The organism is Pseudomonas massiliensis (assembly GCF_000826105.1).
GTDB classification, from domain to species: Bacteria; Pseudomonadota; Gammaproteobacteria; order Pseudomonadales; family Pseudomonadaceae; genus Aquipseudomonas; species Aquipseudomonas massiliensis.
The window spans coordinates 1-110,107 of record NZ_CCYK01000007.1 but is presented as its reverse complement, the minus strand read 5'-3'; the positions used below and the strand labels follow the sequence as shown (position 1 = coordinate 110,107).

The window sequence follows — 110,107 nt, the reverse complement described above, 5'->3', positions numbered from 1 at the left end:
TGAAGAAGCCGAAGAGATGGAAGGCCTGGAACGAGAGTTGCTTGCCGAACTGGGCTTTCCTGATCCGTACGCGGAAAATGTCACTGCATTGCCTACCCCATAAGCTGCTGCATCCAAGGAACACGAGTAACAACGCCATGAGCGAAGATCGATCGAGCAACGGGCAAAAGTCCTGGCTGGAAAAAATCACCCAGGCTTTTGTCCATGAGCCGAAAAACCGCCAGGAGCTGCTCGAGCTGCTGCGCGAGGCGCACAGCAACAAGCTGCTGGACAGCGAAGCGCTGAGCATCGTTGAAGGCGCCATCCAGGTCGCCGACCTGCAAGTCAGGGACATCATGGTCCCTCGCTCCCAGATGATCACCATCAAGGCCACCCAAAGCCCGCGGGACTTCCTGCCTTCGGTGATAGACGCGGCCCACTCCCGCTACCCGGTGATGGGAGAAAACCATGACGAGGTCCTGGGCGTGCTTCTGGCCAAGGATCTGCTGCCGCTGATTCTTCAGGGCCACACCGATGGGTTCAATATCAAGGACCTGCTGCGCCCGGCCACCTTCGTTCCGGAGTCCAAGCGCCTGAATGTGCTGCTGCGCGAGTTCCGCGCCAACCACAACCACATGGCCATCGTGATCGATGAGTACGGCGGCGTGGCGGGCCTGGTGACCATCGAGGACGTACTGGAACAGATCGTCGGCGATATCGAGGACGAGCACGACGTCGAGGAAGACAGCTACATCAAGCCGCTTCCCAGCGGAGACTTCCTCGTCAAGGCGCTGACGCCCATCGAGAACTTCAACGAGTTCTTCGACAGCGAATTTTCCGATGACGAGTTCGATACCATTGGCGGGCTGGTGATGAGTGCATTCGGGCATCTGCCCAAGCGCAACGAAACCACCGAAATAGGCGCGTATCGCTTCCGCATCCTCAACGCTGACAGCCGACGCATTCACTTGCTGCGCCTGACTCCGATCAACCGCTAAGGAACATGATGCGCTGGATCACCCGCCCCGGCTGGCCCGGTCACCTGCTGGCCATGGCGGCTGGCGCCCTTACCACCCTGGCCCTGGCACCCTTCGACTATTGGCCGCTGGCGCTGGTGTCGCTGGCCTTGTTCTACCTTGGCCTGCGCCAGGTGGCGCCACGGCAAGCCCTGCTGCGCGGCTGGTGCTACGGTTTCGGCACCTTCGCCGCGGGCACCAGCTGGATCTACGTCAGTATCCACACCTATGGCGGCGCCTCGGCATTGCTGGCCGGGCTCTTGATGCTCGGCTTCATCGCCGGCGTGGCACTGTTCTTCGCCCTGCCGGCCTGGTGCTGGGCCCGTTGGCTGCGCCGCGACGAGACTCCCCTGGCCGATACCCTGGCGTTCGCCGCGCTCTGGGTGGGCCAGGAAGCCTTCCGAGGCTGGTTCCTGACCGGTTTTCCCTGGCTGTACATGGGTTACAGCCAGACCGACGGGCCACTGTCCGGGCTTGCCCCGGTGGGCGGCCTCTGGCTTGTCTCTTTCAGCCTGGCGCTGAGTGCGGCGGCGCTTTGCAACCTGGCGCGTCTGCGCCATGATCGGAACGCTCTTGTCCTTGCGGTCGCATTGCTGGCCATGCCTTGGGTCAGCGCCGGGCTGCTCAAGGGCAAAGCCTGGACAGCCCCGGCCGGCGCGCCCCTGACGGTCGCAACCTTGCAGGGCAATATCGCCCAGAGCCTGAAGTGGGACCCGGCACAGCTCGATGCCCAGCTTGCTCTCTACCGCGACCTGACCCTTGGCGCCCGCCGCACGGACCTGGTGATCTGGCCTGAAACCGCTGTGCCCGTCTTGCTGGATAACGCCCGCGGCTACCTGAACCGACTCGGCGATTTCGCCAACAGCCGACAATCGGCGCTTATCACGGGCGTACCCATCCGCCAGGAAATCGAGGGACAGCGGCGCTACTTCAATGGCATTACCACTGTCGGGGCCGGCAAAGGCACGTACCTCAAGCAGAAGCTGGTGCCCTTTGGCGAATACGTCCCCTTGCAGGACATCCTGCGCGGGCTTATCGCCTTCTTCGACCTGCCCATGTCGGACTTCGCGCGAGGGCCGGCAGACCAGCCCCTGCTGCAAGCGAAGGGATATGAAATCGCTCCCTTCATCTGCTACGAAGTGGTCTATCCGGAATTCGCCGCGGGCATGGCTGCCCGTAGTGACCTGCTGCTGACCATCAGCAACGATACCTGGTTCGGCACCTCCATCGGTCCTCTGCAACATTTGCAAATGGCGCGCATGCGAGCCTTGGAGGCCGGCCGCTGGATGATTCGTGCCACCAACAGTGGCGTGACCGCGCTCATCGACCCCCAGGGACGAATCACCGAACGTCTGCCGTCCTTCGAGGTAGGCGTGATGTATGGGGAAGTGGTACCCATGAGCGGGCTTACCCCCTACCTGCATTGGCGCTCCTGGCCACTGATCAGCCTGTGCGCGCTGGTGTTCGGCTGGGCGCTATGGCAACGTCGTCAAGGTCGGCGGCGTGACGGCGCCCGGGCGACTCAATAGAACAGGCGGTAGCCCAGTTGCCCAACGGCTTCGTTGAGCAACTGGGTGTTCTGCCAGAAGGCCTTGGCGTCAGGTAGCCAGCCGCCCAGTGGCCGCCCTGTATCGCGACCAAGGAAGCCCACCGGCGCACAGACCACCTCCAGCCCTGCCCGCTCGAAACTCCAGCGTGCCCTTGGCATATGCCAGGCCTGGGTGACCACCACCACGCGACTGATACCCTGGGCTTTCAACAATTGGGCGGTAAACAACGCGTTTTCCCAGGTGGTCCGGCTGCGCGACTCGCGCCAGCGGACCGGTACCTGGAAATCATGCTCCAGGGCCGCGGCCATGATGTCCGCCTCGCTCGGAGGTTCGCCATAATGCAGGCCCCCGGAGGTCAACAGTGGCAACCCGCTCGCCCGGTGCAGCGCGGCGGCGAAGCGCATCCGCTCCAAAGCCAGGCCGGTAGGCTGGTCCTGGCCGTCCCAGGCAGGGTCGCCGCGCTCACGGCCTGCGCCCAGGACCACGATCGCATCGGCCCGCTGAGGCAATTGCCCCCAACTGCTGGTCGCCAACGCTGGTTCACGCTCCAGCAGGCGGGCGCCCTGCTCGGTCACCACCGGCAGGCTCATCACGATCAAACCGAAGGTAGCGACGATTGCGCAACCCATGGCCGCGCGAGGTGCCCGGCGGCGCAGCAGCCAGCCGAGCAGGAGCAACAGCAGGAACACGGTGGGCGGAAAGCACAGCTGTTTAAGGATGTAGCGGGCAAGCATCTGGCACCTCCTCTCCTGAGAGGAGCCGATGCTAGCAGTATTAGCCGCGGCGCCGTCTGTCCTTGAGCCAGACAACCTTGCCATGCTCGATGGCATCCCTGGCCGGAGCGGCCTGCGCACTGGCGGCGCTCGCATGCAGGTAGGCACTGAGCCAGTCGAATTCAGCGCGGCTCAGCCCCTTGAGTTCAAGTTCGGCCGGCACTTCATTGCGCAGGTGTACGGAGGTGCGCGCAGCATCCAGGGCCAGGCCCAGGCGGTCGATCAAGCGTTCATAGAGCTCCGGTTCAATGGCTGTGAGATGTGTTTCCACCATCCGCTCACCTCTGTGCTGACGAAACTGCGATCCTCAACCAGACAGCTTAGCGTTGCCGCCCATGCAGGCCGCCTGCCGCGACCAACGGAGTGGGCGGTCAATCAGGGTTTCACAGCCCACGCGGGGGTCATGTATGCTACGACGTTCATCAAGACCGGTAGGCTCCAGGGTTTCCCGCAAAGCCTCGGGTCTGGAATCACTGGCCATTGCGCCCGTCGGCCCGGGTCACCCACTTCCCCAGCAAAAAGTAGCCATGCACGAACACTACCAGCCTCGCGAAATCGAAGCCGCCGCCCAAGCGTTCTGGGATGCGCGCAAGTCCTTTGAAGTCAGTGAAGAGCCCGGCAAGCCGACCTACTACTGCCTTTCCATGTTTCCCTACCCCAGTGGCAAGCTGCACATGGGGCACGTGCGCAACTACACCATCGGCGACGTGATCGCCCGCTACCAGCGCATGCTCGGCAAGAACGTGCTGCAGCCCATGGGCTGGGACGCCTTCGGCATGCCGGCGGAAAACGCGGCGATGAAGAACAACGTCGCCCCCGCCAAGTGGACCTACGAAAACATCGCCTACATGAAGTCCCAGCTCAAGAGCCTGGGCCTGGCGATCGACTGGTCCCGAGAGGTCACCACCTGCAAGCCGGACTACTACCGCTGGGAACAATGGCTGTTCACCCGCCTGTTCGAGAAGGGCGTGATCTACCGCAAGAACGGCACGGTCAACTGGGACCCGGTGGACCAGACCGTGCTGGCCAACGAGCAGGTGATCGACGGCCGCGGCTGGCGCTCGGGGGCCGTGATCGAGAAGCGGGAAATCCCGATGTACTACTTCAAGATCACCGCCTACGCCGAAGAGCTGCTGCAGAGCCTGGACGACCTCACCGGTTGGCCAGAGCAGGTCAAGACCATGCAGCGCAACTGGATCGGTAAATCCAAGGGCATGGAAGTGCGCTTCCCCTATGACCAGGCCTCCATTGGCGAGCAAGGCGTGCTCAAGGTCTTCACTACCCGCCCGGATACCCTCATGGGCGCGACCTACGTCGCGGTGGCGGCCGAGCACCCATTGGCGGCCCTGGCCGCGCAGGTTGATCCGGAACTGCAGGCGTTCATCGCCGAATGCAAGGCCGGCAGCGTGGCTGAAGCCGACGTCGCCACCCAGGAAAAGCAAGGGCGCGCCACCGCGCTGTTCGTCGAGCATCCTCTGACCGGTGAAAAGCTTCCGGTCTGGGTCGCCAACTATGTGCTGATGCACTACGGCGATGGCGCTGTCATGGCGGTGCCTGCCCACGACGAGCGGGACTTCGAGTTCGCCAGCAAGTACGGCCTGCCGATCAAGCCAGTAGTGCGTACCAGCGCGGGCGACAGCACCCCGGCGCCCTGGCAGCCGGCCTACGGCGAGCATGGCCGGCTGATCAACTCCGGTGAGTTCGACGGCCTGGATTTCGAAGGCGCGTTCGACGCCATCGAAGTGGCCCTGCTGAAGAAGAACCTGGGCCAGTCCCGGGTGCAATACCGCCTGCGCGACTGGGGGATCAGCCGTCAGCGTTACTGGGGCTGCCCTATCCCGATCATCCACTGCGACGCCTGCGGTGATGTGCCGGTACCGGAAGACCAGTTGCCGGTCGTGCTGCCCGAAGACGTAGTGCCCGATGGCGCTGGCTCGCCCCTGGCGCGCATGCCCGAATTCTACGAATGCACCTGCCCCCGCTGCGGTCAGGCTGCCCGTCGCGAAACCGACACCATGGACACTTTCGTCGAGTCGTCCTGGTACTTCGCCCGCTACGCTTCCCCTCACTTCGAAGGGGGCATGGTCGATCCTGCCGCCGCCAACCACTGGTTGCCGGTGGACCAGTACATCGGCGGCATCGAGCACGCCATCCTGCACCTGCTCTACGCGCGCTTCTTCCACAAGCTGATGCGGGACGAAGGGCTGGTCACTTCCGACGAGCCCTTCCAGAACCTGCTCACCCAAGGCATGGTGATCGCCGAAACCTACTACCGGACCGAAGCCAACGGCGGCAAGACCTGGTTCAACCCGGCCGACGTGGAACTGGAGCGCGATGCCAAGGCCAAGGTCATCAGCGCGCGGTTGCGCAGCGACGGCCTGCCGGTGGAGATCGGCGGAACCGAGAAGATGTCCAAGTCCAAGAACAACGGCGTGGACCCTCAGTCCATGATCGACCAGTTCGGTGCCGACACCTGTCGCCTGTTCATGATGTTCGCCTCCCCGCCCGACATGAGCGCCGAGTGGTCCGACGCCGGTGTCGAGGGCGCCAACCGCTTCCTGCGTCGGGTCTGGCGCCTGGCACAGGCTCACGTCCAGCAAGGCCTGCCAGCGGCGCTGGATGCCAGTAGCCTCGATGACGGTCAGAAAGTCGTGCGCCGGGCCATCCACCTGGCCATCCGGCAGGCCAGCCAGGACGTGGGCCAGCACCACAAGTTCAACACGGCCATCGCCCAGGTGATGACCCTGATGAACGTGCTGGAAAAAGCGCCCCAGGCCGACGCGCAGGACCGCGCCCTGCTGCAGGAAGGCCTGGAAGCCGTCACCCTGCTGCTCGCGCCTATCACCCCGCACCTTTGTCATGAACTGTGGCAGCGGCTGGGTCATGAACAGGCAGTGATCGACGCCGCCTGGCCAACCCACGACGAAGCCGCGCTGGTGCAGGACACCCTGACCCTGGTGATCCAGGTCAATGGCAAGCTGCGCGGGCAGATCGACATGCCGGCCGATGCGACGCGCGAAGCCATCGAAGCTGCCGCGCGAGCCAACGAGAACGTGCTGCGATTCACGGAAGGGCAAACGATCCGCAAGGTCATCGTGGTACCCGGCAAGCTGGTCAACATCGTCGCCAACTGATACCGGCCCCGGGAGCCTTCGCTCCCGGGCATCGTCGGCTTTAAGGTTTGAAGGAGCAACACAGCATGATCAAACGTAACCTGCTCGTCCTGGGCCTCGCCGCCTTGCTGAGCGCCTGCGGATTCCACCTGCGGGGCACCGGCACCAACGAGATGGCGATCAAGGAACTGGACCTGAAGGCCCGTGACGCTTATGGGCAAACGGTCAATGACTTGCGCGCCAGCCTGGAACGTAGCGGTGTGAAGGTAGTGTCAGGGGCGCCCTACGCCCTGAACCTGACCAGCGAGACACTGGATAACCGTAATGCCACCTACAGTGGCTCGGCGCGCTCGTCCGAGATCCAGCTGAACCTGCGCGTGGATTACACCATCACGGGCGACCAGCAGCGTGTGCTGCTGGATGACCATATGGACGTGCAGAAGGTGTATGTGCACGACAACAACAACCTTACCGGCTCGGACCAGGAAGCCAGCCGAGTGCAGACCGAGATGCGTCGCGAACTCGTCCAGCGCATGATGCTGCGTCTGGCGCAGCTGACGCCGGCGGAACTGGAAAAGCGCCAGGCCCAGGCTGACGCCAAGGCTCAGGCCGAAGCAGCCGCCGAAGCCGAAGCCCAGCGCATTCGCGACCAAACCCCGCAGCAGTCGCCACTGGAAGTCCCCGCCCAGTGAGGAGCCGGGCCAGCCGCCGGGGTGCTGCTACGTGAAACTGCCTCCGGCCCAGTTGGGCAAGCATCTGCAGGGCCCCCTGGCACCGATCTACCTGGTCAGCGGTGATGAACCGCTGCTCTGCCAGGAAGCCGCGGACGCCATTCGCGCCGCGGCCCGCCGCCAGGGCTTCGACGAGCGCCAGGTATTCAACGCCGACAACAACTTCGATTGGGGTACGTTGCTCCAGGCCGGCGCGAGCCTGTCTTTATTCGCCGAAAAGCGTTTGCTCGAATTGCGTCTGCCGGGCGGCAAGCCTGGAGACAAAGGCGCTGCCGCCTTGTTGGAATATTGCAACCGGCCGGCCGAGGACACGCTGCTACTGGTCAGCCTGCCCAAGCTCGACGGCAGCACCCAGAAGAGCAAGTGGGCATCGGCCCTGATCAACGCGCCTCATGCCCAGTTCATCCAGGTATGGCCAGTAGATCCTGCCCAGTTGCCCCAATGGATCGCCCAGCGCCTGGCCCAGGCAGGCCTGAATGCTCAGCCTGACGCGGTAGAGTTCATCGCCGCGCGAGTCGAAGGCAACCTGCTGGCCGCGGCCCAGGAAGTCGAAAAGCTCAAGCTGCTCGCCGAAGGCGGCCAGGTAACCCTTGAAACTGTCCAGGGTGCCGTGGCCGACAGCGCGCGTTTCGACGTTTTCGGGCTGGTCGACGCGATTCTTCTTGGCGAAGCCAGCCATGGCTTGAGAATACTCGAGGGCTTGCGTGGCGAGGGCGTTGAACCGCCGGTGATCCTCTGGGCGCTGGCCAGGGAACTGCGTACCCTGGCCAGCGCGGCCCAGGCGTTCAGTCAGGGCATGCCGCTGGACAGGGTTTTCAGCCAGATGAAGCCGCCGGTCTGGGACAAGCGTCGTCCGTTGGTTAGCAAGGCGATGCAACGTTGCTCCGCCGCACGCTGGAATCAACTGTTACAAGATGCTCAACACCTCGATGCACAGATCAAGGGCCAGGCGCCTGGCTCGGTATGGGCAGGGCTTTCCCGCCTGGTCCTGCTAATGGCAGGACAGCGATTCGCGCTTCCCGCGCAATAGCCCCTTGGCGGCCCCCAGCCTTGGCGTGGTAAGGTTTTCCACTACTTTCCAGTGTCTGGGCAATTGCATGTTTTTTCGCCGTATCAGCCGTCGCCGTTCCTGCCGAATCATCGCCGCTTCCAGCCTGCTTCTGCTTGCAGCCTGTTCGGAAACCCCGACTGCTGCCGATGCGGTGCCGGGCACACCTGCGGCGGCCACGGTCATGAACACGCCAGCCGAACCGGCGCAAAGCTTCGAACAGTGGCAGGCCGGTTTCCGTACCCATGCATTGGCCGCTGGCGTGCGTAGCGATATCTTCGACCAGGCGTTCAGCGGCGTTACCCCAGACCCCGCTGTCATAGACGCGGACCGTAGCCAGCCTGAATTCACCCGCCCGATCTGGGAATACCTGGATGGCGCGATTTCTCCTGTACGAGTGAACAAGGGCCAGGCACTCATGGCTCAGTACCAGAGCGTGCTGCAGCAGATCGAGCAACGCTACGGTGTCGATCGGCAGACCCTCGTCGCGGTATGGGGCATGGAAAGCAGCTTTGGCCGCTACCAGGGCGACAAGTCCGTCATCCGCTCCCTGGCGACCCTGGGCTATGAGGGCCGTCGCCCCGACTTCGCCCGGGAGCAGCTGGTGGCTGCCCTGCAGATCCTGCAGAACGGAGACATCGAGCCCGCGCGCATGCTAGGGTCCTGGGCGGGCGCCATGGGGCAGACACAGTTCATACCCACCACCTACAACGCCCATGCCGTAGACTTCGACGGTGATGGCCGCCGCGATATCTGGAACAGCGCTAGCGATGCCCTGGCCTCCACAGCCCAATACCTGCAAGCTTCAGGCTGGCAGCCAGGGCAACCCTGGGGCGTGGAAGTGCAGTTGCCTGCCAGCTTCGACTATGCACAGGCCGACGGCAGCCTGCGCAAAGCCGCCACCGAATGGCTGGCCCAAGGCGTAAGGCTGCCGGCGGGTGTAACCTTGCCCGCTGGCGCGGCCCAATTGCAGGCCAACCTTCTTTTGCCGGCCGGTTATCGCGGGCCGGCCTTCCTGGTGTTCGACAACTTCCGAGCCATCCTCAAATACAACAACTCCACCGCCTACGCGCTTGGGGTAAGCCTGTTGGCCCAGCGCTTCTCAGGAGGCGGATACATCCTGGGCGCATGGCCCAAGGATGATCTTCCCCTGAGCCGCTCCGAGCGGATCGAGCTGCAAACACTGCTCAGCGCGGCCCATTACGACGCAGGCGCCGCCGATGGCATCATCGGCGCCAATACCCGCAAGGCAATCCGCGCGGCCCAGCAGGCCCGTGGCTGGCCAGCGGATGGCTACCCCACGCACAAGTTGTTGGAAAGCCTGCGGCAGGCTCAGCCTGCCTTGTAGGCTTCAGGCAGCTTGCTGTTCGAGCCAGGAAGAACCCGGCGGGCTGGACAGCGCAAAGGCGCCCGCTTCGCTGGCTTCTACGAGGTAATGTCTTGCGCGAGGGTCAGGGTTTGGCGGTCCGCGTCCAGCACTACCAGCGCGCCTAGGGGCAGGGTCAGATTGGGGTCGCAATGGCCGCTGCGCCAACCAGCGAGCACGGGGATACCCAGAGGGCTGAAAGTCTCCTGGACGAGTGCGAAGAGAGGCTCGAGCTCCACTTTGGCAACATCCCCCAACAGCACCGCGCGCAGGCCATCGAACTTCCCTGCGAGCCGTAGCTGGTTGAGGGTACGGTCGATGCGGAACAAGGGCTCGTTCACGTCTTCGATGAAAAGCACTGCATGCCGGGTATCGATGGCCCAGGGCGTACCTAGGGACGCGCCTATCATGGTGAGGTTGCCGCCAACCAACCTCCCTTCGGCCATACCGCCGCGAAGGGTAGCCAAGGGCCAGTCGAGCGGGTGGGCGATAACCGAGCCTGTGCCAAGCTCCCCCCGCAGCATGCGTAGGAATAGGGTTTGCGTAGGCGCCAGCCTGGGCGTCAGCAGGTCAGGCCGCAGCATGGGCCCATGAAAACCCACCAGCCCTGTTTCCAGCCAAAGAGCCTGATGCAAGGCGGTCAGGTCGCTGTAGCCTACGAAGGGTTTGGGATGACGGCGGATCAGGCCGTAGTCGATCTTGTCCAGCAACCTAGGGCTGCCATAACCTCCCCGGACACAAAGGATCGCTGCCACTTCGGGGTCGAGGAATGCACCGTGCAGGTCCGCCAGGCGCACTGCATCGTCGCCCGCGAGATAGCCCTGTTTCTGGGTAGCGCCGGCAAAGATCTTCAGCCGATAACCGTGGGCCCCGGCCCAGGCATGGGCTGCCGCCTGGTCGAATTCAGCGGGCCCCGCTGGCGCGACCAGCCCAAGGCAAGCCCCGGGGCGAACCGCCCGCACCGGGCGCGCGGGGGCAAGGCTCAAAGCTTGATCTTCGCCTCGTGAGCCTGCTGATCGGCATGGTACGAGGAACGTACCAGGGGACCAGATGCCACGTTCTTGAAGCCCAGCCGGTAGCCTTCCTCGGCAAACCAGGCGAAGGTGTCCGGATGCACGAAGCGCTGTACCGGCAAGTGGCTGCGCGAAGGTTGCAGGTACTGGCCAAGGGTGAGCATGTCGATGTCGTGCTCACGCATCTTGTGCATGACCTCGATCACCTCCTCGTCCGTTTCACCCAGGCCCAGCATCAGCCCGGACTTGGTCGGCACGGTGGGTACGCGCTGCTTGAACTTCTGCAGCAGGTCCAGGGACCACTCGTAGTCCGAGCCAGGGCGTGCGGCACGGTACAGACGCGGCACGGTTTCCAGGTTGTGGTTGAACACATCCGGCGGCTCGGCGGCGGTGATGTCGAGCGCGATGTCCATACGACCACGGTAGTCGGGCACCAGGGTTTCCAGCTGGATGCCCGGGGACAGCTTGCGGATCTCGCGCAGGCAGTCCGCGAAGTGCTGGGCACCGCCGTCACGCAGGTCGTCCCGGTCCACGGATGTGATCACGACGTACTTCAGCCGCAGATCGGCAATGGCCACCGCCAGGTTATGAGGCTCATCCACGTCCAGGGGTTTGGGACGGCCGTGGCCTACGTCGCAGAACGGGCAGCGGCGCGTGCAAATGTCGCCCATGATCATGAAGGTCGCGGTGCCACCAGAGAAGCACTCACCCAGGTTGGGGCAGGAGGCCTCTTCGCAAACGCTGTGCAGCTTGTGCTTGCGCAGCAGCTGCTTGATGCGATCCACTTCGGGCGAAACCGGGATGCGCACGCGAATCCAGTCAGGCTTCTTGGGAAGTTCTTCAGTGGGAATGATCTTCACCGGAATGCGGGCCACCTTCTCGGCACCCCGCAGCTTGACGCCCGCTTCGACCTTTTTCGGGGCCGGCGGCTTGATGATGGCCGCTTCAGGGCTTGAGACGGTGTCTTGCGCTGTAGTCATATCAGTCGATTCCGCCCGTAAGGGTCGTCTGCTCAGCATACTCGAGGTGTTCGACGAGCTGCGCGCGCAACCGGGCACAAACCTCATCAAATTCCACCCCCGGCAAATGATTGGCCAATTGCGTCATGGCAAGGCCGGCATAGCCGCAGGGGTTGATTCTTTGGAATGGCTGCAAGTCCATGTCCACATTCAGGGCCAGGCCGTGAAAGGTTCGGCCATGGCGAATCCGCAAGCCCAGCGAGGCAATCTTGGCGCCTTCCACGTACACCCCGGGCGCGTCCGGCCGGGCCGCTGCGGTTACCCCATAGCTGGCCAGAAGTGCGACCAGGGCGTTCTCGATCCGGGTCACCAGTTCACGCACACCGAAACCCCGGGCTCGCAAGTCCAGCAGCAGGTAGGCCACCAATTGCCCGGGGCCATGGTAAGTCACCTGACCGCCACGGTCGACCTGCACCACCGGGATGTCCCCCGGGATCAACAGGTGCTCGGCCTTGCCAGCTTGCCCTTGGGTAAATACCGAAGGATGCTGGACCAGCCAGGCTTCATCGCCATGGCCATGCTCGCTGGCTTGATCGGTAAAGCGACGCATGGCCTGCCAGACAGGCTCGTAGGGCCGCAAGCCGAGCTCGCGAAAGCCCAGGCAGCCTGGCATCACAGCACCATATGGACGAACCCGGTGGCACGCAACGCACTGTTGATGTCGCGCAGCTGCTCCTGACCGGTGGCAATGATATGCAACTGTACGGTGGTGTACTTGCCGTTGCTGCTCTGCCGCTCGGCCAGGCTCTTGATATCGACCTTGGCGTACTTGGCAAGGATTTCGATGACGGCGTCCTTGAAGCCCACAACGGTGTCGCCGATCACCTTGATGGGGTAGTCGGGGCAAGGAAACTCAATGATATGAGACTTTACATCAGTGTCTGTCATGGCAGTAACGGCCTCATCAAGCCGTGGAAAAAAGCTACACCTCCCGCAGCCGAAGGCTGGGGAGGCGTAACCGACGGGTCGTCAGTTGAACAAGCCGTAGAAGAATAGGCGAATGCTATCCCACAACCGACGGAAAATGCCACCCTCCTCGACCGCCTCCAGGGCGATAAGGTCCTTGGTTTCCACGACCTTGTCACCGTTCTTGACCTCCACCTTGCCGATCACCTGGCCTTTCTCGATGGGCGCGGTGAGCTGCGGGTTCATGGTGGTGCTGGCCTGCAGGTTCTTCAACTGGCCGCGAGGCAGGGTCAGGGTCAGGTCCTGGGCCAGGCCCGCTTTCACTTCATTGCTGGTGCCCTTCCACACCGGCGCCTTGTTCAATTCGGTGCCGGCCTTGTAGAAGGTTTGTGTTTCGAAGAAACGGAAGCCGTAGGTCAACAGCTTCTGGGTCTCGGCGGCGCGCGCCTGTTCGCTGTTGGTACCGAATACCACGGCGATCATACGGGTGCCATCACGCACGGCGGAGGCGACCATGCAGTAGCCGGCTTCCTGCGTATGGCCGGTTTTCAGGCCGTCGACGGTCTTGTCGCGCCACAGCAGCAGATTGCGGTTCGGCTGCTTGATGTTGTTCCAGAAGAACTCCTTCTGCGAGTAGATCGCATAGTGAGCCGGGTCTTCGTGGATGATCGCGCGGGCCAGGATGGCCATGTCATGGGCAGACGAGTAGTGGTCCGGGTTGGGCAGACCGGTCGGGTTCATGAAGTGACTGTTCTCCATGCCCAGTTTCTTCGCCGTCGTGTTCATCATGTCGGCGAAGGCGTCTTCGCTGCCGGCGATATGCTCGGCCAGGGCCACAGTGGCATCGTTGCCTGACTGAATGATGATGCCATGCAGCAGGTCGCTGACCGACACCTGGGAGCCGACCTTGATGAACATCCGCGAGCCGCCCGTGCGCCAGGCATTTTCACTGACCGTGACCAGGTCGTTCTCGCCGATCTGGCCCCGGCGGATTTCCAGGGTGGCGATATAGGCCGACATCAGCTTGGTGAGGCTGGCCGGTGGCAGGCGTTCGTCACCATTGCTGTTGATCAGCACGTTGCCGCTGGAAGCCTCCATCAGCACATAGGCAGTGGCGGCCAGCTGGGGCGCGGCCGGCACCATCTGGTCGGCGGACCAGGCAGCAGGCGAAAGAAGCAATGGAACTAGCAGGCACAGGCGTTTGGCAAAGTTGGTGATGTTCATCCGTCTCTCGAGATTACTGATGGCACAGGCCCTGTGGGCAAATCTTCGTGAAAGCCGTGTCAGGGCTTACGTGGGTTACCGTCCTTGGTGCTCCGCTCGGGCGAACACGAGGCGGGGCGGGGCCGCAGGTCAGTCAGCGGTGACCACGCTCGGCGAGCCGAGCCTGGCCAGGCGAATGCTGTTCTGCACCTGCTGGGCTTCATCCTGGGTTCCGATCGGCCCCAGGCGCACGCGATAGAGCGTTTGCTGGTTGCGAATCGTCGGGCTGGTAAAGGCCGGGGCCTTCACCATGGTACTGAGTTTCGACCGCAGCAGTTCGGCAGCGTCCGGGTTGGCGAAGGCTCCCACCTGGAGATAGAGGCCAGTTGCCTGCGCAGAAGCGTTTTTTTTTGGGTCGATGCTGACCGGGGCGGTGGCGACCGCATGCTGCTGAGGCGGCGGCGTGTATTGCTCCACGGTTCCGGTCGACGGGCTGAGTATCGGGCGCGCCTGGGCCACCTGAACAGGCGGCTGCTGCAACACCATGGGCGCGGGCCGACCGCGCTGGGCCCACCATTGCTGCGGATCGATCCCTTCTACCCGAACCCGCGCGGTGCCCGTTTCGGCATAGCCGAGCTTCTTGGCTGCCGCGTAGGACAGGTCGATGATGCGATCCGAATAGAAGGGGCCACGGTCGTTGACCCGCAGGATCACGCTACGGTTGTTGTCCAGGTTGGTGACCTTCACGTAGCTGGGCAGTGGCAGCGTCTTGTGTGCCGCGCTCATGCCGTAGAGGTCGTACACCTCGCCATTGGCGGTATTCTGCCCGTGGAACTTGGTGCCATACCAGGACGCGGTGCCGACGGCCTTGTAATTGGTGCCGTCGGGGATGGGAAAGTAGGTTTTGCCCAGCACCGTGTAGGGGTTGGCCTTGTAGGGCCCGGTATGCAAGGTGGGAATGGCGTCCGGAATACGCGAAACGTCCACGTCCCACCAGGGCGCACCGTCCTTGTGGGCATGGTTGATGTCCAGCACGGGGCGAGGGCTCGCGCTGTAGCTGGGCTCGGGCGACCGGCTGCTGGAGCAGCTGGCCACCAGCAACGCCGCCGCTCCATAGAACGCCAGTTTCACTGGTATACGAAACGGCATCGCCCGCATCACTTGTAGCCCCGTGCTTGAACCAACATTTGCGACAACTGGTGAACCGCCATGGCGTACATCGCGCTGCGGTTATATCGCGTGATCACGTAGAAATTCTTCAGGCCCATCCAGTATTCCGGCCCGGCTTCCCCGTCCAGCCTGAAGGCAACGACGGGTGCATCATCGCGCAGCGCATCATGACTCGACCAGCCCAGCGCTCGCAACTCCCCGACGGTTTTCGACGGGTCCAGGCCCGGGCTCAAGCCTTCGTCGGCCCGGCTGCCGCGCACTTCGGCCCGGCTGACCACGGGTTGGCCACTGGCCCAGCCATGACGAGAGAAGTAGCTGGCGACACTGCCGATGGCGTCGGTAGGGTCGCTCCAGATGTTGATATGGCCGTCGCCGTCGAAGTCTACCGCGTAAGCACGGAAGCTGCTGGGCATGAATTGCGGAAGGCCCATGGCCCCCGCATAGGAGCCTTTCAGGGAGAGCGGGTCCACTTGCTCGTCGCGGGCCAGGAGCAGGAATTCCCGTAGTTCCTTGCGGAAGAAATCAGCCCGGGGCGGGTAGTCGAACCCCAGCGTGGACAAGGCGTCGATGACGCGATAATTCCCGGTATTGCGCCCGAAGAAGGTTTCCACGCCGATGATGGCCACGATCACTTCGGCGGGCACCCCGTATTCCTGCTGGGCGCGGGCCAGGGCGGCCTCATGCTGGCGCCAGAAATCCACGCCCCGGGCGATACGGGCGTCGGTGATGAAGATGGGGCGATATTCTTTCCAGGGTTTCACCCGCTCGGCCGGCCGAGAGATGGCATCGAGGATCGCCTGCTTGCGCTCGACTTCCTTGAAAACGCCCATCAGCTGCTCGCCAGCGAAGCCATAATCGCGGGTCATTTCACCCACGAATTCCGCCACCTGGGGTGAGCCTTCATAATCAGCGGCGCAGGCCGCCCCCGGAGTGCCAAGGATGCCCGCCAGGCCGACCCAAGGAATGTATCGAGCGACCCAGCCACGCATTGCTTGCATTGAATTCATCACCTTAATCAAACCTGAGCGATCCACTTGCGATGGGTATGGACCGACATCAAAACCCCAAACGCTGACAGTAGCGTCACAAGCGAAGTTCCGCCGTAACTAATGAAGGGCAAGGGTACGCCAACCACGGGCAAAAGCCCGCTTACCATGCCGATGTTCACGAATACATAAACGAAGAATGTCATGGTCAGGCTACCAGCCAGCAGCTTGCCATAGAGGGTTTGCGCTTGGGCGGTGATCACCAGGCCGCGACCGATCAGCAGCAGGTAGATCAGCAGCAATGCGCATATGCCCACCAGGCCGAACTCTTCGCCAAGGACGGCGATGATAAAGTCAGTGTGGCTTTCGGGCAAAAAATCCAGGTGGGACTGTGTACCCAAGAGCCAGCCTTTCCCGAAGACACCTCCGGAACCGATGGCCGCCTTGGACTGGATGATGTTCCAGCCGGTGCCCAGCGGGTCGCTTTCCGGGTCAAGGAACGTGAGGATCCGCTGTTTCTGGTAGTCATGCATGATGAAGAACCACATCGCGACCGCCACCGGCACCGCGGCGGCGATCACGCTGAGGATCCAGCGCCAGCGCAGGCCTGCCATGAAGAGCACGAAGGCGCCCGATGCCAGGATCAGCAATGACGTGCCCAGGTCTGGCTGACGGACGATCAGCACGAAGGGCACCCCGATAAGGGCCAGGCTGATGGCCACATGTTTGAGATGGGGCGGCAGCGTGCGCTTGGACAGGTACCAGGCGATGGTGGCCGGCATGATGATCTTCATGAATTCCGAAGGCTGGAAGCGTATGACTCCAGGGATGTTGATCCAGCGGGTAGCCCCCATGGCGTTGTGGCCCATGACATCGACCACCACCAGCAAGACCACGCCGATGACATAGGCCAGGGGCACCCAGCGCGCCATGAAGCGGGGCTCCAGCTGGGCGATGACGAACATCGAGACCAGGCCGATGCCGAACGACGTGGCTTGCTTGATGAGCAGGTCCCAGCTTTTGCCACTGGCCGAATAGAGGACGAACAGGCTGCCGGTGGCCAGCGTAAGAAGCAGCACCAGCAGGGGGCCGTCCACATGGATGCGCTGCAGGAAGGTGGCGCGCCGCCGCATCACGTCTTCACTGGACAGGATGCGGTCGAAATTATTCTTCACGCGCCGTAACCTCCGGAGCCGTTGCGCCTGCATATTCAGGCTTGAGCTGGCCATCCGGGCCCAACAACCAGGCGTCCATCACCTGGCGCACTACAGGCGCGGCCACCCCGGACCCGGATTCACCGTTTTCTACCATCACCGCGACTACGATCCGGGGATTTTCCGCTGGGGCGAAGCCAACGAACAAGGCGTGGTCCCGGTGACGTTCTTGCAATTTATTGCGGTCATAGCGCTCCCCCTGCCGGATCGCCACCACCTGCGCCGTACCGCTCTTGCCAGCGATGCGATACACCGAACCCAGTGCCGCCTTGCGGGCAGTACCACGAGCGTTTTGCATCACCTGCTCCATACCGTGGGTGACTCGAGCCCAATCGGTCGGGTCTCGCAGAACGATATCAGGCATGGGAGATGGGTCCACCGGTGGCTGCCCTTCGATGGTTCGAGCCAGGTGCGGGCGGTGCCAGTGACCTTTGTTGGCGATCAGCGCGGTAGCTTGGGCAAGCTGCAGGGGCGTGGCTTGCATGTAGCCCTGGCCGATGCCCAGGATCAGGGTTTCCCCCGGGAACCAGGCTTGCCGTCGGGTGACGCGCTTCCACTCACGCGAGGGCATCAGCCCGGGAGACTCTTCGAACATGTCCAGAGAGACCTTCTGGCCGATACCGAAGCGCGATAGGTAATCGCCCAGACGGTCAATGCCCAGCTTGTGGGCCAGGTCATAGAAATAGGTGTCGTTGGACCGCATGATGGCAGTGTCCAGGTCGACGAAGCCGTCGCCACTGCGGTTCCAGTTACGATACTTGTGATCGTAGTTGGGCAGCATGTAGTAGCCCGGATCGAACACCCGGGTGGAGGGGGTGACGACCCCGCTGTCGAGCCCGGCGATGGCTACCGCAGGCTTGATGGTGGACCCCGGCGGGTACAGCCCGCGCAACACGCGGTTGAACAGCGGCCTGTCGATGGAATCGCGCAGCTCGGCATAGGTTTTGAAAGGAATGCCGGTGACGAACAGGTTGGGATCGAAGCTAGGTTGGCTGACCATGGCGAGCACTTCGCCATTCCTTGGGTCCAGCGCGACTATGGCGCCACGCCGACCGCCCAGCGCGGCCTCGGCGGCCTCCTGCAACTGGATGTCCAGGCTAAGGACGATGTCCTTGCCTGGAACCGGGTCGGTGCGCTTGAGCACCCGGAGTACCCGCCCGCGAGCATTGGTTTCGACCTCCTCGTAGCCGACCTGGCCATGCAGCTCGGCTTCATAGAAACGCTCCACCCCGGTCTTGCCGATCTGGTGGGTGCCACTGTAGTTGACCGGGTCGAGTGTCTTGAGCTCCTTTTCGTTGATACGCCCCATGTAACCCACCGAGTGGGCGAAATGCGGCCCCTGGGGATAATGGCGGGTCAGCTGCGCCACTACTTCCACTCCGGGCAAGCGGAACTGGTTCACGGCGATACGGGCGATCTGTTCTTCACTCAGTTCCTGCATCACCGGCACCGGCTCGAAGGGCCGACGCCCCTGGCGCATACGCTTTTCGAACAGGGCACGGTCTTCGGGGGCAAGCTCCAGGACCTCCACGATACGGTCGAGAATGGCCTCCCAATCCCCTGCCCGCTCGCGCGTCACACTCAGGTTGAAGCTTGGCCGGTTGTTGGCGATGATCACGCCATTGCGGTCATAGATCAGCCCGCGGCTCGGCGGAATCGGCTGCACATGAACCCGGTTGTTTTCCGACAGCGTTGAGTGGTACTCGTACTGCACTACCTGCAGGTAATACAACCTGGCCACAAGCACGGCGATGAGCACGATCACCGCCACCGCGCCCACGACCACGCGCTTGCGCACCAGGCGGGCGTCTTTTTCGTGGTCCTTGAGGCGGATCGGCTGGGACATCGTGACGACTGTGTTGATCTATTTGTGGTAGGGATGGCCGGACAACACCGTCCATGCCCGATAGAGCTGCTCGCCGATGAGGATGCGCACCAACGGATGAGGCAGGGTAAGCGCCGAGAGCGACCAGCGCTGATCGGCCCGGGCACACACTTCAGGCGCGAGCCCCTCGGGGCCTCCCACCATGAAATTCACATTGCGGGCATCCAGCCGCCAGCGGTCGAGTTCGCAGGCCAGTTGCTCGGTGCTCCAGGGCTTGCCACGCACTTCCAGGGTAACCACCCGCTCACCCGGCTGGACCTTGGCAAGCATTGCCTCCCCTTCCTGGCGGATCAGCCGCGCCACGTCGGCATTCTTGCCGCGTGTGTTAAGCGGTATCTCCACCAGTTCCAGGGGCAGCTCCGCAGGAAGCCGACGGGCGTATTCCGTCCAGCCATCGTCCACCCAGCGGGGCATGCGCGACCCTACCGCGATCAGACGCAAACGCACGGTGGCGCTTACTCCTGGTCGAGGCTGGGGTGGCCTGGCGCGTGCTGAGCGCGGCTCTGCTCGGCGCCTTGCCACAGGCGCTCGAGGTCATAGAACTGGCGCGCGGCGGAGGTCATCACATGCACCACCACATCACCCAGGTCCAGCAATACCCAGTCGCTGTCGCCCTTGCCTTCTTCGCTCAGGGGCTGGATACCCTGTGCCTTGACCTTCTCGCGTACGTGCTCGACCATGGAATTGACGTGACGGTTGGAGGTGCCGGTGGCGATCAGCATGTAGTCGGTAATGCTGGTCTTTTCCTTCACATCGATGCTGAGGATGTCCTGAGCCTTGATGTCTTCAAGGGCCGCGGTGGCCAGTTGAACCAGTTCTTCGCTCTTCATTGCAGAGTTTTTCATATCACACTCGTTGATTCGTAAGTCGGGGCGCGGGATTACCGGCGCTGCCCGGTCAATTGGGCGCATGGTACAGACCATGCGCCTCGATGTAGGCCAATACCGCGTCTGGCACCAGATAACGAACCGACTTGCCGTTGGCCAGCAGCTGGCGGATCTGGGTGGCGGACACCGCCAGGGGTGTCTGCCAGACGTAAGCAATCTGCCCGGCCGGCCCTTGCAGGGCGGCCGGAGCGCTGACCGCGCGGGCGGCCAGCAGGTTACGCAGGGCATCGGGCGGCTCGCTGTCGGCATCCGGACGCTGCAGGACGACGATGTGGCAATGCCACAACAATTCGGACCACCGGTGCCAGCTTGGTAGCCCACAGAAGGCATCCCAGCCGAGCAAAAGGAACAGTTGATCGTCAGTGGCCAACTCGGCGCGTATCGCCTCCAGGGTCTCGATGCTATACGAGGGCTGCGACCGCAGCAGTTCCCGCCCGTCAACATGCAGCGGAAAGACGCCCTGGACCGCCTGTTCGACCATGGCCAGACGCTGCTCGGGCGTGGCCTGAGGCTGCTCCCGATGCGGTGGTCGGGCATTCGGAACCAGCCGCAACTCGTCCAGGGCAAGCACATCGGCCACTTCCAGCGCGCCGCGCAGATGGCCGATGTGCACCGGGTCGAAGGTACCTCCGAGCACGCCGATGCGCCTGGGTAAGGGCGAGCGCGCCTGCTGGCCCAGGCTCAATGGGCGCTCGACTCGCCACGCAGCTGGCCGTCACCGATCACCACGTATTTCTCGCAGGTCAGGCCTTCCAGCCCCACAGGCCCGCGGGCATGCAGCTTGTCGGTGGAAATGCCGATTTCCGCGCCCAGCCCGTATTCGAAGCCGTCGGCGAAGCAGGTGGGCGCGTTCAGCATCACCGAAGCCGAGTCGACCTCGGCCAGGAAGCGGCGGGCCTCCCCCTGGTGCTCGCTGACGATGGCATCGGTATGGTGCGAGCCGTAGTGGTTGATGTGCTCGATGGCCTGGTCAAGACCGCTGACTACACGGATCGACAACACCGGGGCCAAATATTCGGTACGCCAGTCGTCTTCGCTTGCCGGGGCGGCCTCGATGATTGCCCGCGTACGCTCGCAGCCACGCAGCTCCACGCCTTTTTCCCGCAGCTGGCCAGCCATGGCCGGCAGGAACTCAGCGGCCACGGCCGCGTCCACCAGCAGTGTTTCCATGGCGCCGCAGATGCCGTAGCGGTAGGTCTTGGCGTTGAAGGCGATGCGCCGGGCCTTGGCCAGGTCGGCATGGGCGGACACGTAGACGTGGCATATGCCGTCCAGGTGCTTGATGACCGGCACCCGGGCATCCTGGGCGATACGCTCGATCAGCCCACGCCCGCCCCTGGGCACGATGATGTCCACATACTCGGGCATGCTGATCAGCGCGCCGACCGCGGCGCGATCCGTCGTTTCCACCACCTGGACCACGGCGGCCGGCAGGCCGGCCGCTTCCAGCCCCTGGGCGATGCAGCCCGCGATGGCCCGGTTGGACTGGATGGCCTCGGAACCGCCACGCAAGATGGTGGCGTTACCGGACTTCAGGCACAGGGAGGCGGCGTCGATGGTCACGTTGGGCCGTGACTCGTAGATAATGCCGACCACGCCAAGCGGCACGCGCATCCTGCCCACCTGGATGCCGGAAGGGCGGTAGCTCATGTCGCGGATGGCGCCGACCGGGTCTGGCAGGGCGGCGACCTGGCGCAGGCCGGCGATCATGCCATCGATACGCGCGGGCGTCAGCGCCAGGCGGTCGAGCAAGGCCGATTCCAGGCCATTGGCGCGGGCCTGGGCAAGATCCTGCTCGTTGGCGGCGACCAGGGCTTCACGGGCATCATCCAGCGCCTGGGCGGTGGCCAGCAGGGCCTGGTTCTTCTGGCCGGTGCTGGCCCGCGCGATGACCCGGGCGGCGTCGCGGGCGGCGCGTCCGAGGCGGTGCATGTAGTCGAGGACAGGCTCAGTCATGATTCCACGGCTTGGAAAAGAGGAAAGCCGCTGATTATAGCCGTGACAGGAAGGGACTAACAGCAGCGACGGGCAGATGGTTACAAACTGAAGACACCGCCGCGCTGAAACCTTCCCTGGAGCCTTGCTATCATCTGCTTCATATCGTCCACGGTCGTTCACATGCCTGATTCCCACGCCCTCCCTGACACCTTCTTCGATCGCGATGCGCTCCTCCTGGCCAAGGACCTGCTCGGCAAGGTGATACGTCATCGCCAGGGTCCTCACTGGCTGGCCGCGCGCATCATCGAGACCGAAGTCTATCGCCTGGAGGACAAAGGCAGTCACGCGTCCCTCGGCTACACGGAAAAGCGCAAGGCCCTGTTCCTCGATGGCGGCCATATCTACATGTACTACGCCCGTGGCGGAGATTCGCTCAACTTCAGCGCCCACGGCCCGGGCAATGCCGTGCTGATCAAGTCGGCCTACCCCTGGGTGGACGAACTCAGCGATGAAAACGCCCTGGCGCGGATGACCCTCAACAATCCGGACGCCAGTGGCCAGCCTCGCCCACCCGAGCGCCTTTGCGCGGGCCAGACCCTGCTTTGCCGGGCCCTGGGCCTGAAGGTGCCGGAATGGGACGGCCGCCGCTTCGACCCGGCCAGGTTCTATGTGGAAGATGCAGGCGTGCAGGTATCCCAGATTATCCAGACCACCCGCCTTGGCATACCGGCGGGGCGCGACGAGCACCTTCCGTACCGCTTCGTCGACGCGGAATACGCCCGCTTCTGCACCCGAAACCCTTTGCGTCGAGGCCAGATCCAAGGACGCGACTATGAGTTGTTGAGCCAAGGAAACCGAGCATGAATGCGTGGCTGGGCGAAATGAACCAATGGCTGAGCGCCAACCCCGAGTGGCTGGGCGCCACGATCTTCCTGGTGGCCTGCGTGGAATGCCTGGCGATCGCCGGGCTGATCGTCCCCGGCACGGTGGCCCTGTTCGCCGTGGCCGCCCTCGCAGGCGGCGGCGCCTTGAGCCTGGGCGATACCCTCCTGCTCGGTTATGCCGGTGGGCTGGTGGGGGATGCGCTTTCCTACGCCATCGGCCGGGGCATGGACCAGAACATTCGCCGCCTGCCCGGGCTGCGCAGCCATCCGCAATGGCTGACCAGCGCCGAGGGGTTCATCCAGCGTTACGGCGTGGCCAGTCTGTTGGTGGGCCGCTTCATTGGCCCCCTGCGGCCCATGCTGCCCATGGTCGCCGGCATGCTGAAAATGCCGCTGCCACGCTTCACTCTGGTCAGCCTTCTCGCCGCCGCGGGCTGGTCGGTAGCCTACCTGCTGCCCGGCTGGATGACCGGCGCCGCGGTGCGCTTGCCCTTGCCTGCTGGCTTCTGGCCCCAGGCCGCGGCGGTAGCCATTGGCCTGGCGGCCTTGATCGGCCTGGCGATCAATAGCAGCCTGCGGCGCCAACCAAGCGCCACTGTAGTGACCAGCGCCGCCAGTTTCGGCTTGATGCTGGCGGTATTCCTCGGCTGGCCCTATCTCACCCACTTCGATGAAGGGCTGGTCGCGCTGGTGCAGGAGCATCGCAGCCCGGGCCTGGATCGCATCGTGGTCGCGGTCACCCGGCTCGGGGACTTCCGCACCCAGGCCTGGGTGGGCGTCCTGCTCACCCTGTTGTTGCTGGCGGCCCGGCACTGGCGCCACGCCCTCTTCGCGGGCGGCGTACTCCTGTGCACCGCCCTCGGCAACGGCACCCTGAAGTGGCTGTTCTCGCGCGCACGTCCGGAAGTCCTGAGCACGCCCCTGAGCACCTATAGCATGCCCAGCGGCCATAGTTCGGCCTCCTTCGCCTTCTTCCTCGTGCTGGCGGTACTGGCCAGCCGCGGCCAGCCGCCGCGGATGCGCCTGACCTGGATGCTGGTGGCCTGCATACCCGCGCTCTCCATCGCCTTGTCGCGGGTCTACCTGGGCGCCCACTGGCCCACGGACGTCCTGGCCGGCGCGCTGCTGGCCGTGTTCGTCTGCGCTGCCGGCCTGGCCATTACCTTGCGCGTGCATCGGCTGGAGCCCCTGGGGCTGCGCACCTGGTGCCTGGTGCTGGTGCCATGCCTGCTCTCGTTCGCATGGTTCACCTGGCACGACCTGGCCGCAGCCCTCAGCCAGTATGCCTATCAATAAGCCCCGGCCCGGGACGAATCAACCTTGCAACTCCCCTTGCATGCGGTCGACCAGGGCCTGGACCATTTCCAGCCGGGTGCTGGGGTCCGTCGTTTCGAGCAGGCTCAGCTTGTCGTGGTCTTCGAACGGCAGTAAATAGGCCAGGCGGTTCGCCAGGGCTTGCCGGCCCGTGGCCTCGCTACCCATTTCCAGTGTCGCCACCAGAGGGTGCTGCGCCAGGGCCGCAAGCAGGGCCAACAGGTCCTGGTCGTCTTCGCCCAATGGTACGTCAGGCGCATCCTCCAGCCATCGCACCTCGGCCACGATCAACTGATCACGCTGCACCTCGACGCTTTCCACCTGGAAACGACGGCCGCCTTCCACTCGTATACCCAGCAAGCCATTGTCCTGCTGTTGGAAATCCTGAACTCGCGCTTCACATCCCAGGGAGGCATAGGCCGTGGGCACATCGCCCACTTCGCTGCCTTCCAGTATGCAGACCACACCGAAACCCTCGCCCTGCTTCATGCAGCGCCCGATCATGTCCAGGTATCGCGCTTCGAACAACTGCAAATCCAGGGTACAGCCCGGGAAGAGCACAGTATTGAGCGGGAATAACGGCAACTTCATCAAGCGTTCCTCATACGAAAAGACTGACCGCCAATGGCAGGAATACTGCGGTGCTGACCCCCATCAGGCTCATGCCCAGGGCGGCGAAGCCCCCACAGGCCTCACCTTCCTGCAAGGCAACCGAGGTACCCACCGCATGGGAGGTCAGGCCCAGGGCCATGCCGCGTGCCTCAGGCGCGCTTACCTTGAGCAGCCTCAGGATTCCCGGGCCAAAGATGCCGCCCAGTACTCCGGTAGTGAGCACGAACACCGCCGCCAGCGCTGGAACCCCGCCAAGCTGACCTGCCACCAGCATGGCGATCGGCGAGGTGGCCGACTTCGGTGCCATGGTCACCAGGGTCTGGGTATCCATGCCGAAGCACCAGCCCAGCCAGACTCCGGAAGCGGTTGCCACCACGCCGCCCAGCAGCAGCGTAGCAAGGGTCGGCCACAGCAGCTGGCGGATGCGACGCAGGTTCAGGTACAGCGGAACCGCCAGCGCAACGGTGGCCGGGCCCAAGAGCGTGGCGAAGATTTCCGTGCCCTGGCGATATTCGGCGTAGGACAAGCCACAGGCCACCAGGGCACCCACCACCAGCAGCATGGACAAGAGCACAGGCTGCAGGAAGACCAGCCGGGTGCGCTCGTACAATGCCATGGCAAGCTGATAGGCCGCCAGGGTCAGCCCTATGCCGAACAAAGGATGATGAATGACCGCCCCCGCCGCGGCGTGCCAGCCCAGGTTCATGGTTGCCGCCCTGGCTCGGACGGCTTCGCCCTGGAACCAATGAGCCGCTGCATCAGCCAGCCTGTCAGCCCCAGCGAGCCCATTACCGACAGGCCCAGCGCGCCCACGAGCGCCCAGAAATGCTCGGCGAGCAGCGAGGCATAGACCATTACGCCCACGGCAGGCGGCACCAGCAGCAACGGCAGGTAACGCAGCAGACTGGACGCGGCCAGCTCCACATGATCAGGGACTTCGCCCTGATACATCAGCCAGCCCAGCAAACACAACAGCCCTAGAATGGGCCCCGGTAGCAGCGGCAAGAACAGCTCATGCAAGGCCGTGCCCAGCAGTTGGAATACGATCAGCCAGGTCAGCCCTCTCAATAGCATTGCGTTCCTCTCTACCCCGCTGATGGACGGCGAGCATTATAGCGACCCAGGGGGACATTCATGGAATGGATGGGGGGCAGCGTGCCTTGACCTGCGCCCACTGGCATGGTCAGGTGCCGATGATCGCCATTCTGTCAGGAGACGTCATGCGTTACATACCGGCTGACCACCTTGTGGATTATCTTGACCAGGACCTGGGCTGCTCCGAGTGGCTAATGATCGATCAAGCCCGCGTCGACCAGTTTGCCAACGCCACCGAGGATCATCAGTTCATCCATGTGGACGCCGAACGCGCCGCCGCTACTCCCTTTGGCGGTACCATCGCTCATGGGTTCCTGACCCTGGCGCTGATTCCGCGCCTGATCGAAGGCTTGATGTTGGCGCCGGAAGGAACGCACATGACAGTCAATTACGGACTGGAGGGGGTGCGCTTCATCCAACCAGTGCGGGTAGGCGCCCGGGTGCGCCTGCACCTGACGCTACTCCAGGCCACGCAGAAGCGTCCGGGGCAATGGCTGCTGCGGGCCAGGGCTACCCTGGAAATCGAAGGCCAGGCACAGCCCGGCTTCGTCGCCGAACCGCTGCTGCTCTGTTTCCTGTGAGCCAGGACGCACCCTGACGTCTGAGGCTGTATCCGACAGCGATATCTACGGCATACTCGGCGCCTCGATTGCCCGGACCCTGCCATGCGCCCACTCGCTCCATTGGCCCTGTGCCTGCTGCTCGCCGCCTGCGGCGAAGGTAAACCCCTGCTGCCCGCTGATGCCCGTCTTCCTGATGGCGGCAAGTACCATGGGCAAGTGGTCGATGGCTTGCTGCAGGGCGAGGGCCGCGTGGACTACCCCAACGGCAGCTGGTACGTCGGCGCCTTCAAGGATGGTCAATGGCACGGCACCGGCGAATGGCACGGCCCGAATGGAGAAGTCTACAAGGGAGAGTTCAAGCAAGGCCTGTTCGACGGACAGGGCACGCTCACCGCTGGCAACCTGACCTATACCGGCGGTTTCAAGCGGGGCAAGCGTGAAGGCGAAGGTTTTCTGAAGGAGCCGGGCCATAGCTACCGGGGCGGCTTCGTCAATGATCAATACGCCGGCGCCGGCCACCTGGAACTCGAAGACGGCAGTACTTACCAGGGCGACTTCGAGCACGGCCAACCCAACGGCGAGGGCGTGCGTACCGACGCCGAGGGCAACCAGTACAGCGGGCACTTCGTCGACGGCCAGCTGGAAGGGCATGGCACCTTCAGCAATGGCGACGGCGACCATTACACCGGTGAGTTCCATCTTGGCCGCCTGGAAGGGCACGGGCGCTACGAGACCCAGGCAGGCGATGTGTGGATCGGTGCTTTCAAGGGGGGCGCGCCCAACGGCCATGGCGACCTGTTCGCCAACGACGGCAGCCATTACCAAGGGGGCTTCGTCGACTGGCATTTCCACGGTGAGGGGCAACTGGCCTCGGCCGATGGCAGCCTTTATACCGGTGGTTTCGTTGAGGACGCCTACCAGGGCAAAGGTGTCCTGGTTCTTTCCGACGGGAGCCGTCAGGCCGGCTTCTGGGTGCAGGGGCGCCTGGTGCGTGACGAGCAAGGCCACCTGTTGCCCGACCCCCTGGAGCGCGGCCTGCTGGCCCAGGGCCCCTTGCTGGAACGCGCGCTGGCGCGCTTGCCGAACTCTACCCCGGCCGTGGAACTCTATAGCCTGACGGTAGGAGGCGACGGCGAGCAGAGTGTGTTCATGCGTGAAGCGGACTATGTTCATGACCTGCTGGCAAGCCGCTTCGGCGCCAAGGGCGGGCTGACTCTGGTCAATCATCGGGACCATTTCAACGACCGCGTCATGGCGACTCGGGAAACCCTGGCACGCTCCGTACAGGCTATCGCCCAGCGCAGCGGCCCCGAAGACCTGGTGTTCATCTACCTTACCAGCCATGGCACTGCCGAACATGAGTTGGTGCTGGAACAGCCCAGACTGGAGCTGGGCGACCTTTCCGCTGGCGACTTCGCCAGTCTGCTGGCCCCCTTGAAGGATCGCGACAAGATCATCGTGGTTTCGGCGTGCTATTCCGGTGGTTTCATTGAGCCTCTGAAAAACGAAAAGACGCTGGTCATCACCGCCTCGCGCGCGGATCGGGTGTCCTTTGGCTGCTCCGAGGAAGCCGACTTCACCTATTTCGGCGATGCCCTGTTCGGCCAGGCACTGACTACCACGGACGACCTGCAAAGTGCTTTCCAGCAAGCCTCGGCGATTGTCGCGCAACGAGAACAGGCGGAGAATTTCGAAGCTTCGGAGCCTCAGATGTGGGCGCCCAAGGGCGTGCTTACCCACTGGCACCGGCTACGCCAGCAACAGGCGACCGCCGCCTTGCATGGCGACGAGCATGGCATGGACCCTGAATCGGCGGCCCGGCATTAATGGCCGAAGGAGGCAGCATGTATCTCACTCCGCAGAATATTCTTCTTGCCGGCGCCACCGGCCTCACGGGCGAGCATTTGCTCGATCGCCTGCTCAACGAGCCTACGGTGACCCGCGTGCTGGCGCCTACCCGACGGGCGCTGGTGGAGCACCCGCGCCTGGAAAATCCCGTCGGCGAGCTCAATGCCTTGTTGCCTGGACTCCAGGGACCTGTCGACATCGCCTTTTGCTGCCTGGGCACGACTATCAAGCAGGCCGGCTCCCAGGAAGCGTTTCGCGCCATCGACCACGACCTGGTGCTGGCCTATGCGGCCCGCGCCCGCGCCTTGGGCGCACGGCATTTCCTGGCCATCAGTGCGGTGGACGCGGACCCCTCCTCTTCCATGTTCTATAGTCGGGTCAAGGGCGAGCTGGAACTGGGCTTGCGTGAGCAAGGTTGGCCCCAACTGACCCTGGCTCGACCATCGATTCTGATCGGCAACCGAAGCGAGCCGCGCCTGGCCGAACAGATCGCGGGCCCCCTGTCCCGCCTGATTCCTGGCAAATACCATGGTATCGAAGCCTGCCATCTGGCCCGGGCGCTATGGCGCCTGGCCCTGGAAGACGGCCAGGGCGTTCGGGTGGTCGAATCCGATGAACTACGCAAGCTGGGCCGCTGAGGCTTCCAGAGGACGTCGGGAGCCTAAGCCCGCCAAGCGCAGGTCACCCGGTGGGAGGTAGCGCAGCGGCCGAACGGTCCTTGATCAGAGATTGTATACATTCGCCAGCTCCCCTGGCTCCCACTGCCAATCGCCGCCTGAACAGGAAGGGCTTGCCTGCCCTGATGCGCCAGCTTCGCGGGTGCCTACAGGCCGCCTTGGGCCTGGTAGCCCACGCCCAGTGTGGCCAATAGCGAGAACGGCAACAGCAGGGTGTCCAGCAAGGCACTGCCGGGAAGGTCCACGGCGGGCCAGGCGGGGGGCTTGGTACCGAAACGGTCTATCGCGCAGCAGCCACCACCCAGGGCATAAAGGTCCAGCCGGGTGCCAGCGTAGACCAGAGGCGCTCCGGGCTTGGCGGCATCCAGGGTTTTCACCGTGCCGCAACCTGTGCACAACGCCAGGCATAGCGCAGCGGCCAGGGCCCTATTCATCGTTGCCAACGTGATACTCGCCCCAACGCGGCAGCATGTCCTGGGGAATGTCCAGAAGGTTCAGAATGCGCGCCACCACGAAGTCCACCAGGTCGTCGATGGTCTGCGGTTGATGGTAGAAGCCCGGAGAGGCTGGAACGATGACCGCGCCTATTCGCGACAGCTTGAGCATGTTCTCCAGGTGCAAGGTGGAATATGGCGCTTCTCGGGGTACCAGGATCAATTGGCGGCGCTCCTTGAGCGTCACGTCCGCCGCCCGCTCGATCAGATTGTTGCAAGCGCCGGTAGCGATGGCCGACAGCGTGCCGGTGGAACAGGGCACCACCACCATCGCGCTGGGCGCGCCCGAGCCAGAGGCTACCGGAGCCATCCAGTCTTCCTTGCCGTAGACTCGCACCTGGCCCGCGCTCGCCCCTGTGTACTCAGTGAGGAAGGCTTGCATGGCCTGCGGCTTGGCCGGGAGGCTGACGTCCGTTTCGGTAGCCATCACCAGTTGCGCTGCCTTGGAGATAAGGAAGTGCACCTCGCGGTCTTCCCTTACCAGGCAGTCCAGCAGCCGCAAGCCATATTGCGCCCCCGAAGCCCCGGTCATTGCCAGGGTGATGCGTTCCGGGCCGCTCATTGCAGGGCCTCGGCCAATTTGTTGTGCAGGCCGCCGAAGCCGCCGTTGCTCATGATCACCACATGGGTGCCAGGCACGGCCTGGGCCTTGACCTGGGTGATGATCGCTTCCAGGCTGTCGGCCACCTGGGTAGGCACCTGGCTGCCGGCCACGGTCGCGGCCAAATCCCACCCTAGGTTCGGCGGCGCATACCAGATCACCTGGTCAGCCTGGATCACGCTGGAGGGCAAGCCGTCGCGATGGGCGCCGAGCTTCATGGAATTGGACCTGGGCTCGACCACGGCGATGATGGGCGCTGCGCCCACTCGCTTGCGCAGGCCGTCCAGCGTGGTGGCGATGGCCGTGGGATGGTGGGCGAAGTCGTCATAGAGCGTCACACCCTTGACCTGGGCCACCACTTCCATGCGCCGTTTGACATTGCGGAACTCACTCAGGCCAGCGATGCCCATGGCCGGCACTACGCCCACATGGCGCGCGGCGGCCAGGCAGGCCAGGGCATTGGCGACGTTATGGCGCCCTGTAAGCGACCACTGCACCACGCCTTCGACCTGCCCCTGGAACGATACCTCGAAGCGTGAGCCGTCTTCAGCCAGCAAGCGGGCCTGCCATTGCCCGCCTTCGCCGGTGGTTTGCACAGGCGTCCAGCAGCCCATGGCGATCACCCGTCCCAGAGCCGCTTCGTCCGTGGGGTGAATGATCAAGCCCTGGCCGGGAATGGTCCGCACCATGTGGTGGAACTGACGCTCGATGGCGGGCAGGTCGGGGAAAATGTCTGCGTGGTCGAATTCCAGGTTGTTCAGGATGGCCGTGCGCGGCCGGTAGTGAACGAATTTCGAACGCTTGTCGAAGAAGGCGCTGTCGTATTCATCGGCCTCGACCACGAAGAACGGGGTGTCGCCAAGGCGCGCGGAGACGCCGAAATTCTGCGGGATGCCGCCGATCAAAAAACCTGGCGCCATGCCGGCGTGCTCGAGCACCCAGGCCAGCATGCTGCTGGTGGTCGTCTTGCCATGGGTGCCCGCCACGGCCAGTACCCAGCGACCTTGCAGCACATGGTCGGCCAGCCATTGGGGGCCGGACACGTAAGGCAGCCCTTGGTCGAGCACATATTCCACGGCCGGGTTGCCCCGGGACAAGGCGTTGCCGATCACGACCAGATCGGGCGCTGGCGACAGCTGGGCCGGATCGTAACCCTGGGTGAGCTCGATGCCCTGGGCCTGCAACTGGGTGCTCATGGGTGGGTAGACATTGGCGTCCGAGCCGGTGACGCGGTGGCCGAGGGCTTTGGCCAGTACCGCCAGCGAGCCCATGAAAGTACCGCAGATGCCGAGAATGTGGATGTGCATGGTGGACCTCGAAAAACGTCGAGGCAGGGTAGCCCAGGCCAGCGAGAATTTCACCCGCCGCTGGCGCTCGCTTGCTGGGCCAGCCATGGACGCAAGGGACGCGGCTGCCGCCCCGCAGCGCTTTGGCCAGCAGTCGTTCAGGCTTTGTTCTACGCTTGAACTGCCCTATGCCCACAAACAATAAGAGCCCAGGAGAAACCCCATGCGATACGCTCATCCAGGTACCGAAGGCGCCATTGTCACCTACAAGGAACGCTACGGTAACTACATCGGCGGCCGCTTCGTCGAGCCAGTGAAGGGCCAGTATTTCACCAATACCTCGCCCGTGAATGGGCAGCCTATTGCCGAATTTCCAAGGTCCACGGCCGAAGACATCGACAAGGCTCTGGATGCGGCCCATGCCGCCGCCGATGAGTGGGGCCGGACTTCGGTCCAGGCGCGCTCGTTGATCCTGCTCAAGATCGCCGACCGCATCGAACAGAATCTCGAACTGCTCGCCCTTACCGAAACCTGGGACAATGGCAAGGCCATTCGCGAAACGCTCAACGCGGACATCCCCCTTGCAGCGGATCACTTCCGCTATTTCGCCGGTGCCCTGCGCGCCCAGGAAGGCAGCGCCGCGGAGATCGATGGCAATACCGTTGCCTATCACATCCATGAGCCATTGGGCGTGGTCGGGCAGATCATTCCCTGGAACTTCCCTATCCTGATGGCGGCCTGGAAGCTGGCACCGGCCTTGGCTGCGGGCAACTGCGTGGTGCTCAAGCCTGCCGAGCAGACACCCTTGGGCATTTGCGTACTCCTGGAAGTGATCGGCGACCTGCTGCCCCCTGGCGTGCTTAACGTCGTGCAGGGCTATGGCAAGGAAGCCGGCGAGGCCCTGGCCACCAGCAAACGCATCGCCAAGATCGCCTTCACCGGCTCCACGCCGGTGGGCTCGCATATCATGAAGTGCGCCGCCGAGAACATCATCCCCAGCACCGTGGAGCTGGGCGGCAAATCACCGAACATCTTCTTCGAGGACGTCATGCAGGCCGAGCCGGCGTTCATTGAAAAGGCGGCGGAAGGCGTGGTGCTGGCCTTCTTCAATCAGGGCGAAGTCTGCACTTGTCCGTCCCGGGTGCTGGTGCAGGAGTCCATCTACGGCGCCTTCATGGCTGAAGTCATGAAGAAGGTAGAGCAGATCAAGCGCGGAGATCCGTTGGATACCGACACCATGATCGGCGCCCAGGCGTCCCAACAACAGTTCGACAAGATCCTGTCCTACCTGCAGATCGCCAAGGACGAAGGCGCGGAGTTGCTGACGGGTGGCCAGGTGGAGAAGCTGGAGGGCGACCTTGCCAGCGGCTATTACATTCAGCCGACCCTGCTCAAGGGCAACAACCGCATGCGGGTGTTTCAGGAAGAGATCTTCGGGCCGGTGGTGAGCGTGACTACCTTCAAGGACGAGGCCGAAGCCTTGGCTATCGCCAACGACACCGAGTTCGGCCTGGGGGCCGGGGTATGGACCCGGGACATCAACCGCGCCTACCGCATGGGCCGGGGCATCAAGGCCGGCCGTGTATGGACCAACTGCTACCACCTCTACCCGGCGCATGCGGCGTTCGGCGGCTACAAGAAATCCGGCGTTGGCCGGGAAACCCACAAGATGATGCTCGACCACTATCAGCAGACGAAGAACCTGCTGGTGAGCTATGACATCAACCCGCTAGGGTTCTTCTGAGGACAGAGGCCCTGGGCTGGCGCTCTCAGCCGCGCGGGGCCTTTGACGCACCGAGCCGGCCCGCCACTTTCGCCGTATACTGACGCCCTTTTTCGTCGTAAACCGGCCTTACAGGTGGCGCATATGGATTTCAACCCGCTGGATCTCATCCTGCATCTGGATGTGTATCTGAACCAGTTGGTCACTCAGTATGGAAGCTGGATCTATCTGATCCTGTTCGCGGTGATTTTCTGTGAAACCGGCCTGGTAGTAATGCCCTTCCTGCCCGGCGACTCCCTGCTGTTCATCGCCGGGGCCGTGGCTGCCGGTGGCGCCATGGACCCCCTGATGCTTGCGGGGCTGTTGATCGCGGCAGCCATCCTGGGCGACAGCACCAACTATGTCGTGGGGCGCACCCTGGGTGAACGCCTGTTCGCCAATCCCCATTCCAGGATCTTCCGCCGGGACTACCTGCTGCGTACCCAGGCTTTCTATGATCATCACGGTGGCAAAACCGTTACCCTGGCCCGCTTCCTGCCGATCATTCGTACCTTCGCGCCCTTCGTGGCGGGCGTGGCGCGCATGCCCTACCCTCGCTTCATTGGTTTCAGCGCAGCCGGCAGCGTGGCCTGGGTCGGCAGCCTGACCACCCTGGGGTTCTTCTTTGGCAACGTGCCGTTCATCAAGCACAATCTGACGCTGCTGGTGCTGGTGATCGTTGCGCTGTCTTTCCTGCCCATGGTCATTGGCTTGATCCGGGGCCGTCGTAGCCGTAGCCCGGCCGAAACGGCCGGTCGCTGATGTGGAGCTGGCGTGCGTGGAAACGTCAGCGTACCCTGCGGCGCCATCAGGTCAGCGACCAACAATGGGCGCAGGCGCTCCAGGCCCTGCCCCTGCTCGACGGCCTGGGCGCTGAGCAAGAACAGCGGCTGCGCGAGCGCAGCCTGTTGTTCCTCGCGGAGAAAACCCTGACGCCCCTCCCAGGGCTCGAGCTGTCCGACCATGACTGCCTGCTACTGGCCGCCCAGGCCCAACTGCCGCTCCTGGGCCTGGAGGAACTGGGCTGGTACCAGGGCTTCCATGAACTGGTGCTCTACCCGGACGACTTCGTCAGCCCTCAGAAGTATCGGGACCCTAGCGGCGTGGAGCACAGCTGGGACGCCGAGCACAGCGGCGAAGCCTGGGAGCAGGGTCCGGTGATCCTGGCCTGGCCCGGTGTGGAGGCCAGCGGCGGCTGGGATGGCTACAACCTGGTCATCCATGAGCTGGCCCATAAGCTGGACATGCTCAACGGGACCGCCAACGGCTTGCCGCCTCTGCATCGCGGCATGTCAGTGGAGCGCTGGGCCGAGGCCATGCAGCAGGCTTTCGATGACCTTAACCGGCAACTGGACGCTGACGAACAGACCGACACCCTCATCGACCCTTACGCGGCGGAAAACCCGGCCGAGTTCTTCGCCGTGACCAGCGAATATTTCTTCAGCGCACCGGATGTGCTGCTCCAGGCTTACCCACAGGTTTACCGGCAGCTGCAGGCCTTCTATCGCCAGGATCCGCTGGAGCGCCTGCGGCTGTCCGAGAGCACTGGCAATGCGCGGCAACACCCTGAGCCAGGGTTGCAACCCTGAACGCCAATGACTGTCCTAGCGTGGCGCCATATACGGGTTATGCCTATAATCCCGCCACCTTCTACCCGGGCCTTGGCGCTGACACCGCGCCAGGCCTTGGCCCTACGATCTCATTGTTAACGGGAGCACCCCATGAGCTACAGCAAGATCCCAGCCGGCAAGGACCTGCCGAACGACATCCACGTCGTTATCGAGATCCCGGCCAACCACGCGCCGATCAAATATGAAGTGGACAAGGACAGCGACGCGCTCTTCGTTGACCGCTTCGTGGCCACTCCCATGTTCTACCCAGCCAACTATGGCTACATCCCCAACACCCTGGCCGATGACGGCGATCCGCTGGACGTGCTGGTGGTCACCCCCTACCCGGTGGTACCCGGCTCGGTCATCCGCGCGCGCCCGGTAGGCGTGCTGATGATGGACGACGAAGGCGGTGGCGATGCCAAGGTACTGGCCGTGCCTCACGACAAGCTGACCCAGCTGTACAAGGACATCAAGGAATACACCGACCTGCCGCCACTGTTGCTGCAGCAGATCCAGCACTTCTTCGAGAACTACAAGGCCCTGGAGCCGGGCAAGTGGGTCAAGCTCAAGGAGTGGGGCAACGCTGACGCGGCCCGCGCCGAGATCACCAAGGCCGTGGCCGCGTACAAGGACTAAGCCTGACCGCTTGGTACGAAGCCCCGGCCAGCCCGGGGCTTTTGCATATTGAAACGAGTAAAGCAGCAGCGGTGGCCAATCAGCCCTACCCAAGCCGGGCAGATGGCTTTATCCTGTGCGCCACCTTGGCAACGGCTGCGGCCCGCGCCCGGCGAGTCGGCTACCCGCCAGCCCGCCCGTTACCGCCTTGCGCGGTAGCCTCCTACCTTTTGCAGGTGGGTACGGCTTGTCAAAAACACGCCAGACCCGCCCACGAGAAGCCGGCCACAAGCCGGCTTTTTAATGCCCGGCGCAAACGCCCAATCGCTCAGCTCAACTGGCCCGGCAAGACGCGCGCCGCCTGCGGTTTCGCCAACGCCAACACCCTGAGGCGCGCCTTCGTCCGGCATGTCGGGGTCACACCGGCAGAGTATCGGCGGCGCCATGGCGGATCGATGTGACAGCGCCGCCGCCTGGCATGCCGTGACTGAGGCCGGCCAGATAGCCTCCCTTCTTCGGTCGCCACCGGAACCAAGCCCATGCCTATTCCTCGAAGGTTAACCCCCTGCCTTCGACGGATCAGTTCATGCGTGAGAAAACCTCTTTCATCTTCGACCTGGATGGCACCCTGACCGACAGCGTTTACCAGAACGTGGCCGCCTGGAAGGAAGCCCTGGATGCTGAAGACATCCCCCTGGCGATGTGGCGTATTCATCGCAAGATCGGCATGAGTGGCGGCCTGATGTTGAAAAACCTGTCGCGGGAAACCGGGCTGGAACTGAGCGACGCCCAGGCCAAGCGACTCAGCGAGCGCCATGCCAAGGCCTATGAGCGGCTGCAGGACCAGATCATTGCCCTGCCGGGAGCCAATGAACTGCTCGCTACCCTCACCCGTGAAAAGCTCAAATGGTGCATCGCCACCAGTGGCGAAACGGCCACCGCCCAGATCAATCTCAATGCCTTGGGACTCGATGCCAGCGAGATCACTCTGGTTACCCGTGACGACGTCAAGCAGGGCAAGCCGGACCCGGCCCTCTTCATTGCGGGCGCGGACAAGATGGGGGTACCCATCGAGGAATGCCTGGTCATAGGCGACGCCATCTGGGACATGCTCGCGGCAAGGCGCGCCAAGGCCTTGGGAATAGGTTTGCTGTCTGGCGGTTACGACCGTGGCGAACTGGAGCGGGCTGGCGCCTTGCGGGTCTACGCCGACCCCCTCGACTTGCTTGCTCATCTGGACGAAGTGGCGTCGTTCGAGTAACCCTTTATTTCAGGTCAGCTGTGGCGTTTCGAAATAGGCCTGGGCCTGACCCCTGGCCATAGCAAAAGGCCGGCGATCTGCCGGCCCGGTATAGGTGGGTAAACTTCAGTGCCACAGCCCAGCCAGGTACTCATGACCGGCGGGCGTCAACGTTAGCTTGAACACGATAGCCCGGTCTGGGCTGTACACGCGTTCACTGCGAAGAAAGCCTGCGAGCACCAAGGCTTGCAAGGTTTGGGTCAACTGCCCACGGTGAGCGCATTGACCAGAGGCTACGTCGGCAAGAAGGCAGCGATGGGTTTTCTTATAGTCAAGCATGGCAAACATCCTTCTACTGTTTTCTTATTGTTAGGTAGACAGTAGACCATGCGTGATCGCTCTACCATGGGGGTCAGAGCATTGGTCCGGATCTGCCGGGACGGACCGATCCGGTAAGCATGAGCGCACCCCTTGATTTCCGGGGCCTGCAGGAAATGTGACGGCCTTCACAAGGGCTGAATGCGGCTGAATCGCATCAACCTGAAAGAAAAAAGCCGACGGACGGTCGGCTGAAGCGAGCTACCAGTGATGAACATAACCCGTGAACATGTACGGAGAATGACAGTTGCCTGATTGGAAACGAGAGTAGCGCTCTCGCTTCCAGAAGGCTTGCGCTCAACGGTTCAGGAAGGCCAGCAGGTCTTCGTTGAGCTGTTCCTGATGAGTTACCGCGAAGCCATGGGGCGCGCCTGGGTAAACCTTCAATTCGGCACCTTCGATGGCCTGGGCCGCGAGCTTGCCAGTGGTTTCGAACGGTACGATCTGGTCCGCGTCGCCATGGATGACCAGGGTTGGCACATCGACCTTGGCAACGTCGCCGCGGAAGTCGGTGCCGGCGAACGCGGTAACGCAGTCAATGGTGCCCTTGAGCGAAGCCAGCAGCGCAATGTTGAGCGTTTGGGTCAAGACGCCCGCGGAAACGGTCTGGCCTTGGTTGGTGCCATAGAAGGGCGCGGCGAAGTCGCTGATGAACTGTGCCCGGTCTTTGAGCAGGCCAGCCTTGATGTCCTCGAACACCTTGCCTGGAACCCCTTCGGGAAAGCTTGCCGACTGGCCGAACGCTGGCGTTACCGCGCCCAGCAGTACCAGACCGGCCACCTTGGCTGTGCCGTGACGGCCGATATAGCGGCTAACGTCGCCACCGCCCATGGAGAAGCCGACCAGAGTCACGTCTTCCAGACCCAAGTGTTCGATCAACTGATGGATATCTTCAGCGAAAGTATCGTAGTCGTAACCGCTCCAGGGTTGGCTGGAGCGACCGAAGCCACGACGGTCGAAGGCAATGGCGCGATAGCCGCGGGATGCAAGGTAATGAAGCTGCGAGTCCCACATGTCGGCATCCAGCGGCCAGCCGTGACTGAAGAGCACAGGCTTGCCCTGCCCCCAATCCTTGAAATAGATCTCAGTGCCGTCGGTAGTCGTGAAAGTGCTCATGGGCATGCCTCCAGTCATTGGGTGGTTGCTACAGGGGTGTCAAAGCGGAATGGATCTCCACAGCGCCCGTCAGCAGGCGGTGGATCGGGCAAGCGTTGGCAACCTGCAGCAAACGGTCACGCTGGGTCTGGTCCAGTTCGCCTTCCAGGGCGATCTGACGCTCGATGCGGGTCAGGCCGGCGGCCGCGTCTTCCAGGCTGATACCCAGGTTGACCTCGATGCGTTGCAAGTAAAGCTGCTTGCGCTGGGCATACAAGCCCAGGGTGATCGCCGTGCAGGCGCCCAGGGCGGACAGCAGCAGCTCGTGGGGGCCTGGCCCGATGCTGGCGGTGCCTTCCTGGGCAAGGTCTGCCAGCCATTGGTGAAGGCCATCGGACAGCTTTACCTGGTAGGGCACGGCAGCGAACTCAGCGGTGACTTGCGCGCTCATGAAGGGCTCCAACGCTAGCGGGTTTTACTGCGCCGACTATCGGCGCCTGGCCAGCCCCCTTATTGCACTACTGTGCTTATTTGCCTCTGTGAGGCCTGATGATCATGCTGGGGCGCGATATGCCCTGAAGTAGCGGCTTGTTGAGGTAACAGCACGTATTGGCCAAAAGGCGCGCGGGTTCATTGGCCATGCAGACCCGCCCGTGCACAATGCCCAAGGGTCGCCAACGACATCGGGCGATACCGCTGCCTCCTTAGCCGCCAAGAGTCCAGTTCATGCAAGTGGTGTGCGTCGTCGACGACGATTCTTCCGTCCGAAAAAGCCTCGCCAACTTGCTGAAGTCGGCCGGTTACGCGCCTCAATGCTTCGCCAGCGGCGAAGACTTCCTGGCGTCGTCGGCCATGCAGATCGCTGCTTGCGTGGTGCTGGACCTGTGCATGCCAGGGCTGTCCGGCCATGAAGTGCAGCAGTGCCTGCGCCTCATGGCGCCGGAGTTGCCAGTGGTGTGTATCTCGGCCAATGGCGAAGCCGCCCGATGGCGTTGCCTGACCGAGGGCGCGGCCTGCTTTCTGTCCAAGCCCTTCACCGGCGAAGCTCTGTTAAGGGCCATCGAGCCTCTCGTTCATCGGCCTCGCTGAGGGGCTGAACATTCAGTCTTTTTCAGGTTTTCTAAAGTACTTGCCGTTCGGCAACGGTGACACTGGCTCCGTCAACCAGCAAGGAGCCACGGCCATGAATGCGTTTGCCCAGCTGTCTACCGCCACCCTAGACCCTGTGTCCTACCGCCTGATCGAATCGTTCCGTGAAGCCCTCGCCGCGCCTGAAGATGCCGCCCAACAGGTACAACGCAGCGGCCTGGAACTTTGTACTCATCTGCTTAACCGCTATATGGCGCCCTCTCCGAGGCTGCCGGCCAGAGTAGCCCTGGCGCCCTGGCAAGAACGTCGGGCCAAGGAAATGATGATCGCCGGTATGGCAGGGAGACTGTCAATCGCCCAGGTGGCCAAAGCCTGTGCCCTTTCACGCAGTCATTTTTCCCGGGCCTTCAAGAAGAACACAGGGGTATCCCCTCGGGACTGGCTGCTCGGCGCGCGTGTAGAGCGCGCCAAGGCGTTGCTCGCCAGCAGCCCCTTGCCCATTGCCCAGATCAGCGAGGAATGCGGGTTCGCTGATCAATCCCACTTCACCCGTACCTTCAGCCGCCTGGCTGGCTGCACCCCGATGATCTGGCGCCATGCCCAGTTCAGCCCTACTGGGCCTTACCCCTAGGGATAAGCCTCAAGGGATAAGGAACTTCTTAAACCACGGGCAAAACAAGCACGTCGATGCAAGCGGCCGCACCAGCACAAGAACAATCTGCTCGCACCCGATGGGCCTGGCCAGATGCTCTGGCATCGCCTGCGTCGCCCGGACTTACCCGTCAGTCAAAGGACCCCACATGTCAGCAGAACTGATTCTGATCAATGGCCGCTTCCACACTGTGGATCGCCACAAGCCCACCGCCGGCGCCGTGGCGATCAGCGCGGGCGCGTTCACGGCGGTCGGCGATGAAGCCGAAGTCATGGCCCATCGTGGCGCCACGACCCAGGTCATCGACCTCAGGGGGCACACGGTGACCCCCGGCTTGAACGACTCCCACCTGCACCTGATCCGTGGTGGGCTGAACTACAACCTGGAGTTACGCTGGGAAGGCGTGCCGTCACTGGCCGATGCGCTGCGCATGCTCAAGGTACAGGCCGATCGCACGCCTTCACCGCAGTGGGTCCGGGTGGTCGGTGGCTGGAACGAATTCCAGTTCGCCGAGCGGCGCATGCCTACCCTCGAAGAGCTCAACCAGGCGGCGCCTGACACGCCGGTGTTCGTGCTGCACCTGTACGATCGCGCCCTGCTCAACCGCGCTGCCCTGCGGGTTGTCGGCTATACCCGTGACACTCCCAACCCGCCGGGCGGAGAAATCGTGCGTGACAGCCGTGGCGAGCCCACCGGCATGCTGATCGCGCGGCCCAACGCGATGATCCTCTATGCGACCCTGGCCAAAGGGCCCAAGCTGCCGCTGGATCACCAGGTCAATTCCACCCGCCAGTTCATGCGCGAGCTCAACCGCCTGGGCCTGACCAGTTGCATCGATGCCGGCGGCGGTTTCCAGAATTATCCCGACGACTATGAAGTGATTCAGACCCTGGCGAGGAACCAGCAGCTAACGGTTCGCATTGCCTACAACCTGTTTACCCAGAAGCCCAAGGAAGAGCTGGAAGACTTCAAGCATTGGACCAGCAGCGTCACCCTGCACCAGGGCGACGACTTCCTCCGTCATAACGGCGCTGGCGAGATGCTGGTGTTTTCCGCCGCCGATTTCGAAGACTTCCTCGAACCTCGACCCGACCTGCCGCAAACCATGGAACAGGAACTCGAGCCGGTGGTGCGTCATCTGGTGGAGCACCGCTGGCCGTTCCGCCTGCATGCCACCTACAACGAGTCCATCTCGCGGATGCTGGATGTGTTCGAGAAAGTGAACCGGGACATTCCCTTCAATGGCCTGCCCTGGTTCTTCGACCATGCCGAGACCATCACCCCCGCCAACATCGAGCGGGTCAAGGCCCTTGGCGGCGGGATCGCCATTCAGGACCGCATGGCCTTCCAAGGCGAGTATTTCGTGGACCGCTACGGCGCGGCGGCCGCCGAAGCCACTCCGCCGATCCAGCGCATGCTCGCCGAAGGCGTGCCCGTCGGCGCCGGTACTGATGCTACGCGGGTGTCGAGCTACAACCCCTGGACCTCGCTGTACTGGATGGTCAGCGGACGCACGGTCGGTGGGCTGGAGCTGTACCCCGAAGGCCTGCCGCGCGAAACGGCGCTTGAGCTGTTCACTCACGGCAGCGCCTGGTTCTCCTCCGAGCAAGGCAAGAAAGGCCAGATCAAGGTCGGTCAGTTGGCCGACCTCGCCGTGCTCTCGGCGGACTTCTTCAGCGTGGATGTAGAAGCTATCAAGGCCATCGAGTCCGTCCTGACCGTTGTGGGCGGCAAGGTGGTGTACGCCGCTGGCGACTTCCGCGAGCTGTCTCCGCCGGCCATTCCGGTGCTGCCGGACTGGTCACCCGTGGCCCTGGTGCCCGGCCACTTCCGTCCCTCGGCGCCCATGAGCGCCGTTCATCAATGCCAGGGCGCTTGCGCTGTGCATGCCCACCAGCATGATCGCGCTCGCCGCTCGAATGTGCCGGTCAACCGGTTCCAGGAATTCTGGGGCGCCTTCGGCTGCTCCTGCTTCGCCTTCTGAACCAACCTACTTGAAAGGAGTGACACCATGACGCAGCCCTATAACCGCCTGAACAAAGACGATGCCGTCGTACTGCTGGTAGACCACCAGACCGGCCTGATCTCATTGGTACAGGATTTTTCCCCCAACGAGTTCAAGAACAATGTGCTGGCCCTGGCGGACCTGGCCAAGTTCTTCAACCTGCCGACCATCCTGACCACCAGCTTCGAACAAGGCCCCAACGGGCCTCTGGTCCCTGAGCTCAAGGAAGCCTTCCCTGATGCGCCCTACATTCCGCGTCCCGGGCAAATCAATGCCTGGGACAACGAAGACTTCGTCAAGGCCATCAAGGCTACCGGCCGCAGGCAGCTGATCATCGCGGGCGTGGTGACCGACGTGTGCGTCGCCTTCCCTACCTTGTCTGCGATCGCTGAAGGCTTCGATGTGTTCGTGGTTACCGATGCCTCCGGCACCTTCAACGAAACCGTGCAGCAAGCGGCCTGGGCGCGCATGACCGCAGCCGGTGCTCAGCTGATGAACTGGTTCGCGGTGGCCTGCGAACTGCACCGCGACTGGCGCAACGATATCGAAGGCCTTGGTCACCTGCTGTCCGAGCGCCTGCCCAACTACCGCAACCTGATGAACAGCTACAGCGTACTGACGTCTCGCTAAGGCCTATGGCCTGACCGCAGGGCCAGCCAGGGCTACGACCTCTGGCTGGTAACCCACGCGGACCTGTGCCACAGCGCTCGTGTCCGCGCGGTCATCGGTGCCATTACCGAAGCATTCGAACAGCCCGAGCCGATGGATCAGCCTTTGCTGTGTGTCGGCGACGAAGGCGCGGGGTGCATGCCGCGTGGACCCATGATGCCCCAGATCACCAGCCCGACCACAGGGAGGATGAAGATCAGCACCGTCCAGCCGATCTTGGTGCCGGAAGACTTGTCGCTGCGCCAGACGCTGACGATTGCCCAGATATCGGCAAGCAGGACAACGATGCCAATCAGCCCGGAAAGTAACGAGTCCATGGTAGTACTCCTCATAGCCTGAAAGCCCGGGCAACCCCTGTCACCCGATATTACTGTCGGCGTTTATCGCAGCCGATGGTTCAGCGCGGCGGCTCAGCATCGGACGAGCGGTCGGCCGGCAAGGCAGAGCGGAACGCTTGAGCAGGCGCTTGATCCAACGGCAAAACCAGCCAAGCACGAGGCGGTGATGGAGCAGGACGAATTTGCCAACCGCAGCTACCCCATTGTCGAAGACATGGCGCGCCAGCGTCGGGCCTGGCATATAGAGCGAGTGGGCTGGTATGCCTTGTTGGCGTTGATCGCGTTGACCTTGCTCGGTCTGTTTTCCAAGGGACCACTCTCGACCGTGAAGGTTGTCAGTCCCGATGGCAGCCTGACCGTGGACTATGAACGCTTCAGCCGTAACGGCGCCGAAGAACGGATGGTCATTATGGCTCGTGGGCAGCCAGGCCAACATCTGAACGTAACGCTGCCCGGCGAGCTGCTCGAGGGAATGGCGCTGGAAGCGTTACAGCCGCAAACCGGGCCAGCTTCTAGTCGCGGCCGCGACCTGCTCATTCCCTTGCGAGCCGACGCCCAGGGTGATGCGGTGCTCTACCTCACCCTGCGCAGTGATGGCGCCTGGCTGTTCAAGGGTGACATCGGGTTGTCCACTGGCGCGCGTGTCGCTGTTTCCAAATTCATCTATCCCTGAACGGAGCCTTACATGGATGCCGCCTTGCGCGCCGCCGCGATGTATGTCGCGCTAATCATTCTGTTCAAGGTCGCTGGAAGGCGGTCACTGGTAGACCTCACCACTTTCGATTTCGTGCTTTTGCTGATCATTGGCGAAGCCACTCAGCAGGCCTTGCTGGGTGATGACTTTTCCTTTACCAACGCGGTCCTGGTCATCGCCACCCTGATTGCCATGGACATTGGCTTCACCCTGGCAAAGCAGCGCCTGCGAAGCCTGACCCGACTTCTGGACAACGGCGCCATGATCTTGGTGGAAAACGGCAGGCCGCTCAAGGCCCGCCTGGCCAAGGCACGGCTGACCGAAGCGGACATCCTGGAAACCGCTCGCTGCAGCCAGGGCGTGGAACGCATGGAAGATATTCGCTTCGCCATTCTGGAGCGCAACGGCAGCATTTCGATCATCCGCAATTGAAGAACCCAAGACCGTGCCAGTTTGCCCACCCCCTCCGGCTCTGCTAACGTCGCGCGGTTGATTAGCCTGCCGAGAGGGCCGTCATGGCCAGAAAGAAAAGCGCTGTGGATTTTGAGCAATCCCTCACCGACCTGCAGACGCTGGTAGAGCGCCTGGAAAACGGCCAACTGTCCCTGGAGGATTCGCTCACGGCGTTCGAGCAGGGCATCCGCCTGACCCGGGATTGCCAGGATGCCCTGGCGGCTGCGGAGGTGAAGGTACAGCAGTTGCTCGAACGTGACGGCCAACTGGTTGAAACGCCATTGGACGTGGATGAAACCGAATGATCGCCAGCTATCAGGCCCGCTGCCAGGCGCGGGTGGACAGCGCCCTCGAGCGCCTCTTCCAACCCGGCCTGACGGAATTGGCCAGGCTGTACCAGGCCATGCGCTACAGCGTGATGAACGGTGGCAAGCGAGTCCGCCCCTTGCTGGTCTATGGGGCCTGCGAAGCCTTGGGTGGGGATCCCGCGAACGCTGACGGCGCGGCGTGCGCCGTGGAACTCATCCACGCCTATTCCCTGGTTCACGATGACCTGCCGGCCATGGACGATGATGACCTGCGTCGCGGCCAGCCGACCACCCACAAGGCCTTCGACGAAGCCTGCGCCATCCTCGCCGGCGACGGGCTGCAAGCCATGGCGTTCGGTGCCTTGGCCGACCCCGCCCTTGGCCGCCTGAGCGATGCTACCCGGCTGCGCATGGTCAGCGCCCTGGCTGTGGGAGCCGGGCCGGCCGGCATGGTCGGTGGCCAGGCGATCGACCTGGGTTCCGTGGGGCTCAAGTTGGACCAGGCCGCGCTTGAACAGATGCATCGGCACAAGACCGGCGCTCTGATCGAGGCCAGCGTGGTTTTGGGCGCCCTGGCCAGCGAGCGCGCCGCTGAGGCTGACCTGGTGGCGCTGCGTAACTATGCCCGTGCCATTGGCCTGGCATTCCAGGTACAGGACGACATTCTGGACGTAGAAAGCGATACGGCCACCCTGGGCAAGCGTCAAGGGGCGGATATCGCCCGCGACAAGCCGACCTATCCCGCCCTGCTGGGAATCGATCGGGCCAGGGGCTATGCCCATGAGCTGCGCGACCAGGCCTTGCAATCCTTGAGTACCTACGCAGAAGCCGCCGAGCCCTTGCGAGCGCTGGCCTGCTATATCGTGGACCGGCGCAATTGAAGCCCCTGGGGCAAGCTCAGGCTGCTATAGCCCTACGCCATAGGGTAAACTCTTGCCCTTTATGGCTTACAAAACGATCCGCCTGATGCCTACGACGTTCCAAGAGATCCCCCGTGAGCGCCCGCTGACTCCGCTGCTCGACCGCACCGACACCCCGGACGGGCTGCGTCGCCTGGGTGAAGCCGAGCTAGAAAGCCTGGCCGACGAGTTGCGCCTGGAACTGCTCTACAGCGTGGGGCAGACCGGGGGCCATTTCGGTGCCGGGCTCGGGGTGATCGAACTGACCATCGCGCTCCATTACGTGTTCGATACTCCGCAAGACCGGCTCGTGTGGGACGTGGGCCATCAGGCCTACCCGCACAAGATCCTCACCGGCCGTCGGGAGCGGATGCACAGCCTGCGTCAGAAGGACGGCCTCGCCGCCTTCCCGCGACGCAGCGAGAGCCCGTATGACACCTTCGGCGTCGGGCATTCGAGCACATCCATCAGCGCGGCCCTGGGCATGGCCATTGCCGCGCGCCTGCAAGGCAGCCCGCGCAAGGCGATCGCGGTGATCGGCGATGGCGCGCTCACCGCAGGCATGGCCTTCGAGGCGCTGAACCATGCGCCGGAGGTCAACGCCGATATGCTGGTGGTGCTCAACGATAACGACATGTCCATTTCCCGCAATGTGGGCGGCCTGTCGAATTACCTGGCGAAGATCCTTTCCAGCCGAACCTATGCAAGCATGCGTGAAGGCAGCAAGAAAGTGCTTTCGCGGCTCCCGGGTGCCTGGGAAATCGCCCGGCGCACGGAAGAGTACGCCAAGGGCATGCTGGTACCCGGCACGCTCTTCGAAGAGCTGGGCTGGAACTACATCGGCCCCATCGATGGCCACGACCTTCCGACCTTGATCGCTACCCTGCGCAACATGCGCGACCTCAAGGGGCCGCAGTTCCTGCATGTAGTGACCAAGAAGGGCAAGGGCTTCGCCCCCGCAGAAGTAGATCCCATCGGCTATCACGCCATCACCAAGCTCGAACCCGTCCCGGCGGCGCCCAGGAAAGCGTCCGGCCCCAAGTACTCCAGCGTCTTCGGTCAGTGGCTGTGCGACATGGCGGTCGCGGACGAGCGCCTGGTGGGCATTACCCCCGCCATGAAGGAAGGCTCGGACCTGGTTGCCTTCAGTGAGCGCTTCCCCGAACGCTACTTCGATGTAGCCATCGCCGAACAGCATGCGGTTACGCTGGCGGCGGGCCTGGCCTGCGACGGCGTCAAGCCCGTGGTGGCGATCTACTCCACGTTCCTGCAGCGCGGCTATGACCAACTGATCCACGACGTGGCGGTGCAAGGGCTGGACGTGCTGTTCGCCATCGACCGCGCCGGCCTGGTGGGAGAGGATGGCCCGACCCACGCGGGCAGCTTCGACCTTTCCTATCTGCGCTGCATACCGGGCCTGGTGATCATGGCGCCGAGTGACGAGAACGAACTGCGCCTGATGCTCAGCACCGGCTTCCAGCATCCTGGGCCGGCCGCGGTTCGCTATCCGCGTGGCACCGGCCCGAACGCGAGCATCGAACCCGGCCTGGGCACGGTCGAGATCGGCAAGGGCGTGATTCGTCGTAGAGGCAAGGACGTGGCCATCCTGGTCTTTGGGGTGCAGCTTGCCGAAGCCCTGGCCGTGGCCCAGCGGCTGGACGCCAGTGTGGTGGACATGCGCTTCGTGAAACCTCTGGATGAAGCCCTGGTCCGGGAGATGGCAAGCCAGCACGGACTACTGGTGACCTTGGAGGAAAATGCAATCATGGGCGGCGCGGGTTCGGCCGTAGGTGAGTTCCTGGCAGCCGAAGGCACTACCGTTCCCTTGCTGCACCTTGGTCTGCCAGATGTTTATGTGGAACATGCCAAGCCGGCGCAGATGCTCGCCGAATGCGGCCTGGATGAAGCCGGCATCGAAGCGGCCATCCGCGCCAGGCTCGCCAAGGCTCCATGACCCCCGTGGGAGCCAGCGAAGCTGGCGAATTGCTCAGGCTTTCGGGGCCTTTCGCTAGCTGGCGCTAGCTCCCGCAGGCTCATCCTTGCCAACTGCCGCGGCTACGAGGGCCGGTCCATCATGTGGCCAAGCTTGCCCGCCTTGGTGGCCAGGTAATACTTGTTGTGGGGGTTGTGCCCGGTATGCAGCGGTACTCGCTCGGCCACGGTGATCCCCATGTCTGTCAATGCCTTGACCTTGCGGGGGTTGTTGGTCATCAAGCGCAGGGCCTTGATGCCCAGGTGCTCCAGCATCGGCAGGCAGATGGAATAATCCCGCTGGTCGGCCGCGAAACCCAGGCGCTCATTGGCTTCGACGGTGTCGGCGCCGTCATCCTGTAGCTCGTAGGCGCGGATCTTGTTCAACAAGCCGATGCCTCGCCCTTCCTGTCGAAGGTAGAGCAATGCGCCACGCCCTTCCTTGGCAATGGCCTGAAGCGCGGCTTCAAGCTGAGCGCCACAATCACAACGCTGGCTGAACAGCGCATCGCCAGTCAGGCATTCGGAATGGACCCGCCCCAGTACCGGTTGACCATCGGCTACATCGCCCAGGGTCAGGACAACGTGCTCGCGACCTGTGGCCTCTTCGAAGAAGCCATGCATGGTAAAGGTGGCGAACGGGGTGGGCAGTTTGGAAGCTGCAACGAAAGCGACGGGCACCGGGTGCTCCTATCTGTCATCAAATGAAAACAGCCGCGGGATGGCCACCGCTCGACACGCTGGCCCTGGGCAAAGATGTCACATTGTAACATCGGCCCGATGACGCGCTCAGTTCAAATTTTCGACCTTACCGATCACAAGCTTCTATGGATGTCTTGCGTGGCATCGGCTCGTTGCCGAAGGGATAAGCCATTTTCCAGCGGCGGTAGAGGGGCTTCAAGGCTCCACTGGCGACCAGCTCGGCCATGCGCTTGTCATACACCTTGCACAGCTCGCGCCCGCGCGGATTATTGGCGAAGCCCAGGTACAGCGGCAGGTCGATCAGGTGCGTGAGGCGATACTGTGAGGGATCCGCCTCTTGCTGCTGGATGAAGTCCATCTCCTGCTCAGCATCGATGTAGAAGTCCGCATGACCGCGCTTGAGCATTTCCAGGATGCCGTTGCGCCGCTCGATATGCTCGTAGTGCTTGATGCCCGGCAGGTAGCGCTGGAACTCGTAACCTCGCACCCAGGCCAGGCGAGCATCGCCGAGCGTGGCCAGGATCGGCGCTGAGTGACTGGCCAGGCTCAGGGCATAGATGTGATCGGTATCGTAATGCCAGCTCGGGTATAGGGCGTCACGCTCGTTTTCATAAGAGCCCACCCAGGCGTCCGCCTCCCCCCGCTGAACCAGGCCTACCGAACGCAGGTAGGGTTCGATACGCCACATTACCTTGTAGCCGGCAGGCTCGAAGATGATACGTATCAGGTCCCAACCCAGGCCAGTGCCGTCTGCGGAGGTGTAGTCGTTCCACGCTTCGCTGACGACTTCCACGGTTCCTGGCTTGGGCGCGGCCGTCGCGATGGGCGTGAGGCAGGCGGCCACGCCCGCCCAGCACAGCGCGCGCAAGCACTTGAACAGGGGCCAGGCCCCTTGGCGCCAATCCATGCGGCCATCCTCATTCAGGTAAATAGCAGAACCAGCCCTTGCATCGCCAGCCAGGCGAAGACGCCGGCGATCAGGTCATCGAGCATGATGCCTATGCCGCCATGCACATGGCGATCCACCCAGCGGATAGGCCAGGGCTTGAGGATATCGAAGAAGCGAAACACCAGGAAACCGACAACCAGCCAATACCAGCCCTCGGGCACGAGCCAGAGGGTGATCCACATGCCGACCATTTCATCCCAGACGATGCCTTCGTGGTCATGCACGCGCAGGTCGTCGGCCACCTTCCCGCAGAGCCAGAAGCCGAACAGCATGGTCACGCCCAACATCAGCCAATAGCCCCAGTCCGGCAGCATCTGCCACAACGGAATGAAAGGTACCGCAACCAGCGAGCCCCAGGTGCCGGGCGCCTTGGGCAAGGTACCCGAGCCGAAGCCAAAGGCGAGGAAGTGCCAGGGGTTGCGCCATACCGAAGGCGGCACGAACTCCGCGGGCACCTGGTTCGGATGATCTGTCACGGTCGCTCCCGAAAATGTTGATAACCCCGCTGGCCTGGTGTTACATCCAGGCCCTGCTCATCGACCAGGCAAACCCCTTCGCCAGCCAGCACCTGACCGATGACTCGCACGCCAGGTTCCAGGCTGACCACAGCAGCCAGGTGCTCAGCAGGCAGAGTGAAGGCCAGCCGGTAATCGTCGCCGCCACTGAGCGCCGCTTCCAGTGCAGCGGCGGCGGGAAGAAAGGCACGTAGAGTATCAGACAGCGGCAACCGCGATTGTTCGATGCGCATCGCCACCCCTGAGGCTGTGGCGATGTGGCCGCAGTCGGCGAGCAAGCCATCGGAAATGTCCAGGGCGGCGGTGGCTTTGCCGCGAAGCGCCAGGCCGAGGGTGAACTGGGGCGGCGGTGTCCAATAATGGGACAGCAGCGGGCCAGCCACTGCCTCGTTGGCCGAACGCTCGCCCAGCACCAACGGCAAGGCTCCCGCCGCGTCGCCCAGGGTCCCCCCCACGCACACCAGGTCACCCGGCCGGGCACCGGCGCGGGTCAAGGCCTGCCCAACGGGCACGCTGCCAAATACGGTAAGGGTCAGGCTCAAGGGCCCTCGGGTGGTATCGCCACCCACCAGGCGCAGGCCGCAGGACTGAGCCATGGTGTCCAGCCCCTGGGCAAAGTCCTGGAGCCAGTTGGCGTTCACCTCCGGCAAGGTCAGCGCAAGGGTGAAGCCCAAAGGCGCGGCCCCCATCGCGGCCAGATCGCTGGCGGCGACCGCCAGGGCCCGCTGGCCGAGCCTGGCGGGTGGCGCATTACGAGGAAAATGAACGCCTTCCACCAGGGTATCGGTGGAAACTGCCAACTGCTCACCCGCGGGCGGCGCCAGCAAGGCGCAGTCATCGCCAATGCCCAGCGTAACGCCGCTGCCTGGCCGCGCGCATGCCGCCGCCGCGAAGAAACGGCGGATCAGCTCGAATTCACCGAGCGCCACGACCCTTAGCGCTTGTGTGCGTTGACTTCGGGTGCCCGCAACTTGGGCGCCAGCTTGTCCAGTACACCGTTGACGAATTTATGGCCGTCAGTGGCGCCGTAGATCTTCGCCAGTTCGATGCCTTCGTTGATGACCACGCGATAGGGCACGTCCACCCGCTTGAGCAGTTCGAAGGTCGACAGGCGCAGCACCGCCAGTTCTACCGGGTCCAGCTCTTCGAGGGCCAGTTCCATGCAGGGCTTGAGGCTGGCATCGATTTCACCCTTGTTGGTGGCCACGCCATGCAGCAGCTCGCGGAAATAGGCGCCATCGACATCGCTGAAGTCGTTGTCCACACGGAACTGGGCTTCGATTTCATTGAGCGAGTGCCCGGCCAGTTGCCACTGGTACAGGGCCTGGGTCGCCATTTTCCGCGCCTCACGCCGCTTGGCGCTCTTGCTCTTGGCCGTAGCCGGGTCTTTGGGTTCGCGCGGGTTGAAACCGTTGTTTTCGTCGCTGATCACTTGGCCTCCAACTGCGCCAGCAGGCTTACCATTTCCAGGGCCGAAAGGGCGGCTTCGGCGCCCTTGTTGCCGGCCTTGGTGCCGGAACGCTCGATGGCCTGTTCGATGCTATCGACCGTCAGCACGCCAAAGGCTACAGGTACGCCGAACTCCATGGACACCTGGGACAGGCCCTTGGTGCATTCGCCAGCCACGTATTCGAAATGCGGGGTACCGCCACGGATGACCGCGCCCAGGGCGATGATCGCGTCGAATTCGCTGCGCTGGGCGACCTTCTGGGCTACCAGTGGAATCTCGAACGCGCCGGGTGCGCGGATGATGGTGATGTCGTTTTCATCGATGCCATGGCGCACCAGGGCGTCGACCGCGCCGCTGACCAGGCTTTCCACGACGAAGCTGTTGAAGCGGCCCACCACCAGCGCATAGCGCCCTTGGGGGGCAATGAAGGTACCTTCGATGGTCTTCAGGGTCATTCGGCATTCTCGTATTAAAGAGCCAGGCCGCGCGATGCGGCCTGTGATAAGTAAAGTCGAAAAGCAGGCGCGCGGCCTGTTTATTCGGAGGGCACGTATTCTACAACTTCCAGGTCGAATCCGGATATCGCGTTGAACTTCATGGGCGAGCTCATCAGGCGCATCTTGCGCACGCCCAGGTCGCGCAGGATCTGCGAGCCAGCGCCCACCGTGCTGTAGGTATTGGGCTTCTTCACCGGTACATGCTCGGTGGCTTCGCGAATATGGGCCAGCAACTGGTCACCATCGAGGGGGTGGCCCAGCAGCAGCACTACCCCGGCGCCGGCTTCGGCCACCTGGGTCATGGCCGCCCTGAGGCTCCAGCGGCCAGGCTGGCGAACCATCAGAAGGTCGCGCAGCGGGTCCATGTTATGGACGCGAACCAGCGTGGGCTCGTCCGCTTTCACCTTGCCCAGGGTCAACGCCATGTGCACGTCGCCTTCCACCGAGTCGCGATAGGTCACCAGGTTGAACTGACCCAGCTCGGTATCCAAGGGTTGCTCGGATACTCGCAACACGGTGCGCTCGTGGATCATGCGGTAATGAATCAGATCGGCGATGGTGCCAATCTTGATTCCATGCTCGGCGGCGAACGCCTCGAGCTCGGCGCGACGGGACATGGTGCCATCGTCGTTCATCACTTCGCAGATGACTCCAGCGGGCTCGAATCCGGCCATGCGCGCCAGATCACAGGCCGCCTCGGTGTGCCCGGCGCGAGCGAGCGTACCGCCCGGTTGCGCCATCAGGGGAAAGATATGGCCGGGGCTGACGATGTCTTCGGCCACGGCGTCCCTGGCGGCGGCTGCCTGCACGGTGCGCGCCCGATCAGCAGCTGAAATCCCCGTGGTCACTCCTTCGGCGGCTTCGATGGAAACGGTGAACTTGGTGCCGAAACCCGAGCCGTTGCGCGGCGCCATCAGCGGCAACCGCAGCGTTTCACAACGCTCACGGGTCATGGGCATGCAGATCAGGCCACGGGCGAAGCGCGCCATGAAGTTGATGTGCTCGGCCTGGCAGCATTCGGCGGCCATGATCAGGTCGCCTTCATTCTCTCGATCTTCGTCATCCATGAGGATGACCATCTTGCCCTGACGGATGTCTTCGACCAGCTCTTCGACGGTATTGAGCGCCACTAGGCACCCCCTTGTGTTATTTGAGGTAGCCGTTGGCGGCCAGGAAGCTTTCAGTGATGCCGCCCTGGCCTGGCTCGGCGGCTTTGTCGCCCAGCAGCAGCCGCTCGAGGTAGCGGGCCAGGAGGTCCACCTCCAGGTTCACGCGGCGGCCGGGGCGGTAGTCGGCCATGATGGTTTCGGCCAAGGTATGCGGCACGATGGTTAGCTCGAAATCGGCGCCGTTGACTGCGTTGACGGTGAGGCTGGTGCCGTCGACAGTGATCGACCCCTTGTGGGCGATATAGCGGGCCAGGGCCTTGGGCGCGCGGACAGTGAACTGCACCGCCCGGGCGTTATCGCTACGGGCGATGATCTCGCCTACGCCATCCACATGACCACTCACCAGGTGACCACCCAGGCGACTGCTGGGGGTCAGCGCCTTTTCAAGGTTGACCGGGCTGCCGACTTTCAGATCATTGAAGGCGGTGCAGTCGAGGGTTTCCCGGCTGACGTCGGCCCAGAAGCCATCACCAGGCAACTCGACCGCGGTCAGGCAAACGCCATTGACCGCGATGCTGTCGCCGAGCTTGACGTCGGCCAGGTCCAGCTTGCCGGTGTGCACATGCACCCGTACATCGCCGCCCTTGGGCGTGAGGGCACGAATGCTGCCAATGGATTCGATGATACCGGTAAACATGAGGACCTCCGGAAAACGGGGAATTATACGGGGCGAACGGGCGCGGGCACGGCAATGACTTGCCAGTCGTCGCCCACCGCGCGCATCTGGGTGATCTTCAAGCGGGGCGCCTCGGCCATGCGTGCCAGCGGCCAATCCAGCAAGGGCCTCGCGCTTGAGCCGAGGAAGGTGCCGGCCATGAACAAGCGGTACTCATCCACCAGCTCCGCTTGAGCGAAGGCGCCGGCCAGGCTTGGGCCAGCTTCGACCAACACCTCGTTGACCCCGCGCAGCGCCAGCGAGCGCAATAGCTCGACCAGGTCGCAGCGACCGTTGTGGCCTGGGACACACAGAATTTCGGCGCCCATGGCGGTATAAGCCTGCTGGGCCACCGGTGGCGTCGCGCAGATTACCAGCGTGGGGCCGGCCTGGAAGAACGGCGCGTCCAGGGGTACCCGCAGCCGACCATCGACCAAAACCCGCAGTGGCTGGCGACCCGCGGCGAGCGCGGCCTCGGCTTCATTGAGGCCCAGCTCCTCCGGGCGTACGGTCAACCGGGCGCCATCGGCAAGCAGAGTATCCGCGCCACTGAGCACCACGCTGGAACGGGCACGCAGGCGCTGCACTTCGCGGCGTGCCTGGGGCCCGGTTATCCACTGGCTTTCACCGCTGGCCATGGCCGTGCGGCCGTCCAGGCTCATGGCCAGCTTGACCCGCACGAAAGGCAGGCCGCACTCCATGCGCTTGATAAACCCGGGGTTCAAGGCCCGGGCTTCACCCTCCAGCACGCCACTGCGCACGACAACGCCTGCCGCGGCCAGCCTTGCCAGCCCCTGGCCCGACACTTGCGGGTTCGGGTCCTGCATGGCTGCAACGACGCGGCTTATCCCGGCAGCGAGCAAGGCGTCGGCGCAAGGCGGCGTTCGCCCGTGATGGCTGCAGGGTTCCAGGGTCACGTAGGCCGTGGCGCCACGCGCGGCTTCGCCGGCCTGGCGCAGCGCATGCACCTCGGCGTGAGGCTCCCCGGCGCGTACATGCCAGCCCTCGCCCACCACCTGTTCGCCCTGGGTGATCACACAGCCCACCCTAGGGTTTGGGTGGGTGGAATACAGCCCGTGCCGCGCCAGCTCCAGGGCGCGTGCCATGAATCGGTGGTCGAGGCTGTCCTGCGGGGGGGTAATCATTTGCTGGCCGGCTCCCGGGCCAGGCGGTCGAGCTCTTCGCGGAACTCATCCAGTGCCTGGAAGCGACGGTACACCGAGGCGAAACGGATATAGGCCACTTCGTCGAGCTTGCGCAGTTCCGCCATTACCAGTTCGCCAACGACGAGGGATTTGACTTCCCGTTCGCCCGTGGCACGCAATTGCCCCTTGATATGACCCAGGGCGGCTTCCAGCCGCTCGATGCTCACCGGGCGTTTTTCCAAGGCTCGCTGCATGCCGGCGCGCAGCTTTTCTTCGTCGAAGGGCTGGCGGCTGCCGTCTTGCTTGATCAAGCGAGGCAAGACGAGCTCGGCGGTTTCGAAGGTGGTGAAACGTTCGCCACAGGCGACGCATTCACGGCGGCGGCGGACCTGTTCGCCTTCGGCGACCAACCGCGAATCGATGACCTTGGTGTCGTTGGCAGCGCAGAAGGGACAGTGCATGGCAGCCAGTCAGCTTGAAAATGGACGCCAATGTTAGCGCATCGCCCGGCCGAGACACAGCCTCGGCAAAGACACGAGCCGGGCTTTGCGGTATACAGGCCCCTGCGATGACGCCATCAGACATGCCTACAGGAACAGGCCCATGACAGTACGTTCACTTGCCTTGCTCTGCTGCCTCGGGCTGCTGGCTGCCTGCGCCGGCGAACCGCCCACGCCAGCGGTACCCGCCAGCCCGGTGACCAAGCCCGCCGCCCCGGACATTCGTGACCCCGAGCCGCTCGGCCCTCTGCCTGCCTACCAGCGCGAGCTTAGCGGGCAATTGCTGTCCATTCCCAGGGGCGCCGAGGTAGAGCTGGCCATGTTGGTAGTGGATGACCGCGGCCGTCCACAACAATTGCTGGCCAACACGACGCTGGCCGGAACGGGGCAGCCCCTGCCCTTCCGACTGCGCTTCAACCCGGAGGCCTTCCCCCAGCAGGGCCACGTCGAACTGCGCGGCCGAGCGAGCCAATCCGGGCAGCTGATTCTGCACCTGCCGCCCAGACAGATCGGCGGTCCCGCCACCCAGGCGCTGGGTACGCTGGAAATGACCAAGGCGCCATGACGTCCCTGGAACTGCTTCAGACAGCCGTACGGGAATTGCTCGGCGACGCCCGCTTGATCGAATCGACCTTGCCGGGTACCGACTTGCGCCTGTGGCTGCTTGACCCGGCCCATATGGCTCGCCCGTTCAGCGGCGAGGAAACCCGACGCATCCTCCAGGCCCCGCCCTACTGGAGCTTCTGCTGGGCCAGCGGGCTGGCCATGGCTCGCTGGCTGGCTTCGCACCCGCATTGGGTGCAAGGCAAGCGCGTGCTGGATTTCGGCGCTGGCTCCGGCGTAGCGGCCATTGCCGCAGCCCGGGCGGGTGCCGTTGAAGTGGTCGCCTGTGACATGGACGAACTGGCCCTGGCAGCTTGTGAGGCCAACGCGGCGCTGAACGGAGTAACGCTTAGCCACAGCGCGGACTTCACCACAGTCCAAGGCCCGTTCGACCTGATCCTGGTCGCCGACGTGCTTTATGACCGAGAGAACCTGCCCTTGCTGGACCGCTTTCTAGAGCATGCGCCCCATGCCCTGGTCGCGGACTCCCGGGTGCGGGACTTCACGCATCCCGCCTATCGACAACTCGCATGCCTGGACGCCTTGACCCTGCCGGACCTGGCCGAGCCCGCGGAATTTCGCCGGGTCAGCCTGTACCATGGCCAGGCACCGACTACCGGGCCACGGACGCAGCCTTTATAGTGTCATCAACCTTGCCTTCTTCGGGATTCACCATGAGTCAGGACACCCCTTACATCTTCGACGCCACCGATGCCAACTTCCAGCAACTGGTGCTCGAGAACTCCTTCCACAAACCAGTGCTGGTGGATTTCTGGGCAGACTGGTGCGCACCCTGCAAGGCGCTGATGCCGATATTGCAGAAGATTACCGAAAGCTACCAAGGGGAGCTGTTGCTGGCCAAGGTGAACTGCGACGTGGAACAGCAGGTGGTGGCCATGTTTGGCGTGCGCAGCCTGCCGACCGTGGTGCTGTTCAAGGATGGCCAGCCGGTGGACGGTTTCGCCGGTGCCCAGCCCGAGTCGGCGATCCGCGCGATGCTTGAGCCCCACGTGGCGGAGCCGGCCCCCGCTGCGGCAGACCCTTATGAGCAAGCCCAGGCACTGTTCGTCGAAGGTCGCTACAGCGAGGCGGAGGCCACCTTGCAGGCTTTGCTCAGCACCGACAACAGCAATGCCGGCGCGCTTATCCTCTACGCCCGCTGCCTCGCTGAGCGCAACGCATTGAGCGAGGCGGAGACCGTGCTTAACGCGGTTACGGGTGATGAACACAAGGCGGCCTTGGCGGGCGCCAAGGCGCAGTTGACCTTCCTGCGCCAGGCCGGCGACCTGCCGGATGCCGCCGAGCTGAAAAGCCGACTGGCCCAGAACCCCAACGACGACGAAGCCGCCTATCAACTGTGCGTACGCCAACTGGCCCGCCAGCAGTACGAGGCGGCCCTGGACGGCTTGCTGAAGCTGTTCCAGCGCAACCGGGCGTACAACGAAGGGCTGCCACACAAGACGCTGCTGCAGGTCTTCGATTTGCTGGGCAATGACCACCCCCTGGTGACCACCTACCGCCGCAAGCTTTTCGCCGCGCTTTACTGACCAGCCCAGGTGTACAGTGGCGCGTCGGCGCCACTGAGTACCCGCACCTGTGAGCAGTGGCGCAAGCGCACCAACAGCCGCTTGCCCGCCTGGGCACTGCCGGCCAGCCCTTCCAGTTGTTCGAACAAGGCCGGGCCGCTGATCTGGCCGCTGGCTTCGACCAGGGCCAGCGCGCTATCCCACAGCGTGTCGCTGGCCGCTGCCGCCTGTGGCGTAGGCGAAGCAGGCCTTTCCAGCGCGTGGGCCTCATCTGCCGGGGTAATCTGCAGCACACCTTGCAATCGAGCCCAATCGCCCTCGCCCATTTCGATGCAAAGGTCCACCGGCCACTGGCCAAGGGTACCCGTGATTCTGATCATTCCTTCACCTCGCGAAATAGGATTTCGACCATAGCACGGGTGTTACGGCTAGGGTCATGATGGCTTACATGAAACCCTCACCGGCGAGGCTAGGCGGGATGCCCGCAATCGTTATAACATAACTAACAATTTCCAGCGGACCGGACTCACCATGCGCCATGCTCTTCTTGTGTTTTCTTTCTGCCTGTTGCCCAGCCTGAGCCACGCAGCGACCAAGGCACCCCATAGTCATGGCAGCCTGGGCGCCCATGAGCATGGTACTGCCCGCCTGGATGTCGCCCTGGATGGCCAAACCCTCGCCCTGGACCTGGATAGCCCGGGCATGAACCTGGTGGGCTTCGAGCACGCACCCACGTCCGATGCAGACCGTGCCGCCGTTGCCCGTGCGCGGGAAAAACTGACCGCGCCCCTGGAGCTGTTCAACCTCCCAGCCGCGGCCCGTTGCAGCGTGACCCGCCAGGAGCTGCTCAGCCCCCTCTTTGGCAATGCAGCTTCCGACCACGACCACGACCACGATGAGCATGACGCCGACGCCCACCACGAGCACAGCGATGTGGACGGTCATTTCCAGCTCCATTGCGAGCAGCCCCAGGCACTGACGGGCTTGGACCTGGCACGGTTCTTCACTACCTTCCCGTCGACCCACAAGGTGCTGGTCCAAGCCATTACCCCCAATGGCCAGGTTGGCCTGGATGCCACCCCGGACAACAGCAAGCTGGCTTTCTGAACATGACCGCAGCCTTGATCGAACTCCAGGAAGTGGGCTTCGCCTGGCCAGGCCAGCCCGAGCTTCTGGACCTGCCTTCATTGCGGCTGGACCGCGGCCAAAGCCTGTTCTTGAAGGGGCCGAGCGGCAGCGGCAAAACCACCTTGCTGGGGCTGTTGGGCGGTGTGCAATTGCCCGGCCGTGGTCAGGTGCTGCTGCTGGGGCAGAACCTGACCGCGCTGGGGCAGGGCGCCCGTGACCGCTTCAGAGTGGACCACACCGGGTATATCTTTCAGCAGTTCAACCTGTTGCCGTTCCTGTCCGTGCGCGAGAACGTATCGCTGCCTTGTCAATTCTCGAGCTTGCGCAAGGCTCGCGCCCTGGAACGTTACGGCAGCGTCGAACAGGCGGCACATACCCTCCTCGAGCGCCTTGGACTGTCGAACGAACTATGGGGAAGACGCGCCGACGCGCTCTCTATCGGCCAGCAGCAAAGGGTCGCCGCGGCCCGATCGCTTATTGGCCAGCCGGAACTGGTGATCGCCGACGAGCCGACCTCGGCGCTGGACAGTGACGCCCGCGAGGCTTTCCTGCGGTTGCTGTTCGAAGAGTGCCGGGCCGCCGACGCGGGGCTGCTGTTCGTCAGCCACGACCAGAGCCTGGCCACACTGTTCGACCGCGCTGAATCCTTGATTGAACTGAACCGCGCCGCACGCGCGCCGGAGGCCTGATGCCTTTGTTACGCCTGGCCCTGGCAAGCCTGGGCAATCGCCGTTTCACCGCCGCGTTGACGGCCTTCGCCATCGCTGTGTCCGTTTGCCTGCTACTGGCAGTGGAGCGCGTGCGCACCGAGGCCCGAGCCAGCTTCGCCAGCACGATCAGCGGCACCGACCTGGTGATAGGCGCCCGCTCTGGGTCCATCAACCTGTTGCTGTACTCGGTATTCCGCATTGGCAACGCCACCAACAACATCCGCTGGAGCAGCTACGAACACTACGCGAACGACCCCCGAGTAAAGTGGGCGATTCCCATTTCCCTGGGCGACTCCCATCGCGGTTATCGAGTGATGGGTACGGACCTGAACTACTTCGAGCATTACCATTATGGCCAAGGGCAAGCGCTGGCCTTGGCCGAGGGGCGCCCCTTCGCTGACGACCCCTTCGAGGTGGTATTGGGTGCCGAGGTAGCGCAGGCCCTGCATTACAAGCTGGGCGACGAACTGGTACTGGCCCACGGCGTGGCTACCATCAGCCTGGTCAAACACGACGACAAGCCCTTCAAGGTGGTGGGCATCCTCAAGCGCACCGGCACCCCGGTCGATCGCACCTTGCATACTAGCCTGGCAGGCATGGAAGCCATGCACATCGACTGGCACAACGGCATGCCGGCCCGGGGCGAGCAACGCATCAGCGCCGAACAAGCCCGGCACATGGACCTTGCGCCCAAGGCCATTACCGCGATGCTGGTTGGCCTGAACAACCGGGTAACGACCTTTGCGCTGCAGCGTGAGGTCAACGAATACCTGGACGAACCGCTGCTGGCGATACTGCCAGGGGTAGCGCTCCAAGAGCTGTGGAGCCTGATGGGTACAGCGGAGCAGGCGCTGTTCGTGGTCTCGCTGTTCGTAGTGATCACAGGGTTGATCGGTATGCTCACGGCCATCCTGACCAGCCTCAACGAGCGCCGGCGGGAGATGGCCATTCTGCGCTCGGTGGGTGCCCGCCCATGGCAGATCGCCGTTCTGATGATCGCTGAAGCCGGGGCCCTGGCGTTGACGGGGATAGTGGCAGGGGTGGTGCTTCTGTACGCAGGCATCGCCGGTGCCCAAGGCTTCGTGCAGGCCAACTATGGGCTGTACTTGCCCCTGGCGTGGCCTGGCAGGTATGAATGGTCCCTGCTTGGGCTGGTATTGATCGCGGCCTTGCTTATTGGCGCCCTCCCCGCCTGGCGGGCTTACCGGCAATCGCTGGCCGATGGCCTTACCGTACACCTGTAGGCGGCCGCCTGCGGCGTGATGACTCCATGACGAGAAATCCGATGCGCTACCTGTGGTTCTGCATGCTCCTGCTGTTGGCGAAAACCGTTGCGGCGGATCAAATCCAGGTGCTGACCTGGGAGGCGCTGGTCCCCCCGGACGCGCCCAAGGTCGCCCCGGTGCTTACCCCCATGCATGATCTGTCCAAGCTGAGTACCGGACTGGTGGAAGCGGCGCCGGCGGCTCATCAGTTGGCGCCGCACGCCCCGGTGGTCAAGGCACTGGATGGCCAGCGGGTGCGCCTGCCCGGCTATATCGTACCGCTGGAGGTAAACGACGACGGCCGCACCACGGATTTTCTCCTGGTGCCCTATTACGGCGCCTGCATCCATGTGCCACCGCCTCCCTCGAACCAGATCGTCCATGTGCATACAGAGCTGGGCGTGAAGGTAGAGGAGCTGTATCAGCCCTATTGGGTCGAAGGCCCTATGCAGGTCAAGGCCAGTGTCAGCGATCTGGCCGAAGCGGGTTATCAGCTGGAGGCGGAGAAAATCTTCGCTTACGAACTGCCGGACTGAGCCTGGCGTGCGACAGGTTGTCGCAGGCCTAGCCGGTCATTTATTGCTCCAGGTCAATAATCGCACCAGGTGAGACGTTCAGGATTGCGCCATTCGTACGTCAATGGAGCTTTCATGAAAACGTCTGTATTCGGTGCCGCCGTCCTTGCCCTGGCGCTCGCCTCCCCCTCGGCCTTCGCTCACCAGGCCGGGGACTTCATCATCCGTGCCGGCGCGGCCAAGGTTGCCCCCAACGAAGACAGCGGTGAACTCAAGCTTGACGGTACCCGCGTCAGCGGCACCAAGGCGACTCTGGACGGCGACACACAACTGGGCCTGGCCCTGGCGTACATGATCACCGACCACGTGGGCATTGAACTGCTGGCCGCCACGCCCTTCCAGCATCGGGTCGGCGTAAAGGGTATCAGCGCGGCCACGGGTATCGACGGCCTGGACGGCAAGCTGGGCGACATTCGCCAATTGCCGCCCACACTGTCGCTTCAGTACTACCCCATGGCGCCCAGCTCACGCCTGCAGCCCTATGCGGGCCTGGGTGTCAACTACACCCTTTTCTATAACGAAGACCTGAGCAGCCAGCGCAAGGCCCAGGGCTTCAGCAACTTCAAGCTGCAAGACTCCATCGGGCTGGCCGGGCAACTGGGGGTGGACTACATGCTCACCGATCACTTGATGTTCAATGCCGCCGTCTGGTACGCGGACATCAACACCAAGGCCAGCGTGGACGGCCCTACCGCGCTGGGCGTGGGCCGTACCAAGGTGGACGTGGAGGTAGACCCTTGGGTGTACATGGTCGGTCTGGGCTACAGGTTCTAGTACCGCCTACCGAAGCCGGGCGCGATCACCCTCCCGCAGTCGCGCCGGCCACCTTGGCCCGTGCGGCCGAAGGCATCAGGAAAACAGCAGGCGCCGCAGCCCCGTTTCCAGGGGCGTGGTTTCTCCCAGCTGGAAATGCGCCAGCAAACGCTGGTTGTCGGCCCGGGAGTGCTTGATGTCTCCGGCACGGGCGGGTTGGTGGGTCACGGCGGGCAAACCGCCGAGCACGGCGCCCAGCGCCTGCAACAGGCGATTGAGCGAGGCCGCCTGGTTCAGCCCTACGTTGAAAGGCCCCACCGGCATGGCAGCAGCCTCAAGGGCTTGTACCAGCAGGCCGACAAGGTCTCCCACATAGAAAAAGTCCCGGGTTTGCTCGCCGTCGCCGAATACCGTGATAGGCAGGCCGGCCTGGGCACGCTGCGCGAAGATGCTGATGACCCCCGAATACGGCGAGGAAGGGTCCTGCCGCGGGCCATAGATGTTGAAGAAGCGGAACACCACCGGTTCAAGGCCATGCTCACGCTGGTAGAAGTCCAGGTATTGCTCGCTGGCGAGCTTGTCTACGGCATAGGGGGTCAGGGGCGCCTTGGCCAGGTCTTCAGCGATGGCCTGCCCTTCCCCGTTGTTGCCATACACGGCCGCGCTGGATGCGAACAGCACTCGCCGGATGCCATGGATGCGCAGCGCTTCACACACATTGAGGGTGCTGATGAAGTTGCTCTGGTGAGTAGCGACAGGGTTGTCCACGGACGCCTGCACTGACGCCACCGCCGCCAGATGAACGGCAGCGCTACACCCCTTGGCCGCCTCCAGCACCAGGCCGGCATCCGCGGCGTCGCCCGTGCACAGCTCCAGGCGAGGGTTGTCCAGAGGGAGATTTTCGCGCTTGCCGGTGCTGAGATTATCCAGCACGCGAACGCCATAGCCGCGGGCCAATAGCGCATCGACAAGATGGGAACCAATGAAGCCGGCGCCGCCGGTGATCAGGATAGGGCCGTCAGCCATGGCGGTAGTACCGGTCCAGCAGGGTCGGCAACCCGGCGCGCCAGGCGCGGGGCTTGATGCCGAAGGTATGAAGGATTTTCTTGCAGGCCAGCACCGCATGCTGCGGTTCCTCGGCCGCGTCGGCGCGAGCCGCGTGGGGCTCGGGCGTTGGCGCCTGGACCTGCAAGGGGTGTCGGCTGGCGGCTTCGGCGAGAATGGCCTGCCCCAGTACCAGGGCCGTGGTCGCTTCGTTGCCGGCGTAGTGGTAAGTGCCCCAAAGCGGCGCCGAGCAATCCAGCTGCTTGAGCACCGAAAGAATGACCCGTGCCGCATCGTCCACGGGCGTGGGGTTGCCCCGGCGGTCGTCGGCTAGCATCAGGGCGCCGGCTTGCTCGGCGCGGGCGAGGAAACGCCCGAGCAGGCCTTCCGGGCTATCGTCGAGCAGCCAGCCGAAGCGCAGCAACACATGCTGCGGGCAGATGGCGCGTACGCTTTGCTCGATTCGCCACAGGGCCTGGCCGCGCAACCCTAGGGGCAGCGGTTCGTCTTTCTCGCTGTAAGCCGTGGCGCGGGCGCCATCGAAAACCCGGTAGCTGGATGGCTGCAGCAGGATCATGCCGTAGTGCTGGCAAAGCTCGGCGAGCCGCTCCACCGCGCGCTCCTGTCCGGCCAGGCGCTGTGCGCTGACTTCGCCGGCCTGGAACCAATCGAAGTAGTAGGCGAGATTGACCACGGCATCCGGGCGGGTGTCATCCAGCAACTGGGTCAGGCTTGCGGCATCCCAGCCGTCTTGCGGCGGGCGCGGGGCAAGGAAGCTGATGTCTTCTTCGGCCCCCTGGCGAATCAGCGCTTGACCAAGGGCGCTACCGCCGCCCAACAGCATTAGGCGCATTCGCATAGAGTCAACAGATCCAATGATGTGTAATCGTGGCCATGCCACGAAAGACTCAACATTTTGCGGGTTTCTTGGCGGATAGTCACCCCGGCCGGTGAAGTTTCCCTGGGCTGGCGACTGAGCGGGAACTTCAGCCGAACAAGGGCCGCCGCTGGGTCGGCACGCTGGACCAGGCTTGATCCAGATCACGCAGCCCCCAGTCCTCGGGCAGTTCGATGCGAACGATGCGATCTTCGCCGCTGGCCAGGTCCAGCAAGTCGGGGCTCAACAACTGTCGCCGCTTGCAGTCCAGCACCAGGCTGACCCGGGGCGTCAGCAAGGCGGTTTCATTCTGCTCGACCACCACGGCAAGGCGATCGCTGGCCAGGCGAACGAGCGCGCCCACGGGGTAGATCCCGACGGTACGAACGAATGCCTGGAACAGGTGCTGGTCGAAATGCCCTTTCCAGCCGGCCATTTCCTTGAGGGCGTGGGCGGGGCCCCAGGGCTTCTTGTAAGGCCTGGCCGAAGTAATGGCATCGTAGACATCGCAGATGGCGCCCATGCGCGCCATGGGGCTGATGAGCTCGCCAGACAGCCCGTGGGGATAGCCGGTGCCATCGAATTTTTCATGATGATGCAGGCATACGTCGATGGCCGCCACGCTCAGGAAGCCGCTGCGGCGCAGGATTTCCAGGCCACTGCCGGGATGGGCGCGGACCACGGCGAACTCCTCGTCGCTCAGCCGCCCTGGCTTGTTGAGGATTTCCAGAGGAATCGCCATTTTGCCGATGTCGTGAAGCAAACCGGCCGTTCCCATTTCCAGAACCACATCATCAGGCTCTTGTAGCTGGCGGCCCAGGGCGACCATAAGGCCGCACACGGCCACCGAATGCATGTAGGTATATTCGTCGGCGCTTTTGAGCCGGGCCAGGCTGATCAGCGCGTGAGGGTGACGCATCACCGAAGCGGAGATTTCCTCGACCACCGCCACGCAAGCCTCGCTCGTGATGGCTTGGCCAAGACGCGCATCGTTGAACATGCTGGCCACGGCCCGCTTGGCGCGCGAGCAGGCAGAGATGGCCTGCTCTACTTCATCCCGCAGGCTCTGGGAAGCGGGCGCCACGGTGACCACCGGCTCGTCCGAGCTGATGTCCAGCCCGCGACTGGTGTCGATGTACACCTCGTCCAGGCCGGCGGCCCGGATGCGTTCCAGGTCCACCGGGTGCTGGACCTTGAAACCGACCTTCCATAACGGCTGCGTGATGCCGCTGCCCACTGCTTCATGCAGGAACATGCCTAACGTCAGCTCGTCGATGGATATCTTTCGGATCATGGGCCGGCCCCCAATAGTGCTCAACCTTGTATCGGCACTACGCAGCCCTGGAGTAGATCCTTGCCGTATCCGCCGACGAACGTGACGCCTGTCCCTTACGGCGGGCATCCGGGAAGCACGGCGGTAACCTTCATGAGGCAGCCCTGGGAAACCGGTGCAGCCATGCGTTATCGACCCGGGCCGCTACACCAGCTCCTTGCAGCGGTACCACAGCATTCCCAGCGCCAACAGAGGCGAGCGCAGGCGCTTGCCGCCAGGGAAGCGGCGATGGGGCACCCGACCGAACAGATCCACGGCGCGGCTCTCCTGCTCGGCGATGGCCTGGGCCAGGATGCGCGCGGCGAAATGTGTGACGTTCAAGCCATGCCCGGAATAGCCTTGGGCGTAATACACATTCGGCGCGCTGGGCAAGCGGCCGATCTGCGGGAAGCGATTGGCACTGATGCCGATCATCCCGCCCCAGTGGAATTCGATGCCGACGCCCTTGAGTTGAGGAAACACGCGCTCCATCTTCGGCCGCATGTACTCGGCGATGTCGGCCGGATCCCGTCCCGAGTAATGGCAGGCACCGCCGAACAACAAACGGTGGTCCGCGCTCAGCCGGTAGTAGTCCAAGGCTACGCGTTGGTCGCACAGCGCCATGTTCTGCGGAATCAGCGCCCGCGCGCGCGCCTCACCCAGGGGCTCGGTGGCGATCACGTAGCTGCCGGCAGGCAACAGCTTGCCCTCCAGCGCTGGCTCCAGATCGTCGAGAAAAGCGTCGCAGGCCAGCACCAATTGACGCGCGCTCACTTGGCCCTGATCGGTGAACACCCGCACCTGGGCGCCTTTTTCGATCCGACGTACAGGGGAAGCTTCGTAGATCACCGCGCCGTGGGATTCGGCCAGGGCGGCCTCGGCCTGGATCAACTTCAGCGGGTGCAAATGCCCCGACCCCATGTCGACCAGGCCTCCTGCGTAGATATCCGAGGCGACCACCTGAGGCAGGTCGGCCTTGGTCACCAGCTTGAGCGGATGAGGATAACCCTGGGCCTGCAAGGCTTGCAGTTCTTCCTGGAACCCCTGCCAATGCTTGGCGTTATTGGCCAGGTCGCAGTATCCCCAGCGCAGGTCGCAGTCGATACGATGTCGCTCGACCCGCTGGCGCACGATGTCCACGGACAGGGTGCCGGCCTCCTGCAGGAAGCGCACCCCTTCGGCACCCAGCAAGTGTTCGAAGCGCTCGACGTCATGGCCAAGGCCACGAATCAGCTGCCCGCCGTTGCGCCCACTGGCGCCCCACCCCACGCGCTGGGCCTCCAGCACGATGACCGAAAGCCCGCGCTCGGCCAATTCCAGGGCGGTGTTGATCCCGGTGAAGCCCCCGCCCACCACGCAAACGTCGGCGCTGACCTCTCCTTGCAAGGAAGCACGTGACGCCACGGGCGCGACACTGGCGGCATAGTAGGAGCCAACATGGGGAAGTGCGGTGGACATAGCAGGCTCCATCATTTGCGGGTGCGTTTGACTTCAGTCCATTCCCGGGTCATCAGGCGCATGATGTCCTTGGGCAATTCCCTGGACACATAGAGCTTGGCCATGACCTCGGGCGGCGGGTAGATGCCAGGGTTGCCGGTGATGGCCTCGCCCATGAGCGGATTGGAGGCCGGATTGGGGTTGGCGTAGCCCACGGTTTCGCTGATGTCCGCGATGACCTTCGGGTCCAGCACATAGTTAATGAACGCCAGGGCCTGCTCAGGGTGCTCGGCGTCCTTGGGAATGGCCAGCATGTCGAACCAGACGTTACCGCCTTCCTTGGGCACGACGTAGGCCACGTTCACGCCGTTCTTGGCTTCTTCGGCACGGCTGGCGGCCTGGATCACGTCACCGGAGTAACCGAAGGCCACGCAGATATCCCCATTGGCCAGGTCGCTGACGTACTTGGAGGAATGGAAGTAAGTCACGTAGGGCGCCACTGTCTTGAGCTTTTCGGCGGCGCGCTTGTAGTCCTCGGCCTTTTCGCTCCGCGGGTCCATGCCCAGGTAGTTGAGCATGGCGGGGAAGAGTTCATCCGGTGAATCCATGAACGACACGCCACAGGCGCTCAGTTTCTTGATGTTTTCGGGCTCGAACAGCACGGCCCAGGAATCGATCCTGTCTACACCCAGGACCTGCTTGACCTTGTCTACGTTGTAGCCGATGCCGTTGGTGCCCCAGAGGTAAGGCACCGCGTACTGGTTGCCCGGATCGTTATCCTCCAGGCGCTTCATGAGCTGTGGGTCCAGGTTCTTCCAGTTGGGCAGCTTGCTGCGGTCCAGCTTCTGGAAGGCGCCAGCCTTGATCTGCCGCCCCAGGAAATGGTTGGAGGGGACCACTACGTCGTAGCCGCTATGCCCGGTGACCAGCTTACCCTCGAGGGTTTCGTTGGAGTCGAATACATCGTAGACCGGCTTGATGCCAGTGGCTTTTTCGAAGTCTTCCAGGGTGGTCGGGCCGATATAGTCCGTCCAGTTATAGATCTTTACCGTGCCGCCTTCAGCATGGGCTTGGGCCATTGCGCCCAGCAGTACGGCCGACGAACAAAGCGTTGCGACAAATGACTTCATGGTGCCTCCAACAGGGGTGGGAAGGTGGGCAGGCTCAGACACTCATCATCAGGAATTCACGTTCCCACGAGCTGATCACACGTTTGTAGTTCTCATGCTCCGCCCGCTTGACTGCGGCGTAGCCTTGAACGAATTTAGCCCCTAATACACGGATAAGCGCGGCGCTGCCTTCCATTCGTTCCAGCGCATCCTCGATGGTCAGAGGCAGGCGCAGATTACGCCGCTCATAACCACGCCCTTGTACGGGTGCGCTCGGCTGGCAACCCTCGATCATGCCCAGGTAGCCGCAAAGCAGGCTGGCGGCAATGGCCAGGTAGGGGTTGGCGTCGGCGCCGGGCAGGCGGTTTTCCACGCGTCGGCCTTGAGGTGTGGAAGTTGGCACGCGCAGGCCCACGGTGCGGTTCTCTTCCCCCCACTCCACGTTCACCGGGGCGGAGGTATCGGGCAGGAACCGCCGGAACGAGTTGGCGTTGGGCGCGAACAAGGGCAACACTTCGGGGATATAGCGCTGCAAGCCACCGATGTGATTCAGGAACAGCGTGCTGGCGCTGCCGTCTTCGGTGCTGAAGATGCTTTTGCCAGTATGGAGGTCTACCACGCTCTGGTGAATGTGCATGGCACTGCCCGGCTCATCGGTGATCGGCTTGGCCATGAAGGTGGCGGCCACGTTGTGCTTGAGCGCGGCCTCACGCATGGTGCGCTTGAACACCGTGATCTGGTCGGCCAGGTCCAGGGCGTCGCCGTGACGGAAATTGATCTCCATCTGGGCGGGGCCGTCTTCATGGATCAGCGTATCCAGGTCCAGGCCCTGGGCTTCGCACCAGTCATAGACGTCTTCGAAGAGCGGGTCGAATTCGTTGGCCGCCTCGATGGAAAACGATTGCCGCCCGCTCTCCGGCCGGCCGGAACGCCCTAGCGGCACTTGCAGTGGAAGGTCCGGGTCGTCGCAGCGCTGGGTCAGGTAGAACTCCATCTCCGGCGCCACCACAGGCCGCCAGCCCTGCTCGGCGTAAAGCGCCAGCACACGCTTGAGCACATTGCGCGGCGACAGCTCGATCGGGTTGCCATAACGGTCGAAGGTATCGTGGATCACCATCGCGGTGGGCTCGATGGCCCACGGCAGCACATAGGCCGCGGTCGGATCTGGGCGGCAGTTCATGTCGATGTCGGCAGGGTCCAGCAGCGCGTAGTAGATCTCGTCATCGACAAAGTCGCCGGTCACCGTCTGCAACAGCACACTTTCAGGCAAACGCATGCCGTGCTCGTTGAGGAACTTGTTGGTGGGCAAGATCTTGCCGCGGGCGATACCGGTCAGGTCACTGACTACACATTCCACTTCGGTAATGCCGTAGGTTTTCAACCACTCGCTAAGGGGCGCTGCAACGCTGCTGTTCATGTGGCCTCTGCCATCTTCGCTGGGAGCAAGTGCGCCGGCACGCTGCCGGTTCGCTGGGGCCATGCTCGGACATCCGCCGAGGCGGGGTCTATCCGTTTTCAACAAAGCTGTACGCCCCGCTTTGGTGCGCGACCGATGCCTGTGGCGCCCGTCTTGTAGGCGCCTTGGCCACACTGTTAAGGTGAGGTGCCCCTCAGAACAAACCCAACAGGCCACCCATGCCGTTCAAGGTCGTGGAAACCGCTGCCGCTGATGAACAAGGCGCCGCGAATGCCGGCTGGCATCTGCACTACGCACAGATGTCGGCGGGCCAGTTCCGTGGCCGTCTGGTGGAAGCTGATCTGGCAGGCGTTCAGGTGTACGAGGAGTACATGAACACCCGCATCGAGCAGTACTACCAGGCGCCCCAGGATGCCTTGGTGTTCAGCTTCGACATGGCTGACGCCAGCCTCTATCTGTTGGACGCGAGCACCCAGAACCTATGGATTACGCCTGAAAACTATCGAGAGATCGCGGTAGTGGTTCAGCAGGACCGGCTTGGCGCGCGCCAGCTGAACCCGCTGTTCGAGGAACTGCTGTTGACGCCTTTGAGGTCCGCCCATGGTGGTCTGTTCATGCGTTGGCTCAGCGCTACCCTTGGGCAGATGGCCGAGGCGGCCGATACCGACCCCGGCGCCGCCGAGCATCTGACCCTGCAGTTGGTCGACGACTGCCTTTTCGTGCTGGAACAATCCAGCCAGGCGCAGCAGGGGTCCACCATTCGCCGGGTGCGCCAGCACCGACGCATCGTGCAGCGGGTGCAGGATCTGGTCAGCGCTTACCCCACCGAGCATTTCAGCGCGGTGCAGCTGGCCGACTGCGCGGGCGCAAGTTTCCCCCAACTGCGCATGGCCTTCGCCGAGTGCGTCGGCATGGCCCCCACGGCCTGGCTGCGCATGCGTCGCCTGAACCTGGCGCGTCAGGCACTGCTCCGGGCACGCCCAGGAGAAACTACGGTAGCCGACGTCGCCATGCGCTATTCCTTCTGGCATTTGGGCCGCTTCGCCGAAGCCTATCGCGCCCTTTTCCTGGAAAGCCCGAGCCAGACCCTGGCCGCTGGCATCAGCTGAGCGTCCGGGCCCGGCGCTTGAACATCCACAACCCGTAAGCCAGCCCCAGCGCCGCCGACACGCTGGAGGCACAGAGCACGCTCAGCTTGGCAGCGCCCAGCATCGCGGGATCGCTGAATGCCAGGCCGGCGATGAAGATTGCCATGGTGAAGCCGATGCCGGCCAACAGCCCTACCAGCGCAACGCCTGCCCAGGTAACGCCTGAAGGCAGCTCACAGAGCCTCAAGCGCACCAGGGCAAAACTGGCCAGTAGCACACCCAGCGGCTTTCCCACCACCAAGGCCAGGCCAACCCCGACCATTACGTTGAAAGCCGCGGGCGCGGTGACGTCCACGCCTTGCAGGTTCACACCGGCGTTGGCCAGGGCGAACAGTGGCATGATGCCGTAGGCCACCCAGGGGTGCAGGCGCTGCTGCACCCGCTGCACCGGTGGCAGCACCTGCCGCTGGGCCTGACTCAATTGCTTGAGCGGCGCTGCGGCCTGCTTGGGCTGCTCCTGAACCTGACGGGTCAGCTCATGGAAAGCGGCGGCCAGCATGTCCAGAGGGCTTTGGCGGGCCGGCAGGGGGCGCACCGGCGTCATCAGCCCTAGCACCACGCCCGCCAGGGTTGGGTGCACACCCAGCTTGAACAGCCCATACCACGTCAGCGTACCCGGCACCAGGTACACCCAGGCCAGGCCGATGCCCATGCGCTGCAGGGCCAGCACACCCACCAGCCCGGCCGCGGCAATGCCGAGGCCCGCATAGTCAAGGCTGGTGGTATAGAAAACGGCGATGATCAGAATGGCCACGATATCGTCGATGATGGCCAAGGCCAGCAGAAACACCCGGATGTTGTTGGGTAACGAACGGCCCAGCAACGCCAGCACCCCGACGGCGAAGGCAATATCCGTCGCGGTGGGTACCGCCCAACCATGGGCGGTAGGTTGACCGCCGTTGAGTGCCAGATAAAGACCGGCGGGCACCAGCACTCCACCCATGGCCGCGCCTATCGGTAGCGTCGCCAACTTGAGATTCGACAGGGCCCCATCATGGATCTCCTGACGGATCTCCATGCCTACGACCAGAAAGAAAATGGTCATCAGCCCATCGTTGACGAGAAAGTGCAGCGATTCGCCCAGGCTCCATTCACCCAGGGTCAACGTCAGGCGCGTATGCCAGAAGGCTTCATAGCCATGGGCCGAGCTGCCATTGGCCCAGATGAGCGCGGCCACGGCGGCGGCGACCAGCACGATGCCGCTGACCGCTTCGATATGGCTGAAGCGCTCGAGCGCAGCCAGGGCGCGGCTGGTCAGGACTTGAGGTAGCGGGATGGACTTGGAGACAGGGCGTGATTCGGAAGGCATATCGACTCCCCGCCAGCGGCCCGACCGGCGATGAGTGTTTAACCTGCACGCTGGCCCGATGCCAGGGCGCACCCCGACGGAATGATAGGGAGATGGGCCGGTTGGTGCAAATTTGTTGTGGAAGTCAGCGACAGCTGACGAATCTGGCTGCCTTCATAGCCATTCGCTAGCTGCCGCCAGCCCCCACAGCGCGCGGCGCTGCTGCTTACAAGGGCGCAGCGACTTTAGAACGGTTGTACTCACCAAAAATCGTAAACAAGTCAGATTTTCCTTGTGAGTCAACGCGTTGGTGATGAGGCATGTGTCATCCGCCCAAAAACGTAAACGCAACCAAGATTTGAAGCCCTGTTGTTTACACTTTTCCCCCAGCCTGGCGCACGCCTAAGTCAGGACCAGAATGGACGGTTCTCCCAACCTGCAACCAGGCCAAGCTCGGCCGTGGTCCGGCCTGCTTTAGCTAGGACGGACGTAGGCAGGGTCGACATCAACTGCTTGAACCGTACCTTCCAGTCGGAGGTGGGGTCGATCTTTTCGAGCAAAGCCTGGACCACAACTGCTCGTGCAAAAATGCGGCCTCGATCATTGTGGCTGGGAAACTCAGCGGCAATAGCCTTGGCATATTTCGGCGCATCTGCGGTAATCGACACGTTCCACAGCCTGCCATGGTGGGCGCACACATTACGCAGGATGGTAAGGGCTTTCAGCCAGGTCACCAGCACGGACTCGTCGTAGCCGAATCGGGCCGCCACAGTTTTGCGATGGTCCAAGTGCAGATCGCTAAACAGGCGCGATAGCTGGCCGATGGTCATCGCTTCGAGAACCGTCCACACAGGCGGTAGGGCCGGCGTGTTGTAGTTATCGTAGTAATGCTTGATGGCCGCATTTTTTTCCGGAAGGCCCAGCACCTGTTTCATGATGTCGCGATGGGCTTTGCAATCCTTGAAATGGATGGCGTCCAGGTAAAAATGACTACCGCAGGTCTTGTCCAAGGCCAAGGTGTTGATGATCGCTGCGCGGAACGCGACCTCAATGCGATCGATCGCATCCAGGAACACAAGACGTAGCCGTCGATCAAAGTCATAAAGCTGGAGGATATCGTCGAACTGAACAGTAGCAAAGAAGCGCTTTTGCGGGTCCTGCAGCGGTCGCATGTAAATCAGCAGGCGGTGATAGCCGATGAACTCCAAGGCGTGCAGGGCCTTGTCTCGCTGTCCTCGGATACCTAAGCCTTTGAGGCTAAGGCGGCGCAGCAGAACACTGGGTGGTTTCGCAGGCTTGAGGAAATAGAGGGGTGCTTGCGGCATGCCAAAGCATTCTGCGGTTACAGGGGGGCTAGAAATAACTAACCCCCTGGTGCGCAGTACGGGACAAGTCCCGCCCGAGGCGTGGGGGCTATTCTTGGGCTCAATGCTAACACGGCCCTACTGGTTGATCAAAATTTGATTAATCTGTCCAGCAACACGAGGCCAAATCAATGGCTTCGCCTCTCATGTTTACAGTTCTGAAAGCCTACACCTCAGAACGGAATATCATCATCGAAACTGTCGAAGTCATTCGACGGCTGCGGCGCTTGTTGCTGGGGCGCCGGACGGGACTGCTGCTGCGGCTGGCTTTGTGGGCGTGGTGCCTGCTGGCGAGGAGCCTGGTTGTAGTTACCGCCGCCTTGCTGATCCTGGCCCTGCGGACGGCCACCGAGCAGTTGCATGGTGCCGTTGATGTCCACGATGATTTCCGTGGTGTAGCGCTTGATACCGTCCTTTTCCCACTCGCGGGTTTGCAGCTTGCCTTCGATGTAGACCTGCGAGCCCTTGCGCAGGTACTCGCCAGCGATCTCGGCGACCTTGCCGAACAGCGACACGCGGTGCCATTCGGTGCGCTCGACCTTCTGGCCGCTTTGCTTGTCGGTCCACTGCTCGCTGGTGGCCAGGCTCAGGTTGGTCACCGCGTTGCCGTTGGGCAGGTAGCGGACTTCCGGATCCTGACCGCATGTGCCGACCAGTATGACTTTGTTAACCCCGCGGGCCATATCGTTCTCCTAGGCGTCGCACGTGCTCTGGCGCGGGTTGACCAAGGCGTCGAGAGCAGCGCGATCCACAATTTTCGTATCCAGTTTGATATAGATGGCGGCTTCCTCGGCCACCACTACAGCGTCTGTCACCCCCGGGACGGCCATGAGCCGCTCGCTCAGCCCCGCATCGCGCGCCGCTTCAGGCGACAGCGGCAGGCGCAGGCTGGTGACATAGGGTGGTTCACGCATGGTACCAGCAATAGCCATCCACAACATGAGTAATACCGCGCACCCCAGGAACACGCCACCGAGGCCGCCGTGCTGGAACATCCAGCCACCGAGGATGCCACCCAGGGCAGCGCCCAGGAACTGACTGGTGGAATACACGCCCATGGCCGTGCCCTTGCCGCCTGCCGGTGACACCTTGCTCACCAGTGACGGCAGCGAAGCTTCCAGCAGGTTGAAAGCCGTGAAGAAGACCACCGTGCCTACCACCAGCGAAACCAGGCTCTGGGCCGCGCCCCAGAAGTACAGCTCGGTAAGCGCCAGAACCGCGATGGCGCCAACCAGCACGCGCTTCATTTTGCGCTTTTTCTCGCCGTAGATAATGAACGGAACCATTGCAAAGAATGAGATGAACAAGGCGGTAAGGTACACCCACCAGTGCTGTTCCTTGGGCAGGCCGGCGCGCTCCACGTAGGCCAGGGGCAAGGCCACGAAGCTGGACATCAATATGGCATGCAGGATGAAGATGCCCGCATCCAGGCGCAGCAGGTCCGGATGCCGCAATGTGGGGCCCAACGCTTGGCGCGCCACGCCGGATTCCCGATGCTGGAGGGCGCGCGTCGAGCGCGGGACGACGAAGGCAACGATGAGCATGCCCAGCAGCGCCAGCGCGCCAGTGGTCATGAACAGGCCCTTGAGCCCGAATGCACGGGTAAGCAACGGCCCTACGACCATGGCGACAGCGAAGGACAAGCCGATGCTCATGCCGATCATGGCCATGGCTTTGGTGCGGTGCTGCTCGCGGGTGAGGTCTGAGAGCAGCGCCATGACCGCCGCGGAAATGGCACCGGCACCTTGCAGGACCCGACCAAGGATTACGCCCCAGATGCCGTCCGCCTGCGCGGCGACCAGGCTACCCAGGGCGAAGACCATCAGCCCCAGGTAGATCACAGGGAGGCGGCCGATTCGGTCGGAAATGATGCCGAAAGGAATCTGCAGTACCGCCTGGGTCAGCCCGTAGGCACCGATGGCCAGGCCGATGAGGGGCAAGGTGGCACCCGGCAGGTCCATGCCGTAGGTGGCGAGCACCGGCAGTACCATGAACATGCCCAGCATGCGGAAAGCGAACACGAGCGCCAGGCCGGCAGCGGCGCGGGTTTCGCCTCCGCTCATGCGTTCGCTGTGGAGATCTTGCATGGAATTACCTCATGTGAACCGGGCGGGATTCTACCAGTCCGATCACGTAACGGCACATTGAGTGACGCTATGCCACATGAATGGATTTTCATGGGATGCGCCACTCCTGCCCACTGGGCCTTTGTATGCCGGGAGGTACTGTTCGCCCGGCTCGCCCCGTATACTTTCGTGTTTATGCCCGCCGAGCGAGGCCGCCTTGGATAAGATCCTGATTCGTGGGGCGCGTACCCACAACCTGAAAAACATCGACCTGACCCTTCCTCGCGACAAGCTCATCGTCATCACCGGCCTCTCCGGTTCGGGCAAGTCCTCCCTGGCGTTCGATACCCTCTACGCCGAGGGCCAGCGCCGTTACGTGGAGTCGCTTTCAGCCTATGCGCGGCAGTTCCTGTCGATGATGGAAAAGCCGGACGTCGATACTATCGAAGGCCTGTCGCCAGCCATTTCCATCGAGCAGAAATCCACTTCGCACAACCCACGCTCCACCGTCGGCACCATCACCGAGATCTACGACTACCTGCGCTTGCTGTATGCGCGGGTGGGGACGCCGCGCTGCCCGGACCACGACACGCCCCTGGAAGCCCAGACCATCTCACAGATGGTGGACCTGGTGCTGGCCGAGCCGGAAGGCCGGCGGCTGATGTTGCTGGCGCCGGTGATTCGCGAGCGCAAGGGCGAACACCTGAGTGTGCTGGAAGAACTGCGGGCCCAAGGTTTCGTGCGCGCGCGCATCGACGGCAAGCCCCACGAGCTGGACGAAGCTCCGAAGCTCGACAAGCAGAAGAAGCACAGCATCGATGTGGTTGTCGACCGTTTCAAGGTACGGGCGGATCTCCAGCAGCGCCTGGCCGAATCCTTCGAGACAGCCCTGAAGCTGGCCGACGGCATCGCGCTGGTCGCTCCGATGGACGAAGGGGATACCAGCGAAGACATCATTTTCTCGGCCCGTTTCGCCTGCCCTGTCTGCGGCCATGCGATCAGCGAACTGGAACCGAAGCTGTTTTCCTTCAACAACCCGGCGGGTGCCTGCCCCACCTGCGACGGCCTCGGGGTGAAACAGTTCTTCGACCCTAAACGCCTCGTCAATGGTGAACTGACCTTGGGCGAAGGCGCCATTCGCGGCTGGGACCGGCGCAACGTCTACTATTTCCAGATGCTCGGCTCACTGGCCACTCACTACAAGTTCAGCCTGGACAAGCCCTTCGGTGAACTGCCCGCCGACAAGCAGAAGCTGCTGCTCTATGGCAGCGGCCGCGATAACGTCGATTTCCGCTACCTCAACGACCGGGGCGATATCGTCAAGCGCTCGCATCCCTTCGAGGGCATCGTGCCCAACCTCGAGCGCCGCTACCGCGAGACCGAATCCACCAGTGTTCGCGAAGACCTGGCCAAATACCTCAGTACACAGCCCTGCCCTGAATGTCGGGGCACGCGTCTGCGCCGGGAATCACGTCACGTTTGGGTAGGCGAAAAAACGCTGCCCGCGGTTACCGGCCTGCCCATCGGCGAAGCCTGGGATTACTTCGGTGGCTTGCAGCTTACCGGGCGCAAGGGGGAGATTGCTGACAAGATCCTCAAGGAGATTCGCGAGCGTCTACAGTTCCTGGTTAACGTGGGCCTCGACTACCTGACCCTGGATCGCAGCGCCGACACGCTCTCGGGCGGCGAAGCTCAGCGGATCCGTCTGGCCAGCCAGATCGGGGCCGGCCTGGTGGGGGTGATGTATATCCTCGACGAGCCCTCGATCGGCTTGCACCAGCGCGATAACGATCGGCTGCTCGCCACCCTTAACCATCTGCGTGATATCGGCAACACGGTCATCGTCGTGGAGCACGATGAAGATGCCATTCGCCTGGCGGACTTCGTGGTGGATATTGGCCCAGGGGCTGGCGTTCATGGCGGCGCCATAGTCGCGCAGGGCACACCCGATGAGGTAATGGCCCACCCGGACTCCCTGACGGGCGCATACCTGTCCGGGCGCAAGAAGATTGTCTACCCAGAGAAGCGTACACCTCGAGACAAGAAGCGCTCGTTGATGATCAAGGGCGCCCGCGGCAACAATTTGCGCAACGTCGACCTGGAGATTCCTATCGGCTTGCTTACCTGCGTCACGGGTGTGTCGGGTTCAGGCAAGTCCACGCTGATCAACAACACGCTGTTCCCCTTGAGCGCGACCGCGCTTAACGGCGCCACTACGCTGGAGGCTGCAGCCCATGACAGCATCGATGGCCTTCAGCACTTGGACAAGGTCGTGGATATCGACCAGAGCCCTATCGGCCGTACACCGCGTTCGAATCCGGCAACCTATACCGGCCTGTTCACACCTATTCGTGAACTCTTCGCCGGAGTGCCTGAGGCGCGCGCGCGCGGTTACGGCCCTGGGCGCTTCTCCTTCAACGTCAAGGGCGGTCGTTGCGAGGCTTGCCAGGGTGATGGCCTGATCAAGGTAGAGATGCATTTCCTGCCCGACATCTATGTCCCTTGCGACGTGTGCAAGAGCAAGCGCTATAACCGCGAGACCCTGGAGATTCGTTACAAGGGCAAGAGCATCGACGAGGTGCTGGAAATGACCATCGAGGAAGCCCGCGCTTTCTTCGACGCCGTTCCGGCACTCGCGCGCAAGCTTCAGACGCTCATGGATGTAGGGCTTTCCTATATCAAGCTCGGCCAGTCGGCTACCACCTTGTCAGGCGGCGAAGCGCAGCGGGTCAAGCTTTCCCGGGAGCTGTCCAAGCGTGACACGGGCAAGACGCTCTATATTCTCGACGAACCGACTACAGGCCTGCACTTCGCCGATATCCAGCAGTTGCTGGACGTACTCCATCGGCTACGCGACCACGGCAACACCGTGGTTGTGATCGAGCACAACCTGGATGTGATCAAGACCGCGGACTGGCTGGTGGACCTGGGCCCTGAGGGTGGCTCTCGTGGAGGCCAGATCATTGCCTGCGGGACGCCGGAAGAGGTATGCAAGATGCCCCAATCCTATACCGGCAAGTATCTCAAGCCGCTATTGGAGCGGGACAAGGCCTGATTTCGGCGGGGCCGCCAGTAGGACTCGCGCAAGCTAGCGAAGAGGATATTCGCCAGCTTCGCTGGCTCCTACTGGGGCGTGCGAAAACCTAGGGTCAGTTACCCATCTGCGATTGAAGGTAGTTCTGCAGGCCGATGCGCTTGATCAGGCCCAATTGCTTTTCCAGCCAGTAAGTATGGTCTTCCTCAGTATCCGATAGCTGCAGCTTGAGGATATCCCGGCTAACGTAATCACGATGTTGCTCGCACAGGGCAATGCCCTTGCAGAGCGCGGCGCGGACCTTGTACTCCAGCCGCAGGTCACTTTCCAGCATCTCGGGTACGGTGGTGCCGACGTCCAGGTCATCCGGACGCATGCGAGGCGTGCCTTCCAGCATCAGAATACGACGCATAAGAGCGTCGGCGTGACCGGCTTCTTCTTCCATCTCATGGTTGATTCGCTCGTAGAGCTTGGCGAAGCCCCAATCCTCGTACATACGAGAATGGATGAAATACTGGTCACGGGCCGCCAGTTCGCCGGTCAGTAGCGTGTTGAGGTAATCGATGACATCTGGATGACCTTGCATGGCCCACATCTCGTAACGTGCTGGAAAGGCGCTTAGTGTGAACCAATGTTAGTCCAGGGTCGATGGTGATGCGACGAAAAATCGCGAATTTCAGCCAATCGGCGCCGTACAGATGCGAAAAACCGCCCAAATGAGGGCGGTTCTTCTTTGCGTTCGCAGTTACTCGACGGTGATACTCAACGCGCGGGCAATCCCCTCCCCGTAGGCGCGGTCGACCTTGATGAAATGCTGCAGCTGCCGCTGCACTACATCCTCAGTCACGCCCTGCATGGCGCCGGCAATGTTGCTGATGAGCTGTTGCTGCTGCGCCGGGCTCATCAGCCGGAACAGGGCACCGGCCTGGCTGTAGTAGTCACTGTCGGTACGGTGATCGTAGCGGGTAGCCGCGCCACTGATGGGCAGCCCCGGCTCCGCGTAGGCCGGAACCTGCTTAGGTGCGTCGCTGTAGCTGTTGGGCTCGTAGTTGGGCCCCGCGCCACCGTTGCTGCCAAAGCGCATGGCCCCGTCGCGCTGATAGCTGTTCACCGGGCTCAGGGGCGCGTTGACCGGCAGTTGCTGGAAGTTGGTGCCGACCCGGTAGCGGTGGGCGTCGGCGTAGGCGAACACCCGGCCCTGCAGCATACGGTCCGGCGACAGGCCGACCCCCGGTATCATGTTGCTCGGACCAAAGGCGGCCTGCTCGACCTCGGCGAAGTAGTTAAGCGGATTGCGGTTCAGTTCCAGGGTGCCCACTTCGATCAGCGGGTAGTCTTTCTGCGACCACACCTTGGTAACGTCGAAGGGGTTTTCAGGGTGCTGGTTGGCTTGAGCCTCGGTCATCACCTGCAGGCATACCGTCCAGCGCGGGAAATCGCCGCGCTCGATGGCGTTGAACAGGTCACGCTGAGCATAGTCCGGGTCGGTACCGGCGATACGCGCCGCCTCGGCCGGGGCCAGGTTCTTGATGCCCTGCTGGGTCTTGTAGTGCCACTTTACCCATACCCGTTCGCCGCGGGCGTTGACCAGGCTGTAGGTATGGCTGCCGAAACCATGCATGTGGCGGTAGCCGTCCGGGATGCCACGATCACTGAAAAGAATGGTGACCTGATGAAGTGCCTCGGGCGAGTGCGACCAGAAGTCCCACATCATCTGTGCGCTTTTCAGGTTGCTTTGCGGCAGGCGCTTCTGGGTGTGGATGAAGTCAGGGAACTTGAGCGGGTCGCGGATGAAGAATACCGGGGTGTTGTTGCCCACGATGTCCCAATTGCCTTCCTCGGTGTAGAACTTCACGGCAAAGCCACGCGGGTCGCGCTCGGTATCGGCCGAACCGCGTTCACCGCCTACAGTGGAAAAGCGCAGGAAGATGGGCGTCTGCTTGCCGACTTCGCTGAAGAGCTTGGCGCAGGTGAAGCGGGTGATGTCCTGGGTGACAGTGAAGGTGCCGTAGGCACCCGAGCCCTTGGCGTGTACGCGGCGCTCAGGAATATTCTCGCGGTTGAAGTGGGCCAGTTTCTCGACCAGGTGGAAGTCGTCGAGCAGCAAGGGGCCACGCGGCCCGGCGGAACGGGAGTTCTGGTTATCGGCAACTGGCGCACCGCTGGCGGTGGTCAGGGTCTTGGTATCGCTCATGGCGGTCTCCATCTGTGGCGCTAGCCTGGAACGGCTTGATGGGACTAATTATCAAGTGCATGAGCGAAGCGGGCTAATTTATTAATCTGAGCCTATCAATAGAAAATCGCTAAAGACTAGACAACAAAAAACCGAGCCTAAGCTCGGTTTCTTGTGAATCGAAAAGGCTTATTCAGCCGCTTCGACAACGCCAGCAACCGGACGGTCAACCAGCTCAACATAGGCCATAGGCGCGTTGTCCCCAGCGCGGAAGCCGCACTTGAGGATGCGCAGGTAGCCGCCTTGACGGGTGGCGTAGCGCTTGCCCAGGTCGTTGAACAGCTTGCCTACGGCAGACTTCGAACGGGTACGGTCGAAAGCCAGACGACGGTTGGCAACGCTGTCTTCCTTGGCCAGGGTGATCAGCGGCTCGGCAACGCGGCGCAGTTCCTTGGCTTTCGGCAGGGTGGTTTTGATCAGCTCGTGTTCGAAGAGCGACACCGCCATGTTTTGGAACATGGCCTTGCGGTGCGCGCTGGTGCGGCTCAGGTGACGACCACTTTTACGATGACGCATGGTTCATTCCTTACCAAACTCTACGTTCGGTGATTACGACGATCAGGCCGTAGCCTTATCGTCCTTCTTAAGACTTGCAGGCGGCCAGTTATCGAGGCGCATGCCGAGGGAAAGACCGCGGGAGGCCAAGACGTCCTTGATTTCAGTCAGGGACTTCTTGCCCAGGTTCGGAGTCTTCAACAGTTCTACTTCGGTACGCTGAATCAGGTCGCCGATGTAGTAAATGTTTTCCGCCTTAAGGCAGTTAGCCGAACGTACAGTCAACTCCAGATCGTCGACCGGGCGGAGAAGGATCGGATCAATCTCATCTTCCTGCTCGATGACGACTGGTTCGCTGTCACCCTTCAGATCGACGAACGCGGCCAGCTGCTGTTGCAGGATGGTCGCGGCACGACGGATAGCTTCTTCCGGGTCCAGGGTACCGTTGGTTTCCAGGTCGATGACCAGCTTGTCCAGGTTGGTGCGCTGCTCGACACGGGCGTTTTCCACCACGTAAGCGATACGACGCACCGGGCTGAACGAGGCATCCAGCTGCAAGCGACCAATGCTGCGGCTTTCGTCATCGTCGCTCTGACGCGAGTCAGCCGGCTCGTAACCACGACCACGAGCTACAACGAGCTTCATGTTCAGAGCGCCATTGGACGCCAGGTTCGCGATTACGTGCTCGGGATTCACGATCTCGACATCATGATCCAGCTGAATATCGGCAGCGGTAACCACCCCCGAACCTTTTTTGGACAAGGTCAGCGTAACTTCGTCACGACCGTGCAGCTTGATGGCCAGACCTTTGAGGTTGAGCAGGATTTCAATGACGTCTTCCTGAACACCTTCAATGGCGCTGTACTCATGGAGCACACCGTCGATCTCGGCTTCTACGACTGCACAGCCAGGCATGGAGGACAACAGGATGCGACGCAGCGCGTTGCCCAGGGTGTGGCCAAAGCCACGCTCGAGTGGCTCGAGCGTGATCTTGGCGCGGGTTGGGCTGACGACCTGCACATCAATATGGCGGGGCGTCAGAAACTCATTTACCGAAATCTGCATGGATGCACCTACTTTCTAGCCCTTACTTGGAGTAGAGCTCGACGATCAGGTTTTCGTTGATGTCGGCGGAGAGGTCGCTGCGAGCCGGAACACTCTTGAAAGTGCCGGACTTCTTCTCAGCGTCTACTTCAACCCACTCAACGCGGCCACGCTGGGCACACAGCTCAAGGGCTTGAGCGATGCGCAGCTGGTTTTTCGCCTTTTCGCGAACTGCAACCACGTCACCTGCACGAACCTGGAAGGACGGGACGTTTACAGTCTTGCCGTTAACCGAGATCGCCTTGTGCGAAACCAGCTGACGGGATTCAGCGCGGGTAGCGCCGAAGCCCATACGGTAGACGACGTTGTCCAGACGGCACTCGAGCAGTTGCAGAAGGTTTTCGCCGGTGGCGCCCTTCTGGCTGGCAGCTTGCTTGTAGTAGCCGCTGAATTGACGCTCGAGTACACCGTAGATACGACGAACTTTTTGCTTCTCGCGCAGCTGGGTGCCGTAGTCGGACTGACGGCCACGGCGCTGACCGTGGATACCCGGGGCTGCTTCGATGTTGCACTTAGATTCCAGAGCGCGAACGCCGCTCTTCAGGAACAGGTCGGTGCCTTCACGACGAGACAGTTTGCATTTTGGACCAATGTAACGTGCCATTTCTTACTGTCTCCTGAATTACACGCGACGCTTCTTCGGCGGACGGCACCCGTTGTGCGGGATTGGCGTCACGTCGGTGATGCTGGCGATCTTGTAACCGCAGCCGTTCAGTGCACGAACAGCGGACTCACGACCCGGACCTGGACCCTTGACGTTCACGTCGAGGTTCTTGAGGCCGTATTCCAGGGCAGCCTGGCCAGCGCGTTCTGCAGCTACCTGAGCGGCGAACGGGGTGGACTTACGGGAGCCACGGAAACCCGAACCACCGGAGGTCGCCCAGGACAGCGCGTTACCCTGACGGTCGGTGATGGTCACGATGGTGTTGTTGAAAGACGCGTGGATATGGGCGATCCCATCGACCACTGTCTTTTTGACTTTCTTACGAGGACGAGCAGCAGGTTTTGCCATGACTAAATTCCTGTCGATTCGCTGGCGCGATTACTTGCGGATCGGCTTGCGCGGGCCCTTGCGGGTACGGGCGTTGGTCTTGGTGCGCTGACCGCGAACCGGCAGACCACGACGGTGACGCAGGCCACGATAGCAGCCCAGGTCCATCAAGCGCTTGATCTTCATGTTGATGTCACGACGCAGATCACCTTCGGTGGTGATTTTCGCGACTTCGCCACGCAGTTGTTCGATTTGCTCGTCGCTCAGATCCTTGATCTTTGCAGCCGGGTTGACACCGGCGTCCGCACAGAGCTTCTGCGCGGTAGTGCGACCAACACCGTAGATGTAGGTCAGCGAGATAACAGCATGCTTGTTATCCGGAATGTTAACGCCTGCAATACGGGCCATTCAGTGGAACTCCAATTGACAGCTACCTGCGCCCCGGAAGCCAAGAAATAGGGCGCGAGATCATAGCGCTGTAAAAACAATTAATCAACCCGACAGCACACTAGCTGCCGGGCTTAAGCACAGCTCACAATCAGCCTTGGCGCTGCTTGTGACGTGGTTCCGCGCTGCAGATCACGCGCACGATACCTTCGCGGCGGATAATCTTGCAGTTGCGGCACAGCTTTTTCACCGATGCACGAACTTTCATCACCAACTCCTCGAACCTTATGGGCGCCTTAGCGCAGCATGCTGCTGCCGCCGTAGCCCTTCAGGTTGGCTTTCTTCATCAGGGATTCGTACTGGTGCGAAACGAGGTGGGATTGTACTTGGGCCATAAAGTCCATCACAACCACTACCACAATCAGCAACGAGGTCCCGCCAAGGTAGAACGGAACGTTGGCCGCAACCACCAGGAACTGGGGAAGCAAGCACACGGCCGTCATGTAAAGAGCACCGAACATGGTCAAGCGGGTCAGAACGCCATCAATGTAGCGCGCAGACTGCTCGCCCGGACGGATGCCCGGAATAAAGGCACCGGACTTCTTCAGGTTTTCCGCTACGTCTTTCGGGTTGAACATCAAGGCCGTATAGAAGAAGCAGAAGAAAATGATCCCTGCGGTAAACAGCAAGATGTTCAACGGCTGACCAGGCGCGATCGACTGCGAGACGTCCTGCAGCCAGCCCATACCCGCAGACTGACCGAACCAGGCGCCCAGCGAAGCCGGGAACAGCAAGATGCTGCTCGCGAAAATGGCAGGAATGACGCCCGCCATGTTCACCTTCAAAGGCAGGTGGCTCGTCTGCGCAGCGAAGACCTTGCGGCCCTGCTGGCGCTTGGCGTAGTGCACCGCAATACGGCGCTGACCACGCTCGATGAACACCACGAAACCAATGATCGCTACTGCCAGCAAACCGATGGCGATCAGGGCGAAGATATTGATATCACCCATGCGCGCAGACTCGAAAGACTGCCCGATCGCTCTCGGAAGACCAGCGACGATACCCGAGAAAATCAACATCGAGATACCGTTGCCGACACCGCGCTCGGTAATCTGCTCGCCCAGCCACATCATGAACAGCGCGCCCGCCACGAAGGTGGTGACTGCCACGAAGTAGAAGCCGAAGCCGGCGGAAAACGCGACGCCCTGGTTGGCCAGGCCAATGGACATGCCAATGGCCTGGACCAAAGCCAGGACTACGGTGCCATAGCGGGTGTACTGGCTGATCTTGCGACGGCCAGCCTCACCTTCCTTCTTCAACTGCTCCAGCTGCGGGCTGATCGCCGTCATCAACTGCATGATGATCGATGCCGAGATGTACGGCATGATCCCCAATGCAAAGATGCTCATGCGCTCGAGCGCGCCGCCGGAAAACATGTTGAACAGGCTAAGAATGGTCCCCTCATTCTGTCGGAACAGGTCCGCCAGCCGATCAGGGTTCATGCCGGGAACCGGGATGTGAGCGCCGATCCTGTAGACGATGATCGCCAGGAACAGGAAGCGCAGACGAGCCCAGAGTTCGGACAAACCCCCACTCTTGCTGAGCGATGAGAGAGCACCTTGCTTAGCCATTTATTCCTCGAACTTGCCGCCAGCTGCTTCGATGGCCGCACGCGCACCCTTGGTGGCGGCGATGCCCTTCAGGGTGACCGCACGAGTAACCTCGCCCGACAGCATGATCTTCACACGCTGTACGTTCTGGTTGATCACGTTGGCATCCTTGAGGGATTGCAGAGTGACGACATCACCTTCCACCTTGGCCAGCTCGGAGGTACGCACTTCCGCGCGATCCATGGCTTTCAGCGAAACGAAGCCGAACTTCGGCAGGCGACGGTGCAGAGGCTGTTGACCACCCTCGAAACCAGGAGCAATGGTGCCACCGGAACGGGAGGTTTGACCTTTGTGGCCACGGCCACCGGTCTTGCCCAGGCCGCTACCGATACCACGGCCCGGACGGTGCTTCTCGCGACGGGAACCCGGCGCTGGACTCAGATCATTGAGTTTCATCGAATCAACCCTCAACGCGCAGCATGTAGTAAGCCTTGTTGATCATCCCGCGATTCTCGGGAGTATCCTGGACTTCCACGGTGTGACCGATGCGACGCAGGCCCAGGCCCTTTACACACAGCTTGTGGTTGGGCAGGCGGCCGGCGGTGCTCTTGATCAGGGTAACTTTGACGGTAGCCATTACAGAATTTCCTCGACGCTCTTGCCACGCTTGGCGGCGATCGAATCAGGGGACTGCATGGCTTTCAGGCCGTTGAAGGTGGCGTGAACCACGTTGACCGGATTGGTCGAACCGTAGCACTTGGCCAGAACGTTCTGAACGCCAGCGACTTCCAGGACGGCACGCATGGCGCCACCAGCGATGATGCCGGTACCTTCGGAGGCAGGCTGCATGTACACCTTGGACGCACCATGGGTGGACTTGGTAGCGTACTGCAGGGTGGTGCCGTTCAGGTCTACCTGAATCATGTTGCGGCGAGCGGCTTCCATAGCTTTCTGGATAGCGGCAGGCACTTCGCGGGACTTGCCACGGCCGAAGCCGACGCGGCCCTTGCCATCACCTACCACGGTCAGCGCGGTGAAGGTGAAGATACGACCGCCTTTTACGGTCTTGGCAACGCGGTTAACCTGAACCAGCTTCTCGATGTAGCCTTCGTCGCGCTTTTGATCGTTATTTGCCATAACTTAGAACTCCAGCCCGCCTTCACGAGCAGCATCAGCCAGCGCTTTCACGCGACCGTGGTACTTGAAGCCAGAACGGTCGAAAGCCACTTGGGAGACGCCGGCGGCTTTCGCGCGCTCAGCGACCAGCTGGCCAACCTTCGTGGCGGCGTCGATGTTGCCGGTGGCGCCATCACGCAGTTCTTTGTCCAAGGTCGAAGCGCTTGCCAGGACCTTGCTGCCGTCGGCCGAAATGACCTGGGCATAAATGTGCTGCGAAGAGCGATACACGCACAGGCGCACGGCTTCGAGCTCGTGCATCTTCAGGCGTGCTTTGCGAGCGCGACGCAGACGAGTAACTTTTTTGTCGGTCATTTGCTAGGCCCTACTTCTTCTTGGCTTCTTTACGGCGGACGACTTCATCCGCGTAACGGACACCCTTGCCTTTGTACGGCTCTGGGCGACGGAAGTCGCGGATTTCCGCGGCAACCTGGCCTACGAGCTGCTTGTCGATACCCTTGATGACGATATCGGTCTGGCTTGGAGTTTCAGCGGTAACGCCTTTCGGCAGCTGATAATCAACCGGGTGCGAGAAACCGAGTGCCAGGGACAGAACTTCGCCTTTGGCCTGAGCCTTGTAACCTACGCCAACCAGCTGGAGCTTGCGCTCGAAGCCCTGGCTTACGCCCTGCACCATGTTGTTGACCAGTGCACGGGTGGTGCCGGCCATTGCGCGAGTCTGCTGATCACCGTTGCGAGCGGAGAAGCGCAGTTCCCCGCCCTCTTCGACCACTTCAACAGATGCGTGAACATTCAGCTCGAGGGTACCCTTGGCACCTTTGATCGACAGTTGCTGACCGGCGAATTTGACTTCTACGCCAGCAGGCAGCCTGACGGGGTTCTTAGCGACGCGAGACATGCTTATCCCCCCTTAGAACACAGTGCAAAGGACTTCGCCGCCGACACCGGCAGCGCGCGCAGCACGATCAGTCATCACACCTTTGTTGGTGGAGACGATGGATACGCCAAGGCCGCCGCGAACTTTCGGCAGGTCGTCGACGGATTTGTACTGACGCAGGCCAGGACGGCTGACGCGCTTGACTTCTTCGATGACCGGACGGCCTTCGAAGTACTTCAGCTCGATGGACAGCGAAGGCTTGCCTTCACCGCTGACCTGATAACCCGCGATGTAACCTTCGTCCTTCAGAACTTTGGCTACCGCAACCTTCAACGTGGAAGAAGGCATGCTGACGACGGACTTTTCAGCCATCTGGGCATTACGGATGCGAGTTAGCATGTCCGCTAACGGGTCCTGCATACTCATGGGCTAGACGCTCCTGATACAAAAAAAACGAGCCTTTCGGCTGCAAAAATCGCCTGCGTACCGCCCAAGGCAAAGCCCGGGCTCAGGCGAGCCGGTCATTCTAGACACACCCCGAAAACGAATCAAGCCCCATGAGGGGCTTGATTGCTTGGCGTGACCAGCGGCGGGATAAGCCGCCGCGGTTGCGACCTTACCAGCTGGCCTTGACCAGACCTGGAACGTCACCACGCATTGCAGCTTGACGCAGCATGTTACGCGCCAGACCGAACTTACGGTATACACCGTGAGGACGGCCGGTCAGACGGCAGCGGTTACGCAGGCGCGAAGCGCTGGCGTCACGTGGCTGCTTCTGCAGAGCGACGCTGGCAGCCCAGCGCTCTTCTGGCGATGCGTTCAGGTCAACGATGGTCGCCTTCAGCTCGGCACGCTTCTTGGCGTACTTGGCTACCGTTTGCTGACGCTTCAGCTCACGGTTCTTCATACTCTTCTTAGCCATTGTCCGACTCCTATCAGTTACGGAACGGGAACTTGAATGCACGCAGCAGAGCGCGGCCTTCTTCGTCCGTACGGGCGGTGGTGGTCAGGGTGATGTCCAGACCGCGAAGAGCATCGATCTTGTCGTAATCGATTTCCGGGAAGATGATCTGCTCTTTCACGCCCATGCTGTAGTTGCCGCGACCATCGAAGGACTTGGCATTCAGGCCGCGGAAGTCACGGACCCGAGGCAGGGAGATGGAGAGCAGGCGATCCAGGAATTCGTACATACGATCGCGACGCAGGGTGACCTTGACACCAATCGGCCAACCTTCACGTACCTTGAAGCCCGCGATGGACTTCTTGGCGAAAGTGACCACCGGCTTTTGACCGGTGATCTTTTCCAGGTCAGCTACAGCGTGCTCGATGACTTTCTTGTCACCGATCGCTTCGCCCAGACCCATGTTCAGGGTGATCTTGGTAACGCGCGGAACTTCCATCACGTTCGCCAGCTTAAGTTCTTCCTTAAGCTTGGGCGCGATTTCCTTCCGGTAAATCTCTTTTAGTCGTGCCATTGTCTTCTACCTAGCAGTGTTCAAGCATCAACCGCTTTTTGGGTCGACTTGAAGACACGAATCTTCTTGCCGTCTTCTACCTTGAAACCAACACGGTCAGCCTTGTTGGTTTCGCCATTGAAGATGGCAACGTTGGAAGCGTGCAGAGGCGCTTCTTTCTCAACGATACCGCCTTGAATGCCAGCCATCGGATTCGGCTTGGTATGGCGCTTGACCAGGTTGACCCCACCAACGACCAGACGGTCGTCAGCGAGCACCTTCAGCACCTTACCGCGCTTGCCCTTGTCTTTGCCGGCGATCACGATGATCTCGTCGTCACGACGAATCTTTTGCATGTCGGATCTCCTTACAGCACTTCTGGGGCGAGCGAGACGATCTTCATGAACTTCTCGGAACGAAGCTCACGGGTCACTGGCCCAAAGATACGGGTGCCGATCGGCTCTTGCTTGTTGTTCAGCAGAACAGCAGCGTTGCCGTCGAAGCGGATGATGGAACCATCAGCGCGGCGCACGCCGTGACGGGTACGAACGACAACAGCGGTCATCACCTGGCCTTTCTTGACCTTGCCGCGCGGAATCGCTTCCTTGACGGTCACTTTGATGATGTCACCAATGCCGGCGTAACGGCGGTGCGAACCGCCGAGAACCTTGATGCACATTACGCGACGAGCGCCGCTGTTATCGGCCACATCGAGCATGGATTGAGTCTGAATCATAAAATATCTCCGACCCCTAGCCCTTAGACTTCAACAGCGCGTTCAACGATTTCAACCAGGGCCCAGGTCTTGGTCTTGGCGACCGGACGGGTTTCACGGATGGTGACCTTGTCACCCACGTGGCACTGGTTGTTCTCGTCATGAGCGTGCAGCTTAGTCGAACGCTTGACGTACTTGCCGTAGATCGGGTGCTTGACGCGACGCTCGATCAGTACGGTGATGGTTTTGTCCATCTTGTCGCTGACAACACGGCCAGTCAGCGTACGGACGGTTTTTTCGGCTTCGGCCATGATCACTTACCTGCCTGCTGGTTGAGCACAGTCTTAACGCGAGCGATGTCACGTTTCACTTGCGAGAGCAGGTGAGACTGCCCCAACTGGCCAGTTGCTTTCTGCATGCGCAGATTGAACTGGTCGCGCAGCAAGCCGAGCAGTTGCTCGTTCAGCTGCTGTGCTGATTTCTCACGAAGTTCTTTCGCTTGCATCACATCACCGTCCGCTTAACAAAGGAGGTGGCGAGAGGCAGCTTTGCAGCCGCCAGGGCGAATGCCTCACGCGCCAGCTCTTCGGAAACACCTTCGATCTCGTACAGGACCTTGCCTGGCTGGATCTGGGCTACCCAGTACTCCACGCTACCCTTACCTTTACCCATCCGCACTTCGAGAGGCTTCTTGGTGACCGGCTTGTCCGGGAACACGCGAATCCAGATCTTGCCGCCACGCTTTACGTGACGGGTCAGGGCACGACGTGCCGATTCGATCTGGCGGGCGGTGAGGCGACCACGAGCAACAGCTTTCAAGGCGAATTCGCCGAAGCTGACTTTGCTACCGCGCAGTGCCAGACCACGGTTGTGGCCAGTCATCTGCTTGCGGAATTTTGTACGCTTTGGTTGCAACATTTGGCGTACTCCTTATTTGGCAGCTTTTTTACGAGGCGCTGGTGCTTGAGGCTTCAGCTCTTCCTGGCGACCACCGATCACTTCGCCTTTGAAGATCCAAACCTTGACACCAATCACACCGTAAGTGGTGTGAGCTTCGTAGGTGGCGTAGTCGATATCGGCACGCAGGGTGTGAAGAGGCACACGACCTTCGCGATACCATTCAGTACGTGCGATTTCAGCACCGCCCAGACGACCGCTCACCTGGATCTTGATGCCCTTGGCACCAATACGCATGGCGTTCTGTACGGCGCGCTTCATGGCACGACGGAACATGACACGACGTTCCAGCTGCTGAGCAACGCTCTGTGCAACCAGCATACCGTCGAGCTCCGGCTTGCGGATCTCTTCGATATTGATGTGCACGGGCACACCCATTTGCTTGGTCAGGTCCTGACGCAGCTTCTCAACATCTTCACCTTTCTTGCCGATCACGATGCCGGGACGAGCGGTGTGGATGGTGATGCGTGCAGTCTGAGCCGGACGATGGATATCGATACGGCTTACGGACGCGCTTTTTAGTTTGTCTTGCAGGAACTCACGGGTTTTCAGATCCGCCAGCAGATAATCTGCGTAGGTCTGACCGTCTGCGTACCAGACGGAGGTGTGCTCCTTGACGATTCCCAGGCGAATGCCAACGGGATGTACTTTCTGACCCATCTGATCGACTCCGTTACTTGTCCGCAACCTTGACAGTGATATGGCAAGACCGCTTGACGATGCGATCAGCGCGGCCCTTGGCACGCGGCATGATGCGCTTCAGCGAACGCCCTTCGTTGACGAAAACAGTCGAGACCTTCAGGTCATCGATGTCCGCGCCTTCGTTGTGTTCGGCGTTGGCAACGGCCGACTCGAGGACTTTCTTCATGACTTCAGCGGCCTTCTTGCTGCTGAAGGCCAACAGGTTGAGCGCGTCGCCCACCTTCTTCCCGCGGATCTGGTCGGCGACCAAGCGGGCTTTCTGGGCGGAGATGCGAGCGCCCGACAACTTAGCGGCTACTTCCATTTCCTTACCCCTTAACGCTTGGCTTTCTTGTCAGCCACGTGCCCGCGATAGGTGCGGGTACCGGCGAACTCGCCCAGTTTATGGCCAACCATGTCTTCGCTCACGAGAACCGGAACGTGTTGACGACCGTTATGAACGGCGATGGTCAGACCAACCATTTGCGGCAGGATCATCGAACGGCGCGACCAGGTTTTAACCGGCTTGCGATCGTTCTTTTCCGCCGCCACTTCGACCTTCTTCAACAGGTGAAGATCGATGAAAGGACCTTTTTTCAGAGAACGTGGCACTGTCGTATCCTCAGATTACTTGCGACGACGGACGATCATGTTGTCGGTACGCTTATTACCACGGGTCTTCGCACCCTTGGTCGGGAAGCCCCATGGCGATACCGGATGACGACCACCGGAGGTACGACCTTCACCACCACCATGTGGGTGGTCAACCGGGTTCATGGCAACACCACGAACGGTCGGACGAACGCCACGCCAGCGCTTGGCACCCGCTTTACCCAGCGAACGCAGGCTGTGCTCGGAGTTGGACACTTCACCCAGGGTAGCGCGGCACTCGGAGAGCACTTTGCGCATCTCGCCGGAGCGCAGACGCAGGGTGACGTATACACCTTCACGGGCTACCAGCTGAGCGGAAGCACCGGCCGAACGTGCGATTTGCGCACCCTTGCCTGGCTTGAGCTCGATACCGTGAACGGTGCTACCAACCGGGATGTTGCGCAGCTGCAGGCTGTTGCCCGGCTTGATTGGAGCCAGGGCGCCGGAGATCAGCTGGTCGCCAGCACTCACGCCCTTAGGCGCGATGATGTAGCGACGCTCGCCGTCGGCGTAGCGCAGCAGGGCCAGGTGAGCAGTACGGTTCGGATCGTATTCGATGCGCTCGACAACGGCGGCGATGCCGTCCTTGTCGTTGCGACGGAAGTCGACCAGACGATAGTGCTGCTTGTGACCACCGCCCACGTGACGGGTGGTGATGCGGCCATTGTTGTTACGACCGCCGGACTTCGACTTCTTCTCGAGCAGCGGAGCGTAAGGAGCGCCTTTATGCAGCTCCTGGTTGACCACCTTGACCACGAAACGGCGGCCAGGGGAAGTCGGTTTGCATTTAACGATTGCCATGATGCACCCCTTCCTTACTCAGCACTGCTGCTGAAATCGAGATCTTGGCCTGGCTGAAGGGCGACAACGGCCTTCTTCCAGTCATTACGCTTGCCCAGACCCCGAGCGGTACGCTTGGTCTTACCCAAAACGTTCAGGGTAGTGACGCGCTCCACTTTAACGTCGAACAGCGATTCGACGGCCTTCTTGATTTCCAGCTTGGTAGCGTCGGTCGCAACCTTGAAGACGAACTGGCCTTTTTTCTCAGCCAGGCCGGTGGCCTTCTCGGATACATGCGGGCCAAGCAGAACTTTGAATACGCGTTCCTGGTTCATCCCAGCAGCTCCTCGAATTTCTTCACGGCCGACACGGTGATCAACACCTTGTCGTAAGCGATCAGACTGACCGGGTCGGAACCTTGTACGTCACGTACGTCGACGTGCGGCAGGTTGCGAGCAGCCAGGTACAGGTTCTGGTCAACGGCTTCGGAAACGATCAGCACGTCATTCAGACCCAGGCCGTTCAGCTTGCCCAGCAGTTCTTTGGTTTTCGGCGCTTCTACAGCGAAGTCCTGAACCACGACCAGACGATCAGTGCGTACCAGCTCGGCGAGGATGGAGCGCAGTGCTGCGCGGTACATCTTCTTGTTGAGCTTCTGCGAGTGATCCTGGGGACGAGCAGCGAAAGTGGTACCACCGCCACGCCACAGCGGGCTACGGATAGTACCGGCACGAGCACGGCCAGTACCCTTCTGGCGCCATGGGCGCTTGCCGCCGCCGGAGACGTCGGAACGGGTTTTCTGCTGCTTGCTGCCCTGACGGCCACCGGCCATGTAGGCTACAACAGCCTGGTGTACCAGGGTCTCGTTGAACTCGCCACCAAAGGTCAGTTCGGAAACTTCGATCGCTTGCGCGTCATTTACATTCAATTGCATGTCAGCTTCCCCTTAACCGCGAGCCTTAACAGCCGGACGCACAACCACGTCGCCGCCAGTAGCACCAGGAACGGCGCCCTTGACCAGCAGCAGGTTGCGTTCAGCGTCGACGCGGACCACTTCCAGGGACTGCACGGTCACGCGCTCGGCGCCCATGTGACCGGACATTTTCTTGCCCTTGAAAACACGACCAGGAGTCTGGCACTGGCCGATGGAGCCCGGAACGCGGTGGGAAACGGAGTTACCGTGGGTGTTGTCCTGACCACGGAAGTTCCAGCGCTTGATGGTACCGGCAAAGCCTTTACCCTTGGACTGGCCGGTAACGTCTACCAGCTGGCCTGCTGCGAACAGTTCCGAGTTGATCAGGTCGCCCGCCTGGTACTCGCCTTCTTCAAGGCGGAATTCCCAGACGCCACGGCCGGCGGCTACGTTCGCCTTGGCGAAGTGACCAGCCTGAGCTGCGGTGACGCGCGAAGCACGACGCTCGCCTACAGTGACTTGCACTGCGCGGTAGCCATCGGATTCTTCGGTTTTGAACTGGGTGACGCGATTCGGCTCGATCTCGATGACCGTAACCGGAATAGAGACACCATCTTCGGTGAAGATGCGGGTCATACCGCACTTACGACCGACTACACCAATAGTCATGTTGTAAACCTCATGAGTGTACGGGGCTTTCACCCGCTATGGCCGCCCATTTCAGAGCGTTACACGACCAAGACGCGGGTCTTAGCCGAGGCTGATCTGTACTTCCACGCCAGCTGCGAGGTCGAGCTTCATCAGCGCGTCAACGGTTTTATCCGTAGGCTGGACGATGTCCAGAACACGCTTATGAGTGCGGATTTCGTACTGGTCACGCGCGTCTTTGTTGACGTGCGGGGAAACCAGAACGGTGAACCGCTCCTTGCGAGTTGGCAGTGGGATCGGACCACGCACTTGTGCACCAGTACGTTTCGCGGTTTCCACGATTTCCTGGGTGGATTGGTCGATCAGGCGATGGTCAAAAGCCTTCAACCTGATACGAATTTGCTGATTTTGCATTGGATTTCAGACTCCAGGCTCATTCCCAACAGACGGACTACGCCCGTTAAAAGGAGGCGTGATTCTATAGACGCCCCTAACAGGTGTCAACCCAATAAAAAAGCCCCCGCTAGGCGGGGGCTTCTTCTGTTGCGGGGGACTTACTCGATGATTTTGGCTACAACGCCAGCACCAACGGTACGACCACCTTCACGGATTGCGAAACGCAGGCCGTCTTCCATAGCGATGGTCTTGATCAGGGTAACTTCCATCTGGATGTTATCGCCTGGCATTACCATTTCAACGCCTTCCGGCAGTTCGCACGAACCGGTCACGTCGGTGGTACGGAAGTAGAACTGAGGACGGTAGCCTTTGAAGAACGGGGTATGACGACCACCTTCTTCCTTGGACAGCACGTACACTTCAGCGGTGAACTTGGTGTGCGGCTTGACGGTGCCCGGCTTGGTCAGAACCTGACCACGCTCGACGTCGTCACGCTTGGTGCCGCGCAACAGAACGCCGCAGTTCTCGCCAGCACGACCTTCGTCGAGCAGCTTGCGGAACATTTCAACGCCGGTGCAGGTGGTCTTGGTGGTAGGACGCAGACCAACGATCTCGACTTCTTCCTGGATACGGATGATGCCACGCTCAACACGACCGGTTACCACGGTGCCGCGGCCGGAAATGGAGAACACGTCTTCGATCGGCATCAGGAACGGCTTGTCGATGGCACGCTCTGGCTCAGGAATGTAGCTGTCGAGGGTTTCGACCAGCTTCTTCACAGCCGAGGTACCCATCTCGTTGTCGTCCTGGCCGTTCAGGGCCATCAGAGCCGAACCAACGATGATCGGGGTGTCGTCGCCTGGGAAATCGTAGGTGCTGAGCAGGTCACGCACTTCCATTTCAACCAGTTCCAGCAGCTCGGCGTCGTCCACCATGTCGGCCTTGTTCAGGAACACGACGATGTAAGGAACGCCAACCTGGCGGGACAGCAGGATGTGTTCGCGAGTCTGAGGCATCGGACCGTCAGCGGCCGAGCACACCAGGATCGCGCCGTCCATCTGGGCAGCACCGGTGATCATGTTCTTCACATAGTCGGCGTGACCTGGGCAGTCAACGTGAGCGTAGTGACGAACGGCCGAGTCGTATTCGACGTGGGCGGTGTTGATGGTGATACCGCGAGCTTTCTCTTCCGGGGCGCTGTCGATCTTGTCGAAGTCTACCTTGGCCGAACCGAAGACTTCGGAGCAGACGCGGGTCAGAGCAGCGGTCAGAGTGGTTTTACCGTGGTCAACGTGACCGATGGTGCCGACGTTGACGTGCGGTTTGTTACGTTCGAATTTTTCTTTAGCCACGACAGTGAACCTCTTGCCTAAAGGGCTTGGTTAGCCTTGTTTTTTAACCAGGGCTTCGACAATGTTCGAAGGCGCTGGAGCGTATTTGGAGAATTCCATGGAGTAGCTGGCCCGGCCCTGAGACATCGAGCGCACGTCGGTTGCGTAACCGAACATCTCGCCCAATGGTACCTCGGCGCGGATCACCTTACCGGAGACAGTGTCTTCCATACCCTGGATCAGACCGCGACGACGGTTCAGGTCACCCATCACATCGCCCATGTAGTCTTCTGGGGTAACGACTTCGACCTTCATGATCGGCTCCAGCACTTCACCGCCGCCCTTCTGGGCCAGCTGCTTGGTTGCCATGGAAGCCGCGACCTTGAACGCCATTTCGTTGGAGTCGACGTCGTGGTACGAACCGTCGAATACCGTCGCCTTCAGGCCGATCAGAGGATAACCGGCAACAACGCCGTTTTTCATCTGTTCTTCGATGCCCTTCTGGATCGCAGGGATGTATTCCTTCGGAATCACACCACCCACGACTTCGTTGGTGAACACCAGGCCTTCGGTGATGTTGCCGTTTTCGTCGATATCCGGCTTCGAGAAACGAACCCAGCAGTGACCGAACTGGCCGCGACCGCCGGACTGGCGAACGAACTTGCCTTCGATCTCGACGTTGTCCCTGGTGATCTGCTCACGGTAGGACACTTGCGGCTTGCCGATGTTGGCCTCGACGTTGAACTCGCGACGCATACGGTCGACGAGGATGTCCAGGTGCAACTCACCCATACCGGAGATGATGGTCTGCCCGGTTTCTTCGTCGGTCTTGACGCGGAAGGAAGGGTCTTCCTGGGCCAGCTTGCCCAGAGCGATACCCATCTTCTCCTGGTCATCCTTGGTCTTGGGCTCCACGGCCACCGAAATAACCGGCTCCGGGAAGTCCATGCGAACGAGAATGATCGGGTTGTCAGCCGAGCACAGGGTATCACCGGTGGTGACGTCCTTCATGCCGATCAGGGCCGCGATGTCGCCAGCGCGTACTTCCTTGATCTCTTCACGGGTGTTGGCGTGCATCTGAACCATACGACCCACGCGCTCTTTCTTCCCCTTGACGGAGTTGATCACGCCGTCGCCGGAGTTCAGAACGCCGGAGTAAACGCGAGCGAAGGTCAGAGTACCAACGAAGGGGTCGGTAGCGATCTTGAACGCCAGCGCCGAGAAGGGCTCGTCGTCGGTAGCGTGACGCTCCATTTCCTTGGTTTCGTCATCAGGGTGCGAGCCCTTGATGGCCGGGATATCCACAGGCGCTGGAAGGAAATCGATAACAGCGTCGAGAACCAGGGGAACGCCCTTGTTCTTGAACGAGGAACCGCAAACAGCCAGGACGATTTCACCAGCGATGGTACGCTGACGCAGGGCGCCCTTGATTTCCTCGATGGTGAGCTCTTCACCTTCAAGGTACTTGTTCATCAGCTCTTCGTTGGCTTCAGCCGCGGCTTCAACCATGTTGGCGCGCCACTCTTCGGCCAGTTCCTGCAGTTCTGCTGGAATCGGCTCACGGCGAGCAGCCATGCCCTTGTCGTCTTCGTTCCAGTACACAGCTTCCATGGTCATGAGGTCGATCTGACCCTGGAAGTTGTCTTCCGCACCGATAGCCAGCTGAATCGGCACCGGGGTGTGACCCAGGCGCTTCTTGATCTGGTCAACGACGCGCAGGAAGTTGGCGCCGGCGCGGTCCATCTTGTTCACGTAGACAAGACGTGGGACACCGTACTTGTTGGCCTGACGCCATACGGTTTCAGACTGCGGCTCAACGCCGGAGGTACCACAGAACACGACCACGGCACCGTCGAGTACACGCAGCGAACGTTCAACTTCGATGGTGAAGTCAACGTGGCCGGGGGTATCGATGATGTTGAAGCGGTGCTTCTCGAACTGCTTGTTCGAACCTGCCCAGAAAGCGGTCGTAGCAGCGGAGGTAATGGTGATACCCCGCTCCTGCTCCTGCACCATCCAGTCCATGGTCGCGGCGCCATCATGCACCTCGCCCATCTTGTGGTTCACGCCGGTGTAAAACAGTACGCGCTCGGTGGTGGTGGTTTTACCCGCATCCACGTGTGCGACGATACCGATGTTACGGTAGCGGTTAATCGGAGTAGTACGAGCCATAAAGCCCTCGCAAAGTGAGTGACGCTGATATTAGAAGCGGTAGTGCGAGAAGGCTTTGTTGGCTTCAGCCATACGGTGCACGTCTTCACGCTTCTTGACCGCAGCGCCTTTGCCTTCAGCAGCATCCAGCAACTCGCCTGCCAGGCGCAGGGCCATGGACTTCTCGCCGCGCTTGCGGGCGTAGTCCACCAGCCAGCGCATGGCCAGGGCGTTACGACGGGATGGACGAACTTCGACCGGAACCTGGTAGGTGGCACCGCCTACACGGCGGGACTTTACTTCGACCAGCGGAGCGATGGCGTCGAGAGCTTTCTCGAAGATTTCCAGGGGGTCGCTGTTCTTGCGGGCCTTGACCGTTTCCAGAGCACCGTAAACGATGCGCTCGGCAACGGCTTTCTTGCCGCTTTCCATCACGTGGTTCATGAATTTGGCGAGGATCTGGCTTCCGTATTTCGGATCGTCCAGAATCTCACGCTTGGCTGCTACACGACGTCTTGGCATTGATAAGCCCTCAAACGGTCTTCAGGTTAGCCCGGGACAGTGCCCGACCTTACTCTTATCGACTCAATAAAATGTTGACTGCAAAGTGCGGAACGCGATCCTTACTTCGGACGCTTGGTACCGTACTTGGAACGACCCTGGTTACGACCCTTGACACCCGAGGTATCCAGCGAGCCGCGAACGGTGTGGTAACGCACACCTGGCAAGTCCTTTACACGACCGCCACGGATCAGCACGACGCTGTGCTCTTGCAGGTTGTGGCCTTCACCACCGATGTACGAGGAAACCTCGAAACCGTTGGTCAGGCGTACACGGCAGACTTTACGCAGTGCCGAGTTTGGTTTTTTCGGCGTGGTGGTGTACACGCGGGTGCACACACCACGACGCTGCGGGCAGTTCTGCAGCGCAGGCACGTCGGATTTCTCGACGATACGCTTGCGCGGCTGACGTACCAGCTGGTTGATCGTTGCCATCTTTTAGCTCCACTGATGTCTTTCGACGCTATTGCCCTACTTGAAAAGCAAATGGCAGGGCAAAAGCCCCGCCATAATTAGGGGTACGAGAGTCTAAAGATCCCTCGCCCCTCAGTCAAGGCGAAGCGCGCCCTCCCCCACGGTAGCCCGGGGAGAGGGAGGCGCCTGGCCTTGTCAGTTACCGCTGGAGTTCAGGGCTTCCGTCAGAGCGGCTTCCACTTCACTCGCGCTTACGCGCAGCGGCTTGTCCGCATCACGGCGACGCTTGCGCTCGCTGTGGTACGCCAGACCGGTACCAGCCGGAATCAGGCGACCCACCACGACGTTTTCCTTCAAGCCGCGCAGGTAGTCGCGCTTGCCGGTAACCGCCGCCTCGGTGAGTACCCGGGTAGTCTCCTGGAACGATGCCGCCGAGATGAACGACTCGGTCGACAGCGATGCCTTGGTGATACCCAGCAGTACCCGCGAGTACTTGGAGATGAACTTGTCCTCGGACGCCAGACGCTCGTTTTCGCCGAGTACCTGGGTGAGTTCCATCTGATCGCCCTTGATGAAGCTCGAGTCACCGGATTCGGCGATCTCTACCTTACGCAGCATCTGACGCAGGATGGTCTCGATGTGCTTGTCGTTGATCTTCACACCCTGCAGGCGGTACACGTCCTGGATTTCGTTGACGATGTACTTGGCCAGCGCGCTTACACCCAGCAAGCGCAGGATGTCATGCGGGTCGCTCGGACCGTCGGAGATCACTTCGCCGCGGTTGACCTGTTCGCCTTCGAAGACGTTCAGGTGGCGCCACTTCGGAATCAGCTCCTCGTACGGATCGCTGCCGTCGTTTGGCGTGATCACCAGGCGACGCTTGCCCTTGGTTTCCTTGCCGAAAGCGATGGTGCCGCTGACTTCCGCCAGGATCGACGCTTCCTTCGGGCGACGCGCTTCGAACAGGTCGGCCACGCGCGGCAGACCACCGGTGATGTCACGAGTCTTGGAAGTTTCCTGAGGAATACGGGCGATAACATCACCCACACCCACCTGGACACCGTCCGCCACACCCACCAGGGCGTTAGCGGGGAGGAAGTACTGTGCTGGCACGTCGGTACCTGGCAGCAGCAGATCCTTGCCATCGGCGCCGACCATCTTCACGGCCGGACGGATTTCCTTGCCAGCGGCTGGGCGGTCCTTCACATCGAGGACTTCGATGTTGGTCAGGCCGGTCAGTTCGTCGGTCTGGCGCTTGATGGTGATGCCTTCTTCCATGCCCACGAAGGTCACGGTACCTTTCATCTCGGTCACGATCGGGTGGGTGTGCGGGTCCCACTTGGCGACGATGGCGCCAGCGTCGACCTTGTCCCCTTCCTTCACCGAGATCACCGCACCGTACGGCAGCTTGTAACGCTCGCGCTCACGGCCAAACTCGTCGGCAATGGCCAGCTCGCCGGAGCGGGAGACCGCTACCAGGTTGCCGTCCGCGCGCTCCACGTGCTTGAGGTTGTGCAGGCGCACCATGCCGCCGTTCTTCACTTGGACGCTGTCCGCAGCGGAGGTCCGGCTGGCCGCACCACCGATGTGGAAGGTACGCATGGTCAGCTGGGTACCAGGCTCACCGATGGACTGGGCGGCGATAACACCGACTGCTTCACCGATGTTGACCAGATGGCCACGGGCCAGGTCGCGGCCGTAGCACTTGGAGCAGATCCCGTACCGGGTCTCGCAGCTGATCGGCGAACGCACGACCACTTCGTCGACACTGTTGAGCTCGATGAACTCGACCCACTTCTCGTCCACCAGCGTACCGGCGGGAACGATCACCTCGTCGGTGCCAGGCTTCATCACGTCCTTGGCCATGACACGGCCCAGTACGCGCTCGCCCAACGGCTCGACCACGTCACCGCCTTCGATATGCGGCGTCATGATCAGGCCCTGCTCGGTGCCGCAGTCGATCTCGGTCACCACCAGGTCCTGGGCCACATCTACCAGACGACGGGTCAGGTAACCGGAGTTCGCGGTCTTCAACGCCGTATCCGCCAGACCCTTACGAGCACCGTGGGTGGAGATGAAGTACTGAAGTACGCTCAGGCCCTCACGGAAGTTCGCGGTAATGGGCGTTTCGATGATGGAGCCGTCCGGCTTGGCCATCAGGCCACGCATACCGGCCAACTGGCGAATCTGGGCAGCCGAACCCCGGGCGCCGGAGTCCGCCATCATGTACATGGAGTTGAAGGACTCCTGCTCGACTTCCTTGCCTTCGCGGTCGATGACCTTTTCTTTCGAAAGGTTGGCCATCATCGCCTTGGATACTTCGTCGTTGGCCTTGGACCAGAGGTCGATGACCTTGTTGTACTTCTCGCCCTGGGTAACCAGGCCGGAGGCGTACTGACTTTCGATTTCCTTTACTTCGTCGGTGGCGGTACCGATGATCCGAGCTTTTTCATCCGGGATCACGAAGTCGTTCACACCGATGGAAACGCCGGAGATGGTCGAGTAGGCGAAACCGGTGTACATCAGCTGGTCAGCGAAGATCACGGTTTCCTTCAGGCCTACCACGCGATAGCAGTGGTTGATCAGCTTGGAAATCGCCTTCTTCTTCATCGGCTGGTTGACGACGTCATACGGCAGGCCGGCAGGGACCACCTGGAACAACAGGGCACGGCCGACGGTGGTATCGACGATGCGAGTGCTGGTGACACTGCCGCCGTCGCGGTCGTTCACGGTCTCGGTGATCCGGACCTTGATCTTGGCGTGCAGGGCTGCCTCGCCAGCGCGGAAGACGCGGTCGACTTCCTGCAGGTCGGCGAATACGCGGCCCTCGCCCTTGGCGTTGATGGCTTCCCGGGTCATGTAGTACAGACCGAGAACCACGTCCTGGGACGGAACGATGATCGGCTCGCCGTTGGCGGGCGACAGGATGTTGTTGGTGGACATCATCAGCGCGCGCGCTTCCAGCTGAGCCTCGAGGGTCAGCGGAACGTGCACGGCCATCTGGTCGCCGTCGAAGTCGGCGTTGTAGGCCGCGCACACCAGTGGGTGCAACTGGATCGCCTTGCCTTCGATCAACACCGGCTCGAACGCCTGGATGCCCAGACGGTGCAGGGTAGGTGCACGGTTGAGCAATACGGGGTGTTCGCGGATCACTTCGGCGAGCACGTCCCAGACCTCTGGCAGTTCGCGCTCGACCATCTTCTTGGCAGCCTTGATGGTAGTGGCCAGGCCACGCACTTCAAGCTTGCCGAAGATGAACGGCTTGAACAGCTCCAGAGCCATCTTTTTGGGCAGACCGCACTGATGCAGACGCAGGGTCGGGCCCACGGTGATCACGGAACGACCGGAGTAGTCCACGCGCTTACCGAGCAGGTTCTGACGGAAGCGACCTTGCTTACCTTTGATCATGTCGGCAAGCGACTTGAGCGGACGCTTGTTCGAGCCGGTGATGGCACGACCGCGACGGCCGTTGTCGAGCAGAGCATCGACCGCTTCCTGCAGCATGCGCTTCTCGTTACGCACGATGATATCGGGCGCGGACAGATCCAGCAGACGCTTCAGGCGGTTGTTACGGTTGATGACGCGGCGATACAGGTCGTTCAGGTCCGAGGTCGCGAAACGGCCACCGTCCAGCGGGACGAGCGGGCGTAGGTCTGGCGGCAGTACCGGCAGAACGGTCAGGACCATCCACTCCGGCAGGTTGCCGGAGCCCTGGAAGGCTTCCATCAGCTTCAGGCGCTTGGACAGCTTCTTGATCTTGGTTTCGGAGTTGGTCTGCGGAATCTCTTCGCGCAGGCGGCCAATCTCGTGCTCCAGGTCAATGGCGTGCAACAGCTCGCGCACGGCTTCGGCGCCCATGCGAGCGTCGAAGTCGTCACCGAACTCTTCAAGGGCTTCGAAGTACTGTTCGTCGTTGAGCAGCTGACCTTTTTCAAGGGTGGTCATGCCCGGATCGATCACCACGTAGCTCTCGAAGTAGAGCACGCGCTCGATGTCACGCAGGGTCATGTCCATCAGCAGGCCGATACGGGACGGCAGCGACTTCAGGAACCAGATATGGGCAACTGGGGAGGCCAGTTCGATGTGCGCCATGCGCTCACGACGAACCTTGGCCAAGGCGACTTCAACGCCGCACTTCTCACAGATGACGCCGCGGTGCTTGAGGCGCTTGTACTTGCCGCACAGGCACTCGTAGTCCTTCACCGGGCCAAAGATCTTGGCGCAGAAAAGACCGTCACGCTCAGGCTTGAACGTACGGTAGTTGATGGTTTCGGGCTTCTTGACTTCACCGAACGACCACGAACGGATCATTTCAGGCGAGGCAAGGCCAATACGGATGGCGTCGAACTCTTCGACTTGACCCTGGTTTTTCAGCAGATTCAACAGGTCTTTCAAGGCCTTTTCCTCCTGGCGGAGCTGGAAGCGGGGCTACCCCGCTCCCATTCACGTCGCGTGTTATTCGGTTTCCAGATCGATATCGATACCGAGCGAACGAATCTCTTTGATCAACACGTTGAAGGACTCGGGCATGCCCGGCTCCATACGGTGATCGCCGTCCACGATGTTCTTGTACATCTTGGTCCGGCCGTTCACGTCGTCCGACTTCACGGTGAGCATTTCCTGCAGGGTGTATGCCGCGCCGTACGCTTCCAGCGCCCACACCTCCATCTCCCCGAAACGCTGGCCACCGAACTGAGCCTTACCACCCAGCGGCTGCTGGGTAACCAGGCTGTAGGAACCGGTGGAACGCGCGTGCATCTTGTCGTCCACCAGGTGGTTCAGCTTCAGCATGTACATATAGCCGACAGTGACCGGACGCTCGAACTTGTTACCGGTCCGCCCGTCGAACAGCTGCATCTGGCCGCTCTCTGGCATGTCCGCCAGTTTGAGCATCGACTTGATCTCGCTTTCCTTGGCACCGTCGAACACCGGGGTAGCCATGGGGACGCCCGCCTTGAGGTTCTTGGCCAGGGCCAGGACTTCCTCGTCGGACAGCTCGTCGATGTTTTCGTGGCGACCGCCGATCTCGTTGTAGATCTCATTCAGGAAGCCACGCAGTTCGGCGACCTGACGCTGCTCTTCGAGCATGCGGTTGATCTTCTCGCCCAAGCCCTTGGCCGCGAGGCCCAGGTGGGTTTCGAGGATCTGGCCCACGTTCATCCGCGATGGTACGCCGAGCGGGTTCAAGACCACGTCCACAGGGGTGCCGTTGGCGTCGTGCGGCATGTCTTCAACCGGCATGATCACCGAAACCACACCCTTGTTACCGTGACGGCCGGCCATCTTGTCGCCCGGCTGGATGCGACGACGGATAGCCAGGTAGACCTTGACGATCTTCAGTACGCCCGGCGCCAGGTCATCGCCCTGCTGCAGCTTGCGCTTCTTGTCCTCGAACTTGTCATCGAGCAGGCGGCGGCGGTCAACGATGTACTGCTGGGCTTTTTCCAGCTGCTCGTTGAGCGCGTCGTCAGCCATGCGCAGCTTGAACCACTGGCCGTGTTCCAGACCGTTGAGCACATCATTGGTCAGCTCGGTGCCTTTCTTCAGGCCCGCGCCACCATCCACGACCTGCCCGACCAGGGCGCTACGCAGACGCTCGAAGGTCGCGCCTTCGACGATGCGGAACTCTTCGTTGAGGTCCTTGCGAATCTGGTCCAGCTGGCTCTTCTCGATGGACAGCGCACGCGAGTCACGCTCCACGCCATCACGGGTGAAGACCTGCACGTCAATGACGGTACCCTTGGTGCCGGTTGGCACGCGCAGGGAGGTGTCCTTCACGTCGCTGGCCTTTTCACCGAAGATTGCGCGCAGCAGCTTCTCTTCCGGCGTCAGCTGGGTTTCGCCTTTCGGCGTGACCTTGCCTACCAGGATGTCGCCAGGGCCGACTTCGGCGCCGACGTACACGATACCGGCCTCGTCCAGCTTGTTCAGCGCCGCTTCACCCACGTTCGGGATGTCGGCGGTGATTTCCTCTGGGCCAAGCTTGGTATCACGGGCCACACAGGTCAGTTCCTGGATGTGGATCGTGGTGAAGCGATCTTCCTGAACCACGCGCTCGGACAGGCAGATGGAGTCTTCGAAGTTGAAGCCGTTCCACGCCATGAACGCAATGCGCATGTTCTGACCCAGCGCCAGTTCACCCATGTCGGTGGACGGGCCGTCGGCCATGATGTCACCGCGCGCGACCACGTCACCCTTGTTCACCAGTGGGCGCTGGTTGATGCAGGTGTTCTGGTTGGAGCGGGTGTACTTGGTCAGGTTGTAGATATCCACGCCCGCTTCGCCGGTTTCCACCTCGTCGTCGGCGACACGCACAACGATGCGGCTGGCATCCACGGAGTCGATCACGCCGCCGCGGCGCGCAACCACGCATACGCCGGAGTCACGCGCTACGTTGCGCTCCATGCCGGTACCGACCAGGGGCTTGTCCGAACGCAGGGTAGGCACTGCCTGACGCTGCATGTTCGAACCCATGAGGGCGCGGTTGGCGTCGTCGTGCTCGAGGAACGGAATCAACGAGGCCGCGACCGAAACAACCTGCTTGGGCGAGACGTCCATCAGGGTAACGTCTTCAGGCGCCTTGACGGTGAATTCGTTCAGGTGACGCACGGCCACCAGCTCGTCGATCAGCTGGTTTTTCTCGTTCATGGCCGCCGAAGCCTGGGCGATCACGTGATCGGCCTCTTCGATGGCGGACAGGAAGACGATCTCGTCGGTGACCACGCCATCCTTCACAACGCGGTATGGGCTTTCCAGGAAGCCATACTGATTGGTGCGGGCGTAAGCGGCCAGGGAGTTGATCAGACCGATGTTCGGACCTTCCGGGGTTTCGATCGGGCACACGCGGCCATAGTGGGTCGGGTGTACGTCACGCACTTCGAAGCCGGCGCGTTCGCGGGTCAGGCCGCCTGGGCCGAGCGCAGAGACACGGCGTTTGTGAGTGATCTCGGACAGCGGGTTGTTCTGGTCCATGAACTGGGAGAGCTGGCTGGAGCCGAAGAACTCTTTCACCGCCGCGGCCACAGGCTTGGCGTTGATCAGGTCCTGAGGCATCAGGCCCTCGCTTTCGGCCATGGACAGGCGTTCCTTGACAGCACGCTCTACCCGTACCAGACCTACGCGGAACTGGTTCTCGGCCATCTCGCCAACGCAGCGCACGCGACGGTTGCCCAAGTGGTCGATGTCGTCGACGATGCCCTTGCCGTTACGGATGTCCACCAGGGTCTTGAGCACGGCGACGATGTCGTCCTTGCTCAGTACGCCGGAACCCTCGATCTCGGTGCGGCCGATACGACGGTTGAACTTCATCCGGCCAACGGCGGAGAGGTCGTAGCGCTCGGCACTGAAGAACAGGTTGTTGAACAGGGTTTCGGCGGCGTCCTTGGTCGGCGGCTCGCCTGGGCGCATCATCCGATAGATTTCGACCAGAGCTTCCAGCTGGTTGCTGGTGGAATCGATCTTCAGGGTATCGGAGATGAACGGACCGCAGTCGATGTCGTTGGTGTACAACGTTTCGATGCGAACGACCTGGGCCTTGGCGATCTTCACCAGAACTTCGGTAGTCAATTCGGTGTTGCATTCGGCGATGATTTCGCCAGTCGCCGGGTGCACGATGGCCTTGGCAGTGGTACGGCCAATCATGTAGTCCAGCGGAACTTCCAGTTCCTTCACACCAGCCTTTTCCAGCTGGTTGATGTGACGCGCGGTGATCCGGCGACCCTGTTCGACAATGACCTTGCCGTCGTTGTCGGTGATGTCCATGGACGCGATTTCACCACGCAGGCGCTGAGGCACCAGTTCCAGGCTCAGCTTCTCGCCTTTGACGTGGAAAATGTTGGTGGTGTAGAAGGCGTCCAGGACTTCCTCGGTGGTGTAGCCGAGGGCGCGCAGCAATACCGAGGCCGGTAGCTTGCGACGGCGGTCGATACGTACGAACACGCAGTCCTTGGGGTCGAACTCGAAGTCCAGCCAGGAGCCGCGGTAAGGAATGATGCGCGCCGAGTACAGCAGCTTGCCCGAGCTATGGGTCTTGCCGCGGTCGTGGTCGAAGAATACGCCAGGCGAACGATGCAGCTGGGAAACGATCACACGCTCGGTACCGTTGATGACGAAGGTACCGTTTTCAGTCATCAGGGGAATTTCACCCATGTAGACTTCTTGCTCTTTGATGTCTTTGATCGCTTTGTTCGACGATTCCTTGTCGAAGATGATCAGGCGCACCTTGACCCGCAGCGGAACCGCGAAGGTCACGCCACGCAGCACGCACTCCTTCACGTCGAAGGCGGGCTCGCCCAGGCGATAACCAACGTACTCCAGGGCAGCGTTGCCGGAGTAGCTGATGATCGGGAATACCGATTTGAAGGCCGCATGCAGACCGACGTCGCGGAACTGGTCCTTGGTCACTCCCGCCTGCAGGAATTCACGATAAGAATCCAGCTGGATGGCCAGGAGGTAAGGCACATCCATGACGTCCGGCAACTTGCTAAAGTCCTTGCGGATACGTTTTTTCTCAGTGTATGAGTAAGCCATCAGCGTTCCCCAGCTTGGTCACCTGCTTGTTTGGCCTCTCCCGGCGGGAGTAGCCAGAAAATCTTGCGAGCCCCATGGCTCGCGTCACCCCATCGGGGTGGATACAGCGTGTTACAGGCCTTGAAGCCAACGACCAGTAACGGAAAAAGGCCGGTGGCATAAGCCACCAGCCATCAGCCGTCTGCTTGACGCTCGGGCCGCGGAGGCAAAGTCGATGCTTACTTGAGCTCGACTTTGGCGCCTGCTTCTTCCAGTGCTTTCTTGGCAGCTTCGGCTTCTTCTTTCGAAACGCCTTCCTTGACCACGCCTGGAGCGCCGTCAACGACAGCCTTGGCTTCTTTCAGGCCCAGACCGGTCAGTTCACGAACAGCCTTGATCACGTTTACTTTCTTCTCGCCAGCTTCGGCCAGAACGATGGTGAACTCGGTTTGCTCTTCAACGGCAGCGGCAGCTGGGCCAGCAGCAGCAACGGTAGCAGCAGCGGCGGTAACGCCGAACTTCTCTTCCATTGCCTTGATCAGTTCAACGACTTGCATGACCGACATTTCGGCAACGGCGTTGATGATATCTTCTTGAGACAGAGCCATGACTCTAATTCCTGTATTGGGGGACAGCCTTCGCGGCCATCAAGATAAACAAATTAAACGGAAAGAGCGTACGAGGCCTTAGGCCGCGTTTGCTTCCTTCTGGTCGCGAATAGCCGCCAGGGTACGAGCCAGCTTGCTGGTAGCGCCTTGGATCACGCTCATCAGCTGCGAAATGGCTTCGTCGCGGGTCGGCAGAGTTGCCAGTACGTCGATCTGATTGGCTGCGAGGAACTTGCCCTCGAACGCAGCTGCCTTGATCTCGAACTTGTCCTGACCCTTCGAGAACTCCTTGAACAGACGAGCGGCAGCGCCCGGATGTTCGTTGGAGAACGCGATCAGGGTCGGGCCTTTGAACGCGTCGTTGAGGACACTGAAATCAGTACCTTCAACAGCGCGGCGCAGCAGGGTGTTACGTACGACACGCACGTATACGCCAGCTTCGCGGGCCTCTTTACGGAGTCCGGTCATTGCGCCTACAGTCACGCCACGGGCATCAGCCACGACAGCGGACAGAGCAGCTTTGGCAGCCTCGTTGACTTCAGCGACGATGGCCTTCTTGTCTTCGAGTTTAATTGCCACGGGTTTACTCCTGGTTTTTACCGTTTCATCCGGCCGGAGCTGGATGTCGTTTTGGTGTCTGATTCGGTAACGAATCGGGAGCACCATCTGCGTAGGCTTTTGGTTTAAGGCTTGCGCCGCCTACGGTCTTGGATAGCCCCCGCCAGGCAGGGACCCCAATCTTGCAAGGACGCCCCGTTCAGAGGCGCCCAGTTGTGTCTCAAGCGTTCAGCGAGCTCTGGTCGATCACCAGGCCTGGGCCCATGGTGGTGCTCAGGGTAACGCGCTTCACGTAGATACCTTTCGAGGAAGCAGGCTTGATACGCTTGAGGTCAGCGATCAGCGCTTCAACGTTTTCCTTCAGCTTGCCGGCTTCGAAGCCAACCTTGCCAACGGAGGTATGGATGATGCCGTTCTTGTCGGTGCGGTAGCGAACCTGACCAGCCTTGGCGTTCTTGACCGCGCCAGCTACGTCAGGGGTAACGGTACCGACTTTCGGGTTAGGCATCAGGCCGCGAGGACCGAGCACCTGACCCAGCTGACCCACAACGCGCATGGCATCGGGAGAGGCGATGACCACGTCGTAGTTCAGGTCGCCGCCTTTCATTTCGGCGGCCAGGTCGTCCATGCCTACGCGGTCGGCGCCGGCAGCCAGAGCGGCTTCCGCGGCAGGACCCTGGGTGAACACGGCCACGCGAACGGTTTTACCGGTGCCGTGAGGCAGAACGGTAGCGCTACGTACGACCTGGTCGGATTTACGCGGGTCAACGCCCAGGTTCACGGCCACATCGAAGGACTCGCTGAACTTGACGGTGGACAGCTCGGCCAACAGGTTGGCGGCTTCTTCGAAGCTGTAGGCCTTGCCTGCTTCGATCTTGGAGGCGATAGCCTTTTGACGCTTGGTTTGCTTAGCCATTACACACCCTCCACGTTCAGGCCCATGCTGCGAGCGGAGCCGGCGATGGTGCGCACGGCTGCTTCGAGGCTGGCAGCGGTCAGATCAGCGTTCTTGGCCTTGGCGATGTCCTCGAGCTGAGCGCGAGTCACGGTGCCGACCTTGACGGTGTTCGGACGAGCCGAACCACTGGTCAGGCCTGCTGCTTTCTTCAGCAGAACCGAAGCAGGGGTGCTCTTGGTTTCGAAAGTGAAGCTGCGGTCGCTGTAGACAGTGATGATCACAGGCGTCGGCAGGCCTGGCTCCATACCCTGGGTACGGGCGTTGAAGGCCTTGCAGAATTCCATGATGTTCACGCCGTGCTGACCCAGAGCTGGACCTACGGGTGGGCTCGGGTTGGCCTGGGCGGCCTTTACTTGCAGCTTGATATAAGCCGTGATTTTCTTAGCCATGAGCTACTCCAATTTTGGGTTCAGACGCCTTTCGGCTCCCCATTTGCTTGCGTTTTATCCCGGTGACGACAAAACCCCGCAGCTTACGCCTGCGGGGTATGGGATCCGTCTCCAGTCAGACCTTTTCGACCTGGCTGAACTCTAGCTCCACCGGAGTGGAACGACCGAAAATGAGAACGGCGACTTGCAACCGGCTCTTCTCGTAGTTGACTTCTTCGACCGAGCCATTGAAATCAGCGAATGGCCCATCGATGACACGCACGACCTCACCTGGCTCGAACAAGGTTTTCGGCTTCGGCTTGTCGCTACCATCCGCGACACGGCGCAGAATGGCTTCAGCTTCCTTATCAGTGATGGGAGCGGGTTTGTCGGCGGTACCGCCAATGAAGCCCATGACGCGCGGGGTATCCTTGACAAGGTGCCAGGTCCCTTCGCTCATTTCCATCTGAACCAGAACGTAGCCAGGGAAGAACTTGCGCTCACTTTTGCGCTTCTGGCCATTCCGCATTTCCACCACTTCTTCGGTGGGAACGAGGATTTCGCCAAACTGCTCTTCCATGCCTGCGAGCTTGACGCGCTCGATCAACGAACGCATGACATGCTTCTCGTAACCCGAGTAAGCATGCACAACGTACCAACGCTTAGCCACGGGACACCCTTAGCCTACAATCAAGGAAACAAGCCAGCCCAGGAGGGAATCGAGCCCCCACAGCAGCAAGGCCATAACCAAAACGACAGCCACGACGATCATCGTGGTCTGCGCAGTCTCTTGGCGGGTAGGCCAAACGACCTTACGGATTTCGGTGCGAGCTTCCTTCGCCAGGACGAAAAAGGACTTGCCCTTGGCGGTTTGAAGCGCGACATACGCGGCAACGGCAGCGAGTACAAGCAGTGCCAGCACGCGATACAGGACGGGAGCCGCCGAGTAATACTGATTACCAACAACCCCCACGACAACCAACGCAACTACGACCAACCACTTGAGGAGATCGAAACGGGTGTCAGAGGCTTCGGCCTTCGGCATCATCTGGGGAAATCCTGTGAAAAGAAAGCCAGCCACCGAAGTGAATCTGGCAGGTCAGGAGGGAATCGAACCCCCAACCTACGGTTTTGGAGACCGTCGCTCTGCCAATTGAGCTACTGACCTAAAACTGAATCAGGCCGACCATTATGTCGGCCTGATGGAGAGATTACAAGCTTTTTTACTCGATGATTTTGGCTACAACGCCAGCACCAACGGTACGACCACCTTCACGGATTGCGAAACGCAGGCCGTCTTCCATCGCGATGGTCTTGATCAGGGTAACTTCCATCTGGATGTTATCGCCTGGCATTACCATTTCAACGCCTTCCGGCAGTTCGCACGAACCGGTCACGTCGGTGGTACGGAAGTAGAACTGAGGACGGTAGC

General features: G+C 61.8%; 125 protein-coding genes, 1 tRNA gene and 1 pseudogene (1 of these 127 cut by a window edge). 37 read left to right on the top strand and 90 right to left on the bottom strand.

Annotated elements, in window-relative coordinates:
* The 3 genes in view from ybeY to lnt are tightly spaced (at most 34 nt apart) and all read left to right on the top strand, a layout consistent with a single transcriptional unit that may run on beyond the window.
* Positions 1-103 carry the end of an rRNA maturation RNase YbeY gene (gene ybeY, locus BN1188_RS11345; RefSeq protein WP_040261599.1) on the top strand. The gene continues 371 nt to the left of window position 1, outside the view, so 103 of the gene's 474 nt are visible here — the last part of the coding sequence; its start codon lies beyond the left edge, outside the window; it ends in the stop codon at positions 101-103.
* A 34-nt stretch (positions 104-137) separates the two neighbouring features.
* Positions 138-977, top strand: a complete 840-nt coding sequence (locus BN1188_RS11340) for an HlyC/CorC family transporter (protein ID WP_040261598.1) — start codon at positions 138-140, stop codon at positions 975-977.
* An 8-nt stretch (positions 978-985) separates the two neighbouring features.
* Positions 986-2,524 carry an apolipoprotein N-acyltransferase gene (lnt, locus tag BN1188_RS11335; RefSeq protein WP_052469250.1) on the top strand — a complete coding sequence of 513 codons (1,539 nt, stop codon included), beginning with the start codon at positions 986-988 and terminating at the stop codon, positions 2,522-2,524.
* Here lnt and BN1188_RS11330 read toward each other — a convergent pair.
* The gene (locus tag BN1188_RS11330; RefSeq protein ID WP_040261597.1) at positions 2,518-3,279 is read right to left on the bottom strand and encodes a YdcF family protein; all 762 of its coding nucleotides are present in this window, start codon (positions 3,277-3,279) and stop codon (positions 2,518-2,520) included. The genes lnt and BN1188_RS11330 overlap by 7 nt on opposite strands.
* A gap of 40 nt (positions 3,280-3,319) precedes the next feature.
* Positions 3,320-3,592 carry a hypothetical protein gene (locus BN1188_RS11325; RefSeq protein ID WP_040261596.1) on the bottom strand — a complete coding sequence of 91 codons (273 nt, stop codon included), beginning with the start codon at positions 3,590-3,592 and terminating at the stop codon, positions 3,320-3,322.
* 253 nt (positions 3,593-3,845) lie between these two features.
* Here BN1188_RS11325 and leuS point away from each other — a divergent pair, with 253 nt between their 5' ends.
* The 4 genes from leuS (at position 3,846) to BN1188_RS11305 (ending at position 9,558) form a co-directional block, all read left to right on the top strand.
* On the top strand, positions 3,846-6,452 hold the full coding sequence (gene leuS / locus BN1188_RS11320; RefSeq protein WP_040261595.1) for a leucine--tRNA ligase: 2,607 nt from the start codon (positions 3,846-3,848) through the stop codon (positions 6,450-6,452).
* Positions 6,453-6,517: 65 nt separating this feature from the next.
* Positions 6,518-7,123, top strand: coding sequence for an LPS-assembly lipoprotein LptE (locus BN1188_RS11315; RefSeq protein ID WP_040261594.1), 606 nt, complete (start codon positions 6,518-6,520; stop codon positions 7,121-7,123).
* Between the two features lie 31 nt (positions 7,124-7,154).
* Entirely contained in the window at positions 7,155-8,192 is a 1,038-nt protein-coding gene (holA, locus tag BN1188_RS11310) for a DNA polymerase III subunit delta (protein ID WP_040261593.1), read from the top strand.
* 67 nt (positions 8,193-8,259) lie between these two features.
* Positions 8,260-9,558, top strand: coding sequence for a lytic murein transglycosylase (locus BN1188_RS11305; RefSeq protein ID WP_040261592.1), 1,299 nt, complete (start codon positions 8,260-8,262; stop codon positions 9,556-9,558).
* A 77-nt stretch (positions 9,559-9,635) separates the two neighbouring features.
* Here BN1188_RS11305 and BN1188_RS11300 read toward each other — a convergent pair whose 3' ends face one another.
* The 13 genes from BN1188_RS11300 to BN1188_RS11240 form a co-directional block, all read right to left on the bottom strand.
* Positions 9,636-10,562, bottom strand: coding sequence for a S66 peptidase family protein (locus BN1188_RS11300; protein WP_040261591.1), 927 nt, complete (start codon positions 10,560-10,562; stop codon positions 9,636-9,638).
* The gene (lipA, locus tag BN1188_RS11295; RefSeq protein ID WP_040261590.1) at positions 10,559-11,569 is read right to left on the bottom strand and encodes a lipoyl synthase; all 1,011 of its coding nucleotides are present in this window, start codon (positions 11,567-11,569) and stop codon (positions 10,559-10,561) included. Before lipA ends, BN1188_RS11300 begins: the two co-directional genes overlap by 4 nt.
* A 1-nt stretch (position 11,570) precedes the next feature.
* Positions 11,571-12,221: a lipoyl(octanoyl) transferase LipB gene (lipB, locus tag BN1188_RS11290; RefSeq protein WP_040261589.1), complete on the bottom strand. Its 651-nt coding sequence runs from the start codon at positions 12,219-12,221 to the stop codon at positions 11,571-11,573.
* Positions 12,221-12,496, bottom strand: a complete 276-nt coding sequence (locus tag BN1188_RS11285) for a DUF493 domain-containing protein (protein ID WP_040261588.1) — start codon at positions 12,494-12,496, stop codon at positions 12,221-12,223. Before BN1188_RS11285 ends, lipB begins: the two co-directional genes overlap by 1 nt.
* 81 nt (positions 12,497-12,577) lie before the next feature.
* Positions 12,578-13,738, bottom strand: a complete 1,161-nt coding sequence (locus BN1188_RS11280) for a D-alanyl-D-alanine carboxypeptidase family protein (RefSeq protein WP_040261587.1) — start codon at positions 13,736-13,738, stop codon at positions 12,578-12,580.
* A 129-nt stretch (positions 13,739-13,867) separates the two neighbouring features.
* On the bottom strand, positions 13,868-14,875 hold the full coding sequence (locus BN1188_RS11275; RefSeq protein WP_040261586.1) for a septal ring lytic transglycosylase RlpA family protein: 1,008 nt from the start codon (positions 14,873-14,875) through the stop codon (positions 13,868-13,870).
* Entirely contained in the window at positions 14,875-15,897 is a 1,023-nt protein-coding gene (gene mltB / locus BN1188_RS11270; protein ID WP_187375325.1) for a lytic murein transglycosylase B, read from the bottom strand. The genes BN1188_RS11275 and mltB overlap by 1 nt, the downstream gene beginning before the upstream one ends.
* Positions 15,898-15,902: 5 nt before the next feature.
* Positions 15,903-17,006 carry a rod shape-determining protein RodA gene (gene rodA / locus BN1188_RS11265; RefSeq protein ID WP_052469438.1) on the bottom strand — a complete coding sequence of 368 codons (1,104 nt, stop codon included), beginning with the start codon at positions 17,004-17,006 and terminating at the stop codon, positions 15,903-15,905.
* A gap of 31 nt (positions 17,007-17,037) precedes the next feature.
* Positions 17,038-18,933 carry a penicillin-binding protein 2 gene (mrdA, locus tag BN1188_RS11260; RefSeq protein WP_040261583.1) on the bottom strand — a complete coding sequence of 632 codons (1,896 nt, stop codon included), beginning with the start codon at positions 18,931-18,933 and terminating at the stop codon, positions 17,038-17,040.
* Between the two features lie 18 nt (positions 18,934-18,951).
* On the bottom strand, positions 18,952-19,419 hold the full coding sequence (gene rlmH / locus BN1188_RS11255; RefSeq protein ID WP_040261582.1) for a 23S rRNA (pseudouridine(1915)-N(3))-methyltransferase RlmH: 468 nt from the start codon (positions 19,417-19,419) through the stop codon (positions 18,952-18,954).
* 8 nt (positions 19,420-19,427) lie between these two features.
* Entirely contained in the window at positions 19,428-19,817 is a 390-nt protein-coding gene (gene rsfS, locus BN1188_RS11250; protein ID WP_040261581.1) for a ribosome silencing factor, read from the bottom strand.
* 52 nt (positions 19,818-19,869) lie between these two features.
* Positions 19,870-20,538 carry a nicotinate-nucleotide adenylyltransferase gene (gene nadD, locus BN1188_RS11245; protein ID WP_040263850.1) on the bottom strand — a complete coding sequence of 223 codons (669 nt, stop codon included), beginning with the start codon at positions 20,536-20,538 and terminating at the stop codon, positions 19,870-19,872.
* 2 nt (positions 20,539-20,540) lie between these two features.
* Positions 20,541-21,815 (bottom strand): glutamate-5-semialdehyde dehydrogenase, encoded by a 1,275-nt coding sequence (locus tag BN1188_RS11240; protein ID WP_040261580.1) that lies wholly within the window; start codon positions 21,813-21,815, stop codon positions 20,541-20,543.
* Between the two features lie 162 nt (positions 21,816-21,977).
* Here BN1188_RS11240 and BN1188_RS11235 point away from each other — a divergent pair, with 162 nt between their 5' ends.
* A complete protein-coding gene (locus BN1188_RS11235) occupies positions 21,978-22,661 on the top strand; it encodes a DNA-3-methyladenine glycosylase (protein ID WP_040261579.1) in 684 nt (227 codons plus the stop codon).
* Positions 22,658-23,977: a bifunctional DedA family/phosphatase PAP2 family protein gene (locus tag BN1188_RS11230; protein WP_040261578.1), complete on the top strand. Its 1,320-nt coding sequence runs from the start codon at positions 22,658-22,660 to the stop codon at positions 23,975-23,977. Before BN1188_RS11235 ends, BN1188_RS11230 begins: the two co-directional genes overlap by 4 nt.
* A gap of 18 nt (positions 23,978-23,995) precedes the next feature.
* Here BN1188_RS11230 and BN1188_RS11225 read toward each other — a convergent pair whose 3' ends face one another.
* The 3 genes from BN1188_RS11225 to BN1188_RS11215 are packed head-to-tail and all read right to left on the bottom strand — an operon-like array spanning position 23,996 to position 25,681.
* The gene (locus BN1188_RS11225; RefSeq protein ID WP_040261577.1) at positions 23,996-24,586 is read right to left on the bottom strand and encodes an LON peptidase substrate-binding domain-containing protein; all 591 of its coding nucleotides are present in this window, start codon (positions 24,584-24,586) and stop codon (positions 23,996-23,998) included.
* 10 nt (positions 24,587-24,596) lie between these two features.
* A complete protein-coding gene (locus BN1188_RS11220) occupies positions 24,597-25,313 on the bottom strand; it encodes an LrgB family protein (protein ID WP_040261576.1) in 717 nt (238 codons plus the stop codon).
* Entirely contained in the window at positions 25,310-25,681 is a 372-nt protein-coding gene (locus tag BN1188_RS11215; RefSeq protein ID WP_040261575.1) for a CidA/LrgA family protein, read from the bottom strand. The genes BN1188_RS11220 and BN1188_RS11215 overlap by 4 nt, the downstream gene beginning before the upstream one ends.
* A gap of 146 nt (positions 25,682-25,827) precedes the next feature.
* Between BN1188_RS11215 and BN1188_RS11210 the strand changes: the two genes are divergently transcribed.
* From BN1188_RS11210 to BN1188_RS11200, 3 genes are all read left to right on the top strand, one after another.
* Entirely contained in the window at positions 25,828-26,283 is a 456-nt protein-coding gene (locus BN1188_RS11210) for a MaoC family dehydratase (RefSeq protein ID WP_040263848.1), read from the top strand.
* Between the two features lie 84 nt (positions 26,284-26,367).
* Positions 26,368-28,092, top strand: coding sequence for a C13 family peptidase (locus BN1188_RS11205; protein ID WP_040261574.1), 1,725 nt, complete (start codon positions 26,368-26,370; stop codon positions 28,090-28,092).
* A 17-nt stretch (positions 28,093-28,109) separates the two neighbouring features.
* A complete protein-coding gene (locus BN1188_RS11200; protein WP_040261572.1) occupies positions 28,110-28,751 on the top strand; it encodes a Rossmann-fold NAD(P)-binding domain-containing protein in 642 nt (213 codons plus the stop codon).
* A 185-nt stretch (positions 28,752-28,936) separates the two neighbouring features.
* On the opposite strand, the gene BN1188_RS11195 is transcribed toward BN1188_RS11200, so the two are convergent.
* Genes BN1188_RS11195 through mpl form a run of 3 tightly spaced genes read right to left on the bottom strand, consistent with a single transcriptional unit; the run spans position 28,937 to position 31,192 of the window.
* On the bottom strand, positions 28,937-29,224 hold the full coding sequence (locus BN1188_RS11195; RefSeq protein WP_040261571.1) for a YceK/YidQ family lipoprotein: 288 nt from the start codon (positions 29,222-29,224) through the stop codon (positions 28,937-28,939).
* Positions 29,217-29,846 carry a flavin prenyltransferase UbiX gene (ubiX, locus tag BN1188_RS11190; RefSeq protein WP_040261570.1) on the bottom strand — a complete coding sequence of 210 codons (630 nt, stop codon included), beginning with the start codon at positions 29,844-29,846 and terminating at the stop codon, positions 29,217-29,219. Before ubiX ends, BN1188_RS11195 begins: the two co-directional genes overlap by 8 nt.
* The gene (gene mpl / locus BN1188_RS11185) at positions 29,843-31,192 is read right to left on the bottom strand and encodes a UDP-N-acetylmuramate:L-alanyl-gamma-D-glutamyl-meso-diaminopimelate ligase (protein WP_040261569.1); all 1,350 of its coding nucleotides are present in this window, start codon (positions 31,190-31,192) and stop codon (positions 29,843-29,845) included. Before mpl ends, ubiX begins: the two co-directional genes overlap by 4 nt.
* A 202-nt stretch (positions 31,193-31,394) precedes the next feature.
* Between mpl and exaC the strand changes: the two genes are divergently transcribed.
* From exaC to BN1188_RS11150, 5 genes are all read left to right on the top strand, one after another.
* A complete protein-coding gene (gene exaC / locus BN1188_RS11175; RefSeq protein WP_040261567.1) occupies positions 31,395-32,915 on the top strand; it encodes an acetaldehyde dehydrogenase ExaC in 1,521 nt (506 codons plus the stop codon).
* Between the two features lie 123 nt (positions 32,916-33,038).
* Complete coding sequence (locus BN1188_RS11170) at positions 33,039-33,695, top strand: DedA family protein (protein ID WP_040261566.1); 657 nt, start codon at positions 33,039-33,041, stop codon at positions 33,693-33,695.
* Positions 33,695-34,522: a M90 family metallopeptidase gene (locus BN1188_RS11165; protein WP_040261565.1), complete on the top strand. Its 828-nt coding sequence runs from the start codon at positions 33,695-33,697 to the stop codon at positions 34,520-34,522. The genes BN1188_RS11170 and BN1188_RS11165 overlap by 1 nt, the downstream gene beginning before the upstream one ends.
* Before the next feature lie 132 nt (positions 34,523-34,654).
* The gene (ppa, locus tag BN1188_RS11160; protein ID WP_040261564.1) at positions 34,655-35,182 is read left to right on the top strand and encodes an inorganic diphosphatase; all 528 of its coding nucleotides are present in this window, start codon (positions 34,655-34,657) and stop codon (positions 35,180-35,182) included.
* Between the two features lie 565 nt (positions 35,183-35,747).
* Positions 35,748-36,422: an HAD family hydrolase gene (locus BN1188_RS11150; protein WP_040261563.1), complete on the top strand. Its 675-nt coding sequence runs from the start codon at positions 35,748-35,750 to the stop codon at positions 36,420-36,422.
* Between the two features lie 105 nt (positions 36,423-36,527).
* On the opposite strand, the gene BN1188_RS11145 is transcribed toward BN1188_RS11150, so the two are convergent.
* The 3 genes from BN1188_RS11145 to BN1188_RS11135 form a co-directional block, all read right to left on the bottom strand.
* Entirely contained in the window at positions 36,528-36,740 is a 213-nt protein-coding gene (locus BN1188_RS11145) for a hypothetical protein (protein WP_040261562.1), read from the bottom strand.
* Between the two features lie 336 nt (positions 36,741-37,076).
* A complete protein-coding gene (locus tag BN1188_RS11140) occupies positions 37,077-37,895 on the bottom strand; it encodes an alpha/beta fold hydrolase (RefSeq protein ID WP_040261561.1) in 819 nt (272 codons plus the stop codon).
* A gap of 28 nt (positions 37,896-37,923) precedes the next feature.
* On the bottom strand, positions 37,924-38,325 hold the full coding sequence (locus tag BN1188_RS11135; protein ID WP_040261560.1) for an OsmC family protein: 402 nt from the start codon (positions 38,323-38,325) through the stop codon (positions 37,924-37,926).
* Positions 38,326-38,600: 275 nt separating this feature from the next.
* On the opposite strand from BN1188_RS11135, the gene BN1188_RS11130 reads away from it, so the two are divergent.
* The 5 genes and pseudogenes from BN1188_RS11130 to BN1188_RS21925 all read left to right on the top strand — a co-directional run.
* Complete coding sequence (locus tag BN1188_RS11130) at positions 38,601-38,963, top strand: response regulator transcription factor (protein WP_040261559.1); 363 nt, start codon at positions 38,601-38,603, stop codon at positions 38,961-38,963.
* Positions 38,964-39,057: 94 nt separating this feature from the next.
* Positions 39,058-39,594 (top strand): helix-turn-helix transcriptional regulator, encoded by a 537-nt coding sequence (locus BN1188_RS11125; RefSeq protein ID WP_232430920.1) that lies wholly within the window; start codon positions 39,058-39,060, stop codon positions 39,592-39,594.
* A gap of 169 nt (positions 39,595-39,763) precedes the next feature.
* Complete coding sequence (locus tag BN1188_RS11120) at positions 39,764-41,599, top strand: amidohydrolase (protein ID WP_040261558.1); 1,836 nt, start codon at positions 39,764-39,766, stop codon at positions 41,597-41,599.
* A 27-nt stretch (positions 41,600-41,626) separates the two neighbouring features.
* Entirely contained in the window at positions 41,627-42,250 is a 624-nt protein-coding gene (gene ycaC, locus BN1188_RS11115; protein WP_040261557.1) for an isochorismate family cysteine hydrolase YcaC, read from the top strand.
* A 3-nt stretch (positions 42,251-42,253) separates the two neighbouring features.
* Positions 42,254-42,367, top strand: a pseudogene (locus BN1188_RS21925) (LysR family transcriptional regulator); the annotation flags it as partial.
* Positions 42,368-42,387: 20 nt separating this feature from the next.
* Here BN1188_RS21925 and BN1188_RS11110 read toward each other — a convergent pair.
* Positions 42,388-42,606, bottom strand: coding sequence for a PLD nuclease N-terminal domain-containing protein (locus tag BN1188_RS11110; RefSeq protein WP_040261556.1), 219 nt, complete (start codon positions 42,604-42,606; stop codon positions 42,388-42,390).
* 187 nt (positions 42,607-42,793) lie between these two features.
* On the opposite strand from BN1188_RS11110, the gene BN1188_RS11105 reads away from it, so the two are divergent.
* The 5 genes from BN1188_RS11105 to dxs all read left to right on the top strand — a co-directional run bounded on the left by BN1188_RS11105 (position 42,794) and on the right by dxs (position 46,935).
* Positions 42,794-43,300 (top strand): hypothetical protein, encoded by a 507-nt coding sequence (locus tag BN1188_RS11105; protein ID WP_040261555.1) that lies wholly within the window; start codon positions 42,794-42,796, stop codon positions 43,298-43,300.
* Positions 43,301-43,312: 12 nt separating this feature from the next.
* On the top strand, positions 43,313-43,753 hold the full coding sequence (locus BN1188_RS11100) for a DUF421 domain-containing protein (RefSeq protein ID WP_040261554.1): 441 nt from the start codon (positions 43,313-43,315) through the stop codon (positions 43,751-43,753).
* An 83-nt stretch (positions 43,754-43,836) separates the two neighbouring features.
* Positions 43,837-44,079 (top strand): exodeoxyribonuclease VII small subunit, encoded by a 243-nt coding sequence (locus tag BN1188_RS11095; RefSeq protein ID WP_040261553.1) that lies wholly within the window; start codon positions 43,837-43,839, stop codon positions 44,077-44,079.
* A complete protein-coding gene (gene ispA, locus BN1188_RS11090; protein ID WP_040261552.1) occupies positions 44,076-44,963 on the top strand; it encodes a (2E,6E)-farnesyl diphosphate synthase in 888 nt (295 codons plus the stop codon). The genes BN1188_RS11095 and ispA overlap by 4 nt, the downstream gene beginning before the upstream one ends.
* 85 nt (positions 44,964-45,048) lie before the next feature.
* Entirely contained in the window at positions 45,049-46,935 is a 1,887-nt protein-coding gene (gene dxs, locus BN1188_RS11085) for a 1-deoxy-D-xylulose-5-phosphate synthase (protein ID WP_040261550.1), read from the top strand.
* A gap of 101 nt (positions 46,936-47,036) precedes the next feature.
* Here dxs and ribA read toward each other — a convergent pair whose 3' ends face one another.
* The 10 genes from ribA to nrdR all read right to left on the bottom strand — a co-directional run bounded on the left by ribA (position 47,037) and on the right by nrdR (position 54,495).
* The gene (gene ribA, locus BN1188_RS11080) at positions 47,037-47,633 is read right to left on the bottom strand and encodes a GTP cyclohydrolase II (protein ID WP_040261549.1); all 597 of its coding nucleotides are present in this window, start codon (positions 47,631-47,633) and stop codon (positions 47,037-47,039) included.
* A 127-nt stretch (positions 47,634-47,760) separates the two neighbouring features.
* Positions 47,761-48,561 (bottom strand): substrate-binding periplasmic protein, encoded by an 801-nt coding sequence (locus BN1188_RS11075; RefSeq protein ID WP_084596204.1) that lies wholly within the window; start codon positions 48,559-48,561, stop codon positions 47,761-47,763.
* A gap of 14 nt (positions 48,562-48,575) precedes the next feature.
* Positions 48,576-49,079 carry a phosphatidylglycerophosphatase A family protein gene (locus BN1188_RS11070; protein ID WP_040261548.1) on the bottom strand — a complete coding sequence of 168 codons (504 nt, stop codon included), beginning with the start codon at positions 49,077-49,079 and terminating at the stop codon, positions 48,576-48,578.
* Positions 49,076-50,047, bottom strand: a complete 972-nt coding sequence (thiL, locus tag BN1188_RS11065; RefSeq protein ID WP_040261547.1) for a thiamine-phosphate kinase — start codon at positions 50,045-50,047, stop codon at positions 49,076-49,078. The genes BN1188_RS11070 and thiL overlap by 4 nt, the downstream gene beginning before the upstream one ends.
* Before the next feature lie 5 nt (positions 50,048-50,052).
* Positions 50,053-50,550: a transcription antitermination factor NusB gene (gene nusB, locus BN1188_RS11060; RefSeq protein ID WP_040261546.1), complete on the bottom strand. Its 498-nt coding sequence runs from the start codon at positions 50,548-50,550 to the stop codon at positions 50,053-50,055.
* Positions 50,547-51,023 carry a 6,7-dimethyl-8-ribityllumazine synthase gene (gene ribH / locus BN1188_RS11055; RefSeq protein WP_040261545.1) on the bottom strand — a complete coding sequence of 159 codons (477 nt, stop codon included), beginning with the start codon at positions 51,021-51,023 and terminating at the stop codon, positions 50,547-50,549. The genes nusB and ribH overlap by 4 nt, the downstream gene beginning before the upstream one ends.
* 80 nt (positions 51,024-51,103) lie before the next feature.
* Positions 51,104-52,195, bottom strand: a complete 1,092-nt coding sequence (ribBA, locus tag BN1188_RS11050; RefSeq protein WP_040261544.1) for a bifunctional 3,4-dihydroxy-2-butanone-4-phosphate synthase/GTP cyclohydrolase II — start codon at positions 52,193-52,195, stop codon at positions 51,104-51,106.
* Positions 52,196-52,211: 16 nt separating this feature from the next.
* A complete protein-coding gene (locus tag BN1188_RS11045) occupies positions 52,212-52,871 on the bottom strand; it encodes a riboflavin synthase (RefSeq protein ID WP_040261543.1) in 660 nt (219 codons plus the stop codon).
* A 23-nt stretch (positions 52,872-52,894) separates the two neighbouring features.
* Positions 52,895-54,034 (bottom strand): bifunctional diaminohydroxyphosphoribosylaminopyrimidine deaminase/5-amino-6-(5-phosphoribosylamino)uracil reductase RibD, encoded by a 1,140-nt coding sequence (gene ribD, locus BN1188_RS11040; RefSeq protein ID WP_040261542.1) that lies wholly within the window; start codon positions 54,032-54,034, stop codon positions 52,895-52,897.
* Positions 54,031-54,495 (bottom strand): transcriptional regulator NrdR, encoded by a 465-nt coding sequence (gene nrdR / locus BN1188_RS11035; protein ID WP_040261541.1) that lies wholly within the window; start codon positions 54,493-54,495, stop codon positions 54,031-54,033. Before nrdR ends, ribD begins: the two co-directional genes overlap by 4 nt.
* Positions 54,496-54,637: 142 nt before the next feature.
* Between nrdR and BN1188_RS11030 the strand changes: the two genes are divergently transcribed.
* From BN1188_RS11030 to trxA, 3 genes are read left to right on the top strand one after another with little or no spacing between them, the layout of a single operon-like run.
* Complete coding sequence (locus BN1188_RS11030; RefSeq protein ID WP_040261540.1) at positions 54,638-55,099, top strand: YbaY family lipoprotein; 462 nt, start codon at positions 54,638-54,640, stop codon at positions 55,097-55,099.
* The gene (locus BN1188_RS11025; RefSeq protein WP_052469249.1) at positions 55,096-55,779 is read left to right on the top strand and encodes a class I SAM-dependent methyltransferase; all 684 of its coding nucleotides are present in this window, start codon (positions 55,096-55,098) and stop codon (positions 55,777-55,779) included. Before BN1188_RS11030 ends, BN1188_RS11025 begins: the two co-directional genes overlap by 4 nt.
* Before the next feature lie 32 nt (positions 55,780-55,811).
* Positions 55,812-56,684 carry a thioredoxin gene (gene trxA, locus BN1188_RS11020; protein ID WP_040261539.1) on the top strand — a complete coding sequence of 291 codons (873 nt, stop codon included), beginning with the start codon at positions 55,812-55,814 and terminating at the stop codon, positions 56,682-56,684.
* Here trxA and BN1188_RS11015 read toward each other — a convergent pair.
* Positions 56,678-57,043, bottom strand: a complete 366-nt coding sequence (locus BN1188_RS11015; RefSeq protein WP_040261538.1) for a hypothetical protein — start codon at positions 57,041-57,043, stop codon at positions 56,678-56,680. The two genes, trxA and BN1188_RS11015, sit on opposite strands and share 7 nt — an antisense overlap.
* A gap of 151 nt (positions 57,044-57,194) precedes the next feature.
* On the opposite strand from BN1188_RS11015, the gene BN1188_RS11010 reads away from it, so the two are divergent.
* The 5 genes from BN1188_RS11010 (at position 57,195) to BN1188_RS10990 (ending at position 61,115) form a co-directional block, all read left to right on the top strand.
* Complete coding sequence (locus tag BN1188_RS11010; RefSeq protein WP_040261537.1) at positions 57,195-57,770, top strand: DUF2796 domain-containing protein; 576 nt, start codon at positions 57,195-57,197, stop codon at positions 57,768-57,770.
* 2 nt (positions 57,771-57,772) lie between these two features.
* Positions 57,773-58,480, top strand: a complete 708-nt coding sequence (locus tag BN1188_RS11005) for an ATP-binding cassette domain-containing protein (RefSeq protein WP_040261536.1) — start codon at positions 57,773-57,775, stop codon at positions 58,478-58,480.
* Positions 58,480-59,745, top strand: a complete 1,266-nt coding sequence (locus BN1188_RS11000) for an ABC transporter permease (RefSeq protein ID WP_040261535.1) — start codon at positions 58,480-58,482, stop codon at positions 59,743-59,745. Before BN1188_RS11005 ends, BN1188_RS11000 begins: the two co-directional genes overlap by 1 nt.
* Positions 59,746-59,807: 62 nt before the next feature.
* Positions 59,808-60,302: a DUF3299 domain-containing protein gene (locus BN1188_RS10995; RefSeq protein ID WP_408633619.1), complete on the top strand. Its 495-nt coding sequence runs from the start codon at positions 59,808-59,810 to the stop codon at positions 60,300-60,302.
* Positions 60,303-60,416: 114 nt separating this feature from the next.
* Positions 60,417-61,115 carry an OmpW/AlkL family protein gene (locus tag BN1188_RS10990; protein WP_040261533.1) on the top strand — a complete coding sequence of 233 codons (699 nt, stop codon included), beginning with the start codon at positions 60,417-60,419 and terminating at the stop codon, positions 61,113-61,115.
* 75 nt (positions 61,116-61,190) lie between these two features.
* Here BN1188_RS10990 and BN1188_RS10985 read toward each other — a convergent pair whose 3' ends face one another.
* From BN1188_RS10985 to BN1188_RS10960, 6 genes are all read right to left on the bottom strand, one after another.
* Positions 61,191-62,120, bottom strand: coding sequence for an NAD-dependent epimerase/dehydratase family protein (locus tag BN1188_RS10985; protein WP_040261532.1), 930 nt, complete (start codon positions 62,118-62,120; stop codon positions 61,191-61,193).
* The gene (locus BN1188_RS10980; protein ID WP_040261531.1) at positions 62,113-62,997 is read right to left on the bottom strand and encodes a sugar nucleotide-binding protein; all 885 of its coding nucleotides are present in this window, start codon (positions 62,995-62,997) and stop codon (positions 62,113-62,115) included. The genes BN1188_RS10985 and BN1188_RS10980 overlap by 8 nt, the downstream gene beginning before the upstream one ends.
* Before the next feature lie 127 nt (positions 62,998-63,124).
* A complete protein-coding gene (locus BN1188_RS10975; RefSeq protein WP_040261530.1) occupies positions 63,125-64,309 on the bottom strand; it encodes a cyclic di-GMP phosphodiesterase in 1,185 nt (394 codons plus the stop codon).
* Between the two features lie 183 nt (positions 64,310-64,492).
* Positions 64,493-65,800 carry an NAD(P)/FAD-dependent oxidoreductase gene (locus BN1188_RS10970; protein ID WP_088776206.1) on the bottom strand — a complete coding sequence of 436 codons (1,308 nt, stop codon included), beginning with the start codon at positions 65,798-65,800 and terminating at the stop codon, positions 64,493-64,495.
* Positions 65,797-66,843 (bottom strand): polyamine ABC transporter substrate-binding protein, encoded by a 1,047-nt coding sequence (locus tag BN1188_RS10965; RefSeq protein WP_232430953.1) that lies wholly within the window; start codon positions 66,841-66,843, stop codon positions 65,797-65,799. The genes BN1188_RS10970 and BN1188_RS10965 overlap by 4 nt, the downstream gene beginning before the upstream one ends.
* Positions 66,844-66,928: 85 nt before the next feature.
* Positions 66,929-68,290 (bottom strand): glutamine synthetase family protein, encoded by a 1,362-nt coding sequence (locus BN1188_RS10960; RefSeq protein WP_040261527.1) that lies wholly within the window; start codon positions 68,288-68,290, stop codon positions 66,929-66,931.
* A 218-nt stretch (positions 68,291-68,508) separates the two neighbouring features.
* Between BN1188_RS10960 and BN1188_RS10955 the strand changes: the two genes are divergently transcribed.
* Complete coding sequence (locus tag BN1188_RS10955) at positions 68,509-69,399, top strand: helix-turn-helix domain-containing protein (protein ID WP_040261526.1); 891 nt, start codon at positions 68,509-68,511, stop codon at positions 69,397-69,399.
* Here BN1188_RS10955 and nhaA read toward each other — a convergent pair.
* The 4 genes from nhaA to BN1188_RS10935 all read right to left on the bottom strand — a co-directional run bounded on the left by nhaA (position 69,392) and on the right by BN1188_RS10935 (position 74,177).
* Positions 69,392-70,747 carry a Na+/H+ antiporter NhaA gene (nhaA, locus tag BN1188_RS10950; protein ID WP_040261525.1) on the bottom strand — a complete coding sequence of 452 codons (1,356 nt, stop codon included), beginning with the start codon at positions 70,745-70,747 and terminating at the stop codon, positions 69,392-69,394. The genes BN1188_RS10955 and nhaA overlap by 8 nt on opposite strands.
* A gap of 386 nt (positions 70,748-71,133) precedes the next feature.
* A complete protein-coding gene (locus BN1188_RS10945) occupies positions 71,134-72,051 on the bottom strand; it encodes an Abi family protein (protein WP_040261524.1) in 918 nt (305 codons plus the stop codon).
* Between the two features lie 212 nt (positions 72,052-72,263).
* On the bottom strand, positions 72,264-72,773 hold the full coding sequence (locus BN1188_RS10940; protein ID WP_040261523.1) for a single-stranded DNA-binding protein: 510 nt from the start codon (positions 72,771-72,773) through the stop codon (positions 72,264-72,266).
* A gap of 9 nt (positions 72,774-72,782) precedes the next feature.
* Positions 72,783-74,177 carry an MFS transporter gene (locus tag BN1188_RS10935; RefSeq protein ID WP_040261522.1) on the bottom strand — a complete coding sequence of 465 codons (1,395 nt, stop codon included), beginning with the start codon at positions 74,175-74,177 and terminating at the stop codon, positions 72,783-72,785.
* Between the two features lie 196 nt (positions 74,178-74,373).
* Here BN1188_RS10935 and uvrA point away from each other — a divergent pair, with 196 nt between their 5' ends.
* A complete protein-coding gene (gene uvrA / locus BN1188_RS10930; RefSeq protein WP_040261521.1) occupies positions 74,374-77,211 on the top strand; it encodes an excinuclease ABC subunit UvrA in 2,838 nt (945 codons plus the stop codon).
* Between the two features lie 94 nt (positions 77,212-77,305).
* Here uvrA and bfr read toward each other — a convergent pair whose 3' ends face one another.
* From bfr to BN1188_RS10710, 44 genes are all read right to left on the bottom strand, one after another.
* Positions 77,306-77,776 (bottom strand): bacterioferritin, encoded by a 471-nt coding sequence (gene bfr, locus BN1188_RS10925; RefSeq protein WP_040261520.1) that lies wholly within the window; start codon positions 77,774-77,776, stop codon positions 77,306-77,308.
* A 159-nt stretch (positions 77,777-77,935) separates the two neighbouring features.
* Positions 77,936-79,384, bottom strand: a complete 1,449-nt coding sequence (locus BN1188_RS10920; RefSeq protein WP_040261519.1) for a catalase — start codon at positions 79,382-79,384, stop codon at positions 77,936-77,938.
* Between the two features lie 168 nt (positions 79,385-79,552).
* Positions 79,553-79,939 carry a 50S ribosomal protein L17 gene (gene rplQ / locus BN1188_RS10915; protein ID WP_040261518.1) on the bottom strand — a complete coding sequence of 129 codons (387 nt, stop codon included), beginning with the start codon at positions 79,937-79,939 and terminating at the stop codon, positions 79,553-79,555.
* Positions 79,940-79,981: 42 nt separating this feature from the next.
* Positions 79,982-80,983 carry a DNA-directed RNA polymerase subunit alpha gene (locus BN1188_RS10910; RefSeq protein WP_040261517.1) on the bottom strand — a complete coding sequence of 334 codons (1,002 nt, stop codon included), beginning with the start codon at positions 80,981-80,983 and terminating at the stop codon, positions 79,982-79,984.
* 22 nt (positions 80,984-81,005) lie between these two features.
* On the bottom strand, positions 81,006-81,626 hold the full coding sequence (gene rpsD, locus BN1188_RS10905; protein WP_040261516.1) for a 30S ribosomal protein S4: 621 nt from the start codon (positions 81,624-81,626) through the stop codon (positions 81,006-81,008).
* Positions 81,627-81,644: 18 nt separating this feature from the next.
* Positions 81,645-82,034: a 30S ribosomal protein S11 gene (gene rpsK, locus BN1188_RS10900; protein ID WP_002555466.1), complete on the bottom strand. Its 390-nt coding sequence runs from the start codon at positions 82,032-82,034 to the stop codon at positions 81,645-81,647.
* Between the two features lie 30 nt (positions 82,035-82,064).
* Positions 82,065-82,421, bottom strand: a complete 357-nt coding sequence (rpsM, locus tag BN1188_RS10895) for a 30S ribosomal protein S13 (protein ID WP_040261515.1) — start codon at positions 82,419-82,421, stop codon at positions 82,065-82,067.
* A gap of 130 nt (positions 82,422-82,551) precedes the next feature.
* Positions 82,552-82,668 (bottom strand): 50S ribosomal protein L36, encoded by a 117-nt coding sequence (gene rpmJ, locus BN1188_RS10890; protein ID WP_011531897.1) that lies wholly within the window; start codon positions 82,666-82,668, stop codon positions 82,552-82,554.
* Between the two features lie 28 nt (positions 82,669-82,696).
* A complete protein-coding gene (gene secY, locus BN1188_RS10885) occupies positions 82,697-84,031 on the bottom strand; it encodes a preprotein translocase subunit SecY (protein ID WP_040261514.1) in 1,335 nt (444 codons plus the stop codon).
* Positions 84,032-84,466: a 50S ribosomal protein L15 gene (gene rplO, locus BN1188_RS10880; RefSeq protein WP_040261513.1), complete on the bottom strand. Its 435-nt coding sequence runs from the start codon at positions 84,464-84,466 to the stop codon at positions 84,032-84,034.
* A gap of 4 nt (positions 84,467-84,470) precedes the next feature.
* Positions 84,471-84,647 (bottom strand): 50S ribosomal protein L30, encoded by a 177-nt coding sequence (gene rpmD, locus BN1188_RS10875; protein WP_009397493.1) that lies wholly within the window; start codon positions 84,645-84,647, stop codon positions 84,471-84,473.
* Positions 84,647-85,147, bottom strand: coding sequence for a 30S ribosomal protein S5 (gene rpsE, locus BN1188_RS10870; RefSeq protein WP_040261512.1), 501 nt, complete (start codon positions 85,145-85,147; stop codon positions 84,647-84,649). Before rpsE ends, rpmD begins: the two co-directional genes overlap by 1 nt.
* A 3-nt stretch (positions 85,148-85,150) precedes the next feature.
* Entirely contained in the window at positions 85,151-85,501 is a 351-nt protein-coding gene (rplR, locus tag BN1188_RS10865; protein WP_040261511.1) for a 50S ribosomal protein L18, read from the bottom strand.
* Between the two features lie 10 nt (positions 85,502-85,511).
* Entirely contained in the window at positions 85,512-86,045 is a 534-nt protein-coding gene (gene rplF / locus BN1188_RS10860; protein WP_040261510.1) for a 50S ribosomal protein L6, read from the bottom strand.
* Between the two features lie 12 nt (positions 86,046-86,057).
* Positions 86,058-86,450: a 30S ribosomal protein S8 gene (rpsH, locus tag BN1188_RS10855; RefSeq protein ID WP_040261509.1), complete on the bottom strand. Its 393-nt coding sequence runs from the start codon at positions 86,448-86,450 to the stop codon at positions 86,058-86,060.
* 190 nt (positions 86,451-86,640) lie between these two features.
* Positions 86,641-86,946 (bottom strand): 30S ribosomal protein S14, encoded by a 306-nt coding sequence (gene rpsN, locus BN1188_RS10850; RefSeq protein WP_040261508.1) that lies wholly within the window; start codon positions 86,944-86,946, stop codon positions 86,641-86,643.
* Positions 86,947-86,959: 13 nt separating this feature from the next.
* Positions 86,960-87,499, bottom strand: a complete 540-nt coding sequence (gene rplE / locus BN1188_RS10845) for a 50S ribosomal protein L5 (RefSeq protein ID WP_040261507.1) — start codon at positions 87,497-87,499, stop codon at positions 86,960-86,962.
* A 20-nt stretch (positions 87,500-87,519) separates the two neighbouring features.
* Positions 87,520-87,834 carry a 50S ribosomal protein L24 gene (gene rplX, locus BN1188_RS10840; RefSeq protein ID WP_040261506.1) on the bottom strand — a complete coding sequence of 105 codons (315 nt, stop codon included), beginning with the start codon at positions 87,832-87,834 and terminating at the stop codon, positions 87,520-87,522.
* A gap of 11 nt (positions 87,835-87,845) precedes the next feature.
* Complete coding sequence (gene rplN / locus BN1188_RS10835) at positions 87,846-88,214, bottom strand: 50S ribosomal protein L14 (RefSeq protein ID WP_003243907.1); 369 nt, start codon at positions 88,212-88,214, stop codon at positions 87,846-87,848.
* 23 nt (positions 88,215-88,237) lie between these two features.
* Entirely contained in the window at positions 88,238-88,504 is a 267-nt protein-coding gene (gene rpsQ, locus BN1188_RS10830) for a 30S ribosomal protein S17 (protein WP_040261504.1), read from the bottom strand.
* A 2-nt stretch (positions 88,505-88,506) separates the two neighbouring features.
* Positions 88,507-88,698 carry a 50S ribosomal protein L29 gene (rpmC, locus tag BN1188_RS10825; protein WP_040261502.1) on the bottom strand — a complete coding sequence of 64 codons (192 nt, stop codon included), beginning with the start codon at positions 88,696-88,698 and terminating at the stop codon, positions 88,507-88,509.
* Positions 88,698-89,111 (bottom strand): 50S ribosomal protein L16, encoded by a 414-nt coding sequence (gene rplP, locus BN1188_RS10820; protein WP_009397508.1) that lies wholly within the window; start codon positions 89,109-89,111, stop codon positions 88,698-88,700. Before rplP ends, rpmC begins: the two co-directional genes overlap by 1 nt.
* Positions 89,112-89,123: 12 nt before the next feature.
* On the bottom strand, positions 89,124-89,810 hold the full coding sequence (rpsC, locus tag BN1188_RS10815) for a 30S ribosomal protein S3 (RefSeq protein WP_040261500.1): 687 nt from the start codon (positions 89,808-89,810) through the stop codon (positions 89,124-89,126).
* A 13-nt stretch (positions 89,811-89,823) separates the two neighbouring features.
* Positions 89,824-90,156, bottom strand: a complete 333-nt coding sequence (rplV, locus tag BN1188_RS10810; protein WP_040261499.1) for a 50S ribosomal protein L22 — start codon at positions 90,154-90,156, stop codon at positions 89,824-89,826.
* 11 nt (positions 90,157-90,167) lie between these two features.
* Positions 90,168-90,443 (bottom strand): 30S ribosomal protein S19, encoded by a 276-nt coding sequence (gene rpsS, locus BN1188_RS10805; RefSeq protein ID WP_040261498.1) that lies wholly within the window; start codon positions 90,441-90,443, stop codon positions 90,168-90,170.
* A gap of 15 nt (positions 90,444-90,458) precedes the next feature.
* The gene (gene rplB / locus BN1188_RS10800; protein ID WP_040261497.1) at positions 90,459-91,283 is read right to left on the bottom strand and encodes a 50S ribosomal protein L2; all 825 of its coding nucleotides are present in this window, start codon (positions 91,281-91,283) and stop codon (positions 90,459-90,461) included.
* A gap of 14 nt (positions 91,284-91,297) precedes the next feature.
* Positions 91,298-91,597 (bottom strand): 50S ribosomal protein L23, encoded by a 300-nt coding sequence (gene rplW, locus BN1188_RS10795; RefSeq protein ID WP_040261496.1) that lies wholly within the window; start codon positions 91,595-91,597, stop codon positions 91,298-91,300.
* Positions 91,594-92,196 carry a 50S ribosomal protein L4 gene (rplD, locus tag BN1188_RS10790; protein ID WP_040261495.1) on the bottom strand — a complete coding sequence of 201 codons (603 nt, stop codon included), beginning with the start codon at positions 92,194-92,196 and terminating at the stop codon, positions 91,594-91,596. Before rplD ends, rplW begins: the two co-directional genes overlap by 4 nt.
* A gap of 12 nt (positions 92,197-92,208) precedes the next feature.
* Positions 92,209-92,844 carry a 50S ribosomal protein L3 gene (gene rplC, locus BN1188_RS10785; RefSeq protein WP_040261494.1) on the bottom strand — a complete coding sequence of 212 codons (636 nt, stop codon included), beginning with the start codon at positions 92,842-92,844 and terminating at the stop codon, positions 92,209-92,211.
* Positions 92,845-92,925: 81 nt separating this feature from the next.
* Positions 92,926-93,237 (bottom strand): 30S ribosomal protein S10, encoded by a 312-nt coding sequence (gene rpsJ, locus BN1188_RS10780; protein ID WP_003186070.1) that lies wholly within the window; start codon positions 93,235-93,237, stop codon positions 92,926-92,928.
* Positions 93,238-93,377: 140 nt separating this feature from the next.
* A complete protein-coding gene (gene tuf, locus BN1188_RS10775; RefSeq protein ID WP_040261493.1) occupies positions 93,378-94,571 on the bottom strand; it encodes an elongation factor Tu in 1,194 nt (397 codons plus the stop codon).
* 30 nt (positions 94,572-94,601) lie between these two features.
* Positions 94,602-96,722, bottom strand: a complete 2,121-nt coding sequence (gene fusA / locus BN1188_RS10770) for an elongation factor G (RefSeq protein WP_040261492.1) — start codon at positions 96,720-96,722, stop codon at positions 94,602-94,604.
* Between the two features lie 30 nt (positions 96,723-96,752).
* Positions 96,753-97,223, bottom strand: a complete 471-nt coding sequence (gene rpsG, locus BN1188_RS10765; protein ID WP_040261491.1) for a 30S ribosomal protein S7 — start codon at positions 97,221-97,223, stop codon at positions 96,753-96,755.
* A gap of 101 nt (positions 97,224-97,324) precedes the next feature.
* Positions 97,325-97,696 (bottom strand): 30S ribosomal protein S12, encoded by a 372-nt coding sequence (gene rpsL, locus BN1188_RS10760; RefSeq protein ID WP_003186084.1) that lies wholly within the window; start codon positions 97,694-97,696, stop codon positions 97,325-97,327.
* Positions 97,697-97,870: 174 nt separating this feature from the next.
* A complete protein-coding gene (gene rpoC, locus BN1188_RS10755; RefSeq protein ID WP_040261490.1) occupies positions 97,871-102,070 on the bottom strand; it encodes a DNA-directed RNA polymerase subunit beta' in 4,200 nt (1,399 codons plus the stop codon).
* 60 nt (positions 102,071-102,130) lie between these two features.
* The gene (gene rpoB / locus BN1188_RS10750; RefSeq protein ID WP_040261489.1) at positions 102,131-106,204 is read right to left on the bottom strand and encodes a DNA-directed RNA polymerase subunit beta; all 4,074 of its coding nucleotides are present in this window, start codon (positions 106,202-106,204) and stop codon (positions 102,131-102,133) included.
* A 218-nt stretch (positions 106,205-106,422) separates the two neighbouring features.
* The gene (rplL, locus tag BN1188_RS10745; RefSeq protein WP_040261488.1) at positions 106,423-106,791 is read right to left on the bottom strand and encodes a 50S ribosomal protein L7/L12; all 369 of its coding nucleotides are present in this window, start codon (positions 106,789-106,791) and stop codon (positions 106,423-106,425) included.
* A gap of 78 nt (positions 106,792-106,869) precedes the next feature.
* Positions 106,870-107,370 carry a 50S ribosomal protein L10 gene (gene rplJ, locus BN1188_RS10740; protein WP_040261487.1) on the bottom strand — a complete coding sequence of 167 codons (501 nt, stop codon included), beginning with the start codon at positions 107,368-107,370 and terminating at the stop codon, positions 106,870-106,872.
* 199 nt (positions 107,371-107,569) lie between these two features.
* Positions 107,570-108,265 (bottom strand): 50S ribosomal protein L1, encoded by a 696-nt coding sequence (gene rplA, locus BN1188_RS10735; protein ID WP_040261486.1) that lies wholly within the window; start codon positions 108,263-108,265, stop codon positions 107,570-107,572.
* Positions 108,265-108,696, bottom strand: a complete 432-nt coding sequence (gene rplK / locus BN1188_RS10730; protein ID WP_040261484.1) for a 50S ribosomal protein L11 — start codon at positions 108,694-108,696, stop codon at positions 108,265-108,267. The genes rplA and rplK overlap by 1 nt, the downstream gene beginning before the upstream one ends.
* A gap of 115 nt (positions 108,697-108,811) precedes the next feature.
* Positions 108,812-109,345: a transcription termination/antitermination protein NusG gene (gene nusG / locus BN1188_RS10725; RefSeq protein ID WP_040261483.1), complete on the bottom strand. Its 534-nt coding sequence runs from the start codon at positions 109,343-109,345 to the stop codon at positions 108,812-108,814.
* Positions 109,346-109,354: 9 nt separating this feature from the next.
* Positions 109,355-109,723 carry a preprotein translocase subunit SecE gene (gene secE / locus BN1188_RS10720; RefSeq protein ID WP_040261482.1) on the bottom strand — a complete coding sequence of 123 codons (369 nt, stop codon included), beginning with the start codon at positions 109,721-109,723 and terminating at the stop codon, positions 109,355-109,357.
* Positions 109,724-109,767: 44 nt separating this feature from the next.
* Positions 109,768-109,843, bottom strand: a tRNA-Trp gene (locus BN1188_RS10715).
* Positions 109,844-109,898: 55 nt separating this feature from the next.
* The coding region (locus tag BN1188_RS10710) for an EF-Tu C-terminal domain-related protein (protein WP_040261481.1) at positions 109,899-110,107 on the bottom strand (209 nt) is incomplete at its 5' end.

Excerpts from the sequence above, each read along its gene's own strand:
- BN1188_RS10995 (WP_408633619.1), top strand. The coding sequence starts at position 59,808 with ATGCTCCTGCTGTTGGCGAAAACCGTTGCGGCGGATCAAATCCAGGTG.
- rsfS (WP_040261581.1), bottom strand. The coding sequence starts at position 19,817 with ATGAAAAACTCTGCAATGAAGAGCGAAGAACTGGTTCAACTGGCCACC.
- BN1188_RS11210 (WP_040263848.1), top strand. The coding sequence starts at position 25,828 with ATGCGTTACATACCGGCTGACCACCTTGTGGATTATCTTGACCAGGAC.
- BN1188_RS11150 (WP_040261563.1), top strand. The coding sequence starts at position 35,748 with ATGCGTGAGAAAACCTCTTTCATCTTCGACCTGGATGGCACCCTGACC.
- rplK (WP_040261484.1), bottom strand. The coding sequence starts at position 108,696 with ATGGCTAAGAAAATCACGGCTTATATCAAGCTGCAAGTAAAGGCCGCC.
- rpsE (WP_040261512.1), bottom strand. The coding sequence starts at position 85,147 with ATGGCAAATAACGATCAAAAGCGCGACGAAGGCTACATCGAGAAGCTG.
- nrdR (WP_040261541.1), bottom strand. The coding sequence starts at position 54,495 with ATGCACTGTCCCTTCTGCGCTGCCAACGACACCAAGGTCATCGATTCG.
- rplD (WP_040261495.1), bottom strand. The coding sequence starts at position 92,196 with ATGCAATTGAATGTAAATGACGCGCAAGCGATCGAAGTTTCCGAACTG.
- BN1188_RS11120 (WP_040261558.1), top strand. The coding sequence starts at position 39,764 with ATGTCAGCAGAACTGATTCTGATCAATGGCCGCTTCCACACTGTGGAT.
- rpsC (WP_040261500.1), bottom strand. The coding sequence starts at position 89,810 with ATGGGTCAGAAAGTACATCCCGTTGGCATTCGCCTGGGAATCGTCAAG.
- BN1188_RS11235 (WP_040261579.1), top strand. The coding sequence starts at position 21,978 with ATGCCTGATTCCCACGCCCTCCCTGACACCTTCTTCGATCGCGATGCG.
- BN1188_RS11045 (WP_040261543.1), bottom strand. The coding sequence starts at position 52,871 with ATGTTTACCGGTATCATCGAATCCATTGGCAGCATTCGTGCCCTCACG.
- lipA (WP_040261590.1), bottom strand. The coding sequence starts at position 11,569 with ATGACTACAGCGCAAGACACCGTCTCAAGCCCTGAAGCGGCCATCATC.
- rplA (WP_040261486.1), bottom strand. The coding sequence starts at position 108,265 with ATGGCTAAGCAAACCAAGCGTCAAAAGGCTATCGCCTCCAAGATCGAA.
- BN1188_RS10975 (WP_040261530.1), bottom strand. The coding sequence starts at position 64,309 with ATGATCCGAAAGATATCCATCGACGAGCTGACGTTAGGCATGTTCCTG.
- BN1188_RS11075 (WP_084596204.1), bottom strand. The coding sequence starts at position 48,561 with ATGGATTGGCGCCAAGGGGCCTGGCCCCTGTTCAAGTGCTTGCGCGCG.
- rpmJ (WP_011531897.1), bottom strand. The coding sequence starts at position 82,668 with ATGAAAGTTCGTGCATCGGTGAAAAAGCTGTGCCGCAACTGCAAGATT.
- rplF (WP_040261510.1), bottom strand. The coding sequence starts at position 86,045 with ATGTCTCGCGTCGCTAAGAACCCCGTCAGGCTGCCTGCTGGCGTAGAA.
- BN1188_RS11140 (WP_040261561.1), bottom strand. The coding sequence starts at position 37,895 with ATGAGCACTTTCACGACTACCGACGGCACTGAGATCTATTTCAAGGAT.
- rplB (WP_040261497.1), bottom strand. The coding sequence starts at position 91,283 with ATGGCAATCGTTAAATGCAAACCGACTTCCCCTGGCCGCCGTTTCGTG.
- BN1188_RS11145 (WP_040261562.1), bottom strand. The coding sequence starts at position 36,740 with ATGCTTGACTATAAGAAAACCCATCGCTGCCTTCTTGCCGACGTAGCC.
- BN1188_RS11340 (WP_040261598.1), top strand. The coding sequence starts at position 138 with ATGAGCGAAGATCGATCGAGCAACGGGCAAAAGTCCTGGCTGGAAAAA.
- nhaA (WP_040261525.1), bottom strand. The coding sequence starts at position 70,747 with ATGCCTTCCGAATCACGCCCTGTCTCCAAGTCCATCCCGCTACCTCAA.
- mrdA (WP_040261583.1), bottom strand. The coding sequence starts at position 18,933 with ATGTCCCAGCCGATCCGCCTCAAGGACCACGAAAAAGACGCCCGCCTG.
- BN1188_RS10990 (WP_040261533.1), top strand. The coding sequence starts at position 60,417 with ATGAAAACGTCTGTATTCGGTGCCGCCGTCCTTGCCCTGGCGCTCGCC.
- rpsM (WP_040261515.1), bottom strand. The coding sequence starts at position 82,421 with ATGGCCCGTATTGCAGGCGTTAACATTCCGGATAACAAGCATGCTGTT.
- BN1188_RS11240 (WP_040261580.1), bottom strand. The coding sequence starts at position 21,815 with ATGACTGAGCCTGTCCTCGACTACATGCACCGCCTCGGACGCGCCGCC.
- BN1188_RS11200 (WP_040261572.1), top strand. The coding sequence starts at position 28,110 with ATGTATCTCACTCCGCAGAATATTCTTCTTGCCGGCGCCACCGGCCTC.
- rplV (WP_040261499.1), bottom strand. The coding sequence starts at position 90,156 with ATGGAAGTAGCCGCTAAGTTGTCGGGCGCTCGCATCTCCGCCCAGAAA.
- BN1188_RS10920 (WP_040261519.1), bottom strand. The coding sequence starts at position 79,384 with ATGAGCGATACCAAGACCCTGACCACCGCCAGCGGTGCGCCAGTTGCC.
- ppa (WP_040261564.1), top strand. The coding sequence starts at position 34,655 with ATGAGCTACAGCAAGATCCCAGCCGGCAAGGACCTGCCGAACGACATC.
- BN1188_RS10940 (WP_040261523.1), bottom strand. The coding sequence starts at position 72,773 with ATGGCCCGCGGGGTTAACAAAGTCATACTGGTCGGCACATGCGGTCAG.
- rpsJ (WP_003186070.1), bottom strand. The coding sequence starts at position 93,237 with ATGCAAAATCAGCAAATTCGTATCAGGTTGAAGGCTTTTGACCATCGC.
- BN1188_RS11275 (WP_040261586.1), bottom strand. The coding sequence starts at position 14,875 with ATGCGGGCGATGCCGTTTCGTATACCAGTGAAACTGGCGTTCTATGGA.
- BN1188_RS11100 (WP_040261554.1), top strand. The coding sequence starts at position 43,313 with ATGGATGCCGCCTTGCGCGCCGCCGCGATGTATGTCGCGCTAATCATT.
- BN1188_RS10935 (WP_040261522.1), bottom strand. The coding sequence starts at position 74,177 with ATGCAAGATCTCCACAGCGAACGCATGAGCGGAGGCGAAACCCGCGCC.
- BN1188_RS10970 (WP_088776206.1), bottom strand. The coding sequence starts at position 65,800 with ATGATGGAGCCTGCTATGTCCACCGCACTTCCCCATGTTGGCTCCTAC.
- BN1188_RS11135 (WP_040261560.1), bottom strand. The coding sequence starts at position 38,325 with ATGAGCGCGCAAGTCACCGCTGAGTTCGCTGCCGTGCCCTACCAGGTA.
- rplO (WP_040261513.1), bottom strand. The coding sequence starts at position 84,466 with ATGAAACTCAATGATCTGAGTCCAGCGCCGGGTTCCCGTCGCGAGAAG.
- rplX (WP_040261506.1), bottom strand. The coding sequence starts at position 87,834 with ATGCAAAAGATTCGTCGTGACGACGAGATCATCGTGATCGCCGGCAAA.
- ribD (WP_040261542.1), bottom strand. The coding sequence starts at position 54,034 with ATGATTACCCCCCCGCAGGACAGCCTCGACCACCGATTCATGGCACGC.
- exaC (WP_040261567.1), top strand. The coding sequence starts at position 31,395 with ATGCGATACGCTCATCCAGGTACCGAAGGCGCCATTGTCACCTACAAG.
- BN1188_RS11025 (WP_052469249.1), top strand. The coding sequence starts at position 55,096 with ATGACGTCCCTGGAACTGCTTCAGACAGCCGTACGGGAATTGCTCGGC.
- dxs (WP_040261550.1), top strand. The coding sequence starts at position 45,049 with ATGCCTACGACGTTCCAAGAGATCCCCCGTGAGCGCCCGCTGACTCCG.
- rpsN (WP_040261508.1), bottom strand. The coding sequence starts at position 86,946 with ATGGCTAAGAAGAGTATGAAGAACCGTGAGCTGAAGCGTCAGCAAACG.
- BN1188_RS11305 (WP_040261592.1), top strand. The coding sequence starts at position 8,260 with ATGTTTTTTCGCCGTATCAGCCGTCGCCGTTCCTGCCGAATCATCGCC.
- BN1188_RS11325 (WP_040261596.1), bottom strand. The coding sequence starts at position 3,592 with ATGGTGGAAACACATCTCACAGCCATTGAACCGGAGCTCTATGAACGC.
- BN1188_RS10980 (WP_040261531.1), bottom strand. The coding sequence starts at position 62,997 with ATGCGAATGCGCCTAATGCTGTTGGGCGGCGGTAGCGCCCTTGGTCAA.
- BN1188_RS10910 (WP_040261517.1), bottom strand. The coding sequence starts at position 80,983 with ATGCAGATTTCGGTAAATGAGTTTCTGACGCCCCGCCATATTGATGTG.
- rplW (WP_040261496.1), bottom strand. The coding sequence starts at position 91,597 with ATGAACCAGGAACGCGTATTCAAAGTTCTGCTTGGCCCGCATGTATCC.
- BN1188_RS10955 (WP_040261526.1), top strand. The coding sequence starts at position 68,509 with ATGCCGTTCAAGGTCGTGGAAACCGCTGCCGCTGATGAACAAGGCGCC.
- BN1188_RS10985 (WP_040261532.1), bottom strand. The coding sequence starts at position 62,120 with ATGGCTGACGGCCCTATCCTGATCACCGGCGGCGCCGGCTTCATTGGT.
- BN1188_RS11125 (WP_232430920.1), top strand. The coding sequence starts at position 39,058 with ATGAATGCGTTTGCCCAGCTGTCTACCGCCACCCTAGACCCTGTGTCC.
- BN1188_RS10960 (WP_040261527.1), bottom strand. The coding sequence starts at position 68,290 with ATGAACAGCAGCGTTGCAGCGCCCCTTAGCGAGTGGTTGAAAACCTAC.
- rpmC (WP_040261502.1), bottom strand. The coding sequence starts at position 88,698 with ATGCAAGCGAAAGAACTTCGTGAGAAATCAGCACAGCAGCTGAACGAG.
- BN1188_RS11130 (WP_040261559.1), top strand. The coding sequence starts at position 38,601 with ATGCAAGTGGTGTGCGTCGTCGACGACGATTCTTCCGTCCGAAAAAGC.
- rpsG (WP_040261491.1), bottom strand. The coding sequence starts at position 97,223 with ATGCCAAGACGTCGTGTAGCAGCCAAGCGTGAGATTCTGGACGATCCG.
- BN1188_RS10965 (WP_232430953.1), bottom strand. The coding sequence starts at position 66,843 with ATGGCCCAAGCCCATGCTGAAGGCGGCACGGTAAAGATCTATAACTGG.
- lnt (WP_052469250.1), top strand. The coding sequence starts at position 986 with ATGCGCTGGATCACCCGCCCCGGCTGGCCCGGTCACCTGCTGGCCATG.
- BN1188_RS11110 (WP_040261556.1), bottom strand. The coding sequence starts at position 42,606 with ATGGACTCGTTACTTTCCGGGCTGATTGGCATCGTTGTCCTGCTTGCC.
- BN1188_RS11195 (WP_040261571.1), bottom strand. The coding sequence starts at position 29,224 with ATGAATAGGGCCCTGGCCGCTGCGCTATGCCTGGCGTTGTGCACAGGT.
- trxA (WP_040261539.1), top strand. The coding sequence starts at position 55,812 with ATGAGTCAGGACACCCCTTACATCTTCGACGCCACCGATGCCAACTTC.
- BN1188_RS11285 (WP_040261588.1), bottom strand. The coding sequence starts at position 12,496 with ATGACAGACACTGATGTAAAGTCTCATATCATTGAGTTTCCTTGCCCC.
- BN1188_RS11165 (WP_040261565.1), top strand. The coding sequence starts at position 33,695 with ATGTGGAGCTGGCGTGCGTGGAAACGTCAGCGTACCCTGCGGCGCCAT.
- ispA (WP_040261552.1), top strand. The coding sequence starts at position 44,076 with ATGATCGCCAGCTATCAGGCCCGCTGCCAGGCGCGGGTGGACAGCGCC.
- rpmD (WP_009397493.1), bottom strand. The coding sequence starts at position 84,647 with ATGGCTACCGTCAAAGTTACCCTGATCAAGAGCACCGCCGGCCGCCTG.
- secE (WP_040261482.1), bottom strand. The coding sequence starts at position 109,723 with ATGATGCCGAAGGCCGAAGCCTCTGACACCCGTTTCGATCTCCTCAAG.
- BN1188_RS11105 (WP_040261555.1), top strand. The coding sequence starts at position 42,794 with ATGGAGCAGGACGAATTTGCCAACCGCAGCTACCCCATTGTCGAAGAC.
- rplC (WP_040261494.1), bottom strand. The coding sequence starts at position 92,844 with ATGACTATTGGTGTAGTCGGTCGTAAGTGCGGTATGACCCGCATCTTC.
- lipB (WP_040261589.1), bottom strand. The coding sequence starts at position 12,221 with ATGCCAGGCTGCCTGGGCTTTCGCGAGCTCGGCTTGCGGCCCTACGAG.
- mpl (WP_040261569.1), bottom strand. The coding sequence starts at position 31,192 with ATGCACATCCACATTCTCGGCATCTGCGGTACTTTCATGGGCTCGCTG.
- fusA (WP_040261492.1), bottom strand. The coding sequence starts at position 96,722 with ATGGCTCGTACTACTCCGATTAACCGCTACCGTAACATCGGTATCGTC.
- ubiX (WP_040261570.1), bottom strand. The coding sequence starts at position 29,846 with ATGAGCGGCCCGGAACGCATCACCCTGGCAATGACCGGGGCTTCGGGG.
- BN1188_RS11030 (WP_040261540.1), top strand. The coding sequence starts at position 54,638 with ATGACAGTACGTTCACTTGCCTTGCTCTGCTGCCTCGGGCTGCTGGCT.
- BN1188_RS10945 (WP_040261524.1), bottom strand. The coding sequence starts at position 72,051 with ATGCCGCAAGCACCCCTCTATTTCCTCAAGCCTGCGAAACCACCCAGT.
- BN1188_RS11010 (WP_040261537.1), top strand. The coding sequence starts at position 57,195 with ATGCGCCATGCTCTTCTTGTGTTTTCTTTCTGCCTGTTGCCCAGCCTG.
- rpsD (WP_040261516.1), bottom strand. The coding sequence starts at position 81,626 with ATGGCACGTTACATTGGTCCAAAATGCAAACTGTCTCGTCGTGAAGGC.
- BN1188_RS11015 (WP_040261538.1), bottom strand. The coding sequence starts at position 57,043 with ATGATCAGAATCACGGGTACCCTTGGCCAGTGGCCGGTGGACCTTTGC.
- rplN (WP_003243907.1), bottom strand. The coding sequence starts at position 88,214 with ATGATTCAGACTCAATCCATGCTCGATGTGGCCGATAACAGCGGCGCT.
- BN1188_RS11220 (WP_040261576.1), bottom strand. The coding sequence starts at position 25,313 with ATGAACCTGGGCTGGCACGCCGCGGCGGGGGCGGTCATTCATCATCCT.
- secY (WP_040261514.1), bottom strand. The coding sequence starts at position 84,031 with ATGGCTAAGCAAGGTGCTCTCTCATCGCTCAGCAAGAGTGGGGGTTTG.
- BN1188_RS11000 (WP_040261535.1), top strand. The coding sequence starts at position 58,480 with ATGCCTTTGTTACGCCTGGCCCTGGCAAGCCTGGGCAATCGCCGTTTC.
- leuS (WP_040261595.1), top strand. The coding sequence starts at position 3,846 with ATGCACGAACACTACCAGCCTCGCGAAATCGAAGCCGCCGCCCAAGCG.
- BN1188_RS11095 (WP_040261553.1), top strand. The coding sequence starts at position 43,837 with ATGGCCAGAAAGAAAAGCGCTGTGGATTTTGAGCAATCCCTCACCGAC.
- ribH (WP_040261545.1), bottom strand. The coding sequence starts at position 51,023 with ATGACCCTGAAGACCATCGAAGGTACCTTCATTGCCCCCCAAGGGCGC.
- rodA (WP_052469438.1), bottom strand. The coding sequence starts at position 17,006 with ATGCGGCGGCGCGCCACCTTCCTGCAGCGCATCCATGTGGACGGCCCC.
- rplR (WP_040261511.1), bottom strand. The coding sequence starts at position 85,501 with ATGACCGACAAAAAAGTTACTCGTCTGCGTCGCGCTCGCAAAGCACGC.
- BN1188_RS11230 (WP_040261578.1), top strand. The coding sequence starts at position 22,658 with ATGAATGCGTGGCTGGGCGAAATGAACCAATGGCTGAGCGCCAACCCC.
- BN1188_RS11225 (WP_040261577.1), bottom strand. The coding sequence starts at position 24,586 with ATGAAGTTGCCGTTATTCCCGCTCAATACTGTGCTCTTCCCGGGCTGT.
- rpsL (WP_003186084.1), bottom strand. The coding sequence starts at position 97,696 with ATGGCAACGATCAACCAGCTGGTACGTCAGCCGCGCAAGCGTATCGTC.
- bfr (WP_040261520.1), bottom strand. The coding sequence starts at position 77,776 with ATGCAAGGTCATCCAGATGTCATCGATTACCTCAACACGCTACTGACC.
- rplE (WP_040261507.1), bottom strand. The coding sequence starts at position 87,499 with ATGGCACGACTAAAAGAGATTTACCGGAAGGAAATCGCGCCCAAGCTT.
- BN1188_RS11215 (WP_040261575.1), bottom strand. The coding sequence starts at position 25,681 with ATGCTATTGAGAGGGCTGACCTGGCTGATCGTATTCCAACTGCTGGGC.
- rplL (WP_040261488.1), bottom strand. The coding sequence starts at position 106,791 with ATGGCTCTGTCTCAAGAAGATATCATCAACGCCGTTGCCGAAATGTCG.
- ycaC (WP_040261557.1), top strand. The coding sequence starts at position 41,627 with ATGACGCAGCCCTATAACCGCCTGAACAAAGACGATGCCGTCGTACTG.
- BN1188_RS11205 (WP_040261574.1), top strand. The coding sequence starts at position 26,368 with ATGCGCCCACTCGCTCCATTGGCCCTGTGCCTGCTGCTCGCCGCCTGC.
- rpsH (WP_040261509.1), bottom strand. The coding sequence starts at position 86,450 with ATGAGTATGCAGGACCCGTTAGCGGACATGCTAACTCGCATCCGTAAT.
- rpoB (WP_040261489.1), bottom strand. The coding sequence starts at position 106,204 with ATGGCTTACTCATACACTGAGAAAAAACGTATCCGCAAGGACTTTAGC.
- rplP (WP_009397508.1), bottom strand. The coding sequence starts at position 89,111 with ATGTTGCAACCAAAGCGTACAAAATTCCGCAAGCAGATGACTGGCCAC.
- rplQ (WP_040261518.1), bottom strand. The coding sequence starts at position 79,939 with ATGCGTCATCGTAAAAGTGGTCGTCACCTGAGCCGCACCAGCGCGCAC.
- BN1188_RS11005 (WP_040261536.1), top strand. The coding sequence starts at position 57,773 with ATGACCGCAGCCTTGATCGAACTCCAGGAAGTGGGCTTCGCCTGGCCA.
- rpsQ (WP_040261504.1), bottom strand. The coding sequence starts at position 88,504 with ATGGCCGAAGCCGAAAAAACCGTCCGTACGCTGACTGGCCGTGTTGTC.
- BN1188_RS11330 (WP_040261597.1), bottom strand. The coding sequence starts at position 3,279 with ATGCTTGCCCGCTACATCCTTAAACAGCTGTGCTTTCCGCCCACCGTG.
- rpsK (WP_002555466.1), bottom strand. The coding sequence starts at position 82,034 with ATGGCAAAACCTGCTGCTCGTCCTCGTAAGAAAGTCAAAAAGACAGTG.
- BN1188_RS11315 (WP_040261594.1), top strand. The coding sequence starts at position 6,518 with ATGATCAAACGTAACCTGCTCGTCCTGGGCCTCGCCGCCTTGCTGAGC.
- BN1188_RS11170 (WP_040261566.1), top strand. The coding sequence starts at position 33,039 with ATGGATTTCAACCCGCTGGATCTCATCCTGCATCTGGATGTGTATCTG.
- BN1188_RS11280 (WP_040261587.1), bottom strand. The coding sequence starts at position 13,738 with ATGAACATCACCAACTTTGCCAAACGCCTGTGCCTGCTAGTTCCATTG.